Below are 115,343 nucleotides of genomic sequence, written 5' to 3'. Positions count from 1 at the left end.
TGCCCCCGGATGGAGCGACTTCAAGATACAAGCCTCCACCGTCAAACAGCCGCTGCGGCTTATCGGCGGCCTTGACCTTGCGAACAGTGGCATCGGAAAGCGCCATAGGGGGCAACTCCCTGGAGGCATTAATACCTGCCCCCAATATTGCCCCTTGTTGCCCCCGGATTACAATGGACGCGTCTGGACACGACCGGAGACCACAAACCCGTCAATCCCTTATGCTACCTTGATTTACATGGCAAGCCTGGAGGGGAGTGGGCGGGAATGGATACTGATTTGGTGGCTATGGGTGGACTCGAACCACCGACCCCAGCATTATGAGTGCTGTGCTCTAACCAGCTGAGCTACATAGCCATTGGGAACCCGCCGCGGGGGATCAGAACGATCACGGGTGGGGCGCGGCAGTTTAGTCGTCTGGACCTTTCTGTTCAAGCCTTGAGCTTGCCGTGGCTTCGCGCGCCGTGCTTGAATCGACTTGACGGGTACGGTCCCGTGCGGCGCTGCGCCGCGTGATCCGAGGACGCGAGATGATTGACGCTGATGGTTATCGACCCAACGTGGGCATTGTTCTGCTGAATGCAGACGGCCGGCTGTTCTGGGCGCGCCGGGTCAATCGCGATGGCTGGCAGTTCCCCCAGGGCGGCATGCGCAGCGACGAGACGCCGCTGGAGGCGATGTACCGCGAGCTGGAGGAGGAGACGGGCCTTTCCGAGCACGATGTTGAGGTGGTCAGCGCCACGCATGGCTGGCTGCGTTACCGCCTGCCGGGCCGCTACGTGCGTCATCACCAGCGCCCCACCTGCATCGGCCAGAAGCAGGTCTGGTTTCTGCTGAAGCTGGTGGGTGGCGAGGAGGCGTTGAAGCTGGATGCGGGCGAGAAACCCGAGTTCGATATCTGGCGCTGGGTCGATTTCTGGTACCCGGCGGCGCATGTGGTGAATTTCAAGCGGCAGGTCTACGAGCGCGCGCTGCGGCAGTTTGCGCCGCTGGTGGAAGGCCTGTTCCAGGTGGATCTGGGCACCGCTCCGCCGCGCGAAAGCACCGCGCCAACGCCGCCGCAGGGCGGTCGCAAGGTGGCCTGAGCGTCATCGTCGTCTTTTGTTGTTGACAATCATTCGCATTCGCGTTCTTATACGCGCCATGTACGTCTGCATGTGCAACGCCGTTACCGACCATGACATCCGCCGCGAGGTGGCCGATGGCGTGCGCACGTTCGCCGAGCTGCAGGCCCGCACGGGTTGTTCCGATTGCTGCGGCTGCTGCGAGCCGGAGGCCCGCGCCATCCTGGAGCAGGCGCTGACCCAGGTGTCGTTTCCGCTGCCGCTCGTCACAGCCTGAAACCCTTCCCCTTGCAACACGCGTTTGCCGCATCGCTGCGATGCATCGGCAAACCATTCCCGTTCGCGTTTCGCCCCGCTGCCGGTGACCTTTGTATAGTCGGCGGGTCGTCAACGGAGAACTGCCATGAAGGGTGATGCCAAGGTCATCGAGTTCCTGAACAAGGTGCTCTACAACGAACTGACCGCGATCAATCAGTATTTCCTGCACTTCCGCATGCTCAAGGACTGGGGCTACACCGAGCTGGCCGAGCATGAGTACAAGGAATCGATCGAGGAAATGAAGCACGCCGATCATCTGATCGAGCGCATCCTGTTTCTCGACGGCCTGCCGAACCTGCAGCACCTGGGCAAGCTGCGCATCGGCGAGAACGCGCTGGAATCCATGCAGGGCGACCTGGACCTGGAGCTGGCCGCGGTGAAGGATCTGCGCGAGGCGATTGCGTACAGCGAAGGCATTGCCGATTACATCAGCCGCGACCTGTTCAAGAACATCCTGCACGACGAGGAGGAGCACATCGATTGGCTGGAGACCCAGTTCAGCCTGGTGCGCGACATCGGCGCCGAGCGCTACCTGCAGAGCAAGATGCAAAGCTGAAGTCCATCGTTGTGACCTGCGGCGCTTTTCCGGAGCGCCGCCAGGCGGCCCACCTTGACCGCCTCGCCGTGGCGACGCTATACCTTGGGTTTGCCGGGGGAGTCACATGGCCTCACGACCACCACCGCGCTTCGTGGTGCGGCCGCACAGCGAGCGGCGTTATCGGGGATTCTGGCTGGGCCTGGCCTGGCTCGGCAGCGTGGTGCTTACCGTCGCGCTGGTGGCATGGCTGACGTCGCACGACGCGCCCGCCAGCGTCGACCACCGCCAGCAGCGCGCGTTGAACGCGCAGATCGAACAGCTGAAACAACAAGTCGCCAACCTCGAAAGCGCCGCGCGGGTGAACGAGGTGGCCACCCGCTCCCTGCGAAATACGCTGACCCAGCGCGAAACCGAACTCAGCAGCCTGCGCGCCGACCTCGGCTTCTATTCCCGCCTGATAGGTGGCGAAGGCCAGCGCACGGGGCTGCAGGTACAGGGCGTGCGACTGCGACCCATCGCGGGGTCGCACGGCTGGGACATCGGCCTGAGCCTGTCGCAGAACACCCGCCGCGGCAGCGACATCAGCGGCGCCGTCACGGTCAGCGTGGAGGGATTGCGTGGCGACAAGGTGACCCGGCTGGACTGGGCCACCCTGGGTGACGCGGACCAGAAGGCCGGCATCCCGTTCAAGTTCCAGTATTTCCAGCAGCTGCGCGGCACCCTGGTGCTGCCAGCCGATTTCCGCCCCACGCGGCTGCGCCTGCATATCCAGCCCGAAGGCCAACCCGCCATTGTCCGCAGCGTCGCCTGGAGCGACGCACTCAGCGGCAACATCAATACCGTCCTGGGAGACAACGATGCTCAACCGTAAGCGCCGAGAACGCCACCAAGCCAGCGACGACACCAGCCTGATCGCCCGCGGCACCGTGATCCGCGGTGACCTCTGCTTCCGCGGCGCGCTGCATCTCGATGGCCGCGTCGAGGGCACCATCGTGGCCGAGGGCGAGGATGCGATGTTCACGCTCAGCGAGCACGGCCAGGTCGATGGCGAGATCCGCGTGCCGCACGCGATCCTCAACGGCCATGTCACCGGCGACGTGTGGGTGACCACCCGGCTGGAGCTGTCGGCGCAGGCGCGTATCGACGGCAACCTGCGCTACCACACGCTGGAAATGGCCGCCGGTGCCCAGATCAACGGCAGCATCAGCCGCGAAGGCGATGGCGGGGAAGCTGCCGCGCCGCACGAATTGCCGGCCCCCGCCGAGACGGAAGAGGCCGTATCCGCCTGAGCCGGCGAGCGCGATGGCGCCCCGCGCGCCAGCCGCGTTCATGGAGGCGGAGGCCGTCGCGGGTATGCTTGTACCGTCCCGCAACGACCCCATCTGGAACGTCATGAACACTTTCGTCGCCATTCCCGATTACCGCAGCGCCAGTGCGCCGCTGCTGTTCACCGCGGCGGCCGCCAGCAAGGCGCATGAGCTGATCGCCGAAGAGGGCAACCCCGACCTGAAGCTGCGCGTGTACATTTCCGGCGGCGGTTGCTCGGGTTTCCAGTACGGCTTCACCTTCGACGAGGCCCAGGCCGAGGACGACCTGGCGGTCGAGCGCGAAGGCGTGACCCTGCTGTGCGATCCGCTGTCGCTGCAGTACCTCACCGGCGCGCAGATCGATTACGCCGAGAACCTCAGCGGCGCGCAGTTCGTCATCAGCAATCCGAACGCCAAGACCACCTGCGGCTGCGGGTCGTCGTTCTCCGCCTGACCGGCTCGCCTCGCATGGACCGGGCCAGCACGCCGCCACCCAACACCTTTGCCGGGCTCAGCTTGGTGCTGGACCGGGTAGCCGAGCGGCGCGATGACCACGCCTGGATCGATGCCAAGGCCCGATCCGGTGATGCGCGTTACCTGCTGCTCGACGCTGCCGGCGACACCTTGCTGCAACGCGACCGCCAAGCCCTGCGCTGGCTGGACGTCACCGAGCGCGAACAACGGCTGGGCGACGTGCCCGCAAGCATGCTCGGCCTGATCGACGGGCGCCCGCATTTCGTACTGGCGCTGGATGATGCCGCCCGCACCAGCGCACTGGCGGTTTCGCTGGGGGCGCCTTTCGCCAGCCTGCGTCACTCGGCGCTGCAGCTGCCGATCGAAGAAGCAGCCTTGTTCGCATACGCCAAGGGGCTGGTGCACTGGCAACGCGAGACCCGCTATTGCGGCCGTTGCGGCGCAACGCTGCGCCTGGTCAGTGCCGGTCACCGTGCGCAGTGCAGCAATACGGACTGCGCGCGCGTGCATTTCCCGCGCACCGATGCGGCGATCATCGTGGTCGTCGAACACGACGGCGCCTGCCTGCTGGGGCGGCAAGCCGGCTGGCCGGTGGGCCGTTATTCGACGCTGGCCGGCTTCGTCGAACCGGGCGAAACGCTGGAGGACGCGGTGCGGCGCGAAGTGGCCGAGGAATCGGGCGTGCTCGTGGACGAGGTGCACTACCACTCCTCGCAGCCGTGGCCGATGCCCGCCTCGCTGATGGTGGGCTTCACCGCCACCGCGCATTCACGCGAGATCGCCATGCGCGACCACGAGCTGGAGGAAGCGCGCTGGTTCACCCCACAGCAGATCGCCGACGGCCTGGCGGACGGCAGCTTCCTGCCCTCACCGCCGCTGTCGGTGTCCTACCGCCTGCTGGCGCATTGGCTGCAACGGCGCGGCGGCATGGATCTGGACGACCTGGTCGCTGCGGCCGGGCGGTAGATCTCGCTCACCCGAATCCGCAACGCGGCTGACCACATGCGTTGAAGTTTCAGCCGTCCAGACGGCGGATCGTCCCTCGCTTACAATGTGTGCCATTCGTCCGCGAGTGTTTGTCATGGCCATCAGCCTGCTCATCGTCCTCATCGTCCTTGGTCTGCTGCATTTGCGGCCGCAACTGGCCCGCTGGGGCGGCGACCGCCCGTTTCGCCAGTGGGTGCGGCAACTGGGTGACACCAGCGGTGTGGGGCGTGTGGTGCTGGCGTTGCTGTTGCCGCTGGTGCTTTGCGCCGCGGTAGCGTGGCTGCTGGGGCGGCTGCCGCTGGGTGAACTGTGGCAGATGCTGTTTGCGCTGGCGGTGCTGCTGTATGCGTTCGGGCCGCGCGAATTCGAGGCGGACCTGGAAGCAATCGTGCAGGCCCCCGACGGGCTGCAGCGCGAAGCCACCGCGCAGGCGCTGACCGAGGATGGCGAGACGGTGGCCTGGCAGGCAGCCGCGCTGGGCGAAGCGGTGGCGTACGCCGCCTTGCGTCGGCGCTTCGGCGTGCTGTTCTGGTTTTTCCTGTTCGGCCCGGTTGGCGCGCTGGCGTACCGGCTGGGGCAGACGCTGGGGCGCGATCGTTCACTGCAGCTGGACGACGCCAGCGCGGTCAGCGCGCGTCATGTGGCCAATGCGCTGGACTGGCTGCCGGCGCAGCTGCTGACCCTGACCCTGGCGGTGGTCGGTCACTGGGAGGCGGTGATCGGCGCATGGCAGCGCTGGCACGCCCAGGCCGCCACCAACAACTGGTACAGCGTGGGGCCGGGCTTTCTCGGTGCGGCCGCCCGCGCCGATGCGATCAGCGACATCGAGGGCGGCGACGGCTACGCCGAGGATCGCACCGACCCGCTGACCGAGCTGGTGCGGTTGCGCAGCGCCTTGCTGCGTGCCTTGCTGGCGTGGCTCAGCGTGGTGGCGTTGATCGTGATCGGCGGCTGGGTGGCTTGAAGGCCGGGATTGGGGATTCGGGATTGGGGATTCGGAAAGGCGCTGTCGCTAGGCGAGGTCGCCGCGTAGTTCGTTGACGCGTGATTCCAGCGTTTCGGCGCTGGCTTGTGCGGGCTCCAGTGGTGCGCCGGCGACGAGTTCCACGCGGGCGCGGAAGCGGCGCGGCAAGCGGGCGCGGTGCATGCGTGAATCGCGGCGGCTCCATACGCTGCCCCACAGGCCGCGCAGCGCCAGCGGCACGACCGGCACCGGGCGACGCGCCAGGATTTTCTCCACGCCGGGGCGGAACGGGGCGATCTGGCCATCGCCGGTCAAACCGCCTTCGGGGAAGATGCACACCACCTCGCCTGCGGCCAGCGCGTCGTCGATCGCGTCGTAGGCCTGCTGCAATACGGCCGCATCCTCCTTGTAACCGGCGATGGGAATCGCCTTGGCGGTGCGGAAGACGAAGCTCATCAGCGGGATGTTGAAGATCTTGTAGTACATGACAAACCGCACCGGCCGCCGCAGCTGCGCCATCAACAGCAACGGGTCCATGTAGCTGACGTGGTTGCACACCAGCAGCACCGGGCCATCCTCGGGAACGTGCTGCAAACCGTCGGCACGCACGCGGTACAGCGTGTTCACCAGCACCCAGGTGATGAAGCGCATCAGGAACTCGGGCACCAGGGTGAAGATGTACGCGGCCACCGCGATATTGAGCAGCGCGGCGGCGAGGAAAATCTGCGACGCATTCAGACCGAGCGCACCCAACCCCAGGCCGAACCCCGCCGCCAGCACGATCAGCAAGGCGTTGACGATGTTGTTGCCGGCGATGATACGCGACAGCTTCTCGCGCGGCGCCCGCGCCTGCACGAAGGCAAACAGCGGCACCACGTAGAAACCGGCAAACACGCCGATCAGGGTGAGGTCGAGCGCGACGCGCCAGCTGCCCGCACCGTGCAGGAAGGTCAGCCAGTCCACACCGCGCACCGCCGCGATGCCGTGTCGCGCGAGATACAGATCCACTCCGAACACGGTGAGCCCGAACGCGCCCAGCGGCACCAGCCCGATCTCCACCCGCTTGCCCGACAACCGCTCGCACAGCAGCGCGCCGATGCCGCTGCCGACCGAGAACAGGGTCAGCACCAGCGTATTCACCGAACCGTCGCCGCCCAGCGTCTCGCGCGTGTAGTTGGGCAGTTGCGCGATCAGCACGGTACCGAAAAACCAGAACCACGAAATGCCCAGCACCGCGTTCCACACGGCGCGATCCGCGCGCGTGATGCGCAGCACGCGCGCCGTCTCGCTGAACGGGTTCCAGTTGAATTTCAGCTCTGGCGCGGTGGCCGGCGCGGCGGGAATCCTGCGACTGACCAGATACCCCGCCACCGCCACCGCGATGGTGGCGCCCGACGCCAGCAGCGGGCCCACGCCGGCCACCAGCATCAGGGCATTGCCCGCGATCATGCCGATCAGGATCGCCAGCTGCGTGCCCATCTCCACCAGGCCATTGCCACCGACCAGTTCAGCCGGCTTCAACGCCTGCGGCAGAATGGCGTACTTGATCGGCCCGAACACCGTCGAGTGCATGCCCATCATGAACAGCACCACCAGCAGCAGCGAGAGGTGATGGGTGTAGAAACCGATCGCCGCAACCACCATCGCCGCGATCTCGAACAGCTTCACCCAGCGAATGATGCGCGTCTTCTCGAACTTCTCCGCCAGCTGCCCCGCCGTGGCCGAGAACAGGAAGAACGGGATGATGAACAACGCCGGCGCGAAGTTCGTGTACAGCGACACGGTGTAGTCGCCCAGCCCCATCTGGAACGCCACCAGCATCAGCAGCGCATTGCGGAACGCGTTGTCGTTGAACGCCCCCAGCGCCTGGGTCCAGAAGAACGGTGCGAAACGACGCTTGCCCAGCAATGCGAATTGGCTCATGCGAATCCATGGCAGGTGGGTGGGGGTGTCGGGTGCTTTCTGACGTTATCTGGAGTGTGGGACAAGAGCGCCCTCATCCGCCCTGTCGGGCACCTTCCCCCGCAGAGCGGGGGAAGGAAGCTGGCTGTTTTTCGAGGGGTCCGATCGCTCCCTTCCCCCGTGCAACGGGGGAAGGTGCCCGGCAGGGCGGATGGGGGCGCTTTTCGCCACACAATCGATCTCCCTCCAGAACCCCAACACCAATGCAGTACGACCCGCCCGCAGGCCCAGCGCAGGCTCAATCGCGGTGCAACGCCCGGTGCGCGATATCGCGGCGATGGAACGCGCCTTCGTAGTGGATTTTCTCGATGGCAGCGTAGGCATGTGTGCGGGCGGCGGCAAGGTCGTTGCCGAGTGCGCAGACGGTTAGCACACGGCCGCCGGCGGTAATCGCGCGGCCTCGTGGGTCGAGCTTGGTGCCGGCGTGGAAAACCTTGACGTCGGGCGCGGCGACGGCATCCAGCCCGTCGATCACGTCGCCGCTGCGCACCCGCGCCGGATAGCCTGCGGCAGCCAGTACCACGCCGATGGCGGGGCGGCGGTCCCAGCGCGCGCTGACTTCATTCAGACGGCCATCCAGTGCGGCGTCGACCAGGTCCACCATGTCCGATTTCAGCCGCATCAGGATGGGCTGCGTCTCTGGATCGCCGAAGCGCACGTTGTATTCGATGACCTTGGGATTGCCCTGCTTGTCGATCATCAGCCCCGCATACAGGAAGCCGATGAACGGCGCGCCTTCCAGCGCCATGCCGCGCAGGGTGGGTTCGATCACTTCCTTCAGGATGCGCTGCTCGACTTCCGGCGTGACCACCGGCGCGGGCGAGTACGCGCCCATGCCTCCGGTGTTGGGGCCGAGGTCGCCTTCGTCACGGCGCTTGTGGTCCTGGCTGGAGGCCATTGGCAGGGCGTGGCTGCCGTCGCTCATCACGATGTAGCTGGCTTCCTCGCCGTCCAGGAATTCCTCGATCACCACGCGGGCGGAGGCGTCGCCGAAGCTGTGCGCGCCCAGCATGTCGTGCAGGGCCAGCTCGGCATCGGCCTGGGTCAACGCCACCACCACGCCCTTGCCGGCGGCCAGGCCGTCGGCCTTGATCACGATCGGCGCGCCATGCTGGCGCACGTACGCCAGCGCCGGCTCCAGCTCGGTGAACACCGCGTAGTAGGCGGTGGGAATGTTGTGCCGCTGCAGGAAATCCTTGGCGAAGGCCTTGGAGCCTTCCAGTTGCGCGGCGATGGCGCGCGGCCCGTAGATGCGCAGGCCGGCGTCGCGGAAGCGGTCGACCACGCCGGCCACCAGCGGCACTTCGGGGCCCACCACGGTCAGCGCGATGCCTTCGTCACGGGCCAGTTTCAGCAGGCCATCGATATCGGTCACGGCCACGTCGGCGTTGCGTACGCCCGGTTCGTGGGCGGTGCCGGCGTTGCCTGGCGCCACGATCACTTCGCTGACCCGCGGCGACTGCTTCAGCTTCCACGCCAGCGCGTGTTCGCGACCGCCGCCGCCGATGACGAGAACCTTCATGTACTGCTCCGATACAGATGCGCGCCGGCGCGGCGCCGTCGCGCATTGTAGGGCACGCTGCGCCCTGGACGCCGGCGCGGTCAGTTTGGCGAATGGCCTTCGTCGGCCGTCTGCAGCAGCGCCAGCAACGCGGCGCGCGGCAATTTTCCGGTTTCATTGCGCGGCAGCGCGTCCACCAGCCGCAGCGGCCGGGGCAGGAACAAGGGGTCGATCGCGCGGCGCAGCGCGTCGAGGATGGTGTGCTCGTCCAGCCCCGGCGCCACCACCACGGCCGCGATGCGGCGCACGCCGATGGTGTCGGCGTCGTCCAGTTGCAGCATCACGCCGTCGCGCACGCCGGGGATGGCCAGCAGGCGGCGGGTGAGATCAGCCAGCGAGGCGCGCTTGCCGGCGATTTCCAGCAGGTCCGCACGACGACCCCGCAAACGGAACCGCCGGCCGCCATCGTGCAGGCTGACCAGGTCGGCCAGCGCCACCGCATCATCGAGCTGTGGCGCATCGACCAGGGTGCCGTCCGGCTGCGGGTGCAACTGCACGCCGTCGAACAGCGACCACTCCTCCTGCACGCTGGCGCGGCGGCTGGCGAACACACAGGTCTCGGTGGAACCGAACACCTCCAGCAAGGGCGCGCCGAAGCGCTGCTCGGCGGCCAGCGCCAGTTCGCCCGACAACGGCGCGGTGGCCGAGACCATCGCCGCCAGCGGCGGCAGCGCGATGCCCGAATCGACCAGCGCACGCAGGTGCACCGGCGTGGTCACCAGCACGCGTGGCGCGGGCACCTCCGCCAGCGCCGCCGCCACATCGGCGGGAAAGAACGGCCGCCCGGCATGGATGCCGATATCGCCCAGCAAGGGCAACAGCACCGACATCTCGATGCCGTACATGTGCTGCGGCGGCACCGTGGCCACGACCTCGAACCGCTGGCCCAGCTCGGCGCGCAACATCCGCAGGTTGCCCTCGGTGCTGGCGTGGAAGCTGCGCCAGGTTTTCCGGTTGGCGCTGGGCGCACCGGTGGAGCCGGAGGTGTAGCCGATCGCCACCACCTGGTCGGCGTCGATCAATGGCAGCACGAAATCGCTGCTTTCGGCCGTCGCCTCCAGTGGCGACATCGTCTGGTAGCGCGGCGGCGCCAGATCCAGCGGCAGGTCGCCCAGCACATGGCAGCCGGGATGCGCCGCCATCACTTCGTCCACCGCCTGCGGTGCGCGCGAGGAGGGCAGCAGGTTGGTCTGGCCACGCAGCGCGATGGCGCAGAACGCCACCAGGAACGCGTAGCGATCCTCACACAGGTTGACCGTCGCCGCCGTGGCCGGCAACTGCGCCGCCACCTGTCGCACGTGGCCGAGGAATTGGGCGGCAGTGACCGCGGCGCCATCGCGCCAGGCCACCGTGCGATCGGCGGCGGTGGCGAACAACAGGGGCAGCCGGCTGGGCGCCTCCTGCTGGAATGTGTCGTAGACGATGGCCAAGCGGGGTTCTCCTGTGGCATCCGGCCGGTCGGCAGGTGCTTCCGTGCAGACGGTTCAGCGGCGAATTATTACGCGGCGGCTCAGAGCTTGTGAAGAAAACCACTTCCGGTGGTTTTCTTCTATTGCGAGTCCGGTACATGCCCGGACTCGCTCACGCGAATCAATCACTTGCGTGACCGATTCGCGGCCGACCATCAATGGCCGGCCTTAGCGGTTGAAGAAATCACAACCTCTCAGTGCCGAATGGTGGCGCCGGTGAGGGCGTCGCGGATGGTCGTGGGGCGATCCTGCTGTCCCAGCGGCGCGTCCAGCAGGCCGTCCAGCGCGTTGCCGAAGTAGCTGGCCACCGTGTCCGCCGAGCGGGCCGGTGCGCTGCCGTGCGGGTTGGCGCTGGTGGAAACCAGCGCGCCACCGTAGGCGCGGCACAAGGCTGCCGCCGGTGCGTGGGCCGTCACCCGCAAGGCGATACCGGCGTGCGCGCCGGCGATCCACTCGGGAATGTCGGCGGCGCGCGGAAGAATCCAGGTGTGCGGCCCGGGCCAGCTGGCCTGCACCTGCGCCAGCACGTCAGCGGGGACGGCGGCGCGGTCGATGTAGCACTCCACCTGCGCGAAGTCCGCTGCGATCAGCAGCACGCCTTGCGTGGGCGGCCGTTGCTTCAGCGCAAACAGGCGCTCGAACGCCGTCCGGTTGCGCGGGTCGCAGCCCAGGCCGAACACCGCTTCGGTCGGATACGCCAGCACGCCGCCGTCGCGCAGCAGCGCGGCGGCGGCATCGATCTGGCCCTCGGCAAAGCGCTGCAACACTCAGGCCTCGCCCGCGTCCGAGGTGCCGGCGGTTTTGGCTGGCGTCTTGCGCGCCGTGGTCTTCTTCGCCGCGGCTTTCTTGGTGGCCGTTTTCTTGGTTGCAGATTTCTTGGTGGCGGTCTTCTTGGTGGCCGTCTTTTTCACGGCGGCCGTTTTGGCAGCCGGCGCCTTTTTCGCGGCCACTTTCTTGGCGGCTGTCTTCTTGCCGAAGCGGCCTTTCTTCACCGGCGCGGCGGCCAGCAGTTCGAGGCATTGGGCTTCGGTCAGCGTCTTGGGTTCCTGGTCTTTCGGGATCCGTGCGTTCTTTTCGCCATCGGTGATGTAGGGGCCGTAGCGGCCATTCAGCACCTGCACGCCATTGCCGAAGTCGAGGATCAGGCGGTTGGCCAGCATCTCCAGTTTCTCGGCCACCACCTGCAGCGCGCGGGGCAGTTCGATGGTGTACGGATCATCCTCGGCCTTGAGCGAGGCGTAAGTGCTGCCCTGCTTCACGAACGGGCCGAAGCGGCCGATCGCCACGCTGACCTCGTCGCCGTTCTCGGCCTGGCCCAGCTTGCGCGGCAGCTTGAACAGCTCCAGCGCGTCAGCCAGGGTGATGGTGTGCATGCTCTGGCCGGGGCGCAGGCTGGCGAAGGTGGGCTTTTCCTCGTCGTCCTTGGTGCCGATGGCCGCATACGGCCCGAAGCGGCCCAGCCGCACCGACACCGGCTTGCCGGTTTTCGGATCGGTGCCCAGTTCGCGCGCGCCGGTGGCCTCGCTGCGGTCGACCGATTCGGTCTTCTCGTCCACTTGCTGCTTGAACGGCTGCCAGAAGCGCTCCATCAACGGCACCCAGGCTTCCTCGCCGCGGCTGACGGCGTCAAGCTCGTCTTCCATCTTGGCGGTGAAGTCGTAGTCGACGTACTGGGTGAAGTGCTGGGTGAGGAACTTGCTGACCGCGCGGCCCACGTCGCTGGGCTTGAAGCGGCGGCTGTCAAGGTAGACGTACTCGCGGTTCTGCAGCACCTGGATGATGCTGGCGTAGGTCGACGGGCGGCCGATGCCGTGCTCTTCCAGCGCCTTGACCAGGCTGGCTTCGGAATAGCGCGGCGGCGGTTCGGTGAAGTGCTGGTCGGCGGCGATCTCGTGCAGCGGCACGGCCTCGCCTTTTTCCAGCCGCGGCAATCGACGGCCTTCGTCGTCGTCATCGGCCTTCTTCTGGTCGCTGCCTTCCTCGTACACCGCAAGGAAGCCGGGGTCGACCACCGTGGTACCGCTGGCGCGGAACGAGGCGTCGCCACCTTCCACATGCGGCAGCGCGAATTCCACCGAGACGGTGTTCAGCGTGGCGTGGATCATCTGGCAGGCGACGGTGCGCTTCCAGATCAGCTCGTACAGCTTGCGCTGGTCGTCGTTGAGATACGCCGCTACCGACCGTGGCGTGTGCATCGCCGAGGTGGGGCGGATCGCCTCATGCGCTTCCTGCGCGTTCTTCGACTTGGTCTTGTACACCTGCGGCGCATCCGGCAACGCCTTGGCGCCGAAGTCGCGGGCGATCAGCTGGCGCAGTTCGGCCAGCGCGTCGTCGCCGAGCATGGTGGAGTCGGTACGCATGTAGGTGATCAGGCCCACGTTGCCCTCGTCGCCCAGCGCCACGCCTTCGTACAGGCCCTGCGCCACCTTCATGGTGCGGCTGGTGGTGAAGCCCAGCTTGCGCGCGGCTTCCTGCTGCAGGGTGGAGGTGGTGAACGGCGCGGCGGGGCGGCGCTTGCGCTCCTTCGAGCTGACCTCGCTGACGGTGAGACGGCCACGCGCGGCCTGTTTCAGCGCGTCGCGGGCCGCCTGTGCATCGGCCTCGTTGGTGAGGTCGAACTGTTCGAATTTCTTGCCGTTGAGCCGGGACAGGCGGGCGCTGAAATCGCCCTCGGCGTGCTTGAGCTGCGCCTCGATGGTCCAGTATTCGCGCGCCTTGAACGCCTCGATCTCCTCCTCGCGCTCCACGATCATGCGCAACGCCGGCGACTGCACGCGGCCGGCGGAAAGCCCGCGCTGCACCTTGCGCCACAGCACCGGCGACAGGTTGAAGCCGACCAGGTAATCCAGCGCGCGGCGCGCCTGCTGCGCATCGACCAGGTCGTGCGACAACTGCCGTGGCGAGGCCACCGCGGCCTTGATCGCCTTGGGCGTGATCTCGGAGAACACCACCCGGTGCAGCTGCTTGCCCTTGGTCAGGCCACGCTCGTTGAGGATCTCGCTGATGTGCCAGCTGATCGCCTCGCCTTCGCGATCCAAGTCGGTCGCGAGATAGATGTCGTCGGCCAGCTTGGCGGCCTTGGCAATCGCGTCGACGTGTTTCTCGTTACGCTCGATCACCTCGTAGGCCATGGTGAAGCCGTGCTCGGTATCGACCGCGCCCTCCTTCGGCCGCAGGTCGCGCACGTGGCCGTAGGAGGCCAGCACCTGGAAGTCCTTGCCGAGGTATTTGTTGATCGTCTTGGCCTTGGCCGGCGATTCGACGATGAGCAGGTTTTTTGCCATGAAACTGGATTTCCACAAACGTAAAGACCGCCGCCGGGCGACGGGCGCATATATATAGTTGAAACCACGCCGGGCGGGCGACTGTCAAGCCAAATCACGCCGGCCGCGCATTCAGCCCGGCAGTTGCTGGTAGCGGTTGCCGGGCAACGTCTCCACGCGCCCCTGCAATTCCAGCATCAGCAGCATCGAGGAAAGCGCCGACGCCGTCTGACCCGTACGTTGCACAAGTTCGTCCAACGTCGCCGGATCATGACCGAGTGCCCCGCATAAGTCGCGATATGCCGGGTCGTCCGATGCGGCCGAAGTGGTGTCGCCCTCGCTGGCGGCCACGCCGGCGCTGCCCAGCCGCGCGGCCAGTTCGCCACCAAGCATGCGCGCTGCGGGCGTCAATGTCTCGATAATTTCGGCGGCCGTTTCCACCAGCCGGGCGCCGTCGCGGATCAGCCGATGGCAACCGCGGGCCAGCGGATTGTGGATGGAGCCGGGCAGGGCGAACACCTCGCGCCCCTGCTCGCCGGCCAGCCGGGCGGTGATCAGCGAGCCGGAACGCAGTCCCGCCTCGACCACCAGCGTGCCCAGCGACAAACCGGCGATGATGCGGTTGCGGCGCGGGAAGTGGTCGGCGCGGGCGCCGGTGCCGAGCGGGTATTCACTGATCAGGGCGCCCTGCGCGGCGATGCGCCGGGCCAGGGCATGATGCTTGCGCGGATAGACCCGGTCGGCGCCGGTGCCGATCACCGCCAGCGTGCTGCCGCCGGCATCCAGCGCGGCGGTGTGGGCGGCGCCGTCGATGCCGTCGGCCATTCCGCTGGTGATGGCGAAGCCAGCCTGCGCCAGCGCCCGGGCGAACGCACTGGCGTGGGCCATGCCCGCCGCGCTGGCGCTGCGCGCGCCAACGATGGCGACCTGCGGCAGCAAGGCGAGGCCCGGGTTGCCGGCCACGAACAGGGCGGCTGGCGGCTGCGGGATGTTTTCCAGCTGCGGCGGGAAATCCACGTCGGTACAGCGCAACAGGTGGTGATCCGGTTCGGCCAGCCAGGCGATGTCGGCAGCCAGCCGCGCCTCGTCGGGCGCGTCCAGCCAGACCTTGGCTTCCTCGCCCAGCGCGGTTCGGTGGCGGTGCAGGTTTCGCAGTACGGCATCGATGTCGCCATCGGTGGCGTCGAGCCGCTCGCGCAAGCCGCCCGACCCCAGGCCCGGCGTGCGCAGGGCGGTAAGCCAGGCGCGCAATTCGTGTGTTTCGTCCATGCCCCGAAGTTTACGCAGTCACCCCAAACAATCACGGCGCGGTGGTAGCCGCGCCGTGGTGTCAGGCAATGTCGCCGGGTTTCGCCGCCGGGACTACTCCGGCATCGCCAGCTTGTCGTTCTTGTGCACCGGCCGCAGGCTGTCCATCACCAGGCCGTAGCTGACCCGGTCGAAGGTGCGGAACACCATCACGTGGCCCACGAATTCGTCCGGCAGGGTGACGCGGGAACCCACGCCACGGCGCCAGCTGCTGCTGGCCACGTCGTCATGGATGTTCTCGCCGGGGCGATAGATCGAGAAGGTCTGGCCGTTGTCCACGCCATCCTTCGCACCGACCGACAGCGCCACCACCTGGCGCGAACCCACCGCGTCCAGCGCATCGGCGAAGCCGATCACGTGGGAGTCCTGGGCAATGGACTTGGGCGGATGCGGGTAGAAGTAGGGGTCGTACGGCGCGTCGTCGATCGGCAGCACGCGGTCGCCGCTGCGGATCTCGCGGGTGGAGTCGAGCAGTAGCAAGGTGGACGGATCGCCCGTGCGCAGGGTTTCAGCGGTGCCGATCACGGTCACTTCCACGCCCATGTCCTGGCCGCGGCCCATCTGGCCGTCGTGGCGGGAATCCTCGCGCCACGGCGCGTTGACCATCGCCGCGTTGCTGTCCAGCTCATGCGCGAAAATGCGGCTGTCGGCGTCGCCCGGGTCGTCCTGCTCGAAACCGCGGAAGACGTGGCTGGGCCGCACGATGGCCCAACGCTGGCCCGGCGTGGCCTGCAGGCCACGAACGTAGATGTTCTGGCCTACCGCGCCGCGCAGCCGGTTTTCCTCCAGCCCCACCACGTAGGGCGCGGAGCTGACCTCGTTCGAATTCATCACGCGCAGGTCTTTCAGGAAGGTGCGCAGTTCCGACAACGGGATAGCCGGCACCGCGTCGCCTTCACGATGCACGCTGGGCTGCAGGCGCAGCGACGGGCCGTTGATGAAGGACAGGTTGAGCACGTCACCCGGATAGATCAGGTGGGGGTTGCGCACCTGCGGATTGGCCTGCCAGATTTCCGGCCACAGCCAGGGCTTGACCAGGAAACGGGCGGAGATATCCCACAGCGTGTCGCCACTGCGCACGGTGTAATTGTCGGGATGATCGGTGCGCAGTTGCGCGCCTGCTGCGTAGACGGCCACGGTTACCAGCAAGCCGGCCAGCAGGACGATGGTTTTTCTGATCATTGTTGGGAATCCCCCTCCCCTTATGCTCGGTCGAGTGTAGCTGAACCCTTTTGACGCGCAACAGTCGTCCGTCGACAAAAATCGTCTGCAGACACGCGCTTGCCGACGTACAATGAGGCACATTCTAAATGGCGCCAGGGCTCGATTTTCACCAAGTCGCCCGCACTTTCGGCGTCGAGGTGAAAAAACCATGTCCGTTCTGTTCATTCTCGAATTCCCCGACCCACGCCTGCGCACCCGTGCCGCGCCGGTAACCGTGTTCGACGCGAAGCTGAAGCAGTTCGTCGCCGACATGTTCGACACCATGTACGCGGCCAATGGCGTGGGCCTGGCCGCGACCCAGGTCAACGTGCACCAGCGCGTGCTGGTGACCGACATGAGCGAGGGGCGTACCGAGCCGCTGGCGCTGATCAACGCGCAGATCCTGGAAAAGGAAGGCTCGCAGGTTTACCAGGAGGGTTGCCTGTCGTTTCCCGGCCTGTATGCCGATGTCACCCGCGCCTTGAAGGTGAAAGTGAAGGCATACGACGCCGACGGCAACGAGTTCGTCGTCGATGTCGAGGGACCGCTGGCGGTCTGCATCCAGCACGAGATCGATCATCTCGACGGCAAGGTCTTCGTCGACCACCTGTCTGCGCTGAAGCGCGGCATGTTGCTGAAGCGACTTGAGAAGGCGCGCAAGCAGGCGGCGAGTGCTTGAGTAGTGCCGGCTTGAGTAGCTCCGGCTTGCGGCTGGTTTTCGCCGGCACCCCCGATTTCGCCGTGCCCTGCCTCGAGGCCTGCCGTGCCAGCGGCGCCGAGGTGGTGGCCGTCTATACCCAGCCCGATCGCCCTGCCGGCCGCGGCCGCAAGCTGACGCCCAGCCCGGTGAAGCAGGCCGCGTTGGCGGCCGGCATCGCGGTGCATCAACCCGATTCGCTGAAACCCACCGAAGCGCAACAGGCGCTGGCCGCCTTGCAGCCGGATCTGCTGGTGGTGGTGGCGTACGGCCTGATCCTGCCGCGCAAGGTATTGGCCATCCCGCGCTTCGGTTGCTGGAACGTGCACGCCAGCCTGCTGCCGCGTTGGCGTGGCGCGGCGCCGATCCAGCGTGCCATTCTTGCCGGCGACGCGGAAAGCGGCGTCGACCTGATGCAGATGGAAGCGGGCCTGGACACCGGCCCGATCCTGCTGGAACGACGCACGCGGATCAGCCGCGACGATACCGGCGGCTCGCTGCACGACCGTCTTTCCGCGCTGGGCGCCGACGTGCTCGCCGATGGCCTGCGTTGCCTGCTGGCCGGCAACCTGCCGGGCGCTGTGCCACAGGCCGACGAAGGCGTGACGTATGCGCACAAGCTGGACAAGGCCGAAGCGAAGCTCGATTTCCAGCGCCCGGCGATCGAACTGGAGCGCCAGGTGCGCGCATTCGATCCCTGGCCGGTCGCCGAAGGCGAGATCGCCGGCGAGCGTGTGCGGATCTGGGCCGCGCAAGCCATCGACATCACACATCACGTGGCGCCCGGCAGCGTGATCGCGGCCAACCGGGACGGCATCGACCTGGCATGCGGCCAAGGTGCACTGCGCGTACTGGCGGTTCAACGCGCTGGTGGCAAACGGGTCAACGTCGCTGACTACCTCAACGCGCGCCCCGACCTGCGGCGCACGCCATGACGTGCCACCGATGAAACCCGACACCCGTGCGCTGGCCGCCAAAGGCCTGGCCGAAGTCGCGTTGCGCGGCGCGTCCCTGCGTGACGTGATGGAACGCAACGCACGGCGATTGGCCGACCCGCGCGATCGCGCGCTGTTGATGGCCTTGCTCAGCGAAGGCGCGCGCTGGTGGTTGCGTTTCGATGCCGCCGTTGACGGCTTGCTGGAAAAACCACTGCGGCACAAGGACCCGGCCGTGCACGCGCTGCTGGTGCTGGGGCTGGTGCAGTTGGAAATCCTGCAGCTGAGCGACTACGCCGCCGTAGCCGCCACGGTCGAGGCGACGCGCACGCTGGGCCGGCCGCAACTGGCGGGCCTGGTCAACGCCATCCTGCGACGCTGGCAGCGCGAGCGCGACAGCCTGCTCGGCCGTCTCGACGCCAAGCCCCAGACCCGCCACGCGCATCCGGCGTGGCTGGCCGCCGCGTTGCAACGCGACTGGCCGCAGCAGGCCGACGCGGTGATGGCAGCGGACAACCGCGAACCCCCGCTGATGCTGCGCGTCAATCGCCAGCGCAGCGAACGCCCGGCACTGATCGAGCAATTGCAGGCCGCCGGCTATGCGGCCAGCGCGCACCCGTGGCTGAGCGACGCGCTGGTCTTGCCGCACAGCACCGACGTCACCCGCATGCCCGGCTTCGAGGACGGCTTTTTCGCCGTGCAGGATGGCGCCGCCCAGGTGGCCGCCGACCTGGCCGACCTGCGCGACGGCCTGCGCGTGCTGGACGCCTGCGCCGCGCCCGGCGGCAAGGCCTGCCACCTGCTGGAACGCGCCGACATCGACCTCACCGCGCTGGAGTTCGACGCCGCCCGCGCCGAGCGCATCCGCCAGAACCTGATGCGGCTGCGCCTGAATGCGAAAGTCGTGATCGGCGACGCCGGTGCGCCCAAGGGCTGGTGGAAGGGCCTGCCGTTCGACCGCATCCTGATCGACGCACCCTGTTCGGCGACCGGCGTGTTGCGCCGTCGCCCCGACGTGCGGCTGCACCGGCGCGAAAGCGACATCGCCGCGATGCACGCGCAGCAGCGCCGCATCCTGGCGGCACTGTGGCCGCTGCTGGCGCCGGCTGGCCGGCTGGTCTACATCACCTGCTCGGTGCTGCGCGCCGAGAACGAGGCCATCGTGGGCGAACTGCTGGCCGCGCAGCCCGATGCACGGGCGACCGCCTTCACCTTGCCGGCGGGCCAGGCGGCCGGCGTCGGCTGGCAGATCCTGCCCGGTGACGGCGACCTGGATGGCATGTATTACGCCGTGATCGAAAAACGGACCCGATGAAAGGCTCAGCTGGCGGTAAGCCGGGGCCAGCTATACAACGCGTCCGTTCGGCTCGATTTGCTATTTTCCAGCCGCTGCCGCACACCGCCTGCCTTCCCCCGGGCGGCACGTCGCTCCACCACCCACCCAATCGCGCAACCGCTGGAACGCAATGGACGCCATGCACGGTACACAGTTGAAGCGATGGGCACTGGCGTGCTGCACCTGGCTGGTGATCCTGGTCCCACTGTCGTTCTCCATCGAAAAACACGTCAGGGTGCTGCCGATTGCACTGCTTTTCCTGGCCGGCTTGTGGTTGCTGGTGGGGAACCGGGCGGTGCGCCGCGATTACCGCCATGCCTGGCCCGCGCTGGTTCCCGCGGCGCTGATGGTGGCGCTTTCGGTGGTCAACATCTGGCAACACCAACTCGGCTGGCGCGAGTTCGACCAGTCGGCGCACATCATCATGTACACCGTGATCGCCGCGGTTTTCAGCCTTGGCCTGAGCATGCGCAAGGTCTGGAACGGCTTCAGCCTCACGCTGATTTTCCTCGGCGCGGTGAGCATCGTGCAGCACCACTTCTACGGTGTCCTGCGCCCGGCCGGGCTCAATGGCGGCCCCGCCAGCACGATCGAATTCGCCACCGTCATGCTGGGGCTGACCTTGCTGGCGCTGCTGCAATTGTTGAACCCGAAGGCGACCAGAGGCGAGAAGTGGCTGCATGGCGCCGCCATGGCGCTGGGTATCTATGGCGCGCTGCTGACCCAGAGCCGCGGGCCGCTGCTGGCCTTCGTGCCGGCGTTCGCGCTGGTGATGGCGTTGCATGGCTACCGCAAGGGTTTGCGGCGCCGGCAGTGGCTGCCGATCCTGGTGATCGGGATCGCCGCCGCGCTCACCGCCGCTGCCAATCTCGATGGTCGACTGGTCGAACGCTTCGCCAGCATCAGCCAGGAAGTCAGCTCGTACAACCCCAACCACGACGCCAAGGGCGCCGTGCGCGAGCGACTGGAAATGTGGCGCACGGCCGTGCGCGCGTTCAAGGAACACCCGCTGGCCGGCGTGGGCATCGACCGTTTCGGCACCTACATCCGCAGCGAAGTGGCGGCCGGGCGCACCAATGTGGCGGTCGCGCAATATGGCCATCCGCACAACGAATACCTGGACGCCGCCGCCACCCGCGGCATCTTCGGGCTGGCGGTGCTGTTGCTGCTGTTCGCACTGCCGTTCTTCTATTTTTTCCGGCACGCGGCCGATCCCGACGACGCCGTGTCCCGGCCTGCGTACGCCGGCCTGGCGATCGTGGTGCTCTATGCCGTCTGCGCGCTCACGGAAAGCGTGCTTTTCCGGGTGATGTCGCAATCGCTGTTCTTTTTCCTGCTGCTTGGCCTGGCCGTGCGCGTGGGCAACGGGCTTCGCTGCCGGGCCGAGAGAGACAGCGCGACCTGATCGCCGGGCGACGTCGCATCGATCAGGACGCGACTGCAAACGCTAGACTTCGCCCATCGATCTCCTGCGTTTTCCATGCCGCGCTGATGCAGGCCGGAAACCGGGAGTGCTTTTCTGGCGCCGTGGCGTGGCGCCGCGTTCGGGATTTTCCATGGCAAAGCCGCACCGTTACCTGCTTTTCGCCGAGCTGTCGTATGCGTTCGAGATCCTTCGCCCGCTACAGGCGGCGGCGCTGGAACGCGGCGACGAGGTCGCGTGGTTCCTGAATGGCCCGGTGCCGGGAAACCTGCTTCCGGGCGAACGCTTGCTGCGCACCACGGCGGAAGTGCGCGCGTTCCATCCCGACGCCGTGCTGGTGCCGGGCAACGAAGTGCCGCTGTCGTTTCCAGGGCTGAAGGTGCAGGTTTTCCACGGCCTGGGCATCGAGAAAAAGGGCCACTTCCGCATCCGCGGCATGTTCGACCTGTTCTGCACTTTCGGCCCGCTGACCACCGCGCCGTTCGAGCAGCTGGCGCGGCAGCACGGCTGGTTCAAGGTGGTGGAAACCGGCTGGCCAAAAACCGACGTGTTGTTGCGCACGGCGCCTGCCGCCCGCGCCGAGGGCGATGAAAAACGCATCCTCTACGCGCCCACCTTCAGCCCCTCGCTCACTTCGGCGCCGGCCCTGGCCGCCGGGATTGCCGGCATCGTGGCGCGTCGGCCGTGGCGTTGGACGGTGAAGTTCCATCCGAAGATGGCCGAGGAATTCGCCGCGCCGCTGCGCGCGATTCATGCCGACAACTACGAGATCGTGTCGACCACCGCGCTGGCGCCGCTGCTGCAGGACGCCGACGTACTGCTGACGGACACCTCGTCGGTGGCCGCCGAATTCATGTTGCTGGACAAACCCGTGGTGGCATTCCGCAACCGCCTGCCCGGCCCGCACCTGGTGAACGTGGACGACCCCGCCGCACTGGAGAGCAGCCTGGAAGCCGCGCTCGGCGGTGACGATCCATCCCGCGAAGCGCGCCGCGCATATGCCCACGCGATGCAGCCGCTGCGCGACGGGCGCTCCAGCGAGCGCGTGCTCGACGCGGTGGAAGCGATGCTGGCGACGGGCCGCGGCGACCTGAAGCGCAAGCCCCTGAGCCTGCTGCGCCGCTTCAAATACTGGCGCAAGCTGCGATGACCGGCGCCGTCGACACCAACGAGGCAGGGATTCGATCGATGAAAAACGTCGTGCTGACCTACGGCACCTTCGACCTGTTCCACATCGGCCACCTGAACCTGCTGCAGCGGCTGAAGGCGCTGGGCGATTACCTGGTGGTGGGCGTGTCCACCGACGAGTTCAACGCCACCAAGGGCAAGCAGACCATCGTGCCGTTCGACGATCGCCAACGCATCGTGCAGAACATCAAATGCGTGGATCTGGCCATCCCCGAAAGCCACTGGGAGCAGAAGGTTGGCGACATCGCGAAGTACGGCGTGTCGACCTTCGGCATGGGCGCCGACTGGGCGGGCCGTTTCGACGAACTGAAGGCGCACTGCAACGTGGTTTACCTGCCGCGCACCGAAGGCATATCCAGCACCAGCATGAAGAAACTGCTGCGCGTGCTGGACAAGGAACACGTGGATGACCTGCGGCAGGCGTTGAACGTCATCTCGGCGATCATCGACCGCTTCGATTGACCGCCGCAGCGACCCTGGCTTTGACTGGTAAAATCGCCGCATGCCCCAGCTTCCCCTGACCCTGGTCGTCATGACCCACAACGAGGCGGCCGTGATCGGTCGCTGCCTGGACAGCGTGCCGTTCGCCGCGGAAAAGCTGGTGATCGATTGCGGCAGCACGGACGCCACCCTCGAGGTGGCCCGCGCCCACGGTGCCCGCGTGGTGCACCAGGACTGGCTGGGCTTCGGCCCGCAGCGCAATTTCGGCACCACCCAGGCCAGCCACCCGTGGATCCTGGTGCTGGATGCCGATGAGTTCCTCTCGCCGGAGCTGGCGCGCGAACTGGAGCAGCGGCTTCCGCAGGTGATGGCGTCCGACGCGGCCGTGGGCATCCTGCGCCGACGCACGCTGTACATGGGCGCGCCGATGCGCTGGTACCGGCCGATGGTGGGCGAGAAACTGGCGCGCCTGTATCACCGCGACCGCGCCCGCTGGCGTGACGTGCGGGTGCATGAATCGCTGACCTGGGACGGGCCGCAAGCATCGTTCAAGGCGCCGTTCGAGCACGAGAACAACCCCACCCTGGTGCACAAGGGCCTGAAGGTGCTGCGCTACGCCGAGCTGAAGGCGCGCGACTGGCAACAGAAGGGCCGCAAGCCGCGCATGTGGGATTGCGCGCTGGTGTTCGCCACCACCTTCTTCAAGGATTACGTGCTGCGCCTGGCTATGTTCGACGGCTGGCGCGGCTTTGCGGTCTCCCAGACCAACGCCAGCTACGCGGTCTACAAGCGCATGCGTTATTACGAGATGTGCCGCAACCCGGCGTCGGTGGCGATGGCCGGCGAGGTGCTGATCCGCCACGGGCTGGACCGCTAGCAATCACCGCCGATCACCGCACCCGGGGACGCGCCCGCGACGTGCCGGCCGGTACGATCTGCGGCGCCGGCCACGTTGCCGCGATGCGGCGCAGGCTAGAATCGGCTGCCTCTCCACCATGAGCTTCCCCGTGCCCGTCAACGCCTACAGCCGTCTCGAAAACCTGCGCGCCATGTGGTCGTGGCTGCTGTTGTGGACCGTGGTGGCGCTGCTGGCCATTTTTTCGCACGGGCCGATGCCGCTGTATTCCACCCGCACGCTGGCGGTGGCGTGGGAGATGTTCAACCAGGGCCACTGGCTGGTGCCGTACATCAACGGCGAGCCGTACAGCGAGAAGGCGCCGCTGCTGTTCTGGCTGATCCAGAGCGGATGGTTCGTGTTCGGCGTCAACGATATCTGGCCGCGGGTGCTGGAGGTTCTGTTCGGCGCCACGCAACTGGTGCTGGTATCGACCCTGGCGCAGCGGCTGTTTCCGAACCGCCCGTGGATGGCCAAGGCGGCGCCGTGGATGCTGCTGGCGCTGGGCTACGCGTTCCTGTTCGGCCTGCAGATCATGTACGACGTGCTGCTGGCGGTGTGGACGCTGGCGGCGCTGCTGTGCCTGACACCGAAGACCCGCCGGGCCGAACCGCGCTGGCTGCTGTTCGGCATCTGCATCGGGCTGGGCCTGCTGACCAAGGGTCCGGTGATGCTGTTGCACGTGGTGTTTCCGTGGCTGCTGGGCCCGTTGTGGAACGACTGGGCGCGCCAGCACCGGCTGCGCTGGTACGGGCGCGGCGTGCTTTCGTTGCTGCTGGGTGCGGTGATGCTGCTGGCGTGGGCGCTGCCGGCCGGGTTCGCCGGTGGCGAGGCGTATCGGCAACGGCTGTTTTTCACGCAGACGGCCGGCCGTGTCGTCGATGCACTGTCCAAGGGCAAGGATCTGCAGAACCACGCCCAGCCGGTGTGGTGGTACCTGTTGTGGCTGCCGGCCCTGCTGTTTCCGTTCAGCGGCTGGCCTCGCGCGCCGGTGGCGGTGGCGGCGACCCTGCTGCGCCGGCCGTGGGAACGCGGCATCAAGCCCGCGCTGTGGCTTTCGTTGCTGGCGCTGGTGGGGTTGCTGGTATTGGCCGTGATTCCCGGCGCCTCGCCGTGGCTGGCGAAGCTGCTGGTGTGCCTGCTGCTGGTGCCGCTGTCGGTGGCGCTGCTGCGACGGCCGCTGGAGCCGGGCCTGCGCTTCGCACTGTGCTGGCTGTTGCCCGGCTTCTTCGTGTTTTCGCTGATCAGCGGCAAGCAGCTTTATTACCTGCTGCCGGAGCTGGCCGGCGCGGTGCTGCTGATCGCCGGCTGCATCGCCGTGCTGCGCGAGCGCCATCCCGTGCTGGCCAGCCACGGCTGGCTGGGCACCTGGCCGCTGGGCGTGGGCGGCATCGTGTTCGCGCTGCTGCTGTTCGCCATGCCACCGCTGGTGGCCAACCATGTGCTGACCGGTGAATGGGCCAGCGACGCGGCACCGTACAGCCGCTACTTCAGCGTGATCTTCCTGTTGCTGGGCGGGCTGTTGTTGCTGCGCGGCCGCGGCGAATTGCGCCGGCTGGCTTTCGCCGGGCTGATTGGCGTGCTGTCGCTCAATACGCTGTTCACGCTGGCCCTGTGGAAGAACTACGACATCCGCCCCGCGGCGCGCCTGCTCGGCGCCGTCGAACAGGCACATCGACCGATCGGTTACCTGGGCAATTACGCCGGCGAGTTCCACTTCGCCGGGCGGCTGACCCAGCCCATCACCGAGTTGTACGGTGACCAGGCGCTGCTGGATTTCGCCCGTGACCACCCGGACGCGGTGGTGGTGACGCGCCCGGACGCGCTCGACCCGAACGACCTGCGCTACGCCTTGCTGGTGCAGCCGTTCCGCTCATCGTGGCTGGCGGTATGGCCGGCCCAGTCGCTGGCCGACCTGCGCGAGGGCCACACCCCGCCCGAGCCCAGCCGGCCCACCCAGGTCTACCCGGCCGACGATCGGCGTTACCGGCTGCAACCGTGAGCGCGCCGCTGATCGCCAGCCTGCGCCAGCAATGCGGTGGGCCGCGGGACGGCGCGCTGCTGCGTTTCTCGCTGGGCACCGCACTGCTGAACGACGGCGACGCGGTCGCCGCGATCGAGGAATTGCGGCGCGCGGTGGCGTTCGACCCGACCTATTCCGCGGCGTGGAAAGCCCTGGGCAAGGCCTGCCTGGCCGCCGGCCAGGAACCGGCCGCCGCCGAGGCATGGCGCAGCGGCATGGCGGCCGCGGCGCAGCGCGGCGACAAGCAGGCGGAGAAGGAAATGGCGGTGTTTCTGCGGAGGCTGGGCTGAGATTCAGCGCGCGTCGTAAGGGCTGGCCCAGCCGTGGCCCGAGAAGCGTTTGTACTGCCACTGATACTGCGCAAAGGCCTGCTCGACGCAGGCCTCCACGCCACGGTTGAGCGCGTTGCAGGCCACCACCGGGTCCGCGTCATCCAGCTGCGGCGGCGCGGGCCGGATATGAATGCGATAGCCCTCGCCACGCGGTAGCCGCTCCGCAAACGCGAACAGCACGGTGGCGCCGGTGCGCGCGGCCAGCCGCGGCAGCAACACCATCGTCAGCGCGTCACGACCGAAGAACGGCACCGCCTGACCCTCGCCCGCGCGCGGCTTCTGGTCGGGCAGGATGCCCACCGTGCCACCCGCGGCCAGCCGCTTGTACAGCGCACGCACACCCGCGCCATCGGCGCGCACCTGCTCGGGCGCCAGCGCGCCGCGCACCTTGCGCAGCAGCGCCTCGATCGCCGCGATCCGCGGCGGACGGTAGAGAATGGCCAGCGGCATCTTGCTGCCCAGCCAGTAATTGAGCAGCTCCCAGCAGCCCAGGTGCGGCGCGGCGATGATCACCCCCTTGCCAGCGGCCAGTGCGTCATCGAGCAGCGCCTCGCCACGCACCTCGCGGATCAGGCCCAGCGAACGCTGCGCGCCGCTGCCCCAGATCTTGATGATCTCCGTCACCGACTTGCCGCTCTCCATCATCACGTCGCGCAGCAGCGCCGCCTGGGCCGCGTCATCGAGTTGCGGCCGCGCGATGCGCAGGTTCACCGCGGTGTTGTGCGCCGTGCGGCCGCCACGCCACAGCAGCAGCCGACCCAACAGCGCACCGGCGCCATGCAATAACCGCAACGGCAGCAGCGCGAGCAAACGCAGCACGAGATAGAGAAGGTAGACGTCGGGACGCATCCACGAAGTTTACGTGAGGCCGCCGCAGAATCCTCCCGCCGACGGTACCGGTATCCGCCGCACCGTCTTCCGCCGACCCCGCTGGCGCCGTAAGCTGTGCGCTTCCCGCTACGCCGAGCCCTCATGATTGCCCTGATCCAGCGCGTGCTGTCAGCCGAAGTCGAGGTCGATCAGGAATGCGTTGGCGCCATCGGACCCGGCCTGCTGGCGCTGGTGGCGGTGCAGCCGGACGACGGCGAGACCCAGGCGCGGCGGATGCTGGAGCGACTGCTCGGCTACCGCGTTTTCGCCGACGACGCCGGCCGCATGAATCGCTCGCTGACCGATACCGGTGGCGGCCTGTTGCTGGTCAGCCAGTTCACCCTGGCGGCCGACACCCGCTCCGGCATGCGCCCAAGCTTCACTTCCGCCGCGTCGCCGGAACACGCCCGGCACTGGTTCGACCGGCTGCTGGAGCTGGCGCGCGCCGCGCACCCGGGGGTGGAAACCGGCCGCTTCGGTGCCCATATGGTGATCCGGCTGGTCAACGATGGCCCGGTGACGTTCCGGCTCGATACCGGCTGATGCGAGGCCTGCACCCTGCACCGGAAAACCACGCAAGGCCCCGATCTGGCGCGCTTTTTGCGTGGTCCATCCTGACGATTTCTCACTTGCAAACTGGTCAAAAAAGCAGCATATCGCTATAATGTCCGGTTCTTGAACCCCGCGGTGGTCGGTTAATGAATAGCAAAGCTCCCCACGAGCAACAGTCGGAAATCAAAGCACTCATCTCCAAGGGTCTGGAGCAGGGTTATTTGACGTACGCCGAAATCAACGACCACCTGCCCGACGACGTCGTCGATCCGGAGCAGATCGAAGACATCATGGCGGTGCTCAAGGGCGTCGGCATTGAAGTCCACGACGCCGCACCGGATACCGACACCATCGCCGATGGCGCCGCCCCCGGCAACACCTCCGGCGACGACGAAGCCGCCGCCGAAGAAGCCGTGGCGCTGCTCTCCGCCGTCGACGCCGAGGTTGGCCGCACCACCGACCCGGTGCGCATGTACATGCGCGAGATGGGCACGGTCGAGCTGCTGACCCGCGAAGGCGAGATCGCCATCGCCAAGCGCATCGAGGAAGGCCTGGGCCAGGTGCAGACCGCGCTGGCCAGCTTCCCGCTCACCATCGAGTTGCTGCTGGAAGAGTACGACCAGCACCTGGACGGCAAGCGCCGCCTCAGTGAAATCCTGGCCGGCTTCCTGGACCTGGAAGAAGCCGCCGACCTCGCCCGCAAGGAAAAGGAAGCCGCCGCCGCGCTGCTGCCCGAGCCCGATCCCAACGACGAGTCCGAAGGCGACGACGAGGACGAAGACGAGGAAGAGGAAGAGGCCGGCCCGACCGGACCCGATCCGGAAGAGGTCAAGCGCCGCATGGAGCTGCTGCGCGACTACTACGCCAAGTTCCAGAAGGCCGCGCCCAAGGCCGACAGCATCACCGACAAGAAGATCGTGAAGCTGCGCGACCAGATGGCCGAGGAGTTCCTGAAGCTCAAGCTGCCCAGCGCGCTGATCGACGGCTTCGTGCGCAAGCTGCGCGAAGTGGTGGGCGATATCCGCCACCACGAGCGCGCGCTGATGGACATCTTCGTCAAGCAGGTGAAGATGCCCAAGACCGAGTTCATCAAGACCTTCCCCAGCAACGAGGGCAACCTCGAGTGGGCGGCCGAGCTGAGCCGCAAGCGCCAGAAGTGGTCGCCGAACGTCAAGACCCATCGCGAGGCGATCGACGCGGAGCAGGAGAAGCTGGCCGCCATTGAGCGCAAGCTGTTCCTGCCGCTGATCGACATCAAGGACATCAACCGCGCCATGGCCAGCGGTGAGGCGCGCGCGCGCCGCGCCAAGAAGGAAATGGTCGAGGCGAACCTGCGCCTGGTGATCTCGATCGCCAAGAAGTACACCAACCGCGGCCTGCAGTTCCTGGACCTGATCCAGGAAGGCAACATCGGCCTGATGAAGGCGGTCGACAAGTTCGAATACCGCCGCGGCTACAAGTTCTCGACCTACGCCACCTGGTGGATCCGCCAGGCGATCACCCGCTCGATCGCCGACCAGGCGCGCACCATCCGCATCCCGGTGCACATGATCGAGACGATCAACAAGTTGAACCGCATTTCCCGCCAGATGCTGCAGCAGTTTGGCCGCGAGGCCACGCCGGAAGAGCTGGCCAAGGAAATGGAGATGCCCGAGGACAAGATCCGCAAGGTGTTGAAGATCGCCAAGGAACCCATTTCGATGGAGACCCCGATCGGCGACGACGAGGATTCGCACCTGGGCGATTTCATCGAGGACGGCAACGCCAGCTCGCCGATCGACTCGGCGACGGAAACGGGCCTGATGGAAACCGTGCGCGACGTGCTCGGCGGGCTCACCCCGCGCGAGGCGAAGGTGCTGCGCATGCGCTTCGGTATCGACATGAATACCGATCACACGCTGGAGGAAGTCGGCAAGCAGTTCGACGTCACCCGCGAGCGCATCCGCCAGATAGAGGCCAAGGCGTTGCGCAAGCTGCGCCATCCCAGCCGCTCGGAGCAGCTGCGCTCGTTCCTCGACGTGGAATAAGCGCTACCGCGCCATCAATGAAAAAGCCCCGCCAAGTGCGGGGCTTTTTCATTGGGCCGGAGCTTTTTTGTAGGAGCGGCTTCAGCCGCGATGCTTTTGCCGCTGGTCGAAGAAGAGCATCGCGGCTGAAGCCGCTCCTATAACAGCCGTCGGCGGGGAGTGCTGATCAGTCCCACGCCAGGCGGTACCACGCCGACAGCGTGGCGCCGGGCTCGAGCTGTTGCGCCGAGCCAAGGTTGAACGCATCGGGCGGGCCGCTCTGCGGTTCGACGCAGGTGGCGTGCGCCGGCTGGTCGTAGACCACCCAGTGATCGCAACTCGACGTCAGCCGCAATTGCTGCGGCCCGCGCGCCAGCACGACCGGCTGCTCGTTGATGAAGCAATCGTCCCACGGCCCCGGCGGCGGCTCGGCCAGCGGCAGGGTCGCCATGCCTTCGGCGTCGCGGGGGTAGAAACGCGACGGCTGGAAGTCGAGGCGATCGGGCTTCAGGAACCACGGATGCCAACCCAGGGTGACCGGCATGGCCTGCTCCCCGGCGGTCACCGACAGCGTCATGTGCAATTCCCGCTCGCGTGCCTCGATGCGCTGGTGGGCACGGCCGCCGAACGGCCAGCGGTGGTCGCGCGGCAGCGGCAGCGACATCGCCACATGCGTGGCCGAGTGCTCGTCCACCTGCCACGGCAGCAGCAGCGCCACGCCGTGGATGGCGTGATCGCCCAGGTTCACCGGCAACTGGCGAGGGCCGTGGAAATCGAACTTCCCGCGCCGTACGCGACCGGCCCACGGCAGCATGGGGAAGCTGCCCCAGGCGATCGCCGCCTGGTTCTGGGGACCGTAATCCACCAGCCAGGCGACGCCATCGAACATCACCTGCGCCACGCGCCCGCCGGCAACCGGCGCGATATCGACCGACAACGGCCCATGCCCGATCCGCAGCAGCGGCCCCGGCGCAAGCTCGGCGGTGACGTCGGTATCCGCCTGCTCAGCCGCCATACGGGTGCAGCGTCACGATGCGGCCCTGCTCGTCGTGCTGCAGCTCGGTCATCTTGATCGAGCGCAGGTGCGTCACGCCGCCGGACAACAAGGCGTCGTGATAGAACAGGTACCACTTGTCGCCGAACGCGCAAGTCGAATGGTGCGTCGTCCAACCCACCACCGGGGACAGGATGCGGCCCTGGTAGGTGAACGGCCCGTACGGGTTGTCACTGGTGGCGTAGCACAGGAAATGCGTGTTGCCGGTGGAATAGGACAGGTAGTACGTGCCGTTGTAGCGATGCATCCACGGCCCTTCGAAATAGCGTCGGTCGTGGTCGCCGGCCAGCAGAGGTTTGCCGTGTTCGTCGAGGATGACGATCTCGCGCGGCGCTTCGGCGAAGCCGGTCATGGCCGCGTCGAGCCGGGCCACGCGCGGCCCCAGGGCGGGTTCGTGCGCCGCCGGCTCCTCGTTCGCCTCGGCATAGGTGTTGTTGCGGTATTTCTGCAGCTGGCCGCCCCAGAGACCGCCGAAGTACATGTAGTGCTCGCCATCCTCGTCGGCGAAGACCGCCGGGTCGATGGAGTAGCTGCCCTCGATCGCCTGCGGCTCGGGCTTGAACGGGCCTTCCGGGCGGTCGCCCACGGCCACGCCGATCTGGAAGATGCCGTCGGGGCGCTTGGCCGGGAAATAGAGGTAGTACTTGCCGTTTTTTCGCGCGGCATCCGGCGCCCACATCTGGCGCTCGGCCCAGGGCACATCCTTCACGTGCAGGGCCACGCCGCAGTCGACCGCCTCGCTGTCGGGCGATGCCATGCGGAAGACGTGATAGTCCTCCATGCAGAAGTGGTCGCCGTTGTCGTTGAACGGCACGCCGCCCTCGACGTCGTGCGACGGGTAGATGTAGATCGCCCCGTCGAACACATGCGCGGAAGGATCGGCGGTGTAGATATGCGTGACCAGCGGCTTGGAGATCGCCTGCGCGGTGAGCGCCTGCACTTCGGCCGGAGTGGGGTTTTCCGGCACGCCGTCGGTGGAAGGGTTCGACATCAGACTGCCTCCTCGGCCAATCGCCGACGCTGCTCGAGCTCGCGCTCGATGCGCGACTCCATCGGCTTGTTGATTTTGTAGAAGAAGAGCAACCCCACGCAGGCCAGGAACGGCAGCGCGGCGTAAAGGCTGACCGACAGGCGGATGCCGTCCACCGTGGCGGCGGCCTGGGTCGGCGCACCGGCCTCGTAGCCGTAATGGGCAAGGATGCCGGCAACCAGCGCGCCACCGATGCTCAGGCCCAGCTTCAGGCCACACAGCATGGCCGAGAAAATGATCGCGGTGGCGCGGCGGTTGTTCTTCCACTCCGAGTAGTCGGCCACGTCGGCGGTCATCGCCCACAGCAGCGGGATGGTGATGCCGTAGAAGAAGCCGTGCAGGATCTGCGCGACGAACACCAGCCCGATCCGGTCCGGCGGAAAGGCCAGGAACGCCAGCAGGAACAAGGTGGAGACGAACAGCGCCGCGCCGAACACGTCGCGCTTGCCGAAACGGTCGGCCAACCGCTTGGAGAAGCCGATGCCGACGATCATGAAGATGATGCCGCCGGCGTTGAACAGGCTGAACGCCGAGGTCGCCGGGTCTTCCGGCCACTGGAACTTGGTCAGGCCAATGCCGGTGAGCAGCGCGTTGAGTCCGTCGATGAACTTGTTGAAGCCGATGCCATGCAGGAACGCCGCCAGCGCCGGTTCGTCCAGGTAATACTCGAAGTAGTAGACGTAGGTGCCGCCCTTCAACGCCAGCGTGGTGAACACCATGATGGTCAACAGCAGCATGACCATCCACGGGCGGTTGCCGGCCAGGTCGGCCAGATCCTGGCGGACGCTGGATTTCTGCTCCGGCGCCGGGACGATGCGCTCGCGGGTGGTGAAGAAGGTGATCAGCAAGAAAACCGTGCCGACCCCCGCGAACAGCAGCATCGCATTGTGGAAGCCCTGCACCTTGTCGCCGCCGCCGAGGATCAGCACCAGCGGAAGCAGCAGCGATTGCACCATCAGTTGCGCAACCATCACCGCCACGAAGCGATAGGACGACATGCTGTTGCGCTCGGCCATGCTGCCGGTCAGCACGCCACTGAGCGCCGAATACGGCAGGTTGCTGGCGGCGTAGACCATCACCAGCAGGGTGTAGGTCGTGGCCGCGTAGATGACCTTGCCGCCCGGTGCCAGGTCGGGCGTGCTGAAGGCCAGCAGCGCCAGTGCGCCGAACGGGATCGCGGTCCACAGGATCCACGGCCGGAACTTGCCCCAACGCGTATTGGTGCGGTCGGCCAGCAGCGCCACCACTGGGGTGAACACGAACGCTCCCAGCAGGCCGACGACGAAAATGATCTTGGCCGCCGTGCCGGCGGGAATGCCGAAGACGTCGGTATAGAAGAAGGCCAGGAACGTGATCAACGTCTGGAAGATCAGGTTGGCGGCCAGGTCGCCCAGGCTGTACCCGACTTTTTCCGTGACCGAAAGCCGGTCGGTGGCGCTACGCGTGGTTGTGGATGGCTTCATGATGGACCGCTTCCGCGCTGTCGCGCCTGAGAGGAGTGTCACGCCACCTTCGCCCGCTGCCTGGCGACCGCCGTGATGCATGCCTGGCGGCGCGTCGAGCGACGAACAATCGATGTCGCACATATGGCGGCCCGCTCGATGCGTCTGCGTCGGGCGGGCCGCCGGTGTCACTGCCGCCAATCTACGACATGGCGGTTTGTTGCGTCAGAAAGTATCGGGTACCCCATGGCAAAGCCACCGCCCCCGCGCCACGGCGGCGGGGTCTGCGACGGATACCTGCACCGGATTCCCCCTTCCAACCCTGATATTCGCTTTTATTGTCGAGGGGTCCATGCAGTCCACCGCATACGGCGGGCCACCCTACTTATTTCAAAAAGATAGCGCTAACACTAGCACCCCGCACGCTGCAAAGCAGCATTCGACGGGGGTATCCGGATGTGGCATAAAGCGGTAAAACAAGTAGTTGGGTGAGGGGAGATTTCCACGGACGGCACAAAGGCAGCGACCTGCCCGATGGGGAGCTGTTTTCACTGGTAGCGCTATCACCGTCAGGATGACGCTGGGCCGGCTTGATGGGCACACACCAGACCGCCCATCAACCACGACGCGCCGCCATCGCGGCCGGCCTATCGCCAAGGGAGATCGACATGAACGCCATCGACGCTGCCACCACGCCGCCCGGGAAAGGGGGCCGATACCGCTGGCGCGTCTGCGCGCTGCTGCTGGCGGCCACCACGCTCAACTACATCGACCGCCAGGTGCTCGGTGTGCTGGCGCCGTTCCTGCAGAACCAGATCGGCTGGAACGAGATCGAGTACGGCTACATCGTCACCGCGTTCCAGTGCGCCTACGCCATCGGCCTGCTGTGCGCCGGCGCGATCATCGACCGCTTCGGCACGCGCATCGGCTACGCCCTCTCCATCGGTATCTGGAGCTTGGCAGCGATGAGCCACACGCTGGCCGCCAGCGTGTTGGGATTCGCGCTGGCCCGGTTCGCACTGGGACTGGGCGAGGCCGGCAACTTCCCGGCCGCGATCAAGACCGTTGCCGAATGGTTTCCGCGGCGCGAGCGCGCATTGGCTACCGGCATTTTCAACTCGGGCTCCAATATCGGCGCCATCGTGGCGCCGATGGTGGTGCCTCTCATCGCCGTGGCGTGGGGTTGGCAGGCCGCGTTCCTGTTTACCGGCGTGCTCAGTGCCACATGGCTGGCCACATGGCTGCTGACCTACCGGACGCCGGAGCGGCAGCCAAAACTCTCGTCCGCCGAACTGGCCTATATCCAGAGCGACCCCGCCGAGCCGACCACCCGTGTGCCGTGGGCAACCATCCTGCACCACCGCCAGGCGTGGGCGTTCATCGTCGGCAAATTCATGACTGATCCGATCTGGTGGTTCCTGCTGTTCTGGCTGCCCAAATTCCTGCACAGCACGTATGGCCTGTCCCTGCTGGAACTGGGCCTGCCGCTGATCGCGATCTACGTGACCGCCGACGTCGGCAGCATCGCCGGCGGCTGGCTGGCCGGCTACCTGATCCGCCGGGGCTGGAGCGCCAACCGCGCCCGCAAGGGTGCGATGCTGGCCTGCGCCCTGTGCGTGGTCCCCATCGTGTTTGCCGCCAACGCCCGCCACATGTGGGTGGCGGTGGCGTTGATCGGGCTGGCAACGGCCGGCCACCAAGGCTGGTCGGCCAACCTGTTCACGCTGGCCTCGGATCTGTTCCCGCGGCGCGCGGTGGCATCGGTGGTCGGCATCGGCGGCTTTGCCGGCGCGGTCGGCGGCATGCTGATCGCCACGTTCGCCGGCTTCCTGCTGCAGGCCACCGGCAGCTACGTGCCGTTGTTCATCATGGCCGGCTCCGCCTATCTGCTCGCCCTGCTCGCCGTGCACGCGCTGGCCCCGCGCCTGCAACCCGCATCGCTCGGCACCACCACAAACCCTTGATCCCCAGCTCGCCGGAGAGGGCCAATGAAAATGATCGAAACCTTCCTGGCCCACCTGTGGCGCGAGAAGGGGCGTGCGTATCTCGTCGACAGTCGCCGCCACGGACGGCCGGCGATGCGGTGCTTGCGCGGTTACGTGCGCGGCGTCAAAGGCCCAGCCAAATGAGCGTGCGGTGTCTTGTCTTCGCGGTTGTCGCACTGCTGGCGGGCACCAGCGTTCATGCGGCCACCGACTGCACGCAGCCAGCGGCCGTGTGCGCCCACGCGGTGCCCGGCGCCGCCACTTTGATCGAGGCCAATACGCCAGCCACCATCGTGGCCGATGCGCAGGATTACCCCGGCGTATTGCGCGCCGCACACGACCTGCAATCGGATCTTTCCTCGGTGGCCGGTGCGCAAGCGGCGTTCACCACCGACACGCCGGCATCCGGTCACGCCGCGATCATCATCGGCACGCTGGGCCACAGCCCGCGGATCGACCGCATCGTGCGCGACAAACACCTCGACGTGAGCGACGTCACCGGCCGCTGGGAGGCGTATGCCTTGCAGGTGGTCGAGCATCCCGAACCGGGCATCGACCGCGCGCTGCTGATCATCGGTGCCGACAAGCGCGGCACCATTTTCGGTATCTACGAAGTGTCGCGTCGGATCGGCGTCTCGCCGTGGACGTGGTGGGCCGACGTGCCGGTGCCGCGGCGCGCGGCGCTGTACGCCGCGCCCGGGCGCTTCGTCGATGCGCCGGTGGTGCGTTACCGCGGCATCTTCATCAACGATGAGGAGCCCGCGCTCGGCGGCTTCGCGCGGGCGAAGTTCGGCGGCTTCAACCACAAGTTCTACGCCCACGTTTTCGAGCTGATCCTGCGCCTGAAGGCCAACACCTTGTGGCCGGCGATGTGGGGCAGTGCATTCGCCGACGACGACGCCGAGAACCCGGTGCTGGCCGATGCATACGGCGTGGTCATCGGCACCTCGCACCACGAACCGCTGATGCGTGCCCACGCGGAGTGGGAACGCTACGGTCACGGGCCCTGGGATTATTCGAAGAACCCCGAGGCGCTGCGCAAGTTCTGGCGTGGCGGCATCGAGCGCATGGATCACCACGAAAGCCTGGTCACCGTGGGCATGCGCGGCGACGGCGACGAGCCGATGACCCAGGGCACCGCCATCGGCCTGCTGGAACGCATCGTGGCCGACCAGCGCAAGATCATCGCCGACGTCACCGGCAAGCCGGCCAAGCAGACGCCGCAGGTGTGGGCGCTGTACAAGGAGGTGCAGGACTATTTCGACGCCGGCATGCGCGTGCCCGACGACGTGACGCTGCTGTTTGCCGACGACAACTGGGGCAACCTGCGCCGCGTGCCCAAGCTGGGCGACAAACGGTCGGGCGGCTACGGCATCTACTACCACTTCGACTACGTGGGCGGGCCGCGCAACTACAAGTGGATCGCCAGCAGCCAGATCGAGCGCACCTGGGAACAGATGCGGTTGGCCTCGGCCTATGGCGCCAACCAGTTGTGGATCGCCAACGTGGGCGACATCAAGCCGCTGGAATTCCCGACCAGCTTCTTCCTCGACCTGGCGTGGAACCCACAGGCAATGACGCTTGAGCGACTGGACGGCTATGCCGCCGACTGGGCCGCGCAACAGTTCGGCAGCGAACACGCCGCCGAGATCGGCGAGCTGCTGACCCGCTACACGCAGTACAACGCGCGACGCAAACCGGAGCTGTTGTCGCCGGAAACATTCAGCCTCACGAACTATCACGAGGTCGACCGCGTGCTGGCCGACTGGCAGGCGCTGGCGGATAAGGCGCAGCACATCGGCAAGGCACTGGGCGGCACGTATCACGACGCGTACTACGAACTGGTCGAGTACCCGATCCTGGCCAGCGCCAACCTCAACGCGCTGTACGTGGCGGTGGCGCGCAACCGGCTGTACGCGCAACAGGGTCGTGCCTCGGCCAACGCGTGGGCGAAGGAAGCCGAGCGTCTGTTCGCGCGCGACGCCGAGCTGGCGCGCGTCTACGAGCAGGACATCGCCGGCGGCAAGTGGGCCCACATGATGTCGCAGACGCACATTGGCTACACCTACTGGCAACAGCCCGAGCGCAACGTGCTGCCGGCGCTGTCGCGGGTGGATGTACCGGCCGATGGCGTCATGGGCGTGGCGATCGAGGGCGACGCGCGTGCGCTTCCACATGTCGCACAAAGCGCGAAGTTGGCGCCGCTGGAGTCGTACGGCGCCGCGTCGCAGGAGGTGGTGGTGTTCAACCGCGGCGGCGCGCCGTTCACCTTCGAGGCGAAGCCGTCGCAGCCGTGGTTGCGGGTCACGCCGGCCAGCGGCAAGGTCACCGATGCCAGCAAGCTGCGGCTGGACGTGGACTGGAAGGCGGTGCCGCCGGGCACGCACACCGCCGAACTGTATGTGCGCGGCAGCGACGGCACCGAGGTGCACATCGACGTGCCGGTGCGGCGCGACGACACACGCATGAACGGCTTCATCGAGAGCCGTGGTGTCGTGGCCATCGAGGCCGCGCACTATGCGCGCAAAGTCGATGGCGAGGGCGTTCATTGGACCACGATCCCCAACCTTGGCCGCACCCTTTCCGCGGTCACCGCCTTGCCGGCAACGGCGCCGAGCAACACGGCTGGCGGCAACGGTCCGCGTCTGGAATATCCGGTATGGCTGCAGCGCGATGGCGAGGTGGACGTGCGTGTCACCGTGTCGCCCACGCTCGATTTCCGCGGCGGCGACGGGCTGCGTTTCGGCGTCTCGATCGGTGACGCAGCGCCGCAAATCGTGACGATCAAGCTCGACCCCACGCCGGGCAAAGCGGATTTCATGGCCTGGAGCAAGGCCGTCGCCAACAGCGTCGATGTCGTGGTGTCCCGGCACAAGGCCAGGGCCGGCGCGCAGACACTGACGCTGTGGCGCATCGATCCGGGCGTGGTGTTCCAGCGCATCGAGATCGTGCGCGGCCCGCCGCGCGACAGTTATCTCGGTGCACCCGAAAGCATCCGCCGTTGATCACGCCTCCGTTCTCCCCCTTTGCGAGGAGAATGGAGCCATTCCCCACTGCTGATATGCCATCGCCATGAGCCTTGCCGGAAATTCCTCCCAGTCAAAGCCGCTCGTCCTGGACGAGAACCGCCTGTTCGCCGCCGACCCCGCGCAGCGTGCCATCGCCCGCCGCCTGTACGCGCAGGTGGCGCAGTTGCCCATCGTCAGTCCGCACGGCCATACCGACCCGTCATGGTTCGCCGGCAACGCGCCGTTCGCCAATGCCGCCGAGCTGTTGCTGGTGCCCGATCACTACGTGTTCCGCATGCTCTACAGCCAAGGCGTGCCGCTGGATGCGCTGGGCATTCCGCGCCGCGATGGCACGCGCGCCGAGGTGGATCCGCGCGAGGCGTGGCGGCTGTTTGCCGAGCGCTTCCACCTGTTCCGCGGCACGCCTTCGTCGATGTGGCTGAACCATGTATTCCATGAAGTGTTCGGCCTGCGCCAGCGGCTGGATGCGGGCAATGCGGACGCGTACTACGACACCATCACCGAGGCGCTGCAGACCGACGCGTTCCGTCCGCGCGCGCTGTTCGAACGCTTCAATATCGAGGTGATCGCCACCACCGAATCGCCGCTGGATCCGCTGACCCACCACGCGACGATCCGCGACAGCGGTTGGTCCGGCCGCGTCATCACCGCGTACCGGCCCGACCCGGTGATCGATCCCGAGCACGAGCAGTTTCCTTCGGCCCTGCAACGCTTTGGCGAGATCACCGGCGAGGACGTCCATACGTGGGAAGGCTACCTGCGCGCCCACCGCCAGCGCCGCGCCTTCTTCGCTTCGCTGGGCGCCACCTCCACCGATCACGGTCACCCCGACTGCACCACCGCGGACCTTCCGGTCGACGAGGCGCGCAAGCTGTTCGACAAGATCGTGCGCGGCCAATTCTCGGCCGCCGAAGCGGCCACCTTCCGCGGCCAGATGCTCACCGAAATGGCGGCCATGAGCCTGGACGACGGCCTGGTGATGCAGCTGCACCCTGGCTGTTTCCGCAATCACAACCAGGGCCTGTTCGAGAAGTTCGGCCGCGACAAGGGCGCGGACATCCCGGTGCGCACGGAGTACGTGCACGCCCTGAAACCGCTGCTGGACCGCTTCGGCAACGAGCCCAACTTCCGGCTGATCCTGTTCACCCTGGACGAGAGCACCTACGCGCGCGAACTGGGCCCGCTAGCCGGTCACTATCCGTGCCTGCTGCTGGGCCCGGCCTGGTGGTTCCACGATGCGCCCGAAGGCATGTGGCGCTTCCGCGAACAGACCCTCAGCACCGCCGGCTTCTACAACACCGTCGGCTTCAACGACGACACCCGCGCCTTCCTGTCCATCCCCGCCCGTCACGACGTGGCCCGCCGCATCGACTGCGCGTTCCTGGCCAAGCTGGTGGCCGAGCATCGGCTGGATGAGGACGAGGCGGTGGAGGTGGCGGTGGATCTGGCGTATCGGTTGCCGAAGCAGGCGTACAAGCTCTAACGGGAACCCGCCATCTGTCCGTGCGGCTCGATCGGCATCCGGCGGCCTTCACCCGTAATGACTCAACCAAGGCGCAGAGACATGTTGAAAACTCTTTGGCGGATTGCAGGCGCGGCGGCCCTCGCCGTTGCAGCGCAGGCACAAGCGCAGCAGGCCACGCTGTCTCCCACACCGCCGATGGGCTGGAACAGTTGGGATTCCTACGGCCTGACGATCGATGAGGCGCAGTACCGCGCCAACGTGGACGTGCTGGCGACGCGGCTGAAGGCGGCCGGCTACCAGTACGCCGTGGTCGATGAGGGCTGGTACCTGGCGAACCCGCAGGATGCCTCGAAGCCCGAGACACTGCATTACCGCATCGATGCCAACGGGCGCTACGAACCCGCGCTCAACCGCTTCGCCACGGCGACGGGGGCGGCGGGGTTCAAGCCGCTGGCCGACTACGTCCATGCGCAGGGGTTGAAGTTCGGCATCCACATCATCCGCGGCATCACCAAACAGGCCGTGGCCGGCAACCTGCCGATCGCGGGCAGCGCGTTCCACGCCGTCGATGCGGCGGACACCGGCGACACCTGCCCGTGGAATCCCGACAACTTCGGCGTGAAGGACAACGCCGCGGGCCAGGCCTGGTACGACTCGCTGATGCGGCAGTATGCAAGCTGGGACGTGGATTACATCAAGGTCGACTGCATCGCTTCGCATCCGTACAAGGGCGACGAGATCCGCATGATCCACCGCGCCATCGTGAAGACGGGGCGGCCCATGATCCTGAGCCTCTCGCCCGGCCCCGCGCCGCTGGAACAGGCCGCGGAGCTCGGCCGGAACGCACAGCTCTGGCGCATCTCCAACGACGTCTGGGACCACTGGGAAGACAACGGCGAATGGTCGCAGAACGTGAAAGCGCAGTTCGCCGTGATCGCGAGCTGGGCCAGCCACGTAAAGCCGGGCAACTGGCCCGACGCCGACATGTTGCCGCTGGGTTGGCTCGGCCCGGTCCCCGGCGAGGGCAAACCACGAACCACGCGACTGACCCGCGACGAGCAGCGCACCCTGGTGACGCTGTGGTCGATCGCCCGCTCGCCACTGTTCTTCGGCGGCAACCTCACCAAACTGGATGACTGGACCCAGGCGCTGCTGACCAACCCCACGGTGATCGCGATGGACCAGCGCGGCGAAGGCCAACGTCTCGCGGGACAGGATGGGGCGGTCATCGCATGGACGTCGCATGCGGACGGGGCGGACTACCTGGCGCTGTTCAACACCAGCGATACGGCAACTACGGTGAAAGCCGGATTTGCGAAGTACGGGCTTGCGCAGGGCAGCTATTCCGTACGCGACGTCTGGGGTGCGAGAAGCCTGGGCAAGCTGGCCGCCGTGAATCACGCGGTCGCCGCACACGGCGTCTTGCTGTTGGAGTTGCGCCGGTGAGACCTGACGGAGTCAGGTTCACCTCCCTGACCCCGATCTTGCTCGTCTTGCCGGCAGTAAAACGCCCCTGTGGGAGCGACTTCAGTCGCGATGCTCTTGCTCTTTCCCGTATCCGGCGTACCGAAATTTCCAAAACAGGAGCTTTCGTCCTCCTTCGGAACGCGTACCGCAGACATCAGGTTATGTTTCATTAACAAACTATGTAGTACAGTAACACCCATGTCGTGAGACAACACTCCCACCGCATGACCCGGTTCCCCTCCGGTTTCATGCATACAAAGATGGACCCCCCGAAACCCGCAGACTCCCCCTCTGCGGGTTTCTTTATGCGCCACTGTCGGCGACCCGCCCGACACGCATCGGCGGGCAGGCACAACAAAGCCGCCCGAATCGCTCCGGACGGCTTTGTCTTTCAGCGGACGAATGCGTCAGTCGTTCGCAACATCCAGCCCGCGACGTTCGAGCAGCGGCTGGATTTTCGGCTCCTGGCCGGTGAAGTCATGGAACAACTGCAGTGCGTCCCTGCTGCCGCCCTGCGACAGCAGGGTCTGGCGGAAGCGGTCGCCGTTGGCGCGGGTCAGGCCGCCGTGGGTCTTGATCCACTCCACCGTGTTGGCGTCCAGCACTTCGGACCAGATGTAGGCGTAATAGCCAGCCGCGTAGCCGCCCATGATGTGGCTGAAATACGGCGTGCGATAACGCGGCGGCACCGGCGCGTAGTCGGTGCCGTTGGCCTTCAGCGCCGCCGCCTCGAACGCCATCACGCCATCGGCGACGGGGATCTTGTCGGCGCCGATCTGGTGCCAGCTCTGGTCAAGCATCGCCGCGCCCAGGTATTCGGTGGTGGCAAAGCCCTGGTTGAACTTCGAGCTGGCCAGCACCTTGTCGAGCAGTGCCTTCGGCATCGGCTCGCCGGTCTGGTAGTGCCTGGCGTAGTTGGCCAGCACGCTGGGCCAGTCGGACCACATCTCGTTGACCTGCGACGGGAACTCGACGAAGTCGCGCGGCACGCTGGTGCCGCTGAAGTACGGGTATTCCACGTTCGAGAACATGCCGTGCAGCGCATGACCGAACTCGTGGAACGCGGTGGTCACCTCGTCCCAGGTCAGCAGGGTCGGGCCATTGGCCGGCTTGGTGATGTTGAGGTGGTTGGCGACGATCGGCAGGTTGCCGGTCAGCGCGGACTGGTCGACGTAGGAGTTCATCCAGGCACCGCCGCGCTTGGACGGACGCGCGTACATGTCGGCCAGGAAGATCGCCAGCTGCGAGCCATCCGCGTTGAACACGTCGTACACCAGCACGTCGGGGTTGTAGACCGGCAGGTCGGTGCGCTGCTTGAAGCTGAGGCCATAGAGCTGGCCGGCGGCGTAGAACACGCCGTTTTCCAGCACGTTCTTCATCTCCAGGTACGGCTTGAGCTGGCTCTCGTCGAAGTTGTATTTCTCGGCGCGCACCTTCTCGGTGTAGTACGCCCAGTCCCACGGCTCAAGCTGGAACGTCGGCTCGCCTTTCGCTGCCTGCTCCTTGTCGATCATCGCCTGCAACGCCGCGCCCTCGCGCTTCGCATTGGCCACGGCCGGCGGTGCCAGCTGGGTCAGCATGGCATTGACCGCTTCGGGCGTCTTGGCGGTTTCGTCGGCCAGCACGTAGGCAGCATAGGTCGGATAACCGAGCATCTTCGCCTTCTCCGCGCGCAGCTTCAGCATCTGCGACACGATGGCGGTGTTGTCATATTTGTTGCCGCGGCTGCCGCGGGCCACCGAGGTCTGGTGCAAGCGCTCGCGCAGGGCGCGGTTCTGCAACTGCGCTTCCGGCGGCTGGCCGGTGGTGTTGAGCAGGGCGATGACGTACTTGCCGTCCAGGCCCTTCTCCTTCGCGGCAGCGGCGGCCGCGGCGATCTGTTCGTCGGTGAGGCCGGCCAGCTCTTCCTTCGTGTCCACCACCACGGCCGAATCGTTGACCTCGGCCAGCACGTTCTGGCTGAACTGCGTGCCCAGCCTGGCCTGCTCGCCGTTGATGGTCTTCAGCCGCGCCTTGTCGGCCTCGGACAGCTTGGCGCCGGCGCGCACGAAATCGGTGTGGTAGCGCTCGATCAGGCGCACGCCTTCGGCGTCCAGGCCCAGGCTGTCGCGCGTGTCGTACAGCGTCTGGATGCGCTCGAACAGTTTCGGGTTCAGCGCGATCGCGTCGCGATGCGCGGCCAGCTTCGGTGCGTATTCGGCCTGGATCGCCTTGCGCGCATCGTTGGTGTCCACGCCGACCAGGCTGAAGAACACGGTCGAGGTGCGGCTCAGGATCTGCCCGGATTTCTCCAGCGCGAGGATGGTGTTGTCGAACGTCGGCGCTTCGGCGCTTTCGACGATCGCTGCCACTTCCTTCAGCTGGTCGGCCATGCCGCGGTCGAAACCGGGCGCGAAATCGCTGTCCTTGATCTTGTCGAACTGCGGGTAATGCAGCGGCAGTGGGCTTTCAGCGAAAAACGGATTGCTGCTGTCGGTGGCGACTGCCGGGCTCTGCGCCTGGGACGTGGCGGATTCCTTCTTGCCGGATGCGGTATCGGTACAGCCGGCCACGGAGCCGGACAGGGCTATGGCCAGGGCCAGCGCGACGGGATGTTTCATGGAGGACTCTCGACGTGGGCAAACCCCGATCGTACCCAATGCGCCTGCTGATCACCCATGACTAAAGGCATGAAATCAACGAGTCGGAAATCACGGAGTCAGGTCTGGCAACGCAGCGTCTGCAGATGGCCGCCGGCTTCGGGGCCTATTTCACACGGTCGGACGCATCGCCTGCGGGACCGAGGGGAAGTCCGAATGCAACGATGCCGGACTCGACCATCCTGGCCCCGGGAGGGAATGAGCCATAGCTGTTCAGCAAAACCTTCAGCGCCGTCGAACCGCACTCGCTTACGCACGCGATCCGCTATTGGCCCAACTCCTTCGGGAAGGACTGACGGCACCCGATCCGTTGCAGCTCGGCATCGTTGCGGAAGCGGACGGACGGCTGCTGGATGCCGACGGCAATCCCCAACCCGGCCTCTACGGCATCGGCTCGCCATTGCGCGGAAACCTGTGGGAATGCACGGCCATGCCCGAAATAAGGGGCGCAGCGAACCGGCTGGCACAGACATTGACCGCGTCGGGAGACACACCCGGCAGGCAGGCTGTCTCGCAAGCGTGAACTCTGTGACATGCAGCCGTATGGACGTCCATCTGGAAGCGCTTCCGCAGGTGCCTCCTGCCCAGTGCCGATTGCGGATACGCGCAACCGCAGACCAATGCAGGCTTGGGGCCAGGCCTTCCGATCAACGAAATGAGGGTTGAAACGAGGGGCCGGGTTCATTGAACCGATTTGGCTATCATCGGTGGTGAACCCGAGTCTTTTCAGCAAACTGGTCACCACTGGAGCAGCACGATGTCCCACCCGCGAATCCCACGTCGCCTGATGCGTTCCCTGACGTGCACCCTCGGCCTGGCACTGGTCGCCTGCGTGCTGCCCGCGTATGCCACCGACGTACTAACCACCACGCTCAAGCAGGCGTACGCCAATGACTTCCTCGTCGGCACGGCCGTCAATGACGACATCGTCAGCGGCAAGGACGCGCCGTCGCAGGCCTTGGTGCTGAAGCATTTCAACGCGATCACGCTGGAAAACGCGATGAAGGTCGAGGTGGTGCATCCGTTGCCCGACCAGTGGGATTTCAAGGCGGCGGACGCGTTTGTCGACTTCGGCCAGAAGCATCACATGTTCATCGTCGGCCATACGCTGGTGTGGCACAACCAGACGCCGGACTGGTTTTTCGAGGACGCCGCCGGCAAGCCGCTGCCGAGCAAGCAGCTGGCCGAGCGCATGCGCCAGTACATCGAGAAAGTGGCTGGGCGCTACGCCGGGCGCGTTGACAGTTGGGACGTGGTCAACGAGCAGATCGGCGATGACGGCAACTACCGCGACACCACATGGGTGCGCGGCATCGGCGACGGCGACGAGTTGATGCGGTTGGCCTTCAGCAACGCTGCGCGCTACGCGCCGGATACCGAGCTGTACTACAACGACTTCAACGCGTGGCGCCCGGCGAAGGTTGCCGGCATCGTGCGCATGGTGAAGATGCTCAAGGCCCACGGCATCCGCATCGATGGCGTCGGCATGCAGGGCCACTGGGGCCTGGATTATCCGTCGCTGGAGGACATCAAGGCGGCGATCGATGCGTATGCCGCCGCCGGGGTCAAGGTGTCGATCACCGAGCTGGACGTGGACGTGCTGCCGCTGACCAAGGAGGGCCAGATCATCGGCCAGGGCATGACCCACCCGCAGTTCCAGTTGCCGGAGTTCAAGAAGTTTCTCGACCCTTACCGCGACGGCTTGCCTGCCGCCGTGCAGCAGCAGCTGACCGACCGCTACGCCGAGCTGTTTGCCCTGTTCCACCGCGAGCGCGACAAGCTGGAGCGTGTGTCGGTATGGGGCGTGACCGACGACATGTCGTGGAAGAACGGCTACCCGATCCCCGACCGCACCAACTACCCGCTGCTGTTCGATCGCCACCACCAGCCCAAGCCCGCGCTGGACGCGGTGCTGGCGGTACCGCTGCGGCATTAGGACGCAGTCGTACGGCAAGTGCGCGCGGTGGCGCCACCGCGTGCGTGGTATTGGAAAAAACCGTATATGAAAGCGCTCGCCGCGCATGTATACAGATAAAAATGTTAGCGCTATCCAGGCTATAGCAATTGCCGCGGCCAGGCTTGGGGATTTTACTGGTACGCAGGTAAATGGAGACGGTGCAGCGGGGGCTGCGCACGCTCCATCCATCGAGAGGGGGAGACATGAAGAGGAACAGCCAAGAGCTGCTGCTGGGCGGAACGCGCGCGCGCGGAAATCGTCGGTTTCGCGAGACGCGGCTTGCCGCCGCGATCGCGCTGGGCATGGCGCTGGTAGGCGCGCCATGCCTGACACAGGCACAGGACGCCAACACGGATACCGCGGCAACGACCGCGCCCGAGTCGGCGGCGATGGCGCCATCCAAAAAGGACGCGGCGGCCAAGCCGGCCGTGTCGGACATGAGTGCCATCACGGTCACCGGCATCCGCGCCAGCCTGATGTCGGCGCAATCGCTGAAGCAGAACGCCGACCAGATCATCGACTCGGTGACGGCCACGGACATCAACGCGCTGCCCGACCGCAGCGTCACTGAAACCCTGCAGCGCATCAGCGGCGTCACCGTGGATCACTTCCTGGCCGACGACGACCCGAACCATCCGGCGGCCGAGGGCAGCGGCGTGCTGATCCGCGGCCTGCCCTACGTGGGCAGCCTGCTCAACGGCCGCTCCAGCTTCTCGGCCAACAACGGCCGCGCGCTGGGCTTCCAGGACGTGCCGGCGGAATTGATGGCCGGCGTGGACGTGTACAAGAACCCGTCCGCCGAAATCATCGAAGGCGGCATCGGCGGCACGGTGAACCTGCGCACGCGCATGCCGTTCGATACCGGCAAGACCACCGCGTTCTCCTTCGGCATCAACGAAGGCGACATGGCGAAGAAGCACAAGCCGGCAGCCTCGTTCCTGTACAGCAACGTGTGGGAGAGCGACACCTTCGGCAAGTTCGGCGCGTTGTTCGACGTGGCAATCTCCGAGCTGGCCACGCGCAGCGACGGCGTGCAGGTGCAGCCCTACGTATTGCGCCCGACCAGGAACGACGGCCCCGACACCTGGTTGCAGGATGCCGACGGCAACTGGCGCAACGACCTCGGCGCCACCGTCGCCGATGGCGCGCCCAATGGCCAGGGCTACGTGCCCGGCGGCGTCAACTGGCGGCGCATGGACATGGATCGTCGCCGCATCGGTCTCTACGGCGGCCTGCAATGGCAGCCGAACGACCGCTGGGAGATCTATTCCCAGTTCTTCCGCTCCAACTACAACCTGCACTGGTCCGAGCACTTCGTGCAGTCCAACGAGGCCAACTTCTACAACCTGCTGCCGGCCGATGGCACCAACTTCACCTATGACGATCGCGGCGTGTTCCAGACCGGCACCGTGACCTCGTCGGCGTGGCGCGGCGACCCGGCACTGGGGCCGTTCGGCAACAACGCGTACTACACGACGAACCGCGATGCCCAGCAGTTCACGCAAACCACCGACTGGTCCAACGGCTTCAAGGTCAACCTCACCGACAACGTGATCCTGAGCGGTGACCTGCAGCTGGCAAAATCCATCAGCAACACGCTGGACTTCACCGTCTACAACCAGATCTACATGCCGCCGCTCCAGCTCGACGTCAGCGGCAGCGTGCCCAGCGTGACGGTCACCGACCCGGCCTACCTGGCCGACGGGCACAACTACATCCTGTGGTCCGCCATGGACCACCTCCAGCACGACTACGGCCTGGAGCGGGCCGCCAAGATCGACCTGGAGGTCAACTTCGACAGTGCGGTGGTGCGCTCGCTGCGCGTGGGTGTCCGTGCCACCAACAACCACCGCTACAGCAACAACACCAACAGCTCGTACAACTGGGGCGCGCTCAATACGCACTGGCTGACGTACGACTCACCCGAGGACCTGGCCCGCGCCGACACCTTGCCGAGCTGGATGCAGTCCTACGAGACGCTGGGCAACTTCTATCGTGGGGATGCGAACGTACCCACCACGCTGTGGTTCCCCAGCAGCGAGCTGGTCAGCAACTACCGCAAGGCAATTCCCGCGCTGCGCTCGCACGCGCTGGAAGGCGGCATCTGGTGCCCGCAGGAAACCACCGACGGGTCCTGCACGCCGGGAAGCCCGATGAGCGACAACAACATGTGGGAGAAGACCCAGGCCATATACGGCTCGCTGTACTTCGGCTCGCCGGACGACCGGTTCGACGGTAACGTCGGCCTGCGGCTGGTGCGTACCAGCGTGCGCTCGAACGGCTCGGTCACCTTCCCCTCGCTCTCCAGCGCCTCCGGCGACCTGGGCGACTGGCCGCAGAGCGTGCTCGACGTGATGTTCAGCGGCTTGACCGAACCGATGGAAGGCCACACCAGCTACAAGAACGCACTGCCCAGCCTGAATCTCCGCTACAAGCTCACCGACGACTTGCAGTGGCGCTTTGCCGCCGGGCGCGCCATCACCCGGCCAGCCATCAACCAGCTCAATGCCTATCTGAAAGTGGGCGCTTCGTGGGCGGCAACGCCCGGCGGTCAGTCGACGCTGGCTGGCTGGAAGGCCACGTCCGGCGGCAACCCGGCACTGCGCCCGATGATCTCGGACCAGTTCGACACCTCGCTGGAGTGGTACTTCGCTCCCACCGGGCAGCTCTACACCACGCTGTTCCACAAGAAGCTGAAGAACTACATCGCCGACGAGATCTGGCTGCAGAACATCGCCGGCCAGACCCTGCCGGTCAGCGGCCCGGTGAACGCCGGCGACGGTACGGTGAAGGGCTTCGAGATCGGTTACTCGCAGTTCTTCGACTTCCTGCCGGGCGCCTGGCGCGGCCTCGGCGTGCAGGCGAACTACACCTACCTGAAGAGCTCGCGCATCGCCGGCACCACGTCCTGCGACCCGGACCACAACAACGGCAGTTGCGATGCGGAGTTCATCGTCAACAACCAGCCGTTGCCGATGCAGGGCCTGTCGCCGAAGAGCTACAACTTCACGGCGATGTACGAATACGGCAACTGGTCGGCACGACTGGCCTGGTCGTGGCGTGATCGCTACCTGCTCGCCGAGCAGGATTCGGGCGACACCTACGTGCCGGTGTGGAGCGACAGCTTCGGCCAGCTGGACGGTTCGGTGTTCTTCAACATCAACAAGAACGTCAAGGTCGGGCTCCTGCTCAACAACCTGACGAACGCCAAGACCAAGGTACTGATGGGGCCGTCGACGTACGCCAACAGCGACGTCCGCGACAGCAACCCGACATTGGCGCCGTCCGGCTTCGTGGACCAGAACCGTTACCTGCGCAGCACGTTCGTGAACGATCGTCGTGCCGAAGTGGTGATCCGCGCCACGTTCTGACCCGCCGCCTAGGAGCGTGGGCGGTAGAAACTTTCGAGGCGAAAAAGTGGTGGCGTGAGGACAGATTTTCGCCGTTTCGCCGGCCCATGGTGGTTCCATGGGCCAAGAAACGGCGGAAATATGGACCGCGCAACCGCTTTTGCAGCCCGGAAGATTTCTACCTCCCACGCTCCTCACTGTCCGCGCCGCCTGCAACGGGGCGCGGACAGTCACGGCGATTGCCGCTTGCCGACGCGTGTGCCGTTCGGCAAGCGGCCTCTTTTCTCCCGATGCATTGCACCGGACCACGGACGCGCGGGGCGACAGCACTCGCGGCCCGCGCGTGGGCCATCGTCAGCCCGGCAGGCGATGCGGGGGCAGGCTCAGCCCACCACCATGTTCAACAGCAGCACCCCGGCCAGGCCGATCAGCGAGATCGTCGTCTCCATCACCGTCCACGACAGGAAGGTCTGCTTCATGGAGAGGTTGAAGAACTCCTTGAACATCCAGAACGCCGAGTCGTTGACGTGCGAACCGAACACGCTGCCGCAGCCCACGGCCAGCACCATCAGTTCCGGCGACGCGCCGGTGGTGGCGATCAGCGGCCCGACCACGCCGGCGGCGGTGAGCACGGCCACGGTGGACGAGCCGATCATCACCCGCAGCAGCGCGGTGGCGATCCAGGCAAACAGCAACGGCGTCATCTGCCAGGTGCGGCTGAGCTCGGCGATGGTGGCGCCCACGCCGCTGTCCACCAGCACCTGCTTGAACACGCCGCCGGCGGTGATGATCAGCAGGATCACCGAGATGCCGCTGATGGCCGCGTTGAGCCAGCGGGTCTGCGTTTCCAGCGCCGCGCCGCGGCGGTAGCCCAGCCAGTAGAACGCGGCCACCGTGGCCAGCAGCAGCGCGATGGTGGGGTTGCCCAGGAACATCAGGGTCTCGCGCAGGATGCCTTTGGGCAGCACGCCGTCGGCCAGTACCGAGAGGCCGATCAACCATATCGGCGACAGCGCGATCAGGAACGAGCTCCATGCGCCCGGCGGCGACTGGTGGCTGGTGGTCGAGCCGGCGAACAGCTCCAGCATCGGCGGGTTGATCGCCTTCATCCGCCGCGCCAGCCACGGGCCGGCGATCACCACCGCCGGTATCGCCAGCACCACGCCGTACATCAGGGTGTGGCCCATGTCGGCGCCGAAGGTGTTGACCAGGAACACCGGCCCCGGATGCGGCGGCAGGAAGCAGTGGGTGGTGCTGAGCGAGGCCACGGTGGGAATGGCCAGCTGCAGGATCGGCAAGCCGGTGCGCCGCGCCAGCGAGAAGATCAGCGGGATCAGGATGATGAAACCGGCGTTGAAGTACAGCGGGATGCCGACCATGAAACCGGTCAGCAACAAGGCCCACTGGATGTTGCGCAGGCCCAGCGTGGCGACCAGGGTGGTGGCGATCTTCTCCGCCGCGCCGCTCTCCTCCAGCACCTTGCCCAGCACCGCGCCCAGGATGATCACCAGCGCCAGCCCGGCCAGCGTGCTGCCCACGCCGTGGTCGATGGTTTTCAGCAGCTCCTGCGGCGACATGCCCAGCAGCAAGCCCATCGGGATCGCGGTCAGCAGCAGCGACAGGAACGGGCTGACCTTGCGCGCGGTGAGAAAGATCTGCACCGCGATAGCCGCGGCGATGATGAGAAACGTGACCATCCAGTACTCCCCTGGTGCGAACAGCTTCATGCATGACCGCGACGACCTGGGCCGGCGCTACGTGGTGGTGTGCCGGCGCCGGGGCGCCGGCGTGATCGATCAACTGCTGGCTTGCTCCCCGCGTTGCCGTGCCAGCGCCTCGCGTCCCGCGCGCAGCGTTTCCACGATGGCATCCACGTCGTACACGCAGCCGCCCCAGGTACCGCCGCTGGCCTCCTGCAGCGCGGCCCACAGGCGCGTGTCGTCGGGAAGCTTCGGATGCGGTGCGATCGCCGGGTGGATCGCGCGCGTGGCCAGCAAGGCTGTCGCTTGTTCCGGTGGCAACGGTTGTGACGGGTCGGTGCCGATGAAATCGATCCGGCCCTGCAAGGTGTTGCGATCGATCTCGATGCGTACCAGGTCGCCGTCGCGCAGCCGCCCGATCGGGCCACCGGCCAGCGCCTCCGGCCCCACATGGCCGATGCAGGCGCCGGTGGAGACGCCGGAGAAACGCGCGTCGGTCAGCACCGGCACGTGCTTGCCCCATGGCAGGTATTTCAGCGCGGAGGTGAGCTGGTAGGTTTCCTCCATGCCGGTGCCGGCGGGGCCGCAGCCGGCCAGCACCACCACGTCACCCGCCACCACCGCACCTTCGCCCTTGCGCTTGATCGCCACGATCGCGTCGTGCTCGGACGCGAACACGCGCGCCGGGCCGGTGTGGCGGTACACGTTGTCGTCGTCGACCACGGTCGGGTCGATCGAGGTGGCCTTGATCACCGAGCCATCCGGCGCAAGGTTGCCGACCGGGAACACCAGCGCCGAGGTGAGCCCGGCGGCACGGGCCGCGTCCGGGCCCATGATCACGTTGGCCGGATCGATGCCGTCCAGTTCGCGCAGGCGTTCGCGGGCGATGCGGCGTGCGGCGCTGTGTTCCCACCAATCGAGATTCTCGCCGACGGTGCGGCCGCTGACGGTGGGCGCGTCCAGGTGCAGCAGGCCCATCTCGCGCAGGTGCAGCATCACCTCGGGCACGCCGCCGGCCATGAACACCTGCACCGTGGGATGGTGGCGCGGGCCGTTGGGCAGCGCGTCGACCAGGCGCGGCGTGGCGCGATTGGCGGCGGTCCAGTCGGCCACGGTGGGTGGCGCCAGGCCGGCCGCGTGGGCGATCGCCGGCACGTGCAGCATCAGGTTGGTGGAGCCGCCGAACGCGGCGTGCACCACCAGTGCGTTCTCCAGCGCGTGGCGGGTGAGGATGGCCGACATCGGCGTGCCCGCCTTGACCAGACGCACCAGCGCCAGCGCCGCGCGCCGCGCCATGTCCAGCCACACCGGCTCGCCGGACGGCGCCAGCGCGGTGTGCGGCAGCGCGATGCCCAGCGCCTCGGCGATCACCTGCGAGGTGGCCGCGGTGCCCAGGAACTGGCAACCGCCGCCGGGCGAGCCGCAGGCGCGGCAGCCCATCGCGGCGGCGTGTTGCAGGTCGATCAATCCGTGCGCGTAGCGGGCGCCGATGGTCTGCACCTTGGCGGTGTCCTCGGCGCCGCGCGCGGGCAGCGTCACGCCGCCGGGCACGATCACGCCGGGCAGGTCGCGGCTGCCGGCCAGCGCCATCATCATCGCCGGCAGGCCCTTGTCGCAGGTGGCGATGCCGAGCAGGCCGCGGCGGTTGGGCAGCGAGCGCACCAGCCGGCGCATCGTCATCGCCGCGTCGTTGCGGTACGGCAGGCTGTCGAACATGCCGGTGGTGCCCTGGGTGCGCCCGTCGCAGGGGTCCGAGCACATCACCGAGAACGGCAGGCCGCCTTGCTCGGCCAGCGTTTCCGCCGCCGCGCGCACCAGCTTGTCGATCTCCCAATGGCCGGTGTGCAGGCCCAGCGCCACCGGTTTGCCGTCGGCGGCGCGCAGGCCGCCCTGGGTGCTGAGGATCAGGTACGGATCGCGCCCGATCTCGCTGGCGCGCCAGCCCATGCCGGCGTTCTGGGTCATGCCGAACAGGTGGCCGCTGGGCGCCTCGCGCAGGGTGGTGTCGTCGACCGGCAAACTGCCGGCCGGGCCTTCGCCGGAGGTGTGGGTGGTGGTCAGCGGGGTGCCGTCACCCAGGATGGCATCCAGCAAGGCATCGTCACTTTGCACGCCGGCCATCACAGGTCGGCCGTGGTCAACTGCCCGTCAACCAGGCGCACCAGCGAACCGGTGGGGTTGGCGTCGCGCAAGGATGGCGGCAGCCGTTGCTGGCGCACGTGGTCGTAGCTGTGCAGCGCGGCAAAGCGCAGCAGCGAGGCCGGGATGCCGACGGCGGTAAAGCCGGGATGCCCGGTGGACGGGAACGGGCCGCCGTGGTTCTGCGCGGGCGACACCGCCACGCCGGTGGGCATGCGGTCGTTGATCAGGCGGCCGACGCGGTGGCGCAGCGCCGGGGCCAGCGCGTCGTACTCGGCATCGTCGGCGCCAGCGGTGTCGCTGTAGATGGTGCCGGTGAGGTTGCCTTCCAGCGCCTGCGCGATCTGCAGCAACTGCGCCTGCGACTCGGCCAGCACCAGCAGGCTGACCTGGCCGAAGGCCTCGTTCTGCAGCGCACGCGGCGCCTCGACGAAGCGGCTGCCGGACACCTTCAGCAAGGTCGGCTGGAACGCGTAACCGGCGCTGTCGGTGGCGATCTCGCCGCCGGCCAGCAGCTCGGCGCCGGCGTCGCGCAGCGCGTTCACCGCCTCGGCCACCAGGTGCGGGCTGCGCGGGGTCAGCAGCACGCCGGCGGGCGTGGCCGCGGTCAGCCGCTGCATTTCCTGCACGAAGGCGTCGGTGTCCGCGCCCGGCGGCAACACCGTCACGCCCGGGCGGGTGCAGAACTGGCCCGCGCCCATCGCGCAGGAGGCGGCCAGCTCGGCGGCGATCGCCGCACCGCGCTCGCGCAGCGCGCCACCCAGCACGAACACCGGGTTGACGCTGGACATCTCCAGGTAGGCCGGCGTGCCGGCCGCGTCGGCGGCGGCCTTGATCGCCATGCCGGCCGGACGGCTGCCGGTGAACGCCACCGCGGCAGTGCGCGGATCGGCCACCACACGCAGCCCCAGCTCGTTGCTGGTGTGGAAGAACATCTGCACCGCGCCCGTCGGCAGGCCGCTGGACTGCAGCGCCTCCAGCGCGGCTTCCGCCAGCAGCTGCGAGGTATGCGGATGGGCCGGGTGCGCCTTGGCGATCACCGGGTTGCCGGCGGCAAAAGCGGCGGCGAAATCACCGCCGGAGACGCCATTGAAGGCGAACGGGAAATTGTTCGGCCCCAGCACCAGCACCGGGCCACCCAACGGGCCGAGTACGGAGCGCAGGTCGGCGGCGGTGTCGATCGTGGGCCGGGCCCAGCTGCCGTCACGCGCGGCCTTGGCGGCCTGGCGCAACTGGCCGGTGGTGCGCGGCAACTCGCCATTGCGCAGGCGCCCTTCGAGCGGCAAGCCGGTTTCGCGATGCGCGGTTTCGACCAGGGCGTCGGCACGCGCCTCGATGGCGGCGGCGTAGGCGTCGAGGAAGGCGCCGATGCGCTCGCCCGGCAACTGCGCCATCTCGGCGGCGGCACGCTGGCCGGCGTCCAGCATCGCGTCTAGATCGGCCCAGCCGGAGATCGGGTAATCGTGCGCGTCCAGCTCCTGCCCTTGCGAGGGATTGAACGCGTGGAAGCTGCCTTCCGGCGCCTGCGCCTGGACCCAGCGGCCGTCGACAAGAATGGGTTGCATGGAAGTGGGATTGCTCATGATACGGGGTTCTCCAGAACCAGACCGCCGATGTCGATGCTCACGACATCGCCGGCCTGCAGGGTGAAAGTTTCATCCGGCACGATGCCGGTACCGGTGAACAGGAAGGCGCCGTGGGGGAAGGTCAGCTCGCGGAACAGGTAGCCGGCCAGTTCCTCCAGCGCGCGCTTGATCTGCGAACTGCGGGTTTCCCCGGCAAATACAACCGCGCCACCGCGGCGGATCTGCAGCGCGATGGCCAGGTCGCGCAGGCTGTCGACCGGGCACAGGCGGATGCCCGGGCCGATCGCGCAGGCGCCGTCGTAGACCTTGGCCTGCGGCAGGTACAACGGGTTTTCGCCCTCGATGCTGCGCGAGGAGACGTCGTTGCCCACGGCGTAACCGCGGATGCCGCCGGCGCTGTCCAGCACCAGCACCAGTTCCGGCTCGGGCACGTTCCAGGCACTGTCCGCGCGCACCCGAATGCCCTGGCCGTGGCCGCTGGTACGCCATCCGCAGGCCTTGAAGAACAGCTCCGGCCGCGACGCGCCGTACACCTTCTGGTAGACGTCCGCGCTCTGCGACTCCGCCTCGCGCGCCATGCGGCTGCTGAGGTAGGTGACGCCGCTGGCCCAGGCTTCCTGCGCATCCTCGATCGGCGCCAGCAGGGCGCCATCGGCCGGCGCGCCGCGCGTGGCGGACGCCAGTTGCGCCTGCGCCGCCTCGGCCGGCAAGGCCAGCCAGGCGGACAGGCTGAAATCGACGGGGAGGTAATGGCCGTCCAAAGCCCAACGCGGGCCATCGGCGGTGGTGTGGCGGGTCAGGCTGGGATGCATCGGAGGCTCCAGGAAGTCGGGGTGAGAAAGGTGGGTCAGCTATCCAGCGCGTGCCGCACCGCATCCGGCGTGGCCGGCGCCAGTGCGGCGTGCGCGGCACGCAACGCGGTGGTGAAACGGGTATCGCCGGCCAGCGCGCCGAACACGCCGTCCAGCGCCAGGAAGGCATCGACGTCACCCGTCGCGCCGCAGCGCGCCAGGGTGTCGGCCAGCGGATCGACGATGGCCACGCCGTTGCGCGCCTGGCGCGCCACGAAGTGCAGCCAGCCCGCGACCGGCAAGCACAAGCGCTCGATCGGCCGGCCCGCGGTCAGCGCCTCCGCGATCGTACCCAGCAGCCGCACCGGAATTTTCTGCGAACCGTCCCAGGCGATCTGCGCCAGCAGGTGGCGGATGGCCGGATTGCGGAAGCGGGCCAGGATGGCGTCGACATAGGCCTGCGGATCGAAACCCGGCAACGCCGGCAGCGAGGGCACGATGTCCTGGCGCATCAGCCGCTCGATGAAGCCGGCCAGCAACGGCTCGGCCATCGCCGCCGACACCGTCTCCAGCTCCATCAGCGAACCGAGATAGGCCAGCGTGGAATGCGGGCCGTTGAGCAGGCGCAGCTTGGCGCGGTCGTAGCCGGCGATGTCGTGGCTGAGGGTGGCGCCGGCGCGCTCGAACGGCGGGCGCTCATTGCAGAAACGGTCCTCGATCACCCACTGCGTATACGCCTCGCGCTGGATCGGCCAAGCATCGACGCAACCCAGTGCGTCGGCCACGCGCTGGCGCAGCGCGTCGTCGGTGGCGGGGGTGATGCTGTCCACCATCGAACAGGGGAACGCCACCTCGGCCTCGATCCATGCCGCCAGCTCCGCATCGACGCGCGCCGCGTATTGCAGCACGGCGCGGCGCAGGCGATGGCCGTTGCCGGCAAGGTTGTCGCAACTGAGCACGGTGTACGGAGCGATGCCGCGCGCATGCCGTTCGCGCAAACCGGCGACGACGTAGCCGATGGCGCTGCGCGGTGTCTGCGGCGCGGCCAGGTCATGCGCGATATCGGGGTGAGCGAGATCAATATCCTCACCGGCAAGGCAGTAGCCCTTCTCGGTGATGGTCAGCGTGACCAGCTTCACCGCGGGCTCGGCCAACCGCGCCAGCACGGCGGCCTGGTCTTCGCTGGCCACCAGCAGTTCGCGGATCGCGCCGATCACCCGCAGCGAGGTCTGTTCGCCCAGCAAGGCCAGCGTGTACAGGCCATCCTGCGGGCGCAGCGCGTCGCGCACGCCGGCGCTGTGCAGGGAAACGCCGCAGATGCCCCAGTCGGGATGCTCGGCGAGCAGGTCGTCGACATACACCGCCTGGTGCGCGCGGTGGAACGCGCCGGGGCCGAGGTGCACGATGCCGACGCGCACGGCGGCCAGGTCGTAGTTCGGGCGGATCACCGTGGCCGGCAACGTCGGCAACGCGGCAGCGGACAAGCGTGCAGCCGGTGCCTTCAACGCCGCACCTCGAAACCTTCCTGGGCAAGAAGCGCGAGCATGTCGGCCTCGCGCAGCAGGTTCACGTCGCCGAGCACCGAGTGCTTGAGGCTGGCGGCAGCGATGGCGAAATCCAGCGCGTCCTGCTCGCCCATGTCGCGCAGCAGGCCGTGCAGCAAACCCGCGGCGAAGGCGTCACCGCCACCGATGCGATCCACGATGCGGGCGAGGCGATGCGTCCGCGTGGTCAGCACCTGCTGGCGCGTGGCCAGCAGGCCGCTGAGGTCATGCGTGTCCACGTCCAGGTGGCGCCGGTCGGTAGCGGCCATCAGGCGCAGTTGTGGGAACGTGGCGAAGGCCAGCTCGGCCGCCGCACGGAAACGTTGTTGGGCATCGCCCTGGTCGAACGTCGCACCCAGGATCAATGCGATGTCGCGCTCGTTGCCGAACACCAGCTCGGCCTCGGCCAACACCTCGCGCAGCAGCGCCGGGGCCTGTGCCGCCCGCGCCCCCCACAGCTTGCTGCGGTAATTGCAGTCGAACGAGACGCTGACGCCGGCATCGCGTGCCGCACGCACGGCGGCCAATGCCGACTGCGCGCTGGCATCGCCCAGGGCCAGGTTGATGCCTGACAGGTGCAACCAGCGGGCACCATCGAGCAGGCGTGGCCAGTCGTGCGCCGTGGCCGCGGTGCATGCGAACGCCGAACCGGCGCGGTCGTAGACCACTTCGGTAGGGCGCTGCATGGCACCGGGTGCGATGAAATAGACGCCCATACGGCCATCCGCAAAACGGAGGCCGGCTGTGTCCACGCCATGACGCCGCAGTTCGGCGGCGCAGGCGTGGCCGATGGCGTTGTCCGGCAGTGCGGTCACCATGGCGCTGCGGTGACCGAGGATGGCCAGCGAGGCGGCGACATTCGCCTCCGCGCCGCCGAAGCGTGCGTCGAGGTGCGGGGACTGCAGCAGCAGCTCCTGCCCCGGCGGCGACAGGCGCAACAGCAGTTCGCCGAAACAGACGACGCGGCTTTCGCCGCGCGTCTGCCGTGGTGCATTGGACATCATCAAGCCGGCGACTCAGTTGACGGTGAAGGATTGCGTGGCACGAATGTCCGCACTGGAGGCACCGATCTGCACTTCATAACGTCCCGCGTCGACGGCGTAGGCCGCCTTCTTGGTGTCGTAGTAACGCAGGTCGGTGGCCGGTGAAACGTCGAACGACACTTCACGCGTCTGCCCCGGTTCCAGGGTGATGCGCTGGATGCCGCGAAGGTCCTTGTTCGACCGTTCGTGCGGCGTGCCGACCCCGCGCAGGTAGAGCTGCACCACTTCGTCGCCGGCGCGCTTGCCGGCGTTGTGCACCTTCACCGTGACGTGCAGCTTGTCGTCCTTGCCGATCTTGTCGTGGTTGAGCTTCAGATCCGCATAGGTGAACTTCGTGTACGACAGGCCGTAGCCGAACGGGTACAGCGGCTCGCCCTTGAAGTAGCGGTAGGTGCGGCCGTCCATGCGGTAGTCGTCGAACGCGGGCAGCTTTTCGCTGGCCTTGTAGAACGTCACCGGCAGGCGGCCGGCCGGATCGGCGTTGCCGAACAGTACGTCGGCCACGGCGTTGCCGCCGCGCTGGCCGGGGTACCACGCCAGCAGCACGGCGGGCAGGTGCTGGTTGGCCCAGTCCACCGCCAGTGCGGAGCCGCTGGTGAGCACCAGCACCACCGGCTTGCCGGTGGCTTCGAGTGCCTGCAGCAGCTTGCGCTGGGTGGCGGGCAGGCGCAGGTCGGTGCGGTCGCCACCGGCGAAGCCCGGGTAGTTCACCCGCATTTCCTCACCTTCGACGTCGCTGGTGAGGCCGCCGGCGAAGACCACCACGTCGGCATCCTTCGCCGCATCGAGCGCGGCCTGGAACGGCGCCTTGGCGCCAGGCATGCGCCAGGCCAGGCGCACGCCGGCGTCGCGTTCCAGCTCCTTGTATTCCACGCGGATGTCGTAGGCGTGGCCGCCTTCCAGCTTCAGCTTGGCCTGGGTGGCGGTAAGGCTGTCGGCCCGTTCCCAGCGGTCGATCACCGGCTTGCCATCCAGGTACACGCGCACGCCGTCGTTGGCGGCCGCTTCCAGCACGTAGTCACCGCTCACTGGCGGCAGCAGCTGGCCGCTCCAGCGGATGGAGAAGTTGTCGCTGGGCACCGCCTGGTCCGGCTGGGCTTCGCCGCGGGCGAGCAGGTTGTCGGTGGGCGAGCCGCGATCCCAGTTGAAGCCGATCACCGGGTCCACCCGCACCAGCGCTGGCGTGCCGGACAGGTCGGTGTTGCGGAAATACTCGCCACGCAGGCCGCGCTCGGCATCACCGGCGGACGGGCGCAGGTATTGCGCCTCCACCAGCGGCATGCCGGTGGGATCGCTGCGGCCCTCGACCAGATCGACGCCGCGCGCGTACACCACCTTCGCCTGCGGCGCCGCCTCGCGGATGCCGCGCAGGATCGTCACCGGGTCGGCCGGGGTGCCGTGGTAGTTGCCCACCAGGGCCATGGTGTCGTCGGCGGTGGGGCCGATCACCGCGATGTGCTTGACGTCGCGCGACAGCGGCAGCACGCCGTCGTTCTTCAGCAGCACCATCGATTCGACGGCAGCGCGGCGCGCCAGCGCATCGTGCTGCGGCGACTGGTTCACCGAATACGGCACGTCGGACCACGGCACCTTGCTGGCCGGGTCGAACATGCCCAGGCGCATGCGCGCCTGCATCAGGCGGGTGAGCGCGACGTCGATCTCGCTCTCCTTGATGAGGCCGTCGTGCACGGCCTTGACCAGGGCGGCGTACTCGGTGCCGCAGTCCAGGTCCACGCCGTTCTTCACCGCCAGCGCGCTGGCCGCCTCGACGGTGTCGACCACCTTGTGGTGCTTGTAGATGTCCTCCACCGCGCCGCAATCGGAAACCACGTAGCCCTTGAAGCCCCAGTCCTTGCGCAGGATCTGTTCCAGCAGGCGCGGGCTGCCGGTGGCCGGCTCGCCGTTGACGCGGTTGTAGGCGCTCATCACCGCATCGACGTCGGCCTCCTGCACCAGCGTCTGGAACGCGGGCAGGTAGGTTTCGTAGAGGTCACGCTCGCTGGGATGCACGTCGAAATGGTGGCGATCGGCCTCCGGCCCGCTGTGCACGGCGAAGTGCTTGGCGGTGGCGTCCAGCTTGCGATATTTGGCGTCATTGCCCTGCAGGCCGGTGACGAAGGCCACGCCCATGCGCTCGGTGAGGTACGGATCCTCGCCGTAGGTTTCCTGGCCGCGGCCCCAGCGCGGGTCGCGGAAGATGTTGATGTTGGGCGACCAGTAGGTGAGGCCCTCGTAGCGGCCGTGGCTGTCCTTGCGCTGGAACTCGTTGTACTTGGCGCGCGCCTCGTCGCTGATGGCGGTGGCCACCTCATGCATCAACGGCACGTCGAAGGTGGCCGCCAGGCCGATCGCCTGCGGGAACACGGTGGCCTGGCCCGCGCGCGCCACGCCGTGCAGGCCCTCGTTCCACCAGTCGTACGCGGCCACGCCCAGGCGCGGGATGGCCGGCGCGGTGTTCTGCATCTGCGCGGCCTTTTCCTCCAGCGTCATGTGCGCGACGAGGTCGGCGGCGCGATCGTGGAAGCTGCGGCTGAGGTCACGGTAGACCGGTGTGGACGCGGCCGATGACGTTGCGTCGGCGTGGCCCTCCGCATGCAAGGGGAACACGGGCGAAACCAGGGCCATGCCCAGAGCCACCGCCATTGTCGTGCGGAACATGCCGCGCCACGCCTGTCGCTTCGCCATAGTCATCGTTCCCTTTTGCGTTGCTTATTGGTTGTCGAGTCGACGCGCATACGGACCCACCGTCGCGCCGATGAATCCGCCTGCCACATCGGTACTGAGCAGCGTGCCGTCCGCCTGGCGTTCGAGCCACTTCCAGCCCGACCCGTCATCGTAGGCGAAACCGTAGGCTTTGCCGTCACCGCTGATCTTCAACTTTAGTTCACCCACGCTGGCCGGCAGGACGGCGCTGTCGATCACGGCCTCGTCGTCGCCACGATGGCTGCGCAGCGACAGCCGCAAGTGATCGCCCTCGCGCTGCACGCCCAGCGCGTACCAGTAGTGCTCGTTCTGGTACGCCGCGATACCCGCCTCGACGCCCGCGGCCGGCACCGACAGCGCGGTGCTGGCCTCGAACGTCAGGTGTTGCTGGCGGCGGGCGAGGTAGGACGGATTCTTCAGCGTGTCCAGATCCTGCGCCAGCGGATGGATGGCCAGCTTGCCGGGATGCGAGGACAGATCCGCCCACGATTGCTTCGGCGTGCGCGCGAACAGCCACTCGCTGCCCAGTGTGGTGCTGCCGAAATCATCGCGCGCGTCGAAGTTGCCGCTCAGCGGCGCCTGCGAGGCATCGCGCTGCATGAAGGCCGGCCCCTTCACCACCTGCGGAATCGCCTGGCCGTGGGGCAGGATGATCGGCCAGTCGTCCTTCCACTCCACCGGCAGCAGATAGGTCTCGCGGCCGGTGTTGTAGTGCGTGCCGTCATACGCGCGGCTGGCCAGGAACACCGCCCACCAGCTGCCGTCCGCCGCCTCGACCAGGTCGGCATGGCCGGCATTGGTGATCGCATTGGCGCGATCGGCGGGGAGATCGCGCTGGGTGAGGATCGGGTTGCCCTCGTACGGCACATACGGGCCCCACACCGAACGGCTGCGGAACACCACTTCGGAATGTTGCGGGCCGGTGCCATCCTCGGCGCACATCAGGTAATACCAGCCGTTGCGCTGGTAGATGTGTGGGCCTTCGATCCAGATCGGTTTCCTGGCGAGGTCGGTGCCGCCGTTGATGATGACCTGGCGTTTCCCCACCGGTTTCAGCGAAACCGGATCGAACTGCCGCAACCAGATCGCGCGATGGCCTTCGTACAACGGCTTGCCCTCGGGCTCGTCGTTGTTGAGCAGGTAGGCCTTGCCGTCCTTGTCGAAAAACAGCGACGGATCGATGCCGCCCACGCCCTTCAGCCACACCGGATCGGACCACGGGCCGGCAGCGCTTTTCGCGGTGCTGACGAAATTGCCGCCGCTGTCCACCGCGGTGTTGACCACGTAGAACATGCCGTCGTGATGAGTGATGTCGGGTGCGAACACGCCGCGCGACATGTTCAAGCCGTCGAAGTCCAGCGTGGTCGGTTTGTCGATCACGTGGCTGACGGGTTTCCAGTGCACCAAGTCCTTGCTCTCGAACACGGGGATGCCCGGGTAGTAGGCAAAGCTGGAATTGACCAGGTAGAACGTGTCATCCACCCGCACCACACTGGGGTCGGGATAGAAGCCGGCCAGCACGGGGTTGCGGAAGTGGCCGGCCGGCAGCGGCTGCTCGAACGCGCGGTCGTGGCCCTGGTAATCGAACCAGTCGAACAGCACCGGCTCGGCCGCCTGGGCCGCCATGCCGCAGCTGGCCAGCAGGCACAGCAGCAACGCCTTGAATGATCGTGTCGGCATCGTCATCACCAGTTCCACATCGCGCCGTCTTCGAGGCGCGCGATCGGCAGTTGCTTGGGCTGGTACGGGTATTTCGCGGCCAGCTTCTCGTCGATGGTGACGCCGTGTCCGGGCGTGTCGCCCACGTGCAGGCGGCCGTTGCGCAGGACATAGTCATGCGGGAACACCGCGTCGGTCTCGTCGGTGTGGAACATGTATTCCTGGATGCCGAAGTTCGGTACCCAGGTGTCGAAATGCAGCGCCGCGCCCATCGTCACCGGCGACAGATCGGTCGCGCCGTGGAAACCGGTGCGCACGCCGTGCAGCCCGGCGAAATCAGCCAGCCGGCGCAGGTGGGTGATGCCGCCGCCGTGCACGATGGTGGTGCGGATGTAGTCGATCAGCTGGTTCTCGATCAGGTGCTTGCAGTCCCAGATCGAGTTGAACACCTCGCCCACCGCCAGCGCCGTCACCGAGTGCTGGCGGATCAGCTCGAACGCCTTCTGGTCTTCGGCCGGGGTGGCGTCCTCCAGCCAGAACAGGCGGTACGGCTCCAACGATTTGGCCAGCCGCGCGGCCTCGATCGGCGTGAGGCGATGGTGGGCGTCGTGCAGCAATTCCACCTCGGCGCCGTGGTCGGCACGCAGCTGTTCGAACAGCTTCGGCACCACGCCCAGGTAGCGCGGGGTGTTCCAGGTGGTTTCCAGCGGCAGCTCGCTCTCGGCCGGCTCGTAGCCCTTCGCGCTGGAGACGCCGTAAGCCTTCTTGATGCCCGGCACGCCGCACTGCGCGCGCACCGCCAGGAAGCCCTGCTCGATAAACCGGCCCACCGCGTCGGAGGCCTCGGCGATGTCGCGGCCATTGGCGTGGCCGTAGACCAGCGCGCCTTCGCGCGAGCGGCCGCCCAGCAACTGGTAGATCGGCATCCCCGCCATCTTGCCCAGGATGTCCCACAGCGCCACGTCCACCGCGGCGATCGCGCTCATCGTCACCGGGCCGCGCCGCCAGTAGGCGCCGCGGTAGAGGAACTGCCAGATGTCCTCGATCTGGCCGGCGTCGCGGCCGATCAGATTCGGCACCACGTGATCCTGCAGGTACGACGCCACCGCCAGCTCGCGGCCGTTGAGGGTGGCGTCACCCAAACCCTCGACGCCCGAGCGGGTGACGATCTTCAGGGTGACGAAGTTGCGCCCCGGACAGGTGACGATGACTTTCGCCTCGACGATTTCGCGATCGTGCGAGGAACCGCGGGTAGGAGTTTCGTTTGTGTTGCTCACGGGGATGTCCTCGGGATCGGGTTCAGTGCGGGGAAGAGGTGATATCGAGCTGGAACGGCACGGCGGGCAGGCCCGCTTCGTCGTACAGCGTGCAGAACGGGCTGTCGGCCCAGCAGTAGCGCACGCGGGCGATGCCGTGGGCGGGCGGCGTATCCAGATGCAGCAGCACCTTGCCGTCGCGCAGGTCGGCATCGGCGTAGCTGCAGCTATTGGCCTGCGTGCCGCACAGCTCGAAGCCGATGGGATGATTCGAACTGTAGGCCACCAGCTTGCCGGTGACATCGCGGAAGCTGACCGCGACGGTGTCACCCTCGCGCGTGGCGGCGACGGGCAGCGGGCCGGATGGCGGCAGCGATTCGCCATAGACCACATGCCGTGCGGCGCGGGCCAGGCGGCGGCCCAGCTCCTGCTTGTTGGCCGGATGGATGTCGTAGCGTTCGCCAATATCCACGGCCACGGCCAGCCCCGAGTGCGGGTCTTCGGCGGCCACCAGACGCTCTGCCTCGCGTACCCCGGCCCAGCCGCTTTCCGCTGGCTTGGTGGGTGCGGGGCCGTAGCTGGAAAGTTGCACGATCAGCAGCGGCAGCTTGGCCCCGAACTGGGCGCGCAGATCATCGCGATAGGCTTCCAGCAGGCGGCGGTATTGGTCCGCCTCGCCGGTGTTGGATTCGCCCTGGTACCACAGCGCGCCACGGAACGCGTAGTGACCCAGCGGCGCGATCATGCCGTTGTAGAGCGTGGTCTTGCCCGAGACCGTCAACCATGGCGCCAGTGGCGGCGTGCCGATGTCCCTGGGTACCTCGCGATACTGCCAGCCGTTGGTGTCGAGCGGCACCGAACTGCCATCGGCGAATTTCAATGCGCGCGTGTCGGAGGGTCCCATCATGCCGCCCGCCAGATAGGTGTTGAGATCGTTGATCACGATCAGATTCTTGCCGGCATGCAACAGGCCGTGCGGCAGCCGATAAATGCGTGGGCTGCCGCCGTAACTGCTGCTGCCCACCCCGCGGCCATTCACCCAGGTCTGGTCGATCTCGTCCACGTTGCCGATCGCCAGCGTGGCGTCCTGCGCAGCCTGCTGTTTGGTCAAGGTCACGGTGGTGCGGTACCACAGCATGCCGGTGTAGCTGGCCAGCTCGGGCACACCCCAGGTTTGGTAATCGACCAGGGTTTTCGGCGCTGCTTTCCAGCCGGCATCGGAAGCCGCAGGGTTCCACGGCTCGTCGCCTTTCTTCACTTGTGGCTGGCGGCTCCACCACTTCGCCCAGAGCGTGCCCCACTGCGCGGCGGCGGCTTGCGGATCCTTGGCGTGCAACGCCAGCGTGTCGAGTGCTTCGTCGTAGCCGCCCACTTTGCGCAGTGCCTGCGCGCTCAGCCACGGCTCGATGCGCGAGCCGCCGAGGGAGGCGTTGATCAAGCCCATCGGCACGTCTACGGTCTTCTGCAATTCGCGCGCGAAGTAGTAGCAGGTGGCGGAGAAATCCGGCACGTTTTGCGGCGTGGTCGACTTCCATTGCACCGGTGCGGCGAAATGATCCTGCGGCGCCGATGCGCCGGTCTGCGGCACGGTGAGCATGCGGATGCGGTCGTTGTTGGCGCCGCTGGTTTCGCTGTTCAAGTTCAACGTACGGCGTACCTGCAACTCCATGTTGGACTGGCCACTGCACAACCACACATCGCCGACGAGAATGTCCTTGGCCGTCTGGCTGCTGCCGTCGGCCGCGGTCACGCTCAGCGTGTACGGGCCACCGGCCGGCAAGGCCGGCAGCGAAGCCTGCCAGTGACCGTCGGCGCCGGCGCGGCTGCTGACGGTCTTGCCGTCGAGCGCGATCTTCAGCGATTCACCCGGGCTGGCCTGGCCCCACACCGGAATCGCCCGGTCGCGCTGCACCACCGCGTGATCCTGGAACAACCGGTCCAGCAGCGGCTTGTCCGCCGCCTGCGCGACGGATACCGCCAGCAGGCTGCAGGGCGCCAGCAGCAGGCAGGCGAGGCGGAGGGTCTTGTTGCCGATGGGCGGACGTGTGGTTGCCATGGTCAATGTCCCGGTGCGTAGGGAAAGGAAAGGCTCTTGTAGTAATCCAGCGTGTGCGCGGGCGGCGCGTAGCCGGCCGGCAGGGGCAGATGGTTGAGGCTTTGCCAGTAGGCGATGCTGGCGTCGCGCCACCATTGCGCCTCGTTCTGCTGGATGGCCAGGAAGGCAGCGGTCTGGGCGTAGCGCTGTGCGTCGATGCGGCCATCCAGCGATTTCCAGGTGGCGCGCATCTGCTTCACCTCGTCCACGCCGTGGCTGTAATGCATCACCAGTTCATCCCATAACGTGCGGCCGGAGCGCATGCGGTAATCCCATGGCAGGTGGTGGAACCACAGCAGGTAGGCGTCGGGCGTCGATTTCAGACTGTTGAACTCCGCGGCGACCGGCGGCGCGTACTGATCCACCGCATCGCTGCCCTTGCGGGTGCGATCGAAGCCGATGCCGTTCTTGTCGGCGCGGTGGTAATAGACCGGGTTCCAGTCCGCCCGCGGCAGGCTGTCGTCCCACGGCGCGGGGCCGTAGTGATGGCCGGCGCCCATCAGGTGCGCCAGGCCCAGCGGTGTCATGTAATCCACGGCCGCTTCGCGCGAGGCCATCATCATGCCCACGATGGGTTTGGCCACCGCGTCGTCGGGGGTGAAGGTCATGCGCGCCCAGTCGTCGGCGATGGCGCGGGCGGACTGTGTCGGGTCCCATGCCAGGCGGCCGAACGCATACCAGTTGGCCTGGTCGAACACCGAGCCGCTCCAGTCGCGGTCGGTGCCGATGTTGGCCACGCCGGCCATGCCGGTCAGCGTATGGCCGTCCAATTGACCGTCGACCACCTTGGCCACGGTGGAACCCTTGCCCTTGGCGTAGGTGTCGGCGCGCAGCACTTCCTCCCACAGCGGGCCGAGGTAGACCAGATGCGTGGCGAAGCCCAGGTATTCCTTGGTGATCTGGAACTCCATCATCAGCGGCGTCTTCGGCATCGCGCCGAACAGCGGGCTGAACGGCTCGCGTGGCTGGAAATCCAGCGGGCCGTTCTTCACCTGCAGCAGCACGTTGTCGCGGAACGCGCCGTCCAGCGGCTTGAACTCGTTGTAGGCCTGCTTGGTGCGGTCGTCGAGGTCGTGCTCGGAGTAGACGAAGGCGCGCCACATCACGATGCCGCCGTGCGGCGCCAGCGCGTCGGCCAGCATGTTGGCGCCGTCGGCGTGGGTGCGGTGATAGTCCTGCGGGCCGGGCTGGCCTTCGGAGTTGGCCTTGACCAGGAAGCCGCCGAAGTCGGGGATCACGCGATAAATCTCGTCAGCCTTGTCGCGCCACCACTGGCGCACGGCCGGGTCGAGCGGGTCCGCCGTCTTCAGGCCGCCGATCTCGATCGGCGCGCTGAAACGCGCGCTGAGATACACGCGGATACCCCACGGCCGGAACACCCCGGCCAGCGCCGCCACTTTCTTCAGATAGGCCGGCGTGAGCACCAGCGGATCGGCGTTGACGTTGTTGAGTACGGTGCCGTTGATGCCGATGGAGGCATTGGCGCGGGCGTAGTCGGTGTAGCGCGGGTCGAGGTAACCGGGCAGTTTCCACCAGTCCCAGATCGAGGCGCCGGCATAGCCGCGCTCCACGCTGCCGTCGAGGTTGTCCCAGTGATCGAGCACGCGCAACTTCACCTGCGGCCGGTCGCGCAGGTCCAAGCCGGTGGCCGGATGCCCTGTCTGCAGCAGGCGCAGGAAGCGGAAGCTGCCGTACAACACGCCGATGTCGTCGTTGCCGACAATCGCCGTGGCGGGGTGGCCGTTCACCACCACGCTCTTGATCAGGTAGCCCTCGCGTCCCAGCTCGCGGGTGTCCAGGTGCAGGCCGGCCACCACGGGTGACGAGGCGGGTGTGCCGATGATCAGCGCGCCATCGCGGCTGACTGTGCCCGACAGTTCCGGCGTCTTGCCGAGCAGGCCACCCAGGCCACGGACGAGTTCGCCGCTGGCCGCCTTCGCGGTCGGCGAGCCTTGCCCTGCGACCAGTTGCACGGCCTGGCGGGTATCGATACCTGCCGGCGCGGCGGCGAGCGCGTGGTAGCGCAGCCACAGATCATGGCCGTCCTCGGCGTGGGCGCGACCGGCGCCCAGGCATGCGAACAACACCGCCAGACCCGCGATCAGCAGGCGCGGGCCAACGCCCGAACGGCTACGATTCATCCCCCAAAGCCTGCGCCATGAACGATGATTGGCATCACAACAGAATGTTATCGCTAACATATGCAAACATGCGCGCATGGCTGGACCTCGTGGGGATGGGGATCCGGGAATCTGGCAACGGGCCCGCGCAACGCGACGCGCACTGCTGAAAGGAAACGGCATTGAAGACAACAGGCAAGAAATCGGCTCGCCGGAAAGGGCGTGCCGTCACCATCGACGAGGTAGCGGTTCTCGCCCAAGTATCGCCAATGACGGTGTCGCGGGTGGTCAACGGCCACGCCAAGGTGCGCGAAACGACCCGCGAAAAAGTGATGCAGGCCGTGCGCGAGCTGGGCTACGTGCCGAACCAGGCGGCCAGTTCGCTTGCCGCCGCGCAGGACGTGCGCATCGCGCTGATCTACACCAACCCCAGCGGCGCCTACCTGCGCGAGCTGTTGCTCGGCGCGCTGCATGGCGCCGAGCGCACCGCCGCGCAACTGGTGATCGACAGCTGGGAAACGCTGGATGCCGCCGCCGAACGCAAGGCCGCGCGCGCGCTGGCCAAGAGCGTGGGCGGGGTGATCCTGCCGCCGCCGCTGTGCGAATCCAAGGTGGTGATCGAGGAACTGACCAAGGCCGGCGTGCCGGTGGTGGCGGTGGCCTCGGGCCACTTCATCCACGACATCTCCAGCGTGCGCATCGACGACTTCCTGGCCAGCAAGGAGATCGTCGAACACCTCATCAACATGGGTCACACGCGCATCGCGTGCGTCAAGGGCCACCCCAACCAGATGGCCAGCCAGCGTCGCTTCGAGGGTTACCAGGCCGCGCTCAAGGAAGCGGGCATCGCGCGGGATGCCGAACTGGTGCAGCAGGGCTACTTCACCTACCGCTCCGGGCTGGAGGCGGTCGAGAAGCTGCTGTCGTTGCGCAAGCCGCCCACCGCGATCTTCGCCAGCAACGACGACATGGCCGCGGCGGCCGTCTCGGTGGCGCACCGACGCGGATTGCGGGTGCCGCTGGATCTGTCCATCGTGGGTTTCGATGACACCTCGGCCGCGACCACGGTGTGGCCCGAGCTCACCACCGTGCGCCAGCCGATCTCCAGCATGGCCGATTCGGCGATCGACATCCTGCTGCGCGCGATCCGTCGCAACGGCAATGAAACCCGCGTGGTGGTCGATCAGGTGGTGGCGCACCAGCTGGTGATGCGCGGCTCCGTGGCGCCGGCGAAGACGGCCGCCAAGACGCGCAGCTGAGGCAGCTGCGCGCGTCGTGCTTTGGCACGACACGCCCTTGCGTGTCGTGCCAGGAAATGAAACGGGGCGCCGCAGGCCGAAAGCCACGCGGCCGACAGCATCGACCGGTGTTTCCAGCCCCGCATCTGCCCGCGACGAATGAACGATGCCGCCGGGCATGGCGCGCGTGGCGCCATGAATATCCATTGCCATGTCCACCCCCTCGGTCCGTGTCGCTCCGGATTGCCCGTGGTGTCACACCGTGCCGCCGCCCCTGCGGCGACACGGGTGGCTTGGGGTTCAGCGCATCAGGTACTGGTTGATCAGGTTCTCGTAGCGCTCCTGCTTGCCGCTGCGCTGGGTCGGTTCACCCTGGGCGACCGCCAGATCACGCAGCGCGGCCAGGTCGAGCTTGCCCTCGGCGAAGTCCTTGCCCTTGCCGGCATCGAAGCTGGCATAACGCTCGGCGCGCCACTTCTCCCACGGCGAGGCGTTGAGCAGCGAATGGGCCACTTCCAGGCCGCGCGCGAAGCTGTCCATGCCGCCGACGTGGGCGATGAACAAGTCATCGGCATCGGTGGATTCACGGCGCACCTTGGCGTCGAAGTTCAGGCCGCCCGGGGCCAGGCCGCCCTGGCGCAGCACCACCATCATGGCGCCCACGGTGTCGTACAGGTCGCTGGGGAACTGGTCGGTGTCCCAGCCGTTCTGCGCGTTGCCGCGGTTGGCGTCGATGCTGCCCAGCATGCCGTGGTTGGAGGCGATCTGCAGGTCGTGCTCGAAGGTGTGGCCCGACAGCGTGGCGTGGTTGGCCTCGATGTTGAGCGAGAAATCCTTGTCCAGGCCGTTCTGTTTCAGGAAGCCGACGACGGTCGAGGAGTCGAAATCGTACTGGTGGTTCATCGGCTCCATCGGCTTCGGCTCGATCAGGTACTTGCCCTGGAAACCGATGCTGCGGCCGTAGTCACGCGCGGCGGTGAGGAACTTGGCGAAGTTGTTGAGCTCGCGCTTGGTGTCGGTGTTGTGCAGCGAGGCGTAGCCTTCGCGGCCGCCCCAGAACACGTAGTTCTCGCCGCCCAGCTCCACGGTGGCTTCCAGCGCCGCCTTGATCTGCGCCGCCGCACGCGCCACCACGGCGAAATCCGGGTTGGTGCCCGCACCGTTCATGTAGCGCGGATGGCTGAACAGGTTGGCCGTACCCCACAGCAGCTTCATGCCGGTGGACGTCTGGCGCTCCTTGGCCAGCGCGACCATGTGCTTGAGGTTCTTCTCGTACTCGCCGATGTCATCGGCATCCGGCGACATGTCGATGTCGTGGAAGCAGTAGTACGGCACGCCGAGCTTGGTGAAAAACTCGAACGCGGCGTCGATCTTGTCCTCGGCACGCCCCAGCGCGGTGGTGGCGTGCTTGTCCCACGGATACACGCGGGTGCCGGGGCCGAACGGGTCGTGGCCGGCATTGCAGAAGCTGTGCCAGTAGCACGCCGCGAAACGCAGGTGCTCGGCCATGGTCTTGTCGCCGACTTTCTTGTTGGCGTCGTAATGCTTGAACGCCAGCGGATTGTCCGACCCGATGCCCTCGTAGGGGATGGCGCCGATGCCGGGGAAATACTCGCGTTTGCCGATGAAGGGGGTGCTCATGATGGTGTCCTGGTGGATAGGTGATGATGGTGTTTGATGCTGGAAGCTTCAGCCGCCGCTCGTGACGTTCTCGTTGGCGTGGCTCGCCACGGCGGCTTCCAGATGACGAGAGAAGTGGCCGTAGTGGCTGCGATAGGCGGCGGTCGCAGCCGGATCCGGACGGGTCGAGAGTGCCGGATCGAGGTGAACATGCTCGGTGGCCAGGGCCGCGATATCCGCGTGGCCACCCGCGGCGTGATCCAATGCCCACAATGCCTGCAGTGCGGCGCCGAAAGCCGCGCCTTCGGCTTGCGTGGGCACGTCCACCGGCAATTCGAACACGTCGGCCACCATTTGTCGCCACGCGGCGCTGTGGCTGCCGCCGCCGGTGAGGCGGATGGCGTCGAAGTGCAGGCCCGCGGCGCACAGCGCGTCATAGCCATGGCGCAGCGCGTAGGTCGCCCCTTCCATCGCGGCGCGGTAGAGGTTGGCGCGGTTGAGGTTGGCTGTATCCATGCCGTGCAGGCTGGCGCGAGCGTGCGGCAGGTCGGGCGTGCGCTCGCCGTTGAAGAACGGCAGCATCACCAGGCCGTCGGCGCCCGGCGTGGTGCCGGCCAGCACCTTGTCGCCATCGCGGCTCTCGAAGCCGAATGCGCGCGCCACGTTTTCCGTGGCCACGGTGCAATTCATGGTGCAGATCAGCGGCAACCAGCCACCGGTGGACGAGCAGAACGCCGCCCAGCTGCCGTTGTCGTCCACCACCGGATGGTCGGCGTGCGCGAACAGCGTGCCGGAGGTGCCCAGGCTCATGCTCAACACGCCGGAGGCCACGTTGCCGGTGCCGATCGCGGCCATCATGTTGTCGCCACCGCCGGCCGAGACGCGCACGCCGTGCGGCAGGCCCAGTTCGTCGGCGATGGCGGCGGAAATGGGGAAGCTGGCATCAGCTTCCACCAGCGGCGGCAGGCAGGCCGCGAGATCGCGCTGCGTATCCGTGGCCGCCATCAATTCCGGCGACCACTGGCGCGTGCGCACATCCAGCCAGCCCGTGCCCGAGGCGTCGCCGTATTCCATCCAGCGCTCGCCGGTCAGCCAGAAATTCACGTAGTCGTGCGGCAGCATGATGCTCGCCAGCTGCTGGTATACCTCGGGCCGGTGCTTGCGCGTCCACGGCAGTTTCGAGGCGGTGTAACCGGCCAGGATCGGGTTGCCGGCCAGCGCCACGGCGCGCAGCGGGCCGCCCACGGCATCCATGATCTCGTCGCATTCGGCCTGGGTGCTGGTGTCGCACCACAGCTTGGCCGGCGCCAGCACCTGGCCGGCGGCGTCCACCGGTACGAAGCCGTGCTGCTGTCCGGACACGCCCACGGCCACCACGCGGGCGCGCAGGGCCGGGTCCAGCTTGGCGAAACAGCTGCGGATCGCGTCGATCCACCACTGGGCTTCCTGCTCGCGGCTGCCATCATCCTGCGCCACCAATTCCAGCGCATGGCTGTGCGTGGCCAGCACCTCGTGCGCCACCGAATCGTACGCAACGAGCTTGACGCTCTGGGTGCCTACATCAAGTCCAACGACCAAGCTCATTGCGGTTCTCGCGGGTTAGGGTGTTAGCGCTAACATTCATCTAAACAAAAAAATGCCCGTCTGGCAATATGCCCCCAGATTCAACGCCCGCAGGCGGAAAAGGACGCAACCACGGACTTTACCCCACCCGGCGGAAATTGCATGCCGCAACGCAAAATCCCCCGCATTCACCGGCATGCCGTGTCGTGGTGATTCCGGAACGCTGCGGCTATCATGGCGAGACGGGCCTGTAGCTCAATGGTTAGAGCAGGGGACTCATCGAAATGGTGCCGCCACGGCGTAATCCGTGGATGGAATCGGGATGAATTCAGGGAAACCTCAGCGGCGCGCAACGCGGCCGGTGGCAACCCTGAGCCAAGCCGCCGGTACACCGACGGAAGGTGCAGAGACTACCTGAGGGCTACAGCGCCCTTGATCACAGGCTCGAGCGTCCCGCACCCCACCTGCCCCATCGGCAGAGGGTGAAGAGATAGTCCGCTCCGGAGGGAAACCCCCGGCACAAGCGAATCCCTTGGTTCCAGGTTCGAGTCCTGGCGGGCCCACCACCATCATGCCTGCCGTTGCAGCCAGTCGCCCAACTGGTGCAGCACCTGGCTGCGGCCCGGCTCGGCCTCGTTGAAAAGCTCGTGGTACAGCATCGAGAAAAAGCGCGTGGTGAGCTGGCCGCCGGGGGCGGCGGCGCGTGAGAAATCGCCGCTGCCGGAGGGGTCGACCAGTGCGTCGCTGCCGGAGACCAGCAGCAAGGTGGGGACGGGCAGCCGCGCGGCATCGGCGATGCTGGAGGCGCCCGCGCGAAAGATGAAGTCGGCCAGCCGTGGGGTGATCCAGCCATGGCGCAGGGGATCGGCGCGATACGCGGCGACCCTTGCACGGTCGTGCGAGATGCGGCCGAAACTCAAGCCGCTGCGCAGCGGCAGGTTCGGCGTCACCCGGTTCAGCACGCGGGCCAGCGCACGGCGCCAGCGCGGCTCCCAGCTGCGCAGCGCGGGCGAACTGAGGATCACGGCGCCGGGTGCGATGCGGCCATCCAGCACACTGCGCGCCACCACCACCCCGCCCATGCTGTGGCCAAGCACCAGCGGTACGCAGCCCAATGTGCAGGCGTAATCGCGGTGGATCGCCGTCAGGTCCTGCAGCAGATCATCGTCGTGGCGCAGCGCGCCGCGGCGGCCGGGCGTCCTGCCGTGGCCGCGCTGGTCGTAGCTGCGCACGGCGTAGCCGCGGGCGCGCAGCCACTGCGCCAGCTCCGCGTAGCGCCCGCTGTGCTCGCTCAGGCCATGAACGATCAACACGGCGCCGCGCGCCTGGGCCAATGGCCAGTCGCGCACGAAAATCGGCTGACCATCGGCCATCGTCAGCCACGATTCCACGGCTTGCGCATCACCCTGGCGCGACGCCGGTTGCAGCGGTTGCTTCACCCCATCCTCCCGTGCTGAGCTTCCATCGCCAGCCAACCACCCGCGGCGGCGAAACCTTGATAGTGACATGGGGCGCGGCCGCCGCGCGCCGCGCGCGATCCAATTGAGCACTCCGGTACCGCCCCCATATCTGACCGATGAGCTCCTCCGTGCCCACGCAGCACCCGTCGCCGAGTCCTTCCCCGCTGGATGATTTCCACCCGGCGGTGGCGGCATGGTTCCGCCGCACGTTTCCCGCGCTCACGGCGGCGCAGGCGGCGGCGTGGCCGTCGATCCGCGCCGGCAACCACACATTGGTGGCGGCGCCGACCGGGTCGGGCAAGACGCTGACCGCCTTCCTGGCCGCCATCGACGAACTGGTGCGCGAGGGCGTGGCGCACGGCGGCGTGCTGGCCGACGCCACCACCGTGGTCTACGTGTCGCCACTGAAGGCGCTGTCCAACGACATCCATATCAACCTCGACGCGCCGCTGGAAGGCATCCGCGCCGAGCTGGAAACACTGGGCCTGCCCGACGTGGCGATCCGCACCGCCGTGCGCACCGGCGATACGCCGCAGGCCGAGCGCAACGCGCTGCGCAAGCAACCGCCGCACATCCTGGTGACCACGCCCGAATCGCTGTACGTGCTGCTGGGTTCGGCCTCGGGCCGCGCCATGTTGTCGGGCGTGCGGTCGGTGATCGTGGACGAGATCCACGCCATCGCCGGCAGCAAGCGCGGCTCGCACCTGGCGCTATCGCTGGAGCGTCTGCAGTCGCTGTGCCAGCGGCCGCTGTTGCGGATCGGGTTGTCGGCGACGCAGAAGCCCATAGAAAAGGTCGCCGACTTTTTGGTCGGCGACGCTCCTGCTCGTCCCCCTGCATGCAGGGGGAGGTTGGGAGGGGGTAACGCTCTTGATCTTGAGTCCACGAGCAAGAGCACCCCACCCCAACCCTCCCCTGCGCGCAGGGGAGGGAGCAGAAGCGCAACCATCATCAACGTGGGCCATACCCGCCCCCGCGACCTCGCCATCGAAGTGCCGCCGGTACCGCTGGAAGCGGTGATGTCCAACGACAGCTGGGAGCTGGTCTACAACCGGCTGGCGCAGCTGGTGCAGGCGCATCGCACCACCCTGATCTTCGTCAACACGCGGCGCATGGCCGAGCGCGCCGCGCGGCACTTGTCGGAGCGGCTGGGCAAGGAAGTGGTCGCCGCGCATCACGGCAGCCTGGCGAAGGAGCAGCGGCTGGACGCGGAGCAGCGGCTGAAGCGCGGCGAATTGTCGGTGCTGGTGGCCACCGCTTCGCTGGAGCTGGGCATCGACATCGGCGAAGTGGACCTGGTCTGCCAGCTCGGCTCGCCGCGCTCGATCGCCGCGTTCCTGCAGCGGGCCGGCCGCTCCGGCCACAGCATCGACGGCACGCCGAAGGCGCGGCTGTTTCCGGCCACCCGCGACGATCTGGTCGAATGCACGGCCCTGCTCGACTGCGTGCGTCGCGGCGAGCTCGATGCGCTGATCCTGCCGCCACAGCCGCTGGACGTGCTGGCGCAGCAGATCGTGGCCGAAGTGGCCTGCCAGGAATGGAGCGAGGACGCGCTGTACACGCTGGTGCGCCGCGCGTATCCGTACCGCGATCTTTCGCGCGCCGATTTCGATGCCGTGGTGCGCATGCTGGCCGAGGGTTTCACCACCCGCCAGGGGCCGCGCGCGGCGTATATCCATCGCGACGCGGTGCATGGTCAGTTGCGGGCGCGGCGCAGCGCCCGGCTCACCGCACTCACCTCCGGCGGCACCATTCCCGATACCGCTGACTACAAGGTGGTGCTGGAGCCGCAGGCGATCATCGTGGGCACGGTGAACGAGGATTTCGCGGTCGAGAGCATGGCCGGCGACATCTTCCAGTTGGGCAACACCAGCTACCGCATCCAGCGCGTGGAGCGTGATCGCTTGCGCGTGGAAGACGCGCGCGGCGCGCCGCCCAGCATTCCGTTCTGGCTGGGCGAAGCGCCGGGGCGCAGTGATGAATTGTCGTTCGGCGTGTCGCGACTGCGCGAGGAGATCGCCGCTCTGCTTGAGCCCCTCTCCCGCTTGCGGGAGAGGGGTGGGGGAGAGGGCAAGGAGCTTGCCGAACAGTCCCATACGCCCGAACCCTCTCCCCCGGCCCCTCTCCCGCAAGCGGGAGAGGGGGGCAAGGCGCGGGCGCTTGCGTGGCTGCATGACGAACTCGGCCTTGCCGACGCCGCCGCCCAGCAACTCGTCGACTATCTCGCCCGCGCCAAATCCGCGCTTGGCGTCCTCCCCAGCCAGCGCACGCTGGTGCTGGAACGCTTCTTCGACGAATCCGGCGGCACCCAGCTGGTGATCCACACGCCGTGGGGCAGCCGCATCAATCGCGCGTGGGGGCTGGCGCTGCGCAAGCGATTCTGTCGCCAGTTCAACTTCGAGCTGCAGGCGGCCGCGACCGAGGATGCGATCGTGCTGTCGCTGTCCACCAGCCACAGCTTTCCGCTGGAGGAGGTGGCCCACTACCTGCACTCCGACACCGCCGAGCACGTGCTGGTGCAGGCGTTGCTGGATGCGCCGCTGTTCCCCGCGCGCTGGCGCTGGAATGCCGTGACCGCATTGGCGCTGCCGCGCTTCACCGGTGGCAAGCGCACGCCGCCGCCGTTGCAGCGGATGAAAAGCGAGGACCTGCTGGCCGCAGTGTTCCCCGACCAGGTGGCCTGCCTGGAAAACATTGTGGGCGAGCGCGAGGTGCCCGACCATCCGCTGGTCAACCAGACCATGCACGACTGCCTGCGCGAGGCGATGGACGTGGACGGCCTGCTGCGCATCCTGCGTTCGCTGGAAGCGGGCGGGATCGCCATCGTGGCGCGCGACCTCACCGGCCCCAGCCCGCTGGCGGCCGAGGTGTTGAACGCGGCGCCGTATGCGTTCCTCGATGACGCGCCACTGGAGGAACGCCGCACCCAGGCGGTGCAGACACGGCGCTGGAGCGCCGACGATGCCGACGACCTGGGCCGGCTCGATCCCGACGCGATCGCCGCCGTGCGCGAGGAGGCCTGGCCGCAGGTGCGCGATGCCGACGAGATGCACGAGGCACTGACGCTGCTGGGGTTTGTCACCGAGGCGGAAGTCGACGCCAACGCGGGCTGGAGCGAACGGTTACAAGTGTTGGCCAGGGCAAGGCGCGCCACCCTGTTCGCGCCCTCTGTGGGAGCGGCTTCAGCCGCGATGCTCTTGCATTCGGCTTCCGGCGCAAAAGGCATCGCGGCTGAAGCCGCTCCCACAGGGGTATGGACGTCCGCCGAGCAGTTGCCCATCTGGCTGGCGCTTCATCCCGACACGGTGATGCAGCCATCGATTGCCGCCCCGGCCGAATACGCCGCGCAAACCTGGGCACGCGAGGACGCGCTGCTGGAATTGGTGCGCCGTCGCCTGGGCGGGCTCGGCCCGGTCACCGTGGCCGCGCTGGCCGGATCGATGGCGGTGGAAGCGGGCGAGATCGAACAGGCACTGCTGCGCCTGCAAACCGAAGGTTTCGTGATGCAGGGGCGCTTCACCGCGGAGGCCAGCGCCACCGAATGGTGCGAGCGCCACCTGCTGGCACGCATCCACCGCTACACGATCGGCCGCCTGCGGCGCGAGATCGAGCCGGTCAGCCGGCGCGACCTGATGCGTTTCCTGTTCGACTGGCAGCATGTATCGGCCGCTGCGCGGCTCAATGGGCCGGATGCGCTGGCGGCCACGCTGGCACAACTGGAGGGCTACGAAGCGGCAGCGGGTGCGTGGGAGTCGGAAATCCTGCCCGCGCGCGTCGCCGACTATTCGATCGGCTGGCTGGACGATCTGTGTCGCGCGGGGCGCATCGGCTGGACCCGGCTGCGCAGCGGTGGCGGCAGTGGCGGCCCGGTGCGCAGCACGCCGATCGTGTTGCTGCCGCGGCGCGACATGGCCGTCTGGACGTCCATCGCGGAAAGGGAGCCGACCGACGCCGCGTTGTCGTCGCGCGCCCAGGCGGTGGCCGATGCCCTGGCCGAACGCGGCGCGCTGTTTTTCGACGAGTTGATGGATGCCACGCGCTTGCTGCGTACCGAGCTGGAGAATGCGCTGGGTGAGCTGGTGGCCGCAGGCCAGGTTCGCGCCGACAGTTTTGCGGGCTTGCGCGCGTTGCTGCTGCCAGCGGCCAAGCGTGATGGCGGCCGGCATCGGCGGGTTCGGCGGCATCAGCTGAGCAGCATCGAGGACGCGGGGCGGTGGTCGTTGGTGCGCAGCGTTGCACGGACGGATGAGCGGTCGCGGCAAGAGCGGCCCCTCTCCTCAATCCTCTCCCACCCACAAGGGGACTCCCTTCGGTCGCCAACGGGGAGAGGAGGCGATGGCGGCGCTTCGCGCCGATTGGATTCGAATGAAGCGGAAGCGGAGCACGTCGCACGCACCCTGCTTTGTCGCTACGGCGTGGTGTTCTGGAAGCTGCTGGAACGCGAGGCGCCGTGGCTGCCGTCGTGGCGGGAATTGCTGCGCGTCTACCATCGGCTGGAGGCGCGCGGTGAGATTCGCGGCGGACGTTTCGTGGAGGGGCTGGTGGGCGAGCAGTTCGCGCTGCCCGAGGCCATCGCTCCGCTGCGTGCGGTGCGCAGGCGCGCCGATGACGGCGAGCTGGTGTCGGTCAGCGGCAGCGATCCGCTGAACCTGGTCGGCACCGTATTGGTGGGCGACAAGGTGGCGGCGTTGGCCGGTTCACGCGTGCTGTACCGCGATGGCGCACCGATCGCGGCACTGGTCGGCGGCAAGGTCGGCGCGCTGGTGGAGTTGTCCGCGGTCGATCAGCAACGCGCGAAGCACGTGCTGCTGCGCTATCCACCGTCGCAGCCGGACGTACCGGCGGTGGCGCCCTGAGGTGGGTTGCCTGCCGATATTGCTGTTGTTTCCCACGGGGTTCGGTATCGGTTACCTGATTGCCGGCAACCTTGGCGCGTTGTGGGGTGCCGGTGTCGGCCTGCTGCTGGGTGTGTTGCTGATGATCGCCTTCATCAAGGCCTTGCGCGGCCGGCGCTGAACCTCGAGGCCTTCCCACACAGGTACCTACAGTTTCAGATAGACCCGTCGCCGATCCATCGCCCACACGATCAGCCACCACACCGTCACGAACACCACCGCGAACGCCAGCGAAGGTACATACGGGCCGACCAGCGGCGTCATCCAGCCGGCGAACAGGTGCTGGTAGATCGGTTGGTTCCAGCCCAGCGTGGGCAGCAGGATCTGCATCAGTTCGGAGCCGGCGTAGGCGGCGATCGCGTTAATACCGAAACGGCGACCCCAGGCCGGCCAGCCGTGCCGATCGATCAGCCAGTGGAAGGCCAGCAGCGCCAGCGTGGCCCAGCCGGCTGTCCACAGCACGAACGACGACGTCCACAGGTTCTTGTTGAGCGGCAGCCACAGCGACCACAGCGCGCCGAGCAGCAGCAGCAGCACACCGGCGATCAGCAATCGGCGGATATCTCCACGGCGCAGCCAGCAACCGACGCGCAGGCCCAGCAAGGTGGTGGCGAGCGAAGGCAGGGTGGCGAGCAGGCCTTCGGGGTCGTGCCCGCGGCCGGTGGCCGGGTCGATCAGGTAGACGAAGTGGCCGAACACGGCGCTGTCGGTGCGGCTGACGATATTCACCCACGGCTCCAGCGAACCGCCCGCCAGCAGCAAGCCCCAGTAACCAAGCAGGATGCCGCCGATGGTGATCCATTGCGTGCGTGGTCGGGTATAAACCGCAAACAGCGCCACCGCGGCGAAGCAGATGCCGATCCGCTGCAGCACGCCCGGAAAACGCAGGTGCGCATGCGGCAACAACCACGCCGCCAGCAGGTTGATCGCCACGCCCAGCGCAAGAATGCGCAGCGCCCGCCACAGCGCCGCCTTCACCAGAACGCGGGGTGCCACGCCCTGCTCCAGCGGCGGCAGCAGGGCCAGCGCGGTCGACACGCCGACCACGAACAGGAAGAACGGAAACACCAGATCGGTCGGCGTGCAGCCGTGCCACGACGCGTGTTCCAGCGGCGCGTAGACATGCCCCCAGTCGCCGGGGTCGTTGACCAGCAACATCCCCGCCACAGTGCAGCCGCGCAAGGCATCGAGGGAAGCGAGGCGCTTGCTCATGCGGCCATGCCTCGCTCCTTCCCCAGGGTTGCAGGGGAGGAAACACGACGCGGCGCGCTTCGCTCCTCCCCCTGCGCACAGGGGGAGGTTGGGAGGGGGTGGCGCAGGGTGGCGGGGAAGCTCAAGAGCAACCCCTCCCCGACCCTCCCCTGCGTTGCAGGGGAGGGAGCATGGTGCAGCGCGCTTCGCTCCTCCTCCGCCTTGCAGGGGAGCGAGTATGGGATACGTGCGGCGCGAGGGTCATGGCGTCAGCGACACCTGACCGATCGCATACAGCGCGCCATCGATCGGCGCCGTATAGATCAGGCACAGCGCGTGCTCGCCCTGCTGCGCCGGCAGCGCCGCGTTGAGGGTGAAGTTGCGCGCGCTGTGCGCGGGGTCGGGCAGCGGCATGCTGGCCAGCACCGGGCCATTGCAGGTATCGCGGTGCACCACCAGCTCGCCGAACGGCGTGCGCCGCGGGCGCGACACCACCAGTTTCTGGTCGTGGGCCATCGCGAAGTTGCGCACCAGCCGCGCGGCATCGACGCGGATCGACGTCAACCCGTCCAGCGGCGTGGCCGGATAAAGATGGCAGCTGTCGAATACGTTGATGGTGTACACCGGCGCCGTCGACGTGGCGTCCGGCAGTGGCTGCACGCGCAGGCGGAAATCGCTGCCGGGGCAGTTGGGCATGGTGTTTCCGGCCACCGTGAGCAGGCTGGCGCGATCGAGCACGCGCTGCCGCGCGGCAGCCAGTTCGTTGCCATCCGCCGCAAAGCTGGCGGCACGCACGGTGATCGGCAGTGTCACGTTGAACGGTGCGTCGTAACGTGGCGAGCTGAGTGTGGGCGTGCTGCCGTCGGTCGTGTAGTGGATGTTGCCGAAGTCGGTCTGGTTGGCCAATGTGACCGTGGCCCGGCCGGTGACCAGCGCGACGTTGCGGTCGACCGCGATATCCACCGCGAACGCGCCATCGGCGTACGGAATCCGCTGCGCCTTGTAGCGCTCCAGTTGCGCCGGCAGGCGGGCCAGGAAGGCGGGCCAGTGGTTGCTCGCGGCCGGCGACCAGGCCACTTCGCTGAGCGCATCCAGGCGCGGGAATACCGCATGTTCCACATGGGCGAACGTGGGCATGTGTTCGGTCCATACATTGGCCTGCACGCCCAGCACATGCTTCGCCTGGGCAGCGCCGAGGACAGCGGGTACCACCTGGAAACCATAGACGCTGCGCAGGGATTCCACGCCCAGCCGGCCGGCGTAGTCATCCTCCAGCTCGCTTTGCACGTGGTCGAAGTAGAGATTCGGCGCGGGCGCCATCACCACGTCGTGACCCAGCATCGCGGCCTTGATCGCGCCGTCGGTACCGCGCCAGGACATCACCGTGGCATCGGCCGGCAGGTTGTCGCCTTCGAGGATTTCGTCCCAGCCGATCAGCTTGCGTCCATGTTTTTCCAGGTACTGGCCGACGCGGTCGATGAACCAGCCCTGCAGCGCGTTCTCGCTGGTGATGCCCAGCTCGCGCATCTTCGCCTGCACCGCGGGCGAAGCTTCCCACTGATCCTTGATCGCCTCGTCGCCGCCGACGTGGATGTACGTGGACGGGAACAACGCCAGCACTTCGTCCAGCACGTTGTCGATGAAGGTGAAGGTGTCGTCGTCGACGTTGTAGAGCCAGGGGTTCACGCCCCAGTCGATGGATACCTGCGGCCGCTGGCCGGTGACGCCCAGCTGCGGGTACGCGGCCACCGCGGCCTGCGCGTGGCCGGGCATGTCCAGCTCCGGCACGATGGTGATGTGGCGCGCGGCGGCGTAGGCGACCACCTGGCGGATCTGGTCCTGGGTATAGAAACCGCCGTAGCGTTTCGGCTCGCCGTTTTTACCCGCGTCCGGCGGCGTGCGCCACGCGCCGATGCGGGTGAGCTCGGGGTAGCGCTTGATCTGGATGCGCCAGCCCTGGTCGTCGGTGAGGTGCCAGTGCAGCGTGTTCATCTTGTGCTGCGCCATCTGGTCGATCAGCGTTTCCACCTCGGCCACGCTCTGGAAATGGCGCACGGAATCCAGCATCAGGCCACGCCAGGCGAAACGCGGCTGGTCGCGGATCTGCATCGCCGCCAGCGTCACCGGGCCGTGCTTCGCATCGGGCGTCAGCAACTGCCACAGGGTGATGGCGCCATGAAACAGGCCGGCGTCATCGCGCGCGCTGATGCGGATGCCCTCGGGCGTGACATCCAGCGCGTAACCTTCCGCCTGCGTCACGACGGCCTGCGGGTCACGCTGCAGGACGATGGCATGCGCCGGCACCGGGCCGTGCTGCACGCGCAAGCGCAAACCGCGCGTGCGCTCGACCAGGCTGGACAGATAGGCGGCGGTGCTGGCCGTGCCCTTCCCGTCATCGGCAATCACGATCGGCGTATCGACGCCCACCGTGAACCGGCCCTCGGTGACGGTGACCTGCGCCGGCTGCGGGATCAGCGGAACCACCGCGTCGGTGGCGGCGTGGGCGGTTGCGGACAAGACCACCATCACGGCGGCGCAGAGCCATGCGCAGGCATGCAGAAGGGTGGGCAGACGACGCGTCATGGTCCATCTCCATCGTGGGTCGCTAAACCGCGCGACACGCTTTAAAAAAAGGGCCCGTACAGTGTGCCTGACGGGCCCGGAAAGGGGGTGGTGGTGGGCCATCCATGGCCCGGGAGGTACGGGGGTAGGTCAGAACTTGAAGTGCAGGCTGGCCATGTAGCGGCGGCCGGTGGTGTACTTCGCGTTCGGCAGGTTCGGCGTATCGGTGTACTGGAAGTACTTCTGGTTGGTCAGGTTCAGCGCATCCAGCGACAACGAGAAGTTCGGGTTGAAGGTCCAACCCACGCTGGCGCTGAGGTCGGTGTAATCGTCCGTGGTCGCCGCCGGTGCGCCGGCCACGTAGCCCACGCCCTGGTACTTGCTGCGCCAGTTGTAGTTGAAGCGGCCGGTGAACGCGCCCTTCTCGTAGTAGGGGCTGACGCTGACCGAATTGCGCGACAGGTACGGCATCGCGGTGCCGGCGTTGGTCTTGCCGGTGGCGAAGGTGTAGTTGGTGATGAGGCCAAAACCGGTCTCGCCAAACGCCTGCTGGTAGTTCAGCGTGAAGCCCTTCACCCGCGCGCCGCCGCCGTTGTGCGGACGCGACACGCTGTAGTCGCAGAAGCCTTCCGCGGTGCAGCCGTGCGAGCCGACCAGGTTGGTCCAGGTGGTGGGATCCGTGTCGCGAATGGAGTTGTACTGCGTCTCCGTTCCGGGCGTGATCAGGATGTAGTTGAGCACGTGCTTGAAGAACACCGAGCCGGCCAGTACCGACTGCGGCGCGAAGTACCACTCGGCCGACACGTTGAAGTTGTACGACTTGTACGGGTCGATCGACGGGCTGCCGCCGCTGCCGGTGAGCACGGTGTCGTTGAGGAAGGTCTGGTTGACCATCAGGTTGTACGGCGCCCAGGCCATGACCTTGGAGGCCGCCGCACGCAGCACCACGTCACCGCCGTTGTCGTAAACCAGGTTGACCGACGGCAGGAAGTTGTTCTTAGTGTTGCTGGTGGTGCCCCACCAGCTGGCCGGTGCCGGCAATACGGGCGCCGCATCGTTCGGCTTGGTATAGGCCGTGCTCGCCGTCTCCGTGCGTACCCAACGCACGCCCACGTTGCCGCGCAGCACATCGGTGGAGTAGTTCAACTGGGCATAGGCAGCAGTGTTCTTCTGCTCCAGCTTCCAGGTGTTGTTGATGGTGGAGCCGGGATCCGGGTTGTCGAAATCGAGCGAGCTGCTGTTGATCCAGTTCTGGATGTTGCCGGCGCCGACCTGGATGTGCTGCCCGGTGTTGCCGTTGATCCCCGGCAGGGCGTTGAGGATGTCGGTGTCGCCGATGGTGCCCACGTCGGCCAGCGTGCCGGGCGTGACGCCGCCATAGACGTGCAACGCATAGTCCTCGTTGTGCTTGTTGTAGCGCACGCCGACCAGCAACTGGTTGATCACGCCATCGAAGTTCTTGCTGAAATCGAGTTGCGCGTACTGGTCCTTGGCGTGCGACGCGAACTTGCCGTTGTTGCCCAGCCAGCCGCCGCCCCAGTTGGCCGGATCGTGCACGGCGGTCTGGTCATCGGCCTGGAAGCCTTGGTTGATGCCCCAGCTGTAGCCGCCTTGGTAGGTCGGTTCGAGCAGGTACTGGTTGATGTTCGGGTTGTCGGACTTGCTCATGCCGATCTGGCCACCGAGCGACCAGCTGTCGCCGGTGTAGTCGGCTTTCAGGTCGGCGCCCTTGGTGGTCACTTCGGACTGGCGCAGCTGGTTGTCGTAGATCAGGCCGGTGCCGCTCCCCGGATTGGAGCTGGTGTGACCACCGGAAACCACACCGTTGGTCGTCGGCGTGAACGAGTCAACCGCCTGCATCGACGAGGTGTTCTGCGTCATGAAGTTGTACATCGACTGGTTGTAGCTGTCGAAGTTCTCCTTGATGTACAGGCCGCTCAGGTTGGCCGAGAACTGGTCGTTCGGCTTGATCTGCAGGTTGAACAGCGCGCTGTCACGCTTGCGGGTCTGCTGGAAGTACGCCGCGTTGACTTCCTGCGGCACCATGTCGTTCGGGCGCAGTTCGCCGGCAGCCACCTGCGCGGCGATGTTCGGGTTCACCGCGGCAAACGCCGACACCGGCGTGTAGCCGAAGATCTCCAGGCCCTGGCGATCGATCCGTTCCTCGAAGTGCTGCGCGGCGATGTCGAAACCGAAGGTGCTTTCAGTGTTCTTCCAGCTGTACAGCGCCGAGACGTTCGGCTTGCCACCTTCGGCCTGGTCGTTGTAGGCGTAGCCCACCGTGCCGCTGATGGTGTTGGCGTCCATGTCGAGCGGCTTGCGCGAGTGCATCAGCACCGTGCCGCCCAAGCTGCCCTCGGGCAGGCGCGCTTCGGACGACTTGATCACTTCCAGGCGACCGAGAATTTCCGGCGCCATCATGGTGTAGTCGAAACCGCGGTTCGGCGATTCGCCGTACAGCCAGATCGCCTGCGCCACCGGGTGGCCATCGAGGAAGCTGAGGTTGAGGCTGGGATCGGTGCCATCGATGCTGACGCGCTCACCCTGACCGAAGCGACGGTCAATGGTGACGCCCGGCATCAGCGACATCGCCTCGGCGACGTTGGTGTTGGGGAACTTGCCGATGTCCTCGGCGGTGATCGAATCGGAAATCGTGTCGAGATTGCGCTTGGTGTCCAGCGACTGCTGCAAGCTGGCGCGGATGCCGACGACGGTCACGCCGACCAGTTGCGTCGCGTCCTTTTCCTGGGCTGCCTTGGCACGCTGGCTGGCTGTCTGGGCCGTCGAGGCAGGGTTCTGCGCACTGTCCTGGGCAAATGCCGCACCCGACAGGCACAAGCCGGTGATGATGCTCGCGGCGAGCATGGTCTTGCGGTAGTTCATGGTGTTTCCTCCCCTCAGAGGTGGCTGGTTTGGTGACCGGCGAACGGAATGCCGACGGTCGAGCTCTTCATGGATCGCAGGTTTTGTGGCTGGATGCCCGGTGCCGTCGACGTGTCACGTGTTCCTCCGCTCTTCGAGAAACCAGCCTGCAGCACCCATGACGCCAAGCTGGCCGTGCTCAATCAATCGAACCGGAACCTGTTGCAGATAAGCGCGCATCACGCCCTTGTTGAAGTAGCGTTCGGCGAACGTGCTGGACGCCAGGAAGCCGTGGATCTGCGGCAGGATGCCGCCGGCCAGGTACACGCCGCCGCGCGCGCCGTAAAGCATCACCAGGTCGCCGACGAAGCTGCCGAGCAACCCGCAGAACATGTCCAGCGCCTCGACCGCGGCCGGGTCTTGCCCCGCCAGCGCCGCGGCGGTGACGTCGGCGGGCGTGGTCGCCGCGGGCGACGTGCGATGCAGGCTGCACAGCGCGCGATAGAGATTCAGCAAGCCGGGGCCGGAGAGCGCGTTTTCGTACGAGACGTAATCGCGCCCGTGCGCCAGCAACGGCAACACCTGCCGCTCGCGCTCGGTACCCGGTGCCAGTGAAATCTGCCCCGCTTCGGTGGCCAGCACGTGCGCGTGCGGCTCACCCGGCATCAGCACCGCCGAGCCCAGCCCGGTGCCCGGCCCCATCACCAGCACCGGGCCGGGCGCGGTCGGCCGGATCGCGTCGATGACGGCACGCGTGTCGGCCTGATCGACAAACTGCGTGGCGTAGGCAAGCGCTTCGAAATCGTTGATCACCGCCACCCGCCTGATGCCCAGGCTTTGGCGGATGTCGCCGATGGATACCGGCCAGGGCAGGTTCTCATTGACGATGGCGTCGCCCAGCACGTAGCCGGCGCAGGCCACCGCGCATTCCGCCGGCGCCGGTTCCTGCGCCACGCCCGGCAACTGCTCCACAAAGTCGCGCAATACAGCGGTAAGGCTGGGCCAGGCGGCGCACTGGTAGCGGCGGTAGTGCAACACGTCGATCGGCTGCTTGCGGTTCGCCGCCGGGGCGACCAGCGCGATGCGCGCATGCGTGCCACCGACATCGGCAGCCAGGAACGGCGCGACCCGATGATCCGCCGCCGTCGACGGCGACATGACATGACGCTGGTTGACCACTTCCCCCACCCCGATTCTCCCTTGCCAGGTTTGCCGTGCGATGCGGGCATTGCTGCCGCAGCAGGTCGCACGGGTGCTGATGGGGACGGAGCATGGACTGAGAATGACAACGTTGTCAAATCATCGGCGACAAATTTTCAGACGCCGCATGATGCGTCGCAATACATTTGACCCGACGCCATCGCCTGAATCTAATTTATCGCGAAATATGCCTTGTTTTTAGGGTTATTCATCCTTGATTCGGACATTATGCGCATGCGGCAGCGCCGCAAGATCGGCGGCTGACCGTCTTGGTACGCGCGATATGGACGGCCATAAGCGGCGTTCAATGAGTGCATTTATTGACAACGTTGCACTTTCTGTCCAATTGCGAGACATTCCGTCAGCGGGGGCACTTCGCCCCCATTTCGACGCCACCATCGGGGGCGATCATCAGCGCCATCGTCGGTGGCGGGCATCGGGGGAATACGCATGGCAACCACGCTGGACGCGGCGCAGGCAGAGCGCTCGAACCTGGGGCCGATCATCATCATCGGCGTCCTGTTTTTCATCTTCGGCTTCGTGACCTGGCTCAACGGGCCACTGATCACTTTCGTCAAGCTGGCATTCGACCTCAACGACGTGAATGCTTTCCTGGTGCCGATGGCCTTCTATCTGTCGTACTTCTTCCTGTCGCTGCCGGCCTCGGCGATCCTGAAAGTGACCGGCATGAAGCGTGGCATGGCGCTGGGCCTGTTCGTGATGGCCATCGGCGCGGTGCTGTTCGGCCAGTTCGCCACCATGCGGATTTTCCCCGGCGCGCTGTTCGGCCTGTTCGTGATCGGTGCCGGCCTTTCATTGCTGCAGACCGCGTCCAATCCGTACATCAGCATCCTGGGGCCGATCGAGAGCGCGGCGCAGCGCATTGCAGTGATGGGCATCTGCAACAAGTTCGCAGGCATTCTTGCGCCGCTGCTGATCGGTGCGCTGGTGCTGCATGGCATCGGCGATATCGACCAGCAGGTGAAGGCCGCCGACCCGGCCACGCGCGAAGTGCTGCTCAATACCTTCGCCGCGAAGATCCACACCCCGTACATCGTGATGGCCGGAGTGCTGGTGTTGCTGGCGATCTGGGTGGTGCGCTCATCGTTGCCCGAGGTGGAGGCGTCGACCGCCAACAGCGCCGGCGCCGGTGCGTCGCGCCGCGGCATCCTCTCGTATCCGCACTTGTGGCTGGGCGTGCTTTGCCTGTTTCTGTACGTGGGCGTGGAGGTGATGGCGGGCGATGCCATCGGCACCTATGGCGCGGGCTTCGGCCTGCCGCTGGACGAGACGAAATTCTTTACCGCCTTCACCCTGGGCGCGATGCTGCTGGGCTATATCGCCGGCTTGCTGATGATTCCGCGGGTGATGTCGCAGCAACGCTACCTGGCGATGTCGGCGGTGCTGGGCGTGTTGTTCACCATCGGCGCATTCCTCACCCACGGCTATGTGTCGGTAGGCTTCGTGGCGGCGCTGGGTTTTGCCAACGCGATGATGTGGCCGGCGATTTTCCCGCTGGCGATCAAGGGTCTTGGCCGCTTCACCGAGTTCGCCTCGGCGCTGCTGATCATGGGCATCGCCGGCGGCGCGATCGTGCCGCAGCTGTTCGTGCACCTGAAGCAGCACATCGATTTCCAGCTGGCTTTCCTGCTGCTGATGGTGCCGTGCTACCTGTACATCCTGTATTACGGGCTGGCCGGCCACCGCGTGGGCCAGGACGCGGCGGCGTGACACATTTGGCCGTCCGGGCGTCCGCGCCGCTAGAATGGCTGATCCGGCACGCGGCTTTAGCGCGTGCCACCGTGTTGGTGCCGCCGCCGTGCGGCCCGATCGCCTGAAGGATCCGTCATTGCGTAACGCCACCATCAAGCATGTTGCCGAACTGGCTGGCGTGTCGCTGAAAACCGTATCGCGGGTGATCAACCACGAGGCCTCGGTACACGAGCGCACGCGTGAGAAAGTGCAGCGGGCCATCGACACCCTGGGCTATCGACCCGACCCTTCCGCCCGCAGCCTGCGCAGCACGCGGGCGCGCCTGCTGGGCCTGGTCTACGACAACCCCAACGCGCACTACATCATCAGCATGCAGCGCGGCGTGCTGTCGGTTTGCCGAGAAAGCGGCTACGGCCTGCAGATCCACCCCTGCGACGCCTCCTCGCCGAAGCTGGCCGAGGAGCTGTGCGCGCTGGTGCAGCATTCGCGCCTGGCCGGGCTGGTACTGGCGCCGCCGATGTCCGAGCAGCCCGAGCTGATCAAGACCCTGGCTGATGCCGGCATCGCGTTCATGCGCATCATTTCCGCGCGCAGCGACCCGCAGGATGGCTACCCCTGCGTGTACGTGGACGATCGCGACGCGGCGTATGCGATCACCGAGCACCTGATCCAGCTCGGTCACCAGCGCATCGGTTTCCTTTGGGGCGGCCGCGAGCATCGCTCCAGCGGCGAGCGCTACCAGGGCTACGAGGATGCGCTGAAAGATTACGGCATCACGCTGGACCGCAAGCTGATCGTGGCCGGCGATTACTCCTTCGACGACGGCTTCCGCGGCGCGCGCAAGCTGCTGGCGTTGAAGGATCGCCCCACCGCCATCTTCGGCTCCAACGACGAGATCGCCGCCGGCGTGCTGGCGGCGGCGCATTCGGGCGGCATCAGCGTGCCGTGGGAGTTGTCGATCACCGGCTTCGAGGACAGCCCGTTCTCCAAGCAGTCGTGGCCCGCACTCACCACCGCCCGCCAGGCCACCGAGGAGATCGGCCGCCACGCCGCACGTCGACTGATCAGCGGCCTGGAACACGACGCCCACGGCGAGCCCGTCGACCCGGTCAACCACGGCTTCAGCCCGGAACTGGTGGTGCGCGGCTCGACCGGACCGCTGCGCAGCGCGCCGAAAAAGCGCACGCGCTGAATTACTGACCGAGCCCGAAGCAGCGCGCCAGCGCGGCGCGCGATGCCGGTGCCTCACCGTCATCCTCCTGCTGCAGCAACGCATCCACTTCCGCCACATCCGGAATGCTGGCCTGCGCGCCCAGGCGGGTGCAGGCGAGCGCCGCAGCGGCGCTGGCACGGCGCAACACCTGCGGCCACGGCTCGCCCTGCGCCAGGGCGGCGGCCAGCACACCGCAGAACGTATCGCCTGCGGCCGTAGTGTCCAGCGGTTCGATGGCGAACGCCGGCTGCAGCAGGAACTCACCGTCGATGCGCGCCACGCAACCGCGCGCACCCAGGGTCACCACCACGCAAGGCACCGCGATGGCGTCCAGCGACCGGCGCAGTTCACCGGGGCGGCCGCCCAGCGCGATCAGCTCGCCTTCGTTGACCACCAACACATCCACCAGCGAAAGCAGTTCGTCGGGCAGCGCCCGCGCGGGCGCCGCATTCAGGATTACGCGACTGCCGGCACGACGTGCCGCGCGGGCGCAATCGAGCACGGTCTCGAGCGGGATCTCCAGTTGCATCAGCAGCTGGCCGACGTCGTCCAGCGTGGGCAATGCGCTGGCGCCGAGCAAACCGTTGGCGCCGGCGGCGACGGTGATCGCGTTCTCGGCATCGTCGGCAACGCAGATGAACGCCATGCCGGTGTGCTCGCCCGGCATGCGCACGACCTCCGGTTGCACGCCTGCCGCGCGCAGCGACGCCTCGATCGGCACCGCGTTGGCGTCGTCACCCAGCGCCAGCAGCATGCGCGTCGGCGCGCCACCGGCACGGGCGCTGGCGACCGCCTGGTTGGCGCCCTTGCCGCCCGGAAACGCCTGCGCGTCGCGACCCAACACGGTTTCGCCCGGCGCCGGCACGTGCGCCACGCGGATCACGAAATCGAGATTGGCCGAACCCACGACCAGGACGGTATTGCGAACAGGATCGTTCATGGGATTCCCACGAATTGGCACAGCCCAGTATGAATGTAGGAGCGACTTCAGTCGCGATGCTCTTGTTTCGGGGCCTCAAAGCAAAGGCATCGCGACTGAAGTCGCTCCCACATGGAGTCGAAGCCCACGCTAAGGCCAGGCAATCCAACCGATCGCCAGCGCCGCCAGCAGCACGCCGGCCAGGTTGAGCCGGCTCAGCCGCTCGCGGAACAGCAGTACGCCGACCAGTGCGCCCAGTGCCACCACGCCGATGTTCATGCTGGCGAAGACCAGCGCCGGGTGTTGCGGCAACGCGCGATGGCCGCGCAGGTAGAACAGGATATTGCCGAAGTTGAACAGCCCCAGCAGCACGCCGCCGAGCAGGTTGCGCGCGGTGAAACGGGCACCGCCGCGGCAGCGGCGCCACAGCGCCAGGGCGAACGCCACTGGCAGGGCCAGTGCGAACATCGCCTGCAACGAGGTGGCCAGCGGCACGCCGGCTTGCGCCACGCGCTTGAACAGGATGTCGATGACGCCGAAACCGGCCAGCACCAGCAGCGGGTAAAGCCAGCGCGCGGCGTTCGCCGGCGCGGGCGTGATGGACGAAGGCGACGTCCGCCACAACATGGCCGTCAGCGCCAGCAAACCCAGCACGATGCCGACCGCGGCGGCCGGGCGCAGCGATTCGCCGAAAAACACGAAGGCCGCCGGCAACGACAGCAGCAGGGACAGGCGCTGCGCCGCATCGCTGCGCACGATGCCGGCGTGGCGCACCGAGGCGCCCAGGGCCAGAAAGATGGTCGGCAGCAGCAGGCCCAGGCCGATCAGCGCCAGCCACGGCACCGCCACGTCGTGCAGGGCGGCGACGTCCGGCTGCAACATCAGCGCCACGAGCACGCTGGCGACGGCGTAGTTCCACGCGATCGCCTGGCCCACATCCACCTCGAAGCGGCGGGCGAGCTTGAGCAGCGCCGAGACCAGCACGCTGCATGCGATGGCGAGAAAGACGTCGATCAACGGAATGTCCCGACGGCACAAAGACCCATGTAGGAGCGACTTCAGTCGCGATGCTTTTGCTTTTGGCCTGAGGTTTCCAAGGCCACACAAACAAGAGCGTCGCGACTGAAGTCGCTCCTACAGGTTCCTGCAATACGGCTTACTTCAGCGCGGCGGCTTCGCGCGCCAGTTGCTCGATGCCGGCCCAGTCGCCGCGTGCCATCTTGTCCGCCGGCGTCAGCCAGGAGCCGCCCACGCAGACCACGTTGGTCAGCTTCAGGAAGTCGATCGCGTTGCTGAGGTTGATGCCGCCGGTGGGGCAGAAATGGATCTGCGGCAGCGGGCTGGCCCAGGCGGCGAGCAGCTTGGCGCCGCCCACCGGTACCGCGGGAAACAGCTTCAGGTGCTCATAGCCGCGCTCGAGCAGGGCCATTGCCTCGCTGGCGGTGGCCACGCCGGGCAGCAGCGGCAGCTCGTTGTCGTCGGCCGCATCGAGCAGGCGCGGCGAGGTGCCGGGGGAGACGGCGAAATGCGCGCCGGCCAGGCGGGCGGTTTCCAGCTGGCCGCCGCGCAGCACCGTGCCCACGCCGACCACGGCTTCCTTGACCTCGGCGACGATGGCGCGAACCGCATCCATCGCGGCCGGCGTGCGCAAGGTGACTTCGATCGTGCGAATGCCGCCGGCCACCAGCGCGCGTGCCATCGGCACCGCATGGTTGACGTCGTCGATGATCACCACCGGCACCACCGGGGCGAGCTTGAGAATCGTGGCCAGCTTCTGTTGTCGCGTTTCCTGCAATGTCATGGTCGATGGCATCCGTTTGTATCGGTGGTGCCGGCGCAGTGCGCCGGCGCGGGGTCCAGGAGCCTGGACGGTAAAAACGTTCCGGGCTGCAAAAGCGGCTGCGGGGTCCATAATTCCGCCCTTTCTTGGCCCATGGAACCACCATGGGCCGGCAAAAGGACGAAAATCTGTCCTCCCGCAGCCACTTTTTCGCCTCGGAAGTTTCTACCGTCCAGGCTCCTAGAGATCGGCCGCGTGGTGGCGGTCTTGCGTGCCGAACACGGTAACGCCCGTATCGGCGCCACCCACGGCATTGCGCATCATCGCGAACAGCTCGCGGCCCATGCCGCTGTGATGGGCGCTGAGGTCGGCCACGGCCTGCGGGCGGGCGGCCCATTCGGCGGCGTCGACTTTCGCCTCCAGCGTACCAGCGATGGCGTCGAGCCGGATCACGTCACCGTCACGCAGCTTGCCCAGCGGGCCGGCGTCGATCGCCTCGGGCGTCACGTGGATCGCGGCGGGAATCTTGCCGGAGGCACCGGACATGCGCCCGTCGGTGACCAGCGCCACGTGGAAACCGCGCGACTGCAGCACGCCCAGCGGCGGGGTGAGCTTGTGCAGTTCAGGCATGCCGATCGCCTTGGGGCCCTGGAAACGCACCACCGCCACCAGGTCGCGCTCCAGCTCGCCGCGGTTGAACGCGGCCAGCATTTCTTCCTGGTCGTTGAAGACCACCGCGGGCGCCTCGACCACCATGCAGTCGGCGGGCACCGAGGACACCTTGATCACCGACAGGCCGAGGTTGCCCTTGAGCACGCGCAGGCCACCATCGGCACGGAATGGCTCGGCGGCGGGGCGCAGCACGTCCAGGTTGCTGCTGGCCACGACCTCGTTCCAGACCAGCTTGCCGTCGGCGTCCAGCGCGGGCATGCGGCGGTACGGCGCCATGCCTTCGCCCCACACCGTGCGCACGTCGCCGTGCAGCAGGCCGGCGTCGAGCAGGGAGCCGATCAGGAACGGCATGCCACCGCTCTGGTGGAAGTGGTTCACGTCGGCGCTGCCGTTGGGGTAGACCCGCGCCAGCAGCGGCACCACCGCCGAAATGGCGTCGAAATCCTCCAGCGTGAGGATGATGCCGGCCGCGCGCGCCACCGCCACCAGGTGCAGCAGGTGGTTGGTGGAGCCGCCGGTGGCATTGAGGCCGATCACGCCGTTGACGATGGTGCGCTCGTCGACGAGGTGGCCGATCGGCGTGTATTCCTCGCCCAGCGCGGTGATCGCCACGGCGCGATACACGGCGGCGCGGGTCAGCGCGTCGCGCAGCAAGGTGTTGGGCGTGACAAAGCTGGAGCCGGGCAGGTGCAGGCCCATGATCTCCATCAGCATCTGGTTGGAGTTGGCGGTGCCGTAGAACGTGCAGGTGCCGGGCGCGTGGTAGGCGGCCGACTCGGCTTCCAGCAGCTCCTCGCGCGTGGCCTTGCCCTCGGCGTAGGCCTGGCGCACCTTGGATTTCTTGTCGTTCGACAGGCCGCTGGTCATCGGGCCGGCGGGCACGAAGATGGTCGGCAGGTGGCCGAAAGTGAGCGCCGCGGTGATCAGGCCGGGCACGATCTTGTCGCAGATGCCGAGCATCAGCACCGCGTCGTAGGTGTCATGCGACAACGCCACCGCGGTGGCCATCGCAATCACCTCGCGCGAGAACAGCGACAGCTCCATGCCCGCGCGGCCCTGGGTCACGCCATCGCACATCGCCGGCACGCCGCCGGCCACCTGCGCCACCGCACCGACCAGGCGCGCGGCCTGGCGGATCTGTTCGGGGTACGGTTCATACGGCTGGTGCGCCGAGAGCATGTCGTTGTACGAGGTGACGATGCCCACGTTCGGCGTGACGGTGCCGCGCAACGCGACCTTGTCTTCGCCGCTGGCGGCAAAGGCGTGCGCCAGGTTGCTGCAGCCCAGGCGATGGCGATACACGCCCTTGCCGCTGGCCTCGTCGATGCGTGCCAGGTAGGCACTGCGCGTGGGGCGGCTGCGCTCGATGATGCGCTGGGTGACTTCGGCAATGACGGGGTGCAGCGTACTCATGACAAAACTCCGTGGATGTCGGCCGGTTGCGGCGGCCATTTGCGTTCGTTGGCAGTGGCGATCAGGGCGAAGCCCGCGGGTGTGACCGTCAAGGGCACCAATAGACGGACAGCGGTGCGCGGGTCTGGGCCAGCACGCTGCGCACCGGATAATGTTGCGCGGCCCCCAGACCCAGCCTGGCATCGGCCAGCACGTCGCGTTTGGTGGCGCCGGTCACCAGCAGGTACAGCGCCCGGGTATCGAGCACGGCCGGCAGGCTCAGCGTGATGCGCGGCTCGCCCGCGCCGGGCGCCCGCATCGGCAACACCCGCGTTTGGCCGTCCAGATCAAGCGCCTCGGCCAGGTGATCGCCACCGGGGAAGAACGAGGCGGTATGGCCATCATCGCCCATCCCCAGCACCACCGCGTCGAACGGATGCGGCAATGCGTCGATGCGCGCGTTGGCCTCGGCAAGGCCCTTCTCAGGGCTTTCCGCGCCGGTGTACAGCGGCACGAACTGCGCCGCGCTGGCGGCGTTCTGCAACAGGGTCGCCTTGACCAGCCGGGCGTTGGAGCGCTCGTCGGTGTCCGGCACCCAGCGCTCGTCGACCAGGGTGATATGCACGCGGGCCCAGTCCAGCGATTCACGCGAGAGACGGGCGAAAAGATCCTTCGGCGTGCTGCCGCCGGAGACGGCCAGCACGGCACTGCCGCGCTGGTCGATCCCCTCGCGCAGGTGGCCGGCGATGCGCTCGGCCAGCGCCGCGGCCTGCGCCTTGCAATCGGTGAAACTGTGGGTGGTGACGTTCAGTATGGAAGACATGGCATCAAGAGGGCGCCGCGCAACGGCGGCGCTAGGATGGGAACAAGGGCGCGAACGCCCGCGGATCAATCGTTGTCTTCGTGCCAGGTGCGGCCATCGCGCTCGATCAATGCCACCGCGGCGCTGGGGCCCCAACTGCCGGCCGCATACGGACGCGGCGACTCGTTGCTGCCGGCCCAGGCAGCCAGGATCGGATCGGCCCACTTCCATGCGGCCTCCACCTCGTCGCGACGCATGAACAGGGTGGGGTTGCCGCGCACCACGTCGAGCAGCAGGCGCTCGTACGCATCCGGCTGTTGTACGCCAAATGCCTCGGCAAAACTCATGTCCAGCGGCACGTGGCGCAGACGCAAGCCGCCGGGGCCGGGGTGCTTGATGCTCAGCCACAGCTTCACGCCCTCGTCCGGCTGCAGGCGCAGTACCAGGCGGTTCTGCACCACCGGGCCGGCGGACGCGTCGAAGATGGAATGCGGCACCGGCTTGAACGCCACCACGATTTCCGAAACGCGGCTGGGCAGCCGCTTGCCGGTGCGCAGGTAGAACGGCACGCCGGCCCAGCGCCAGTTGGCGATTTCCGCCTTCAGCGCCACGAAGGTTTCGGTGTTGGACTGGTGGTTCTCAAGCTCATCGAGGTAACCCGGCACGCTGGCACCCTCGGCCACGCCGGCGCGGTACTGGCCGCGCACGGTGAGCTGGCTGGCGTTGCTGGCGTCGATCGGCTTCAGCGCGTTCAGCACCTTCAGCTTCTCATTGCGCACCGCGTCGGGCGACAGCGACGACGGCGGCTCCATCGCCACCATGCACAGCAGCTGCAGGATGTGGTTCTGCACCATGTCGCGCAGCGCGCCGGCATGGTCGTAATAACCGGCACGACGGCCCAGGCCCAGCGTTTCGGCCACGGTGATCTGCACGTGGTCGATATGGGCGGAGTTCCACAGCGGCTCGAACAGCACGTTGCCGAAGCGCAGCGCCAGCAGGTTCTGCACCGTCTCCTTGCCGAGGTAATGGTCGATGCGGAAGGTCTGCGATTCGTTGAACACGCGGCCCACGTCGTCGTTGATGCGGTTGGCGCTTTCCAGGCTGCGGCCGATGGGCTTTTCCAGCACCACGCGCGACTTGCCCTCGTTCAGCCCGTACTGGCCCAGGCGGGCGCACAGGTCAACGAACAGGTCCGGCGAGGTGGAAAGGTAGAACACCCGCACGTGGTCGGGCTGCTCGCCGATCAGCGCCGCGAAGTCGTCCCAGCCGGCGTCCTTGCGCGCATCCAGCGGGCGGTAACCGACCTGCTGCAGGAACTGGTCGACCTTGGCCGGCTCGCTGCCGGCCAGCGCGTTCAGCGTCTTGCGCAGCGAGGCGCGGTAACCGTCGTCGTCGAGCACTTCGCGGGCCACGCCGATGATGCGGCTGCTGGCCGGGATCTGGCCGTCCACGAAGCGATGAAAAAGAGCCGGCAGCAGTTTGCGCAGGGCAAGGTCGCCGGTACCACCGAAAATGACCAGGTCGAACGGTTCGACCGGCAGGGAAATCACAGTCACGCCTTCACCTCAACGACAGCAAGCAGTTAGGGAAATGGACGAACGGGGTCGCCCACGCGGTTCGGCGCCGATCATACCAGTGGAATACCACAGCGCACCAGTTCCCCCGCCAAACGGCTGCGCAGGGTGGACAAAGCCCACCAACTTCGGAAATCATGCCCACCCACGCCATGCAGGCCCTCATTGCTTGCCAAAGGCGGCGAAGTTGTCTAACTGGTTCGCTATTGGTATCTTTCGTAACTATGGAAAGCGCCCTGGCACTCGAATATCAGCGGATCTGCAACGATCCGGCCGTCTATCAACCGCTGGCGTATCTGCGCCTGCGCCGCGCGATCCGCAACATCGTGGAGCGTCGCGGCATCGAGCCGGGGCAGACCCTGCCCAGCGAACGCGACCTGGCGCAGACGCTGAAACTGTCGCGCGTCACCGTGCGCAAGGCGATCGCCGGGCTGGTTGAAGACGGCCTGCTGCATCAACGCCACGGCGCCGGCACCTTCGTGGCCGAGCGCATCGTGAAACCGATGTCGCGCCTGACCAGCTTCACCGAGGATCTGCGCGAGCGCGGGCTGTCGCCGCGCTCCGAATTCTTCGAGCGCAGCCTGGGCGAGGTGACGCCGGAAGAATCGATGGCGCTGAACCTCTCGCCCGGTTCGATCGTGGCGCGCCTGCACCGCGTGCGTTACGGCCAGGACGAACCGCTGGCGATCGAGCGCAGCGCCGTGCCGGCCAGCCTGCTGCCCGACCCGATGCTGGTCAGCGACTCGTTGTACGAGGCGCTGGAACGCTTCAACGCCCGCCCGCGACGCGCGCTGCAGCGCTTGCGCGCGGTGTCGCTGAACGCCCACCAGGCGCGCCTGCTGCACGTTTCCGCTGGCAGCGCCGGGCTCAACATCGAGCGGCGCAGCTTTCTGGATGACGGCCGCGTGGTCGAGTTCACCTGCTCCTGGTACCGCGGCGACATCTACGACTTCGTGGCGGAACTGCAAACCGACTGATCCATTACCTTGGGAAAAACCACCGACATGGCTGCCAGCGACACGTTGATGTACACCGAAGCGCACGAGACGGCCGATGTCGTGGCGCGCCAGTTCGCCGCCAACGAAGGCGTGATTGCCGCGCTGGCGCAATCGCTGCGCGAACAGCCGCCGCGCTTCATCGTCACCTGCGCCCGCGGCAGTTCCGACCACGCGGCTGCGTACGCCAAGTACGTGTTCGAAACCCAGCTGGGCATCGCCACCGCCTCGGCGTCGCCGTCGGTGACCTCGGTCTACGCGGCGCCGCAGCAGTGGCAGGGCGCGCTGTTCATTGCCATCTCGCAATCGGGCAAGAGCCCCGACCTGGTGCGCAACGCGGAAGCGGCCAAGCTGGCCGGCGCCCGCGTGGTGGCGCTGGTCAACGTGGCCGATTCGCCGCTGGCGAAACTCGCCGACACGGTGATCCCGCTGCATGCCGGCCCGGAGCGCAGCGTTGCCGCCACCAAGAGCTACATCGCCGCGCTGGCCGCCGTGCTGCACCTGTGCGCCCGCTGGAAGAACGACCCGGCGCTGGCCAGCGCGCTGAACGCCCTGCCCGACGCCTTGCGCAGCAACTGGGATGCCGACTGGTCGGCGCTGAGCGAAGGCCTGAAGGGCGCGCACAACCTTTTCGTGGTGGGGCGCGGTTTCGGCCTGGGCATCGCGCTGGAGGCGGCGCTGAAGTTCAAGGAAACCTGCGGCCTGCATGCCGAGGCGTTCAGTTCGGCCGAGGTGAAGCACGGCCCGATGGCGCTGGTGGGCCCGGATTTCCCGGTGCTGTGCTTCGCCCAGGACGACGACACGCTGGACAGCACGCTGGCGGTGGCGCGCGAATTCCGCAGCCGCGGCGCGCAGGTGTTCGTGGCCGCACCGGGCCTGGAGGGCGAGGGCACGCTGCCGGTGGCCACCGGCCTGCCCGCGTTGTGCACGCCGCTGCTGATCATCCAGAGCTTCTACCGCGCGGCCAGCGAGCTGGCCTTGCTGCGCGGATTCAATCCGGATGTGCCGCCGCATCTCAACAAGGTCACCGAAACGGTTTGATCGGCTTCGTGCCCGGGCGCCGACGCTGAACGGCCCTTCGACTCCGGCCTGCGGCCTACGCTCAGGGCGAACGGTTGAGGGCTTGGACGGCATCGGAAAACACCGTTCGCACTGAGCGTAGCCCGCGTCAGCGGGCGAAGTCGAAGTGCCGGGACGAAGCCGGCATCCATCTTCTGTCCTTCATCGAGGCTCCATCATGACTCTCGCCCTCATCAACGGTCGCGTACTCACTCCTGAAGGCTGGCGCGATGACGTCGCCGTCTTGCTCGACGGCGCACGTATCGCCGCCGTGCTGCCGGCTTCCGATCCGCGCGTACGCGACGCGCAAACCCATGACCTGGCCGGTGCCACGCTGCTGCCCGGCTTCATCGACGTGCAGGTCAACGGTGGCGGCGGCGTGCTGTTCAACGATGCGCCCACGGTGGAGACGATCCGCCAGATCGGCGTCGGCCATCGCCGCTATGGCACCACCGGCTTCCTGCCCACGCTGATCAGCGACGACGCCGACGTGATGCGCGCGGCATTGAAGGCCGTGGAGCAGGCACTGGCCGAAGGCGTGCCGGGCCTGCTGGGCATCCACCTGGAAGGCCCCTACCTGGCACCCGCGCGCAAGGGCGTGCACGACCCGAAATTCTTCCGCGTACCCGACGCCGACGAGCTGGCGTTGCTGTGCGCGCCGCACCGTGGCGTGCGGCTGATCACGCTGGCGCCGGACCAGATGCCCACCGCCAGCATCCACGCGCTGGCGGCCAGCGGCGTGATCGTCTGCGCCGGCCACACCGCCGCCGACTACGCCACCACACGCGCCGCGCTGGACGCGGGCGTACGCGGCTTCACCCATCTGTTCAACGCCATGACCCCGTTCGGCAGCCGCGAACCGGGCGTGGTCGGCGCGGCGCTGGACGATGCCGATAGCTGGTGCGGCATCATCGCCGACGGCCACCACGTGCATCCCGTCAGCCTGCGCGTGGCGATCGCCGCCAAGGCCCGCGGCAAGATGCTGCTGGTCACCGACGCGATGCCGCCGGTGGGCGCCGAAAGCCCCGAATACAAGCTCAACGGCGAAACCATCATCGTCAAGGACGGCGTCTGCCAGACCGCCAACGGCACCCTGGCCGGCTCCGCGCTGGACATGGCCGGCGCCGTGCGCAACGCGGTGGAGATGCTGCACCTGCCGCTGGACGAAGCCGCCCGCATGGCCAGCACCTACCCCGCCGATTTCCTGGGCCTGGGCGCCAGCCACGGCCGTATCGCGGCCGGTTACCAGGCCGACCTGGTGGCGCTGGATGCCGACTACCGCGTGCGGCAAAGCTGGATCGGCGGCGTCGGGAACTGAGGCCCCGACGCCGTATGAGCACGGCCTTATTTGGCCGGCAACCCCAACTCATGCGCGAAGAAGGTCAGCCCGATGGCGGTGTCGCCCACCCGCTGGCTGAAGGGCGCGCCCACGCCGTGGCCGGCATTCATGCGGGTCAGCAGCAGGATCGGTTGATCCGATGAGGTGGCGTTCTGCAGCGCGGCGGCGAACTTGCGTGATTGCCAAGGCGCCACGCGCGGGTCGTTGGCGCCGGTGGTCATCAGCACGGCGGGGTAGGCGGTGCGCGGCTTCACGTTCTGCAGCGGCGAATACGCCAGCGTGGCCTTGAACTGCGCGAGGTCGGTGATGCTGCCGTACTCGCTGACGTTGTACGGGCCGTTGGCGAAATCCGTCTCGTGGCGCAGCATGTCGTAGATGCCCACCCGCGCCACCACGGCACGGTAGTCAGCCGGGTGCTGCACGATCTGCGATCCCATCAGCAGGCCGCCGTTGCTGCCGCCCAGGATGCCCAGGTGGGCGCGGTCGGTCCAACGGGTATTGAACAGCGCCAGCGCGGCCGCGTGGAAATCGTCGAACACGTTCTGCTTGTGCAGCTTCTGGCCTTGCGCATGCCAGGCCTGGCCGTTCTCGTTGCCGCCGCGGATGTTGGCGTAAGCCAGCACGCCGCCGCGCTCCAGCCAGGCCAGGTTGGCGCCCACGAAGCCGGGTTTGATCGGGATGTCGAAACCGCCGTAGCTGTACAGGATGGTGGGGCGCGTGCCGTTGGGGGTGATGCCGGGCATCGACAGCACGGTGACCGGAATCTTGGTGCCATCCTTCGAGGTGCCGTCGATGCGCTGCACCTTCACCTTCGAATAATCGGCCGCAGGCTTGACCTGGAAGATCGTCTTCAAGCTGCCGCTGCGGCCGTCGTATTCCACCCAGCGCGACGGCGTGGTCCAGCCGCTGTAGCTGATCAGCGCCTTGTCCTGGCCGGACTCGGAGGCGATCGCGCCCACGCTGATACCGTGCGCCGGCAATGGCAGGCGGCGCACGAAGGCGGCCTTGGCGTCGTACTGTTCCACCCACCAGTCCGGGCCTTCGCTGCGCACCACCAGGAAGCCGTTGCCCAGCGGCGCCAGTTGCTGGATCGCGCCCTTGCGCTCGGGCAGCACCGTGGTGGTGGCACCGTTCGCATCCACCGCCACGATGCGGCCGCGCGGCGCGTCCGCGAACGTCGCCACGTATAGACGTCCAGACACCCAGGCCGCGGTGCGCGCGTTGGCGTCATGGCCCAGCACCGGGCGGAACGCACTGCCGCGACGGATGAACACCTCGGCAGGACCGCCGTCGCCCTCGTACGCCAGCACGGCGGCCTGCGCCGAGGCGGTGTCATCGACCAGCACGTACTCGGCCACCTTCGAATAATCGCGGCCAAATACCGTGCGGTCGGCCGTGGCGGGCTGGCCCAGCGTGTGGTGCGCCAGCGCCGCGTTGAACTGTTCCACCGGCTTGCCGGGCACGGGCGGCACGAAGCGCACATAGCTGAAGCCGCGCTCGTCCGCATCCCACGCCACACCCTGCGGCGTGGTGCCGCCGCCGGCCCAAGGCAGGGTGTCGGGCAGCAGCTTGCCGCTGTGCACGTCGAGCACGTGCAGGGTGGTCAGCTCGCCGCCGCCCTCGGCGCTGCCGTAGGCCAGGTAGCGCCCTTTCGGCGAGGGCCAGTAGCCGGTGATGGCGGTGCCGCCGTGGTCGGCATTGGGGTCCACCAGCGTTTTGGCGGCGCCGTCGGGCCAGGCCTGCGCGATCACCACCGGCTGTGGCTGCGGCGGGGTCTGCTGCAGGTAGAACAGCGTGCCGCCGGCCAGCACCGGGCCGCTGCGGGTGGTGGAGGTGATCGCCAGCTGGCGCACCCGCGCGGTGAGCGCCGCACCCTCGGGCATCTTCGCCAATTCGGCCTCGGTGTAGGCGTTCTGTGCGCTGATCCACGCCTGCACCTGCGGATCGTCGGGGGTTTCCAGCCAGCGGTAGGGGTCGGCCACGGTCACGCCGTGCAGCTCGCTGCGGTCGGTCCGCGCGGGGGTCGGCGGCGGCAGCAGGCGCTGGCCGATCAGCGACACGTCGCGCGACGGCGTGCGTGTGACCGGCGTCGGCGCCGTCGATGTCTGGCCGAGACAGGCCGCGGCGGGTGCGAACATCAGGATGGCCACCACGAGGGCTTGGCGCATGACGGAAACTCCCTGCAAAACGAAGGCACCGAGGGTAACGCGGGCCACTTCGATTCCGGGTGATTTCAGGGCCTGACTTGTGGCAGGGGTGGCGCCCGCGCCGGGGATCGCCCGCTATGCTCAGAGCTTGCGAAAAAATCGACCGCCTACTGCGAACGTCGCCGAACGTCCGTGCCGGCGGCGCTCTCGCTACGGCGTTCGAATTTTTCGCAAGCTCTCACTATTTGCAGGAAAACCCCGAAGATGCGTCGACTGCTGCTTGCCGGCCTCATTGCCTTCACCGTGCTGCCGCTGGCGGCGACACCGCCGTCCACCCCGCAACCGCTGGACCTGGAAACCATCATGGCCAACCCGGATTGGGTCGGCCAGGCGGTGGAAAGCCCGTACTGGAGCGTGGACGGGCGCAGCATCTACTACGCGGTGAAGCGCGACGGCAGCCCGGTGCGCGACCTGTACCGGGTCGACGCGGCCAGCGGCCAGGGCGTGAAGCTGGATGCCGCGGCGCGGGCGCAGGCCGGCGGCGATCCGGTGTTCGACCGCCGCCGGCAGCACGCCGCGTACATCCTGCATGGCGACGTTTTCGTGGTCGACGTGGCCAGCGGCCAGCGGCGCCAGGTGACGCGCACGCCGCAGGACGAGTCCGAGCTGCAGTTCTCCGCCGATGGCCGCGCGCTGCAATACCGCGACGGCAACGACTGGTACAGCTACGACCTGGCGCAGGCTGTCGTCGCTCCGGTGGCCTTGCTGAAATTCGCCGACGATCCGCAGGACGCCAAGCCCGATGCGCTGGGCGAGCGGCAACTGGCCACCTTCAGCACGCTGCGCCAGCTCAAGGCCGACAAGCAAGCCGTGCGCGACGAGACCGAGGCGTTGCAGGCCGCCGACCCCGGCCGCGCGCCGATGCCGTTCTGGCTGGGCGACAAGATCAAGGTGGTGGATGCCCAGCTCTCGCCCAACGGCCGCTGGATGCTGCTGGTGACCGTGCCCAAGGACGCCAACCCGGGCAAGCTGCCGCAGCTCACCCACTACGTCACCGACAGCGGTTACGCCGAGCCCGAGGACGTGCACACCTACGTGGGCCGCAACGACCCGGCCGGCCAGTCGCTGCTGCTGCTGGACCTGGTCAAGCACAAGCCCTACGCGCTGCCCACCGACAACCTGCCCGGCATCAAGGACGACCCGCTGAAGACGCTGCGCGGCGACGCCGTCGCCGCGCTGGAAAAAGCCGGCAAGGCCGACCAGGCCAAAGCGCTGAAGGCGCCGGACGTGCGCCCCGTGACCGTGGCCGGCGACGGCGGCGACAACATCGCCTGGAGCGACGACGGCACCGAGCTGGCCGTGCAACTGCGCGCCATCGACAACAAGGACCGCTGGATCGCCAGCGTCGATTTCGGCGACCACGCGCTGGTCAATCAGCAGCGGCTCACCGACCCGGCCTGGATCAACTGGAACTTCAACGATTTCGGCTGGCTGAAAGACAGCCACACGCTGTGGTATCTCAGCGAACAGAGTGGCTGGTCGCAGCTCTACAGCAAGCCGCTGGATGGCAAGGCCAAGGCGCTCACGACCGGGCGCTTCGAAGTCAGCCATCCGCAATTGAGCCCCGACGGCCGCTGGTTCTACCTGCGCAGCAACCAGGTGGCGCCGTACAGCTACGACGTCTACCGCGTGCCCAGCACGGGCGGCGCAATGACGCGCGTCACCCAGTACCAGGGCATGGACGACTTCAAGCTCTCGCCCGACGGCAGCCAGCTGGCGGTGCTGCATTCCTCCGCCTACCGTTTGTCGCAACTGGCGGTGCAACCGGCGGCCGGCGGCACGCCACGCGAGCTGACCGACACGATGAAGCCGGCCTTCACCGCGCGAGCATGGATCACGCCGAAGATCGTGCAGATCCCGTCCAGCCACGGCGCCGGCGTGATCTACGCCAAGTACTACGGGCCGGCCGAAAGCGATGGCGCCGGCCGCCCCGCCGTGCTGTTCGTGCACGGCGCCGGCTACCTGCAGGACGTGACGCTGTCGTCCACCTATTACTTCCGCGAGCAGATGTTCAACAACCTGCTGGTGCAGCGCGGCTATGCGGTGCTGGACATGGATTACCGCGCCTCCGAAGGCTACGGCCGTGACTGGCGCACCGCGATCTACCGCAACATGGGCCATCCGGAATTGGAGGATCTGCTGGACGGCAAGGCCTGGCTGGTGAAGCACCACGGCGTCGACCCCCAGCGCGTGGGCATCTACGGCGGCAGCTACGGCGGCTTCATGACCGAGATGGCCTTGCTGCGCGCGCCCGGTGAATTCGCCGCCGGCGCCGCGCTGCGCCCGGTCAGCGACTGGACGCTGTACAACCACGAATACACCGCCAACATCCTCAACGACCCGCAGATCGATCCGGCCGCCTATACGGCCAGCTCACCGATCGAGTACGCCGACCGGTTGCAGGACCCGCTGCTGATCGAACACGGCCTGATCGACGACAACGTGCTGGCCGAGGATTCCATCCGCCTGTACCAGCGCCTGATCGAGCTGCGCAAGAAGAACTTCTGGATTTCGCTGTACCCGATGGAGCGCCACGGCTTCGTGCATCCCGACGCGTGGTATGACGAATACCGGCGCGTGTACGAGCTGTTCGACACCTATGTGAAACCGACGGTGCCGAAGCCGTAGTTGCCTATACTTTCGTACCGAACGACAAGGCTGGTTTTTCACCGTGCATTACGAGATCACCCAGGCGTCCGCCGCGGACGCCCAGGCCATCGCCGGCATGGCCGTTGCCCTCACCGGGGAAATTTCCCGCCGCATGGGCGTGCAGCATTTCGACCTGGACCTCGACGGCACCGCCGCGCTGTGCGCGCGGACGCTTGCCGAAGGCAGCTACACCGCGCTGTTGGCCACTGTGGACGAGCGCCCGGTGGGTTTTGTCGGCCTGTCGCAGGGTTGTGCCCTGTACGCCGGTGGTGCCATCGGCACGATGCAGGAGTTCTACGTGGCGCCCGACTTTCGCTCGGGCGGCATCGGTGCCGCCTTGATCGAGGCAGTGAAGGCGCAGGCGCGGGCGCGCGGTTGGCGCCGCATCGAGGTCTGCACGCCGCCCCTGCCCGAATTCGACGCCAGCCTCCGCTTCTACATCCGCGAGGGTTTCGAGATCAGTGGCGGACGAAAGCTGAAAGCCATCGCGTGAAAAAATAGAGGGCGCGCCACGGATTGGCGCGCCCCCGACTGCAGGAGCGGCTTCAGCCGCGATGCTCTTGCTTTTCAGCCTCAGGGCGAGAGCATCGCGACTGAAGTCGCTCCTGCAGAAAGCGATGGCGCTACTTCACCACCAGCGTGGCCACCATCGTGGGGTGGAACTTGCAATAGACCTCCACCGTGCCGGCCGTGGCTTTCATGCGCACGGTGGCGCCGGGTTTCAGGTCGATGTCGAAGCGACCGTCACGAGCGGTGGCGGTGTGTTCCAGGATGCCGCGATTGACCCACTCGATGATGTCGCCGGCGCGTACGCCGGTCGGCATCGGTCCGTACTGCATCGTGTCGACCACGATGACGTGCACCTGCGGTGCCGGCGTGGCCGATGGGGCGGTCGCGGGGGTTTTTGTCGGCGGGGTGGCCGCCACCGCCAAGCCGCTCATCGCCAGCAGGCTGGCAAATACCATCAACGTGCAACGCATGATCCGCTCCTTACTTCAGGCTCTGCGCCAGGTGTTCGGCGTGCATCTGATGCGACTCGAACAGCTTCAGGCCGGTTTCCAGCAGCGACTTCAGCTCTTCGTTCCTGGCCGACGGAATCAGCGTGCCGGAGAGCGCCTTGTTGACCGTCTGGTGGAAGGCCACCTCGTTGGCCGCATAGGCCTTGTCGTAGGCGTCACCGCTGAGCGCGGCCAGCTTCACCTGCTCAGCCGCGGCGGCCTTGGCCAGCGCCTGGCTGGTGGGGTTGTCGGCCGGCGTCACGCCCAGCTTCTTGCACAACGCCAGCGCCTGCTCGTTGACGGCGGCGTGGTCACGCGCCATTTCCTCGGCGAAGGCGATCACGGCCTTGTTGTGGGACTTCTTCAGCGCCTGCTTCGCCGCGGTGACATCGATGGCACCGGCGGTATAGGCGATGTGCGCGATCTGCGCGTCATCGATGGTGGCCGGCGCGGTGGCGGCGGCCGGCGCGGGCTGCGCCTGCACGCTGGCGACGGTGCCGAAGGCAAGGGCGATGGCGAGAGCGAAAAGTGATTTTTTCACGTGATTTCTCCTGATGGACATGGGCAGGTTCGGCAGTTGCCCGTCTGCGGCCATGGGATGCGCGTGCTGCCCGCGAGGTTCCGGAAATCCGCGGCGGGAACCTGCGGCGAGGTCATCGCATCCCATTCGGTGTACAAGGAGAAATCATGTCCGCTTCCCTACATGCCGTTGCCGTTGACTACTCCGCGCTGGACGATGCCGCGCTGGTTGCCCTGGTGCGTGGTGGTCAGCAAGACGCGTTCCGCCACATCATGCAGCGCTGCAACCAGCGACTGTTCCGCATCGCCCGCAGCGTGCTGGGTGAGGATGCCGAGGCCGAGGACGTGCTGCAGGAGTCCTACCTGCGCGCGTACCGCAAGCTGGATACCTTCCGCGGCGAGTCCAGCCTGCTGACCTGGCTCACCTCCATCGTGCTGAACGAGGCCCGTGGCCGGCTCCGCAAGCGGCACAACATGGTAGGGCTGGAGAAAATCGACGAGTCCCCCATGGATACCCACCAGATCGTCCAGTTCCCCTCGCGCTTCGGCAGCGAAGACCCGGCCGTGTCCGCCGCGCGCACCCAGATCCGCCACCTGCTGGAACACGCCATCGACGCCTTGCCGCCGGCGTTCCGCACCGTCTACATGATGCGCGACGTGGAGGAGTGCTCGGTGGAGGAAACCGCCACCCAGCTGGCGATCAACCCGCAAACGGTGAAGACCCGCCTGCATCGCGCCCGCCGGCTGCTGCGCCATTCACTGCACGGCACGGTGGCCGCCTCCCTCACCGACGCCTTCCCCTTCATGGGCGAACGCTGCGCCCGCGTCACCGAGGCGGTGATGGCGCGGTTGACGGCGAAGGGGTAGCGCCAGGGCTGTGTGTTTGTGGGAGCGACTTCAGTCGCGATGCTTTTTTCCAGGACCCGAGCTTTTCCCCCAGCCCGACCATGAGCATCGCGACTGAAGTCGCTCCCACAGGTATGTCCGTGGCTATCAACCACCGCCCAGACGCTGCGCCATCCGCGCGAAGCTGGCGGCGGTCGGCGCGTCGGCGGGGGCGAAGAAGAACGCGGTGGCGCGGTCGAGGTGGTCCTCGTCGCGGATCGGCATGCGCATCGAGTGGATGCTGAGGTGGCCGAAATCCGGGTGGAAGAACGGCACGATGATCGCGCTCAACGGCGCCGTGTGGCAGCGCTGCCACAGCGTCACGAATTCGGGGCTGGCCGCCGTCAGCGCGGCGATCAGGCGGTCGAAGCGGGTGTCTTCGGGGTGCGCCGCGTAATTCATGCGGAACATGCCCAGCAGGTTCAGCGCACCGTTCTCGAAATCCGGGTACAGCCGGCGCCGCGCCGGGTTCATGAACGCGTTCCAGATGTGGTTGTCGGCGAATGGCCCGCCGAACTCGCCCAGGTCGTACAGCTTCCCTGCCAGCCGGTTCCAGGCCAGCAGGTTGAACACCGTATCCAGTACGAACGCCGGCGCTTGGTACAGGTCCAGTACCTGCTGGGTCACCGGCGGCAGGGTGAAGTGGTGCTCGGTCACCTCGGTGCGTGACAGGCCCATCAGCGAGAACAGGTAGGTTTCGTCGGTGGCCGACAGCGACAGCGCGCGCGCGATGCGGGTGAGCGCGGCGGCCGACACGTTGATGTCGCGACCCTGCTCCAGCCACGTGTACCAGGTGAGCCCCACGTCAGCCAGCGTGGCCACTTCCTCGCGCCGCAAGCCGGGTGTGAGCCGGCGCGTGCCGCGTGGCAAACCCACCGCCTCGGGCGTCAGCATCGCCCGCCGCGTGCGCAGGAAAGCCTTCAGCTCGTTGCGTTGCATGGGCGTGGTCATCGACAACCGGTGTGGTGGTGGTGGGAGTACCAGCAGTGGGAAGTGCCTTCCCATGATAGCGGCGGTGGAAATAGGGTTGCCTGTCCCGTCCGTCACCCTTCCACGCCGGTGATCGCCGATCACGGCCACGCGGACGCCCGTTTTGTTCAACCCGCACCCACCACGCACGGCTCCCAGCCGTTCGCCGTGCCCGCCGGCCATCGCCGTGCCCGTTTGTTTTGCACCTTCGCCAGGAGATCGACATGTCGCTACTCCCCTTTCCCCAACCCGTGCAGCCCGACACCGATGCCTTCACCGATTTTGTGGTGCACGCACAGCTGATGCTCGATCCGGCCACGCCGGAATCGGTACGGCGCGAAGCCGAACCGCGCCTGCTGGGGCAGCTGCCCACCTTGCTGGCGCTTGGCGTGTTCGACCTGTTTGCGATCCGCGACCCCGCCTTGCGCAACCTGGTGCAGGACGAACTGGCGAGCCTGCGCGCCCGGGCGGGCTAAAGCGCGGTAACGCTTGCCAGAGCAAAGATGAACGTCCATATATTTGCCTTGACAAATATATCTGTGGCAATAGAATGCACGGCCATGAATTCCGAAGTGCTCGCTTTTGGCACGCCCCGGGAGAGCCTGGGCATCCTGCTCGGCCTCGTCCGCAGCGAAGTCGTGCGCGCGATGGAGGCCGAACTGGCGGCCAAGGGATTGAACCTGAGCTTCACCCAGTTCCTGATCATCAAGCGGCTGTCCCGGCTTGGCCCGATGTCGGCCACCGAGCTGGCCCGCTCGGTGGAGCTGGACGGCGGCGCCATGACCCGCCAGCTCGACCAGCTCGAGGGCAAGGGCTACCTGCGCCGCTGCCGGCATGAGCAGGACCGCCGCGCGCTGCGGATCGAGCTGACCGAGGCCGGCAGCACGCTGTGGCAGGAGCTGACCAGCTGCAACGAGCGCGTGCTGAGTGCGGCCCAGCGCTCGCTGGATGAAGCCGAACAGGCGCAACTGCACGACTACCTGGAGCGCGTGTTGCACGCGCTTCGCGACAAGAACTGACCCTCTCACCCCGGACTTTTCACCCTGGACCTTTCCATGCGTCTGCATCTTCTTGCGGCTGCCGCCGCCCTGACCCTCGCGTTGGCCGGCTGTGCCAGCAGCGGCGGCCTGCACCCGGACGGCACGCCGATCGATCCGGCCACGCTGAAGGCCGACCACAGCCTCGCCCATTTCTCCGCCGCCGCCTGGCCCTCCACCGACTGGTGGAGTGCTCTGGGCGACCCGCAGCTCGACGCGCTGATCGCCGAGGCGCTGCAGAACAACCCCGACCTCGGCGTCGCCGATGCCCGCGCCCGCGCCGCCCAGGCCGAGGCGGGCGTCGTCGATGCGGCGCGCAAGCCCAGCGTGAACGGCGGCGCCTCGGTCGCCGCGGCCCGGCCACCGGCCGCGCTGCTCGGCGACAAGGCACATTTCGGGCTGGCCAAATACGGCTATGCCAGCTTCAACTGGGATCTGGACCTGTGGGGCGGCAAGCGCACCGCGTGGGAAGCGGCGGTGGGCCAGGCCCGTGCCGCCGAGGTCGATGCCCGCGCCGCACGCATCGAACTCTCCGGCAACGTGGCCCGCGCCTACGCGCAGCTCGGCTACGCGTTCACCCAGCAGGATCTGGCCGCCAGCGAGCTGCAACGTGCCAGCCAGTCGCGCGAACTGACCCGCCAGCGCGTCGCCGCCGGCATCGACAACCAGATCCAGCTGCGCCAGGGCGACGCCGAAGTGGCCAGCGCCGAGCAGCAGGTGGCGCTGGCCAGCCGCGCCGTCGACGCCGCGCGCTCGTCGCTGTCGGTATTGCTGGGCAAGGGCCCGGACCGCGGCTTGCAGATCGCCCGGCCGCAACTGCTGCACCCGGCCGAACTGGCGGTGCCGTCCAACCTGCCGCTGGATCTGGTCGGCCATCGCGCCGACCTGGTCGCCGCGCGCTGGCGCGTCGAGGCCGCCGGCAAGGACATCAAGGCGGCGAAGACCGAGTTCCTGCCCAGCATCAGCATCGGCGCGATGGCCGGCGTGGTCAGCATGGGCGGCGCCAACCCGCTCAGCCTGGCGGGGCGGTTCTACCAGTTCGGGCCATCGCTGAGCCTGCCGATCTTCGACGGCGGCAAGCTGCGCGCCAACCTGTCCGGCAAGGATGCGCAGTACGACATCGCCGTGGCGCAGTACAACCGCACCCTGGTGGGCGCGCTCAACCAGGTCGCCGACGACTTGTCCGCGTTGCAGTCGCTGCAGCAGCAGCTCGACGCGCAGCAGCGCGCGCAGGATGCCGCCCAACAGGCCTGGCAGTTGGCCGAGCAGCGCTACAAGGCCGGCATCGGCAGCTACCTGGAAGCGCTCAGCGTGCGCCAGCAGCTGCTGGCGGCCGAACGCGGCACGGCGCAGTTGCAGGCGCAGCAGGTCGATCTCTCGGTACAGCTGATCCAGGCCCTCGGCGGCGGCTTCCGTCCGCAAGCCGATGCGCCCGCGCCGCTTTCCTCTTCCACCCCATCACGTTCCTGAGGCACCCCCATGTCCAGCCAGACACCGCCCGAACAGGGCAGCACACCCACCGCGCCACCGGTCGCCGCACCGCCGTCCCCGCCGCAAACCAAGACCCGGTCGCGCGGCTTGATGCTGCGCCTGCTCGGCGTCGTGCTGTTGGTCGCCGCCATCGCCTGGGGCCTTTGGTATTACTTCGACGGCCGCTGGTACGAGGGCACCGACGACGCCTACGTCAACGGCAACGTGGTGCAGCTGACGCCGCAGATCGCCGGCACGGTGATCAGCATCGGTGCCGATGACGGCGACCGCGTGCATGCCGGCGACGTGCTGATCAAGCTGGACCGCAGCAACGCCGACGTGGCCCTGGCCGGCGCCAAGGCCGACCTGGCCAGCACCGTGCGCAAGGTGCGCGGCCTGTACAGCAGCGTCAGCGGCGCGCAGGCCGACGTGGCCGCGCGCAAGACCGCGGTGGCCAAGGCCCGGGCCGACTACAACCGCCGCGTGGCGCTGGCCAAGTCCGGCGCCATCTCGGCCGAGGAGCTGTCGCACGCCAGCGACGCGCTGACCACCGCCGAGAGCGGCCTGATTGCCGCCCAGCAGCAGTACCAGACCAGCAAGGTGCTGGTGGACGACACCGTGGTCGCCTCGCACCCCGACGTGCAGGCCGCCGCCGCGCGGCTGCGCGCCGCATTCCTGGATGACCTGCGCACCACCCTGGTCGCGCCGGTGGACGGCTATGTGGCCAAACGCTCGGTGCAGCTGGGCCAGCGCGTGCAGCCCGGTGCGCCGCTGATGGCGGTGGTGCCGCTGAACGAGGTCTGGGTGGATGCCAACTTCAAGGAAACCCAGCTCACCGACATGCGCATCGGCCAGCCGGTGGAGATCGAGTCCGACGTCTACGGCAGCGACGTGAAGTACAAGGGCAAGGTGCAGAGCCTGGGCGTGGGCACCGGCAGCGCGTTCTCCCTGCTGCCGGCGCAGAACGCGACCGGCAACTGGATCAAGATCGTGCAGCGCATCCCCGTGCGCATCCTGTTCGACGACCCGGCAATGCTGCAGAAGCACCCGCTGCGGCTGGGCATGTCGCTCACCGTGGACGTGGGCCTGCACGACCGCAGCGGCCCCACGCTGGCGCAGCAGCCGCCGACCAAGCCCGCCTTCAGCACCGACGTTTACGCGCAGCAGTCGGCCAAGGCGGACGCGATGATCGCGCAGATCATCCACGCCAACATGGCTGGCGGCGAATAGCTCATCAGACTCCCTCCCCTGCTTTGCAGGGGAGGGCTGGGGAGGGGTTCGCTCTTGAGCTTTAGGTCAAGAGCGTTACCCCCTCCCGACCTCCCCCTGCGAGCAGGGGGAGGAGAAAGGCAGACTCCCTCACTGACCGATTGCGATGACCACCCATTTCCGTCCACCCAATCTGGCACTCAGCACGATCGGCCTGTCGCTGGCCACGTTCATGCAGGTGCTGGACACGACGATCGCCAACGTGTCGTTGCCAACCATCGCCGGCAACCTCGGCGTCAGCAACAACCAGAGCACCTGGGTGATCACCTCGTTCGCGGTGAGCATGGCGATCTCGCTGCCGCTCACCGGCTTCCTCACCCGCCGCTTCGGCGAGGTGAAGCTGTTCACCGCCTGCACCTTGCTGTTCGCGCTGACCTCCTTCATGTGCGGCGTGTCGCAGAGCATGGGCATGCTGATCCTGTTTCGCGCGCTGCAGGGCGCGGTGGCCGGGCCGATGTATCCGATCACGCAGAGCCTGCTGATCGGCATCTACCCGCCGGCCAAGCGCGGCATGGCGCTGGCGCTGCTGGCGATGGTCACGGTGGTGGCGCCGATCGCCGGCCCGATCCTGGGCGGCTGGATCACCGACAACTATTCGTGGCCGTGGATCTTCTTCATCAACGTGCCGATCGGCATTTTCGCCAGCATGGTGGTGGCCAACCAGTTGCGCGCGAAAGTCGAGAAAACCGAGCGGCCGAAGATCGACTATGTCGGCCTGATCACCCTCATCATCGGCGTGGGCGCGCTGCAGATCGTGCTGGACAAGGGCAATGACGAGGACTGGTTCAACTCCACCTTCATCATCGTCACCAGCATCATCTCGGCGGTCAACATCGCGATCTTCCTGATCTGGGAACTGACCGACAAGGACCCGATCGTCGACCTGAAGCTGTTCCGCCACCGCAATTTCACCGCCGGCACGATCGCGCTGGTGCTGGCCTACGCCGCGTTCTTCGCGATCGGCCTGCTGGTGCCGCTGTGGCTGCAGCGCAACCTGGGCTACACCTCCACCTGGGCTGGCTATGCCACCGCGCCGCTCGGCATCATTCCGGTGCTGCTGACTTTCTTCGTGGGCAAGTACGCCACCAAGGTCGACCTGCGCCTGCTGGCCTCGGTGGCGTTCATCGTGATGGGCGTGACGTGCTTCATGCGCGCCGATTTCTACATCGGCATCGACTTCTACCACGTGGCGATGGTGCAGCTGTGGCAGGGTCTGGGCGTGGCGCTGTTCTTCATGCCGATCCTCACCATCCTGCTGTCGGACCTGCAGCAGAACGAGATCGCCTCGGGCTCCGGCCTGGCCACCTTCCTGCGCACCCTGGGCGGCAGCTTCTCGGCCTCCATCACCACCTTGCTGTGGGAGCGCCGCGCGGTCGCCCACCACGAGCAACTGGCCGAGCACATCAACGTGTTCAACCCCACCTCGCAGGCGGCGATGGATCGCCTGGGCCAGGGCGACGCGCAAGCGGGCGCCAGCGTGATCAACAACATGATCACCCAGCAGGGCTACCAGATCTCGTTCAACGAGGTGTTCCACATGCTGGGCTGGGTGTTTATCGCGCTGGTGCTGGTGATCTGGCTGGCCAAGCCGCCGTTCAGCGCCAAGGCGGGGCCGGCGGCGGGCGGGCACTGAGTCTTGGAAGAGCCCCTCATCCGCCTTCGGCAGCTTCTCCCGCAAGCGGGAGAAGGGAAGCCTCGGTCCCGCACCTTTTCCCTTCTCCCGCTTGCGGGAGAAGGTGCCCGACAGGGCGGATGAGGGCGCTCTTGATCTAGAACGCCACCCCCACCAACGCCATCGTCTCGCCGCGATTCGGCTCATGCAGGCTGCCATTGGAAATGTGCCGCAGCTGCACGCTGAAACGCTGGCCCTGCCAGCCCACGGTGGTGGCGAATTCGTAGACGCTGCTCAGCGCCTGGGTGCGGCCGGTGTGCGCCACCGGTTGCAGGCTCAGGAACAGCCGGCGGCTCCATTCGTCGCCTTCGCCGGCATAGAGCCGCACGCCGGCGGCCAGCAGCGTGATGCTGTCGCGGGTGGTATAGCGCTTGCCGCGAAAGCGGGCCACGTCACGACCATCGATCCAGCCGACGGAGACGTCGGGCGCCCAGCTGAAGCGGGTGTTGCCGAGCGGGTGCGGTGCGAACACCGCTTCGATGAAGACGGTATTCGCGCCGTAGTCGTCCATAAAGCTTTGCCCGGCTTGCAATTCCCAGCGGGCGGCGGTGGCAGGTAGGGCGGCGAGGGTCAACGGCAGCAACACGAGCGCCGAGCGGAGCGTGGGGATAGAACGCATGGGGAACCTGCAAAAACGGGGAAGTGGATACTGTACTACGTGGTGCAGTATATCCTGCCGCGCACGCGTAGTCACAGGCGATGGCCCGTTGCTGGCTGTTTTGCGGCTGTCTAGCGGAGGGATCGGAGCCGCCGCGGGCGAGCGCTGCGGCTCCGATCGAGGCCGTGGACCGTCAGTGCGTTGCCGCGCCGGCACCCAAATCGGCACGATCCAGATCGAGCGTCGCTGCGTCCAGCAGCACCGCCTTCGGGTGGGTTTTGCGCACCGCGGCCGCGAACTGGCTGGCGTCGCCGACCACCACCACGGTGGCTTCATCGGCGTCCAGATGCTTGTGCGCGTACTTGCGCAGCTGGCGTGGCGTCACCGCGTTCACCTGGTCCGGAAAGCGGCTGATCTCGCCGAGGTTGACGTCGTACACGGCCAGCTCGGCCAGCTGGGTGGCCAGGCCGGTGGTGGTTTCCAGGCTGCGGCCATAGCTGCCGATCAGGGTGGCCTTGCGTGCGGCCAGTTCGGCGTCCGGTACGTTTTCGGCGCCCAGTTGGTGGAACTGGGCCAGCATAAGGTCCACCACCTGCGGCACCGCGGGGTTGCGGGTTTGCGCCGAGGCCAGCCACGCGCCGGCATTGCGCAGCGGTTGCAGCTCGCTGAACGCGCCGTAGGAAAGCCCGCGCTTGATGCGGATTTCCTCGTTCAACCGCGCCGAGTACGAACCGCCCAGCACGGCGTCGGCGACCAGGCCGTCGTAATAGTGGGCGTCGCTGCGCGGCGGTGCCGGATGCGACGCCACCACACCGGCCTGCCCGGCGCCGTGCTGGTTGACCAGCACCACCGCCGGCAATGAACGCTCGCCGCTGCCGGGCGGCTTGGCCGGCAAGGACGTGGCGGGCCGCGACCAGTCGCCGAAACTGGCCTGGGCCAGTTGCAGCGCCTGCGCCGGCGTGATGTCGCCGGCCAGGACCAGGATGGCGTTGTCGGGCCGGTACAGCGCGGCGTGCCATTGCTGCACATCGGCGCGGCCGATGTGGGCGATCGATGCGGGCGTGCCGCTGCGCGGGTGGCCATAGGCGCCGGTGCCGAAGGTGCCGCGCGCGGCCACCAGCCCGGCCAGCGCCGTCGGCTTGCTGAGGGTGAGGCGGACCTCGTCGATGGCCTGTGCCTGCGCCCGTTTCAGCTCGCGCGCATCGAAGGCCGGCTGGCGCACCACCTTGGCCAGCAAGGCCAGCGCCTGCGGCAGGCGCGGCGTGGTGACGGTGATGCCCACGTCGCTTTCGTCCCAACCGGCGGCCGCGCTCAACGAGCCCCCCAGGGTTTCGGCGGCGGTGGCGATCTGCGGCGCGGTGAGGCCGGCGGCGCCCTTGGTCAGCAGGTTGGCGGTGAGGTCGGCCAGGCCGGCCTGCGTGGGCGGGTCCATCTCGTCGCCGCTGCGTATCACCAGTCGCGCGGTGACCAGCGGCAGGCCGTCGCGGCGCACGCTGATCACCCGCAAGCCGTTCGGCAAGGTCTGGCTGGTCGGGGTGGGGATGGTCAGCGTGGGCGCGGCGCCCGGCACCGGTGGCGTGGTCGGGAACGTGGCCGGCGGCTCGGCCGCGACGGCGCTGCCCAAGGCAACACACAGGGCGGTGAAGAGGGTGGCACGGAAAGGGTTGGTTGGACGGTTCACTTCGCGCTCTCCCCGCTGGACGGCTGGGCGACCTTGGCCGCCGGCAGGTAATCGATGGTGACGTGGTACGCGCCGGTGACGTATTTCTGCAGCACCCGGTGGACGTCTTTCGCGGTGACTTTCTGCAAGGCCGCCAGGTCGGTGTTGGCGCGGGCCACGTCGCCGCCGAT

At 67.3% G+C, this 115,343-nt stretch carries 86 protein-coding genes, 1 tRNA gene and 1 pseudogene (2 of these 88 only partly in view); 43 read left to right on the top strand and 45 right to left on the bottom strand.

Translation table 11 applies throughout. The annotated features are described in order from the left end of the window. Both ACFPK0_RS01145 and ACFPK0_RS01140 read right to left on the bottom strand, forming a co-directional pair. A protein-coding gene (locus ACFPK0_RS01145) for a tyrosine-type recombinase/integrase (RefSeq protein WP_377337787.1) crosses the window boundary here: on the bottom strand, nt 1–106 show its 5' end (the start). The gene continues 1,133 nt to the left of window position 1, outside the view; only the first 106 of its 1,239 coding nucleotides appear in the window; it begins with the start codon at nt 104–106; its stop codon lies beyond the left edge, outside the window. Nucleotides 107–280: 174 nt separating this feature from the next. Then, nucleotides 281–357 (bottom strand) — tRNA-Met (locus tag ACFPK0_RS01140). Between the two features lie 173 nt (nt 358–530). Here ACFPK0_RS01140 and ACFPK0_RS01135 point away from each other — a divergent pair. From ACFPK0_RS01135 to ACFPK0_RS01100, 8 genes are all read left to right on the top strand, one after another. Further along, nucleotides 531–1,085 carry an RNA pyrophosphohydrolase gene (locus tag ACFPK0_RS01135; RefSeq protein WP_007082344.1) on the top strand — a complete coding sequence of 185 codons (555 nt, stop codon included), beginning with the start codon at nt 531–533 and terminating at the stop codon, nt 1,083–1,085. A gap of 58 nt (nt 1,086–1,143) precedes the next feature. Then, the gene (locus ACFPK0_RS01130) at nt 1,144–1,341 is read left to right on the top strand and encodes a (2Fe-2S)-binding protein (RefSeq protein WP_377337784.1); all 198 of its coding nucleotides are present in this window, start codon (nt 1,144–1,146) and stop codon (nt 1,339–1,341) included. 126 nt (nt 1,342–1,467) lie between these two features. Then, entirely contained in the window at nt 1,468–1,938 is a 471-nt protein-coding gene (gene bfr, locus ACFPK0_RS01125) for a bacterioferritin (RefSeq protein WP_007082342.1), read from the top strand. Nucleotides 1,939–2,044: 106 nt separating this feature from the next. Next, nucleotides 2,045–2,791, top strand: coding sequence for a DUF6776 family protein (locus ACFPK0_RS01120; RefSeq protein WP_377337781.1), 747 nt, complete (start codon nt 2,045–2,047; stop codon nt 2,789–2,791). Next, a complete protein-coding gene (locus ACFPK0_RS01115) occupies nt 2,778–3,209 on the top strand; it encodes a bactofilin family protein (protein ID WP_056606757.1) in 432 nt (143 codons plus the stop codon). Before ACFPK0_RS01120 ends, ACFPK0_RS01115 begins: the two co-directional genes overlap by 14 nt. Before the next feature lie 103 nt (nt 3,210–3,312). After that, nucleotides 3,313–3,681, top strand: a complete 369-nt coding sequence (gene erpA, locus ACFPK0_RS01110; protein WP_007082339.1) for an iron-sulfur cluster insertion protein ErpA — start codon at nt 3,313–3,315, stop codon at nt 3,679–3,681. Nucleotides 3,682–3,695: 14 nt separating this feature from the next. Continuing rightward, a complete protein-coding gene (nudC, locus tag ACFPK0_RS01105) occupies nt 3,696–4,667 on the top strand; it encodes an NAD(+) diphosphatase (RefSeq protein ID WP_377337778.1) in 972 nt (323 codons plus the stop codon). Between the two features lie 115 nt (nt 4,668–4,782). Then, entirely contained in the window at nt 4,783–5,652 is an 870-nt protein-coding gene (locus ACFPK0_RS01100) for a beta-lactamase induction protein (protein WP_377337776.1), read from the top strand. A gap of 48 nt (nt 5,653–5,700) precedes the next feature. Here ACFPK0_RS01100 and ACFPK0_RS01095 read toward each other — a convergent pair whose 3' ends face one another. The 7 genes from ACFPK0_RS01095 to ACFPK0_RS01065 form a co-directional block, all read right to left on the bottom strand. Continuing rightward, the gene (locus ACFPK0_RS01095; protein WP_377337774.1) at nt 5,701–7,575 is read right to left on the bottom strand and encodes an MFS transporter; all 1,875 of its coding nucleotides are present in this window, start codon (nt 7,573–7,575) and stop codon (nt 5,701–5,703) included. A gap of 277 nt (nt 7,576–7,852) precedes the next feature. Beyond that, nucleotides 7,853–9,136, bottom strand: a complete 1,284-nt coding sequence (gene purD / locus ACFPK0_RS01090) for a phosphoribosylamine--glycine ligase (protein WP_377337772.1) — start codon at nt 9,134–9,136, stop codon at nt 7,853–7,855. A gap of 80 nt (nt 9,137–9,216) precedes the next feature. Beyond that, nucleotides 9,217–10,605, bottom strand: a complete 1,389-nt coding sequence (locus tag ACFPK0_RS01085; protein ID WP_377337770.1) for an AMP-binding protein — start codon at nt 10,603–10,605, stop codon at nt 9,217–9,219. 233 nt (nt 10,606–10,838) lie between these two features. Then, complete coding sequence (gene tsaC, locus ACFPK0_RS01080) at nt 10,839–11,411, bottom strand: L-threonylcarbamoyladenylate synthase type 1 TsaC (protein ID WP_377337768.1); 573 nt, start codon at nt 11,409–11,411, stop codon at nt 10,839–10,841. After that, nucleotides 11,412–13,928 carry a DNA topoisomerase I gene (locus ACFPK0_RS01075; protein WP_377337766.1) on the bottom strand — a complete coding sequence of 839 codons (2,517 nt, stop codon included), beginning with the start codon at nt 13,926–13,928 and terminating at the stop codon, nt 11,412–11,414. 111 nt (nt 13,929–14,039) lie between these two features. Next, nucleotides 14,040–15,176, bottom strand: a complete 1,137-nt coding sequence (gene dprA / locus ACFPK0_RS01070; RefSeq protein ID WP_377337764.1) for a DNA-processing protein DprA — start codon at nt 15,174–15,176, stop codon at nt 14,040–14,042. 93 nt (nt 15,177–15,269) lie between these two features. After that, on the bottom strand, nt 15,270–16,397 hold the full coding sequence (locus tag ACFPK0_RS01065; RefSeq protein WP_377337762.1) for a LysM peptidoglycan-binding domain-containing protein: 1,128 nt from the start codon (nt 16,395–16,397) through the stop codon (nt 15,270–15,272). 190 nt (nt 16,398–16,587) lie between these two features. On the opposite strand from ACFPK0_RS01065, the gene def reads away from it, so the two are divergent. The 9 genes from def to ACFPK0_RS01020 all read left to right on the top strand — a co-directional run bounded on the left by def (nt 16,588) and on the right by ACFPK0_RS01020 (nt 25,646). Then, the gene (gene def / locus ACFPK0_RS01060; protein ID WP_377337760.1) at nt 16,588–17,097 is read left to right on the top strand and encodes a peptide deformylase; all 510 of its coding nucleotides are present in this window, start codon (nt 16,588–16,590) and stop codon (nt 17,095–17,097) included. Between the two features lie 11 nt (nt 17,098–17,108). Further along, the gene (fmt, locus tag ACFPK0_RS01055; RefSeq protein WP_377337758.1) at nt 17,109–18,050 is read left to right on the top strand and encodes a methionyl-tRNA formyltransferase; all 942 of its coding nucleotides are present in this window, start codon (nt 17,109–17,111) and stop codon (nt 18,048–18,050) included. 10 nt (nt 18,051–18,060) lie between these two features. After that, nucleotides 18,061–19,365, top strand: a complete 1,305-nt coding sequence (gene rsmB / locus ACFPK0_RS01050) for a 16S rRNA (cytosine(967)-C(5))-methyltransferase RsmB (protein WP_377337756.1) — start codon at nt 18,061–18,063, stop codon at nt 19,363–19,365. A 151-nt stretch (nt 19,366–19,516) separates the two neighbouring features. Next, a complete protein-coding gene (locus ACFPK0_RS01045) occupies nt 19,517–20,791 on the top strand; it encodes an O-antigen ligase family protein (protein WP_377337754.1) in 1,275 nt (424 codons plus the stop codon). A gap of 151 nt (nt 20,792–20,942) precedes the next feature. Then, nucleotides 20,943–21,959 carry a CDP-glycerol glycerophosphotransferase family protein gene (locus ACFPK0_RS01040; protein WP_377337752.1) on the top strand — a complete coding sequence of 339 codons (1,017 nt, stop codon included), beginning with the start codon at nt 20,943–20,945 and terminating at the stop codon, nt 21,957–21,959. Between the two features lie 38 nt (nt 21,960–21,997). Continuing rightward, nucleotides 21,998–22,459, top strand: a complete 462-nt coding sequence (locus tag ACFPK0_RS01035) for an adenylyltransferase/cytidyltransferase family protein (RefSeq protein ID WP_377337750.1) — start codon at nt 21,998–22,000, stop codon at nt 22,457–22,459. A 40-nt stretch (nt 22,460–22,499) separates the two neighbouring features. Further along, complete coding sequence (locus ACFPK0_RS01030) at nt 22,500–23,315, top strand: glycosyltransferase family 2 protein (protein ID WP_056606800.1); 816 nt, start codon at nt 22,500–22,502, stop codon at nt 23,313–23,315. A gap of 118 nt (nt 23,316–23,433) precedes the next feature. Further along, nucleotides 23,434–25,335 (top strand): ArnT family glycosyltransferase, encoded by a 1,902-nt coding sequence (locus ACFPK0_RS01025; RefSeq protein WP_377337746.1) that lies wholly within the window; start codon nt 23,434–23,436, stop codon nt 25,333–25,335. Then, the gene (locus ACFPK0_RS01020; protein WP_377337744.1) at nt 25,332–25,646 is read left to right on the top strand and encodes a tetratricopeptide repeat protein; all 315 of its coding nucleotides are present in this window, start codon (nt 25,332–25,334) and stop codon (nt 25,644–25,646) included. The genes ACFPK0_RS01025 and ACFPK0_RS01020 overlap by 4 nt, the downstream gene beginning before the upstream one ends. Nucleotides 25,647–25,649: 3 nt before the next feature. On the opposite strand, the gene ACFPK0_RS01015 is transcribed toward ACFPK0_RS01020, so the two are convergent. Continuing rightward, entirely contained in the window at nt 25,650–26,537 is an 888-nt protein-coding gene (locus ACFPK0_RS01015) for an LpxL/LpxP family acyltransferase (RefSeq protein WP_056083135.1), read from the bottom strand. Between the two features lie 123 nt (nt 26,538–26,660). On the opposite strand from ACFPK0_RS01015, the gene dtd reads away from it, so the two are divergent. Continuing rightward, nucleotides 26,661–27,101 (top strand): D-aminoacyl-tRNA deacylase, encoded by a 441-nt coding sequence (gene dtd / locus ACFPK0_RS01010; protein ID WP_056083138.1) that lies wholly within the window; start codon nt 26,661–26,663, stop codon nt 27,099–27,101. Between the two features lie 155 nt (nt 27,102–27,256). Continuing rightward, nucleotides 27,257–29,137, top strand: coding sequence for an RNA polymerase sigma factor RpoD (rpoD, locus tag ACFPK0_RS01005; RefSeq protein ID WP_056083141.1), 1,881 nt, complete (start codon nt 27,257–27,259; stop codon nt 29,135–29,137). A 166-nt stretch (nt 29,138–29,303) separates the two neighbouring features. Here the strand turns inward: rpoD and ACFPK0_RS01000 are convergent, their stop codons facing one another. Genes ACFPK0_RS01000 through ACFPK0_RS00990 form a run of 3 tightly spaced genes read right to left on the bottom strand, consistent with a single transcriptional unit; the run spans nt 29,304 to nt 32,663 of the window. Continuing rightward, nucleotides 29,304–30,131: an aldose epimerase family protein gene (locus ACFPK0_RS01000; protein ID WP_056083144.1), complete on the bottom strand. Its 828-nt coding sequence runs from the start codon at nt 30,129–30,131 to the stop codon at nt 29,304–29,306. Beyond that, complete coding sequence (locus ACFPK0_RS00995; protein WP_377340198.1) at nt 30,121–31,137, bottom strand: glycoside hydrolase family 43 protein; 1,017 nt, start codon at nt 31,135–31,137, stop codon at nt 30,121–30,123. Before ACFPK0_RS00995 ends, ACFPK0_RS01000 begins: the two co-directional genes overlap by 11 nt. 23 nt (nt 31,138–31,160) lie before the next feature. Then, a complete protein-coding gene (locus tag ACFPK0_RS00990; RefSeq protein ID WP_377337740.1) occupies nt 31,161–32,663 on the bottom strand; it encodes an MFS transporter in 1,503 nt (500 codons plus the stop codon). A 647-nt stretch (nt 32,664–33,310) separates the two neighbouring features. On the opposite strand from ACFPK0_RS00990, the gene ACFPK0_RS00985 reads away from it, so the two are divergent. From ACFPK0_RS00985 to ACFPK0_RS00965, 5 genes are all read left to right on the top strand, one after another. Next, nucleotides 33,311–34,606 (top strand): MFS transporter, encoded by a 1,296-nt coding sequence (locus ACFPK0_RS00985; protein ID WP_056606813.1) that lies wholly within the window; start codon nt 33,311–33,313, stop codon nt 34,604–34,606. 24 nt (nt 34,607–34,630) lie between these two features. Beyond that, entirely contained in the window at nt 34,631–34,771 is a 141-nt protein-coding gene (locus tag ACFPK0_RS00980; protein ID WP_377337738.1) for a hypothetical protein, read from the top strand. Continuing rightward, nucleotides 34,768–37,632, top strand: coding sequence for a glycosyl hydrolase 115 family protein (locus ACFPK0_RS00975; protein ID WP_377337736.1), 2,865 nt, complete (start codon nt 34,768–34,770; stop codon nt 37,630–37,632). Before ACFPK0_RS00980 ends, ACFPK0_RS00975 begins: the two co-directional genes overlap by 4 nt. 67 nt (nt 37,633–37,699) lie before the next feature. Then, a complete protein-coding gene (uxaC, locus tag ACFPK0_RS00970; protein ID WP_377337734.1) occupies nt 37,700–39,139 on the top strand; it encodes a glucuronate isomerase in 1,440 nt (479 codons plus the stop codon). Between the two features lie 81 nt (nt 39,140–39,220). After that, nucleotides 39,221–40,567 (top strand): glycoside hydrolase family 27 protein, encoded by a 1,347-nt coding sequence (locus ACFPK0_RS00965; RefSeq protein ID WP_377337732.1) that lies wholly within the window; start codon nt 39,221–39,223, stop codon nt 40,565–40,567. A 428-nt stretch (nt 40,568–40,995) separates the two neighbouring features. On the opposite strand, the gene ACFPK0_RS00960 is transcribed toward ACFPK0_RS00965, so the two are convergent. Next, the gene (locus ACFPK0_RS00960) at nt 40,996–43,188 is read right to left on the bottom strand and encodes a M3 family metallopeptidase (RefSeq protein ID WP_377337730.1); all 2,193 of its coding nucleotides are present in this window, start codon (nt 43,186–43,188) and stop codon (nt 40,996–40,998) included. 307 nt (nt 43,189–43,495) lie between these two features. Here ACFPK0_RS00960 and ACFPK0_RS00955 point away from each other — a divergent pair, with 307 nt between their 5' ends. The 3 genes from ACFPK0_RS00955 (at nt 43,496) to ACFPK0_RS00945 (ending at nt 48,555) form a co-directional block, all read left to right on the top strand. Continuing rightward, nucleotides 43,496–43,750, top strand: coding sequence for a hypothetical protein (locus ACFPK0_RS00955; protein WP_377337728.1), 255 nt, complete (start codon nt 43,496–43,498; stop codon nt 43,748–43,750). 264 nt (nt 43,751–44,014) lie between these two features. Next, nucleotides 44,015–45,163, top strand: coding sequence for an endo-1,4-beta-xylanase (locus ACFPK0_RS00950; protein ID WP_377337726.1), 1,149 nt, complete (start codon nt 44,015–44,017; stop codon nt 45,161–45,163). 224 nt (nt 45,164–45,387) lie between these two features. Continuing rightward, entirely contained in the window at nt 45,388–48,555 is a 3,168-nt protein-coding gene (locus ACFPK0_RS00945) for a TonB-dependent receptor (RefSeq protein WP_377337724.1), read from the top strand. 362 nt (nt 48,556–48,917) lie between these two features. Here the strand turns inward: ACFPK0_RS00945 and ACFPK0_RS00940 are convergent, their stop codons facing one another. The 11 genes from ACFPK0_RS00940 to ACFPK0_RS00890 form a co-directional block, all read right to left on the bottom strand. Further along, complete coding sequence (locus ACFPK0_RS00940; RefSeq protein ID WP_377337722.1) at nt 48,918–50,231, bottom strand: GntT/GntP/DsdX family permease; 1,314 nt, start codon at nt 50,229–50,231, stop codon at nt 48,918–48,920. Between the two features lie 99 nt (nt 50,232–50,330). Then, nucleotides 50,331–52,355, bottom strand: a complete 2,025-nt coding sequence (locus tag ACFPK0_RS00935; RefSeq protein ID WP_377337720.1) for a YjhG/YagF family D-xylonate dehydratase — start codon at nt 52,353–52,355, stop codon at nt 50,331–50,333. Continuing rightward, the gene (locus tag ACFPK0_RS00930) at nt 52,355–53,956 is read right to left on the bottom strand and encodes an aldehyde dehydrogenase family protein (protein ID WP_377337718.1); all 1,602 of its coding nucleotides are present in this window, start codon (nt 53,954–53,956) and stop codon (nt 52,355–52,357) included. The genes ACFPK0_RS00935 and ACFPK0_RS00930 overlap by 1 nt, the downstream gene beginning before the upstream one ends. Continuing rightward, a complete protein-coding gene (locus ACFPK0_RS00925; protein WP_377337716.1) occupies nt 53,953–54,771 on the bottom strand; it encodes a fumarylacetoacetate hydrolase family protein in 819 nt (272 codons plus the stop codon). Before ACFPK0_RS00925 ends, ACFPK0_RS00930 begins: the two co-directional genes overlap by 4 nt. 35 nt (nt 54,772–54,806) lie before the next feature. Next, entirely contained in the window at nt 54,807–56,255 is a 1,449-nt protein-coding gene (locus ACFPK0_RS00920; RefSeq protein ID WP_377337714.1) for a mannitol dehydrogenase family protein, read from the bottom strand. After that, nucleotides 56,252–57,298 (bottom strand): sugar kinase, encoded by a 1,047-nt coding sequence (locus ACFPK0_RS00915; protein WP_056083178.1) that lies wholly within the window; start codon nt 57,296–57,298, stop codon nt 56,252–56,254. The genes ACFPK0_RS00920 and ACFPK0_RS00915 overlap by 4 nt, the downstream gene beginning before the upstream one ends. Nucleotides 57,299–57,310: 12 nt before the next feature. Continuing rightward, complete coding sequence (locus ACFPK0_RS00910) at nt 57,311–59,962, bottom strand: glycoside hydrolase family 3 C-terminal domain-containing protein (protein ID WP_377340191.1); 2,652 nt, start codon at nt 59,960–59,962, stop codon at nt 57,311–57,313. Nucleotides 59,963–60,046: 84 nt separating this feature from the next. After that, entirely contained in the window at nt 60,047–61,726 is a 1,680-nt protein-coding gene (locus tag ACFPK0_RS00905) for a glycoside hydrolase family 43 protein (RefSeq protein WP_377337712.1), read from the bottom strand. Further along, entirely contained in the window at nt 61,726–62,976 is a 1,251-nt protein-coding gene (manD, locus tag ACFPK0_RS00900; protein WP_056083181.1) for a D-mannonate dehydratase ManD, read from the bottom strand. The genes ACFPK0_RS00905 and manD overlap by 1 nt, the downstream gene beginning before the upstream one ends. Before the next feature lie 22 nt (nt 62,977–62,998). Next, nucleotides 62,999–65,011 (bottom strand): sialate O-acetylesterase, encoded by a 2,013-nt coding sequence (locus ACFPK0_RS00895; protein WP_377337710.1) that lies wholly within the window; start codon nt 65,009–65,011, stop codon nt 62,999–63,001. Between the two features lie 2 nt (nt 65,012–65,013). Beyond that, the gene (locus ACFPK0_RS00890; protein ID WP_377337708.1) at nt 65,014–67,191 is read right to left on the bottom strand and encodes an alpha-glucuronidase family glycosyl hydrolase; all 2,178 of its coding nucleotides are present in this window, start codon (nt 67,189–67,191) and stop codon (nt 65,014–65,016) included. Between the two features lie 161 nt (nt 67,192–67,352). Between ACFPK0_RS00890 and ACFPK0_RS00885 the strand changes: the two genes are divergently transcribed. After that, the gene (locus tag ACFPK0_RS00885) at nt 67,353–68,429 is read left to right on the top strand and encodes a LacI family DNA-binding transcriptional regulator (protein ID WP_377337706.1); all 1,077 of its coding nucleotides are present in this window, start codon (nt 67,353–67,355) and stop codon (nt 68,427–68,429) included. A gap of 279 nt (nt 68,430–68,708) precedes the next feature. Here the strand turns inward: ACFPK0_RS00885 and xylA are convergent, their stop codons facing one another. From xylA to ACFPK0_RS00870, 3 genes are all read right to left on the bottom strand, one after another. Beyond that, the gene (xylA, locus tag ACFPK0_RS00880) at nt 68,709–70,049 is read right to left on the bottom strand and encodes a xylose isomerase (protein ID WP_377337704.1); all 1,341 of its coding nucleotides are present in this window, start codon (nt 70,047–70,049) and stop codon (nt 68,709–68,711) included. Nucleotides 70,050–70,097: 48 nt separating this feature from the next. After that, nucleotides 70,098–71,612, bottom strand: a complete 1,515-nt coding sequence (gene xylB, locus ACFPK0_RS00875) for a xylulokinase (protein ID WP_377337702.1) — start codon at nt 71,610–71,612, stop codon at nt 70,098–70,100. Between the two features lie 548 nt (nt 71,613–72,160). Continuing rightward, nucleotides 72,161–73,030, bottom strand: a complete 870-nt coding sequence (locus tag ACFPK0_RS00870; RefSeq protein WP_377337700.1) for an alpha/beta hydrolase — start codon at nt 73,028–73,030, stop codon at nt 72,161–72,163. Nucleotides 73,031–73,167: 137 nt separating this feature from the next. Here ACFPK0_RS00870 and ACFPK0_RS00865 point away from each other — a divergent pair. After that, nucleotides 73,168–77,892 (top strand): annotated as a pseudogene (locus ACFPK0_RS00865) (DEAD/DEAH box helicase); the annotation flags it as partial. A 16-nt stretch (nt 77,893–77,908) separates the two neighbouring features. Next, a complete protein-coding gene (locus ACFPK0_RS00860; protein WP_200945378.1) occupies nt 77,909–78,067 on the top strand; it encodes a hypothetical protein in 159 nt (52 codons plus the stop codon). A gap of 26 nt (nt 78,068–78,093) precedes the next feature. On the opposite strand, the gene ACFPK0_RS00855 is transcribed toward ACFPK0_RS00860, so the two are convergent. From ACFPK0_RS00855 to glk, 4 genes are all read right to left on the bottom strand, one after another. Then, nucleotides 78,094–79,158: an acyltransferase family protein gene (locus ACFPK0_RS00855; RefSeq protein ID WP_377337696.1), complete on the bottom strand. Its 1,065-nt coding sequence runs from the start codon at nt 79,156–79,158 to the stop codon at nt 78,094–78,096. A gap of 240 nt (nt 79,159–79,398) precedes the next feature. Then, nucleotides 79,399–81,720, bottom strand: coding sequence for a beta-N-acetylhexosaminidase (locus tag ACFPK0_RS00850; protein ID WP_377337694.1), 2,322 nt, complete (start codon nt 81,718–81,720; stop codon nt 79,399–79,401). Between the two features lie 129 nt (nt 81,721–81,849). Continuing rightward, nucleotides 81,850–84,582, bottom strand: a complete 2,733-nt coding sequence (locus ACFPK0_RS00845) for a TonB-dependent receptor (RefSeq protein WP_377337692.1) — start codon at nt 84,580–84,582, stop codon at nt 81,850–81,852. 114 nt (nt 84,583–84,696) lie between these two features. Further along, the gene (gene glk, locus ACFPK0_RS00840) at nt 84,697–85,749 is read right to left on the bottom strand and encodes a glucokinase (RefSeq protein WP_056606857.1); all 1,053 of its coding nucleotides are present in this window, start codon (nt 85,747–85,749) and stop codon (nt 84,697–84,699) included. 462 nt (nt 85,750–86,211) lie between these two features. Between glk and ACFPK0_RS00835 the strand changes: the two genes are divergently transcribed. Together ACFPK0_RS00835 and ACFPK0_RS00830 are read left to right on the top strand one after the other, a co-directional pair. After that, nucleotides 86,212–87,492, top strand: coding sequence for a sugar MFS transporter (locus ACFPK0_RS00835; RefSeq protein WP_056083215.1), 1,281 nt, complete (start codon nt 86,212–86,214; stop codon nt 87,490–87,492). A gap of 118 nt (nt 87,493–87,610) precedes the next feature. Continuing rightward, entirely contained in the window at nt 87,611–88,666 is a 1,056-nt protein-coding gene (locus ACFPK0_RS00830; RefSeq protein WP_040670294.1) for a LacI family DNA-binding transcriptional regulator, read from the top strand. A 1-nt stretch (nt 88,667) separates the two neighbouring features. Here the strand turns inward: ACFPK0_RS00830 and ACFPK0_RS00825 are convergent, their stop codons facing one another. From ACFPK0_RS00825 to zwf, 6 genes are all read right to left on the bottom strand, one after another. Further along, on the bottom strand, nt 88,668–89,627 hold the full coding sequence (locus ACFPK0_RS00825) for a ribokinase (protein ID WP_377337688.1): 960 nt from the start codon (nt 89,625–89,627) through the stop codon (nt 88,668–88,670). Nucleotides 89,628–89,756: 129 nt separating this feature from the next. Further along, entirely contained in the window at nt 89,757–90,623 is an 867-nt protein-coding gene (locus ACFPK0_RS00820; protein WP_377337686.1) for an EamA/RhaT family transporter, read from the bottom strand. Nucleotides 90,624–90,762: 139 nt separating this feature from the next. Next, entirely contained in the window at nt 90,763–91,407 is a 645-nt protein-coding gene (gene eda, locus ACFPK0_RS00815) for a bifunctional 4-hydroxy-2-oxoglutarate aldolase/2-dehydro-3-deoxy-phosphogluconate aldolase (protein ID WP_056083245.1), read from the bottom strand. 219 nt (nt 91,408–91,626) lie between these two features. Continuing rightward, the gene (gene edd / locus ACFPK0_RS00810; protein WP_056083248.1) at nt 91,627–93,471 is read right to left on the bottom strand and encodes a phosphogluconate dehydratase; all 1,845 of its coding nucleotides are present in this window, start codon (nt 93,469–93,471) and stop codon (nt 91,627–91,629) included. An 88-nt stretch (nt 93,472–93,559) separates the two neighbouring features. Further along, a complete protein-coding gene (pgl, locus tag ACFPK0_RS00805; RefSeq protein ID WP_377337684.1) occupies nt 93,560–94,273 on the bottom strand; it encodes a 6-phosphogluconolactonase in 714 nt (237 codons plus the stop codon). 65 nt (nt 94,274–94,338) lie between these two features. Continuing rightward, on the bottom strand, nt 94,339–95,808 hold the full coding sequence (gene zwf / locus ACFPK0_RS00800) for a glucose-6-phosphate dehydrogenase (protein ID WP_056083254.1): 1,470 nt from the start codon (nt 95,806–95,808) through the stop codon (nt 94,339–94,341). 242 nt (nt 95,809–96,050) lie between these two features. Between zwf and ACFPK0_RS00795 the strand changes: the two genes are divergently transcribed. The 3 genes from ACFPK0_RS00795 (at nt 96,051) to nagA (ending at nt 99,198) form a co-directional block, all read left to right on the top strand. Continuing rightward, nucleotides 96,051–96,803, top strand: a complete 753-nt coding sequence (locus ACFPK0_RS00795) for a GntR family transcriptional regulator (protein ID WP_007080594.1) — start codon at nt 96,051–96,053, stop codon at nt 96,801–96,803. A 27-nt stretch (nt 96,804–96,830) separates the two neighbouring features. Next, nucleotides 96,831–97,862 (top strand): SIS domain-containing protein, encoded by a 1,032-nt coding sequence (locus ACFPK0_RS00790; protein ID WP_377337681.1) that lies wholly within the window; start codon nt 96,831–96,833, stop codon nt 97,860–97,862. Between the two features lie 196 nt (nt 97,863–98,058). Further along, complete coding sequence (gene nagA, locus ACFPK0_RS00785; RefSeq protein WP_377337679.1) at nt 98,059–99,198, top strand: N-acetylglucosamine-6-phosphate deacetylase; 1,140 nt, start codon at nt 98,059–98,061, stop codon at nt 99,196–99,198. A 26-nt stretch (nt 99,199–99,224) separates the two neighbouring features. Here nagA and ACFPK0_RS00780 read toward each other — a convergent pair whose 3' ends face one another. Next, a complete protein-coding gene (locus ACFPK0_RS00780) occupies nt 99,225–101,387 on the bottom strand; it encodes a prolyl oligopeptidase family serine peptidase (protein WP_377337677.1) in 2,163 nt (720 codons plus the stop codon). A gap of 243 nt (nt 101,388–101,630) precedes the next feature. Between ACFPK0_RS00780 and ACFPK0_RS00775 the strand changes: the two genes are divergently transcribed. Together ACFPK0_RS00775 and ACFPK0_RS00770 are read left to right on the top strand one after the other, a co-directional pair. Continuing rightward, nucleotides 101,631–104,054, top strand: a complete 2,424-nt coding sequence (locus tag ACFPK0_RS00775; RefSeq protein WP_377337675.1) for a S9 family peptidase — start codon at nt 101,631–101,633, stop codon at nt 104,052–104,054. A gap of 43 nt (nt 104,055–104,097) precedes the next feature. Next, the gene (locus ACFPK0_RS00770) at nt 104,098–104,568 is read left to right on the top strand and encodes a GNAT family N-acetyltransferase (RefSeq protein WP_377337673.1); all 471 of its coding nucleotides are present in this window, start codon (nt 104,098–104,100) and stop codon (nt 104,566–104,568) included. A gap of 130 nt (nt 104,569–104,698) precedes the next feature. Here the strand turns inward: ACFPK0_RS00770 and ACFPK0_RS00765 are convergent, their stop codons facing one another. Beyond that, nucleotides 104,699–105,055, bottom strand: a complete 357-nt coding sequence (locus ACFPK0_RS00765; RefSeq protein ID WP_377337671.1) for a cupredoxin domain-containing protein — start codon at nt 105,053–105,055, stop codon at nt 104,699–104,701. A 10-nt stretch (nt 105,056–105,065) separates the two neighbouring features. Continuing rightward, nucleotides 105,066–105,614, bottom strand: a complete 549-nt coding sequence (locus ACFPK0_RS00760) for a DUF4142 domain-containing protein (protein ID WP_200945380.1) — start codon at nt 105,612–105,614, stop codon at nt 105,066–105,068. A gap of 146 nt (nt 105,615–105,760) precedes the next feature. Here ACFPK0_RS00760 and ACFPK0_RS00755 point away from each other — a divergent pair, with 146 nt between their 5' ends. Further along, nucleotides 105,761–106,459 carry an RNA polymerase sigma factor gene (locus ACFPK0_RS00755; protein WP_377337668.1) on the top strand — a complete coding sequence of 233 codons (699 nt, stop codon included), beginning with the start codon at nt 105,761–105,763 and terminating at the stop codon, nt 106,457–106,459. 126 nt (nt 106,460–106,585) lie between these two features. Here the strand turns inward: ACFPK0_RS00755 and ACFPK0_RS00750 are convergent, their stop codons facing one another. Beyond that, nucleotides 106,586–107,416, bottom strand: coding sequence for a helix-turn-helix transcriptional regulator (locus ACFPK0_RS00750; protein ID WP_377337666.1), 831 nt, complete (start codon nt 107,414–107,416; stop codon nt 106,586–106,588). A gap of 254 nt (nt 107,417–107,670) precedes the next feature. Between ACFPK0_RS00750 and ACFPK0_RS00745 the strand changes: the two genes are divergently transcribed. The 5 genes from ACFPK0_RS00745 to ACFPK0_RS00725 all read left to right on the top strand — a co-directional run bounded on the left by ACFPK0_RS00745 (nt 107,671) and on the right by ACFPK0_RS00725 (nt 112,855). Continuing rightward, nucleotides 107,671–107,922, top strand: a complete 252-nt coding sequence (locus tag ACFPK0_RS00745) for a hypothetical protein (protein WP_056084260.1) — start codon at nt 107,671–107,673, stop codon at nt 107,920–107,922. A gap of 84 nt (nt 107,923–108,006) precedes the next feature. Continuing rightward, nucleotides 108,007–108,465 (top strand): MarR family winged helix-turn-helix transcriptional regulator, encoded by a 459-nt coding sequence (locus tag ACFPK0_RS00740; protein ID WP_377337664.1) that lies wholly within the window; start codon nt 108,007–108,009, stop codon nt 108,463–108,465. Between the two features lie 36 nt (nt 108,466–108,501). Continuing rightward, nucleotides 108,502–109,953, top strand: a complete 1,452-nt coding sequence (locus ACFPK0_RS00735; RefSeq protein WP_377337662.1) for an efflux transporter outer membrane subunit — start codon at nt 108,502–108,504, stop codon at nt 109,951–109,953. 9 nt (nt 109,954–109,962) lie between these two features. Further along, the gene (locus tag ACFPK0_RS00730) at nt 109,963–111,183 is read left to right on the top strand and encodes an HlyD family efflux transporter periplasmic adaptor subunit (RefSeq protein ID WP_377337660.1); all 1,221 of its coding nucleotides are present in this window, start codon (nt 109,963–109,965) and stop codon (nt 111,181–111,183) included. A 145-nt stretch (nt 111,184–111,328) separates the two neighbouring features. Beyond that, nucleotides 111,329–112,855 carry a DHA2 family efflux MFS transporter permease subunit gene (locus ACFPK0_RS00725; protein ID WP_056606908.1) on the top strand — a complete coding sequence of 509 codons (1,527 nt, stop codon included), beginning with the start codon at nt 111,329–111,331 and terminating at the stop codon, nt 112,853–112,855. A 136-nt stretch (nt 112,856–112,991) separates the two neighbouring features. Here the strand turns inward: ACFPK0_RS00725 and ACFPK0_RS00720 are convergent, their stop codons facing one another. The 3 genes from ACFPK0_RS00720 to ACFPK0_RS00710 all read right to left on the bottom strand — a co-directional run. Then, nucleotides 112,992–113,513, bottom strand: a complete 522-nt coding sequence (locus tag ACFPK0_RS00720; RefSeq protein WP_377337659.1) for an acyloxyacyl hydrolase — start codon at nt 113,511–113,513, stop codon at nt 112,992–112,994. A 172-nt stretch (nt 113,514–113,685) separates the two neighbouring features. Then, complete coding sequence (locus ACFPK0_RS00715) at nt 113,686–115,173, bottom strand: M16 family metallopeptidase (RefSeq protein WP_377337658.1); 1,488 nt, start codon at nt 115,171–115,173, stop codon at nt 113,686–113,688. Next, nucleotides 115,170–115,343, bottom strand: partial view of a M16 family metallopeptidase gene (locus ACFPK0_RS00710; RefSeq protein WP_377337656.1) — the end only. It continues 1,215 nt past the right edge of the window; the window shows 174 of its 1,389 coding nt (coding positions 1,216–1,389); its start codon lies beyond the right edge, outside the window — the gene reads right to left on this strand; the stop codon is at nt 115,170–115,172. Before ACFPK0_RS00710 ends, ACFPK0_RS00715 begins: the two co-directional genes overlap by 4 nt.

The sequence above is a fragment of the Rhodanobacter ginsenosidimutans genome, assembly GCF_042655685.1.
Taxonomy (GTDB): Bacteria; Pseudomonadota; Gammaproteobacteria; order Xanthomonadales; family Rhodanobacteraceae; genus Rhodanobacter; species Rhodanobacter ginsenosidimutans.
This window is presented reverse-complemented; position numbering and strand designations above follow the sequence as displayed.

Bases quoted from the DNA above. Each gene is read 5' to 3' on its own strand.
- ACFPK0_RS01135 (WP_007082344.1), top strand. From the start codon at position 531: ATGATTGACGCTGATGGTTATCGACCCAACGTGGGCATTGTTCTGCTG.
- ACFPK0_RS01130 (WP_377337784.1), top strand. From the start codon at position 1,144: ATGTACGTCTGCATGTGCAACGCCGTTACCGACCATGACATCCGCCGC.
- bfr (WP_007082342.1), top strand. From the start codon at position 1,468: ATGAAGGGTGATGCCAAGGTCATCGAGTTCCTGAACAAGGTGCTCTAC.
- ACFPK0_RS01120 (WP_377337781.1), top strand. From the start codon at position 2,045: ATGGCCTCACGACCACCACCGCGCTTCGTGGTGCGGCCGCACAGCGAG.
- ACFPK0_RS01115 (WP_056606757.1), top strand. From the start codon at position 2,778: ATGCTCAACCGTAAGCGCCGAGAACGCCACCAAGCCAGCGACGACACC.
- erpA (WP_007082339.1), top strand. From the start codon at position 3,313: ATGAACACTTTCGTCGCCATTCCCGATTACCGCAGCGCCAGTGCGCCG.
- nudC (WP_377337778.1), top strand. From the start codon at position 3,696: ATGGACCGGGCCAGCACGCCGCCACCCAACACCTTTGCCGGGCTCAGC.
- ACFPK0_RS01100 (WP_377337776.1), top strand. From the start codon at position 4,783: ATGGCCATCAGCCTGCTCATCGTCCTCATCGTCCTTGGTCTGCTGCAT.
- ACFPK0_RS01095 (WP_377337774.1), bottom strand. From the start codon at position 7,575: ATGAGCCAATTCGCATTGCTGGGCAAGCGTCGTTTCGCACCGTTCTTC.
- purD (WP_377337772.1), bottom strand. From the start codon at position 9,136: ATGAAGGTTCTCGTCATCGGCGGCGGCGGTCGCGAACACGCGCTGGCG.
- ACFPK0_RS01075 (WP_377337766.1), bottom strand. From the start codon at position 13,928: ATGGCAAAAAACCTGCTCATCGTCGAATCGCCGGCCAAGGCCAAGACG.
- dprA (WP_377337764.1), bottom strand. From the start codon at position 15,176: ATGGACGAAACACACGAATTGCGCGCCTGGCTTACCGCCCTGCGCACG.
- ACFPK0_RS01065 (WP_377337762.1), bottom strand. From the start codon at position 16,397: ATGATCAGAAAAACCATCGTCCTGCTGGCCGGCTTGCTGGTAACCGTG.
- def (WP_377337760.1), top strand. From the start codon at position 16,588: ATGTCCGTTCTGTTCATTCTCGAATTCCCCGACCCACGCCTGCGCACC.
- rsmB (WP_377337756.1), top strand. From the start codon at position 18,061: ATGAAACCCGACACCCGTGCGCTGGCCGCCAAAGGCCTGGCCGAAGTC.
- ACFPK0_RS01045 (WP_377337754.1), top strand. From the start codon at position 19,517: ATGGACGCCATGCACGGTACACAGTTGAAGCGATGGGCACTGGCGTGC.
- ACFPK0_RS01040 (WP_377337752.1), top strand. From the start codon at position 20,943: ATGGCAAAGCCGCACCGTTACCTGCTTTTCGCCGAGCTGTCGTATGCG.
- ACFPK0_RS01035 (WP_377337750.1), top strand. From the start codon at position 21,998: ATGAAAAACGTCGTGCTGACCTACGGCACCTTCGACCTGTTCCACATC.
- ACFPK0_RS01030 (WP_056606800.1), top strand. From the start codon at position 22,500: ATGCCCCAGCTTCCCCTGACCCTGGTCGTCATGACCCACAACGAGGCG.
- ACFPK0_RS01025 (WP_377337746.1), top strand. From the start codon at position 23,434: ATGAGCTTCCCCGTGCCCGTCAACGCCTACAGCCGTCTCGAAAACCTG.
- ACFPK0_RS01015 (WP_056083135.1), bottom strand. From the start codon at position 26,537: ATGCGTCCCGACGTCTACCTTCTCTATCTCGTGCTGCGTTTGCTCGCG.
- dtd (WP_056083138.1), top strand. From the start codon at position 26,661: ATGATTGCCCTGATCCAGCGCGTGCTGTCAGCCGAAGTCGAGGTCGAT.
- rpoD (WP_056083141.1), top strand. From the start codon at position 27,257: ATGAATAGCAAAGCTCCCCACGAGCAACAGTCGGAAATCAAAGCACTC.
- ACFPK0_RS01000 (WP_056083144.1), bottom strand. From the start codon at position 30,131: ATGGCGGCTGAGCAGGCGGATACCGACGTCACCGCCGAGCTTGCGCCG.
- ACFPK0_RS00990 (WP_377337740.1), bottom strand. From the start codon at position 32,663: ATGAAGCCATCCACAACCACGCGTAGCGCCACCGACCGGCTTTCGGTC.
- ACFPK0_RS00985 (WP_056606813.1), top strand. From the start codon at position 33,311: ATGAACGCCATCGACGCTGCCACCACGCCGCCCGGGAAAGGGGGCCGA.
- ACFPK0_RS00980 (WP_377337738.1), top strand. From the start codon at position 34,631: ATGAAAATGATCGAAACCTTCCTGGCCCACCTGTGGCGCGAGAAGGGG.
- ACFPK0_RS00975 (WP_377337736.1), top strand. From the start codon at position 34,768: ATGAGCGTGCGGTGTCTTGTCTTCGCGGTTGTCGCACTGCTGGCGGGC.
- uxaC (WP_377337734.1), top strand. From the start codon at position 37,700: ATGAGCCTTGCCGGAAATTCCTCCCAGTCAAAGCCGCTCGTCCTGGAC.
- ACFPK0_RS00965 (WP_377337732.1), top strand. From the start codon at position 39,221: ATGTTGAAAACTCTTTGGCGGATTGCAGGCGCGGCGGCCCTCGCCGTT.
- ACFPK0_RS00960 (WP_377337730.1), bottom strand. From the start codon at position 43,188: ATGAAACATCCCGTCGCGCTGGCCCTGGCCATAGCCCTGTCCGGCTCC.
- ACFPK0_RS00950 (WP_377337726.1), top strand. From the start codon at position 44,015: ATGCGTTCCCTGACGTGCACCCTCGGCCTGGCACTGGTCGCCTGCGTG.
- ACFPK0_RS00945 (WP_377337724.1), top strand. From the start codon at position 45,388: ATGAAGAGGAACAGCCAAGAGCTGCTGCTGGGCGGAACGCGCGCGCGC.
- ACFPK0_RS00940 (WP_377337722.1), bottom strand. From the start codon at position 50,231: ATGGTCACGTTTCTCATCATCGCCGCGGCTATCGCGGTGCAGATCTTT.
- ACFPK0_RS00935 (WP_377337720.1), bottom strand. From the start codon at position 52,355: ATGGCCGGCGTGCAAAGTGACGATGCCTTGCTGGATGCCATCCTGGGT.
- ACFPK0_RS00930 (WP_377337718.1), bottom strand. From the start codon at position 53,956: ATGAGCAATCCCACTTCCATGCAACCCATTCTTGTCGACGGCCGCTGG.
- ACFPK0_RS00925 (WP_377337716.1), bottom strand. From the start codon at position 54,771: ATGCATCCCAGCCTGACCCGCCACACCACCGCCGATGGCCCGCGTTGG.
- ACFPK0_RS00915 (WP_056083178.1), bottom strand. From the start codon at position 57,298: ATGATGTCCAATGCACCACGGCAGACGCGCGGCGAAAGCCGCGTCGTC.
- ACFPK0_RS00910 (WP_377340191.1), bottom strand. From the start codon at position 59,962: ATGGCCCTGGTTTCGCCCGTGTTCCCCTTGCATGCGGAGGGCCACGCC.
- ACFPK0_RS00905 (WP_377337712.1), bottom strand. From the start codon at position 61,726: ATGACGATGCCGACACGATCATTCAAGGCGTTGCTGCTGTGCCTGCTG.
- ACFPK0_RS00895 (WP_377337710.1), bottom strand. From the start codon at position 65,011: ATGGCAACCACACGTCCGCCCATCGGCAACAAGACCCTCCGCCTCGCC.
- ACFPK0_RS00890 (WP_377337708.1), bottom strand. From the start codon at position 67,191: ATGAATCGTAGCCGTTCGGGCGTTGGCCCGCGCCTGCTGATCGCGGGT.
- xylA (WP_377337704.1), bottom strand. From the start codon at position 70,049: ATGAGCACCCCCTTCATCGGCAAACGCGAGTATTTCCCCGGCATCGGC.
- xylB (WP_377337702.1), bottom strand. From the start codon at position 71,612: ATGAGCTTGGTCGTTGGACTTGATGTAGGCACCCAGAGCGTCAAGCTC.
- ACFPK0_RS00855 (WP_377337696.1), bottom strand. From the start codon at position 79,158: ATGAGCAAGCGCCTCGCTTCCCTCGATGCCTTGCGCGGCTGCACTGTG.
- ACFPK0_RS00850 (WP_377337694.1), bottom strand. From the start codon at position 81,720: ATGACGCGTCGTCTGCCCACCCTTCTGCATGCCTGCGCATGGCTCTGC.
- ACFPK0_RS00845 (WP_377337692.1), bottom strand. From the start codon at position 84,582: ATGAACTACCGCAAGACCATGCTCGCCGCGAGCATCATCACCGGCTTG.
- ACFPK0_RS00835 (WP_056083215.1), top strand. From the start codon at position 86,212: ATGGCAACCACGCTGGACGCGGCGCAGGCAGAGCGCTCGAACCTGGGG.
- ACFPK0_RS00825 (WP_377337688.1), bottom strand. From the start codon at position 89,627: ATGAACGATCCTGTTCGCAATACCGTCCTGGTCGTGGGTTCGGCCAAT.
- eda (WP_056083245.1), bottom strand. From the start codon at position 91,407: ATGACATTGCAGGAAACGCGACAACAGAAGCTGGCCACGATTCTCAAG.
- edd (WP_056083248.1), bottom strand. From the start codon at position 93,471: ATGAGTACGCTGCACCCCGTCATTGCCGAAGTCACCCAGCGCATCATC.
- pgl (WP_377337684.1), bottom strand. From the start codon at position 94,273: ATGTCTTCCATACTGAACGTCACCACCCACAGTTTCACCGATTGCAAG.
- ACFPK0_RS00795 (WP_007080594.1), top strand. From the start codon at position 96,051: ATGGAAAGCGCCCTGGCACTCGAATATCAGCGGATCTGCAACGATCCG.
- ACFPK0_RS00790 (WP_377337681.1), top strand. From the start codon at position 96,831: ATGGCTGCCAGCGACACGTTGATGTACACCGAAGCGCACGAGACGGCC.
- nagA (WP_377337679.1), top strand. From the start codon at position 98,059: ATGACTCTCGCCCTCATCAACGGTCGCGTACTCACTCCTGAAGGCTGG.
- ACFPK0_RS00780 (WP_377337677.1), bottom strand. From the start codon at position 101,387: ATGCGCCAAGCCCTCGTGGTGGCCATCCTGATGTTCGCACCCGCCGCG.
- ACFPK0_RS00775 (WP_377337675.1), top strand. From the start codon at position 101,631: ATGCGTCGACTGCTGCTTGCCGGCCTCATTGCCTTCACCGTGCTGCCG.
- ACFPK0_RS00765 (WP_377337671.1), bottom strand. From the start codon at position 105,055: ATGCGTTGCACGTTGATGGTATTTGCCAGCCTGCTGGCGATGAGCGGC.
- ACFPK0_RS00755 (WP_377337668.1), top strand. From the start codon at position 105,761: ATGTCCGCTTCCCTACATGCCGTTGCCGTTGACTACTCCGCGCTGGAC.
- ACFPK0_RS00750 (WP_377337666.1), bottom strand. From the start codon at position 107,416: ATGCAACGCAACGAGCTGAAGGCTTTCCTGCGCACGCGGCGGGCGATG.
- ACFPK0_RS00745 (WP_056084260.1), top strand. From the start codon at position 107,671: ATGTCGCTACTCCCCTTTCCCCAACCCGTGCAGCCCGACACCGATGCC.
- ACFPK0_RS00740 (WP_377337664.1), top strand. From the start codon at position 108,007: ATGAATTCCGAAGTGCTCGCTTTTGGCACGCCCCGGGAGAGCCTGGGC.
- ACFPK0_RS00735 (WP_377337662.1), top strand. From the start codon at position 108,502: ATGCGTCTGCATCTTCTTGCGGCTGCCGCCGCCCTGACCCTCGCGTTG.
- ACFPK0_RS00730 (WP_377337660.1), top strand. From the start codon at position 109,963: ATGTCCAGCCAGACACCGCCCGAACAGGGCAGCACACCCACCGCGCCA.
- ACFPK0_RS00725 (WP_056606908.1), top strand. From the start codon at position 111,329: ATGACCACCCATTTCCGTCCACCCAATCTGGCACTCAGCACGATCGGC.
- ACFPK0_RS00720 (WP_377337659.1), bottom strand. From the start codon at position 113,513: ATGCGTTCTATCCCCACGCTCCGCTCGGCGCTCGTGTTGCTGCCGTTG.